Below are 114,520 nucleotides of genomic sequence, written 5' to 3'. Positions count from 1 at the left end.
TGGGGGCGTCGGCCCTCTCCTTCGGCACGGGCGCTCCCCCGGCTGCGGGCACGGCGTCGGCCGGCGCCGACGCGCCCGCGTCGGGCGCCGCGGAGCCCGACGACGCATGCACGCCCTCGCCGGGTGCTGTGTGGCCCGACGGCGCACGCACAGCTTCGCTGTCCGGGTCGGGCGCTGCGGCGACCGCCGACGTACGCACGCCTGTGCCGTCCGGGCCGCGTGCCGCGGAGCCCGACGACGTCCCGCCCGGGACCGTCGTCGTCCACGTCGCCATCGACGGGCGGCGCGTCGGACGCGTCGAGCTCAAGGACACCGTCCGCGACGAGTCGGCAGCCGTCCTCGCGGCGCTGCGCGGCGTCGGGGTCGAGCACGTCGTCATGCTCACGGGCGACCGGGAGGCGACCGCCCTGCACGTCGCGGCCGAGGTCGGCGTCGACGAGGTCCGCGCCGCGCTCCTCCCCCAGGAGAAGGTCGCCGCCGTCGCGGCACTCCCCGACCGGCCCGTGCTCATGGTCGGCGACGGCGTCAACGACGCGCCCGTCCTCGCGGTCGCCGACGTCGGCGTCGCGATGGGCGCGACCGGCGCGACCGCCGCGAGCGAGTCGGCCGACGCCGTCCTGCTCGTCGACAATCTCGGCGCGCTCGTACGCCTCATCGGCATCTCGCGCCGCACGGTGCGGGTCGCCCTCGAGAGCATCTGGGCGGGCATCGGACTGTCCGTCGTCCTCATGCTCGTCGCCGCGTTCGGGCTGCTGCCCGCCCTCGCAGGTGCCGCGATGCAGGAGGTCGTCGACCTCGTCGCGATCCTCGGCGCCCTGCGGGCCCTGACGCCCGGCCGGGGCGAACCGCGGTTCCCGCCCCGCCCGCGGGTGCCGTCCCCGTCGGCCAAGACCCCGGTCCCGGTCTGACCGAGCCGAGCCGCCGCACACGCGTCCGCGTGACCGGCTACCCGCAAGTTTGTGCGCTACCCGCAAGTCTGAACTTGCGGGTAGCGCACAAACTTGCGGGCAGGCCGAGATCAGGCGGCCATCAGCGACGGTTCCGGGGAGCGCCTTGCGGCCTACACGCGGTTATCAGTCGAGCACGCGGGTTTGAACCCGCGTGCTCGACTGAAAACCGCGTGCGGGCGGACCCGGCCGCGACGGACGGGCGGGGCTGACGCCGCGGGCCGGCGGGCCCGGCACCGCGGGGCGAACCTGACCACCGCGGACCGGCGGGACCTGACCGACGTGCGCAAGCGGGCCTGGCGCCGCGAGCCGGCCGGACCTGGCCGCCGCGGGCGGGCCGGGCGGCCCGCGGGAATGCGCCCGGGTGCGCGCGGGGTTGGACGGGCAGGATGGTGCTCACGCGCACCCTGCCCGAGGAGCAGCCATGAACGTCACCGTCATCGACGCCCCTGACGCGTCCCGCTACGAGGTCGTCGTCGGCGGCACGCTCGCGGGCTTCGCGGAGTACCGCCTCGAGGGCGGCATCATCGCCTTCACCCACACCGAGACCCTTCCCGAGTTCGCAGGTCAGGGCCTTGCGCGGACGCTCGTCGACTTCGCGCTCGGCGACGCGCGCGCCCGCGGCCTCGACGTTCTGCCGTTCTGCCCGTACGTCCGCTCCGTCATCGCACGCAACCCGGGCACGTGGCTCGACCTCGTTCCGGCCGACGCACGCGAGCGGCTGGGTCTGGCGGACCAGCGATGACGAATCTCGACGCGCACCCGGCCGAGAGCTCGTGCGAGGCGGGCCCGGCGTGCGCGGGCATCGAGCTCGTCGAGCCGCGTGACGTGCCGCTCGGCGGCCCGCGCGGCATGACGGTCCGGCGGACGCTGCCGTCGAAGGCCCGCTCGATGATCGGCGCGTTCTGTTTCATCGACCACTACGGGCCCGACGACGTCGCGGCGACGGGCGGCATGGACGTCGCGCCGCACCCGCACACGGGACTGCAGACGGTGACGTGGCTGTTCGAAGGGCGTGTCCTGCACCGCGACGCCCTCGGGTCGCTCCAGGAGATCGCGCCCGGACAGCTCAATCTCATGACCGCGGGCGCGGGCATCTGCCACTCCGAGCAGGCCACGCCGGGGCTGTTCCCGGACGACGGGCGGCTCCACGGGGTGCAGCTGTGGACGGCGCTGCCGTCCGGGTCGCGCGACGGCGAGCGGCTGTTCGAGCATGTCGCGGACCTTCCGACATTTACCGTGCTCGACGCGGAGGACGGTGGGCCGGCGGGCGTCGTGCGGGTCGTCATGGGCGCGCTCGGTGGGGTCGCGTCGCCCGCGAGGGCTTTCTCGCCGCTCGTCGCGGTGCAGGTGGACCTCGAGCCGGGGGCCCTCGTGCGGCTCGACGTCGACGAGTCGTTCGAGCATGGCGTGCTCGTCGACTCCGGCGACCTCACGCTCGAGGGCACGCGCGTCGACGTCGCGTGGCTCGGGTACGTCGCGCCAGGTCGGCGGGTGCTCGAGCTGCGGGCGGGTGACGAGCCGGTGCGGGCGGTGCTCGTGGGCGGGGAGCCGTTCGCCGAGCAGATCCTCATGTGGTGGAACTTCGTCGGGCGCTCGCACGACGAAGTCGTCGAGGCGCGCCGGCTGTGGCAGGACGCGGTGGCGGGCGGCGCCGAGGGCGAGGCGCGCTTCGGCAAGGTCGCGGGCTACCCGGGCCCGTCGCTGCCGGCACCTGAGCTCCCGAACGTCCGCCTCCGCCCCCGCGAACGCTGACCCGCGCCCCCAGGCGCCCGCGCGCCGCGAGCTAGGGGTCAGGACGCCAGATAGGGGCCCGCAGGCCCCTATCTGGGCGCTGCACCCCCATCTCGCGTGAGTTGCTACCGCGGGGGCAGGGGGTAGCGTCGGGCAGGTGGGGACGACGGGGTCCCCGGATGGAGGACTCTCATGGCGCTTCGCTTCTACACGACGGTCATCGACTCGCACGACGTCGCCGCCCAGGGTCATTGGTGGGCGGAGACGCTCGACTGGCAGATCATCTACGAGGCCGACGACGAGCTCGTGCTCATCCCCCGGCACTGGCCTGCGGACCTCGACCCCATGTCGCCCGTGCCGCACGAGCGCTGGACCGGGCTGCCGCAGGGCCTCGTCTTCGTCAAGGTGCCCGAGGACAAGCAGGTGAAGAACCGCCTGCACATCGATCTCGCACCGCACGTCGACGACGATCGCGACGCGGAGATCGCCTCGCTCCTCGCGCGGGGCGCGACCCCCGCGGACGTCGGGCAGGGCGACGTTTTTTGGACCGTCCTGCGCGACCCGGAGGGCAACGAGTTCTGCGTGCTCTCCTCCCGCGACCGCTGACCGCCCCGCACTGGGCGGTGGCGGGAACGCGAGATAGGGGCAGCCACGCGAGATAGCGGTCGGTAGGCCGCTATCTCGCATGGAGACCCCTATCTCGCGAGACGTCGGTGCAGGGCTACGTCGTTGCTAGGAGGGCTTGGCCTGCCTGGCGGCGGTGCCACGTCGTGGCACCGACCGCGGCTGCCGCGGAGACGCCTGCCCACACGAGGAGGACGACGAGCGCGCCGCCTGCAGCACCCTCGTGGGAGAGCCCGCCGAGGAAGCGTGAAGCCGCATCCAGCGGTCCCAGCTGCCCGAGGCTGCCGACCCACGCGGGCGCCGACGGCGACGCCGACGCGACGAGGACGGCGACGCCGACGACGAGCGCGAAGGCCCGCCCCACGTTGCCCGCCCACGCGACGACCGCGTGGAGGAACCACAGCAGGACGACGGCGACGAGCGCCGCAGCCGGCACGACGACCCACGGCGCCTCGGTGACGAGCGCGACGACGACGCCCGCGAGCGCACCCTGCACGGCGGCGACTGCCGACGTCACGCCGATCCCCCGGGCAGTGACCTGGAACGACGAACGGGTCGTGCCGAGGGTCGCGGCACCCGAGATCCGCGGCCGCATCGTGAGGACGAGCGTGCCGAGCCACAGGGCGACGGCCATCGTCACGCCCACCGCGCCGATCGGGCCGAGTTCACGTGCCGCGGGCGAGGCGACGGGCTGCACGACGACGTCCGCGAGCGAGGTCGGGTCGGCGACCTTCTGCTTCGCGAGCTCGTCGACGGCCGTGCCGAGGCCGCTTGCCAGGTCGCGCGCGCCGGAGGTGAGCTGCGTGGTGCCGGGCAGGGTCTGTCCGAGCCCGTCGGCGAGCGTCGAGGCGCCGTCGCGCAGCGCGACGGCCCCGTCGGACGCGCCGCGCGCGCCCTCGGAGAGCTGGCCGACGCCGCTGGCAAGGTCCTTCGCCCCGCCCGCGAGGCCGGCGGTCCCGGAGGAGAGCTTTCCGGCGCCGGAGGCGAGCGTGCCCGCGCCCTGCGAGAGGGTCGTCGTCCCTGCGGCGAGCTTGGAGAGTCCGCCGGAAAGGCTCGTCGCACCCGACGAGAGGGACGAGGTGCCGTCCGCGAGCGCGCTCGCCCCGGTGGCGAGATCGTTCGCGCCGGTCGCGAGCGCCGTGGCACCGGAGGAGAGCGCGTCGGCGCCGTCGGCGACACCGCGGGCGCCTGCTGCGAGGCCGTGGAGGCCGGCGGTGGGGTCCGTCGGGTCGGCCTTCGGGTCGCCGACGAGGGCGCCGAGCCCGGCGACGAGGCCGTGGAGGCCTGCGGAGGCGTCCTTCGGGTCGGCCGTCGGGTCACCCTCCAGCGCGGCGAGCCCTCCCTCGAGCCCGTCAAGGAGCTGCCCGTACGCTGCCTCGAGCTCCAGCTCTGCCCCGAGGAGCTCGGGGCAGCCGGGCGCCGAGCGGTCCGCCGCGCACCCCGCCGCACCCATCTGGGCGCGCACCGTGGTGAGCTGCGAGGTCACGTCGTCGAGCTGGTCGAGCGCCGCCCTGAGCGCGGCAACGCTCCCGGGCAGCTTCGCGACCCCCGGCTGCATTGCGCGCACCCCGGCGAGCACGCTCTCGACGCCGTCGGCGACGGCGTCGGCCCCCTCAGCGAGCGGCTTCGCGCCGTCCGCGAGCGCTGTGGCGCCCTCGGCGATCCCGGTCGTGCCGGTCGCGAGAGCCTTGGCCCCGCCGGCGAGGTCCTTCGCGCCCTTCGCGAGGTCCTTGGCGCCGTCGGAGGACTGTGTCGCACCGGTCGCGAGCGGCTTGGTGCCTGCGGCCAGGTCGCGCGCGCCGGAGGCGAGGTCCTTCGCGCCGGTCGCGAGGGTCCCGGCGCCGGTGGCGAGGGTCGTGGCTCCGGTTGCGGCGCTTCCGGCCCCGGTCGCGAGGGTGCCGAGCCCGTCGGCGAGGGTCCCGGTGCCGGACGCGAGGGTGTCGGCGCCGTCGGCGAGCTGCTGCTGCCCGTCCGCGAGCTTGCCCGCACCGTCGGCGAGCTGGTGGGCGCCGTCGGCGGCCTGGCCGAGCTGGTCGCCGGTCGTCGAGAAGCCGACGAGGACCTGCTCGACGAACGACCGGGTGAGCTGGCGGCCCAGGCCGACGGTTGCTGCGTCGGCGAGCGCCGTGGTCACGAGGTCGCGGGTCGCGGTCGAGCCCTGTGCGGACGCGACGTCGATGCGTGCCTGGCGTGCGCCGTCGCCGTCCGCGAACGACGTGGCGTCGGCGGAGAACGTCTCAGGGATGGTGACGACGGCGGCGTAGGTGCCGGCCTCGAGCCCCGTCGAGGCGTCGTCGGCGTCGGTGACGACCCAGGTCCAGCCGCCGCGCGAGCGCGAACCCTTGACGAGCTCGGCCGCGAGCTGGCGGCCGAGCGGCGTGAGCTGACCGTCGATCGTCACGGGCTCGTCGTGGTTGACGACGGCTGCGGTGATGTCGGACGCGCGGGAGGCGGGGTCCCACTGCGAGGCGAGCATCGTCGCGACGAGCGCGACGGGCACGAGGAGCGCGACGAGGGCGAGGAGCCACCTGCGCTGCGTGGACCGGGTCATGACGGGGTCCTTCCTGACGGGGGCGGTCATCGCATCGCTCCGACGGCGACGGGAGCGCCTGCGGGGGCGGACGTGAGGGTGAGGCGGTGCGTCGGGACGATCCCTGGCGGCAGGACGTCGGCGCCGGACGTGCCGAGCACGAGCGTCGTGCCCGCCTCCTGGGCGGCCAGGAGCGCGTCTCCGGTGCGGGTCGAGCCGTGGAGGTGGTGGGCCGCGTCGACGACGAGGACGCGCGGGTCCTCGCGGAGCGCGGCCTCGACGGCGCGCGCGTCGGCGTGGCGCGAGTCGATCCAGCCGACGCGTCGACGGACGGCACCCGCACGGTGCGGAAGGGAGAGCCCGTCGACCTTGAGGTCACCCGCGAGGGGCGGGACGCGCCCAGCGAGGGTGAGCAGCAGGCCGGTGACCTCGCGGGCGGGCCCGTCGACGACGAGCACGCCACCCTCAGGGACCTCGACGTCGACGTCCGCAGCGAGGCCGGCACGCTCGTCGACGCGCAGGCCGCGTGCGGCGATGGCAGTCCCGGTCGCGGGCCAGCCCTCGAGGGCGAGCTCGGCATGGAGCCCCTCGCCCTCGACGTCGAACGACGGCAGCACCCGGTCGAGCCAGCGGGGCATCCACCACGCCTTGTCGCCGAGGAGCTCGAGCACCGCGGGGACGAGGGTCATGCGGACGAGGAACGCGTCGACGAACACACCGACGGCGAGGCCGAGCGCGATGGGCTTGATGTTGACGTCGCCCTCGGGGACGAAGAAGAAGAAGACGGAGAACATGATGACCGCGGCGGCTGTGACGACCTGGGCCGAGCCCCGGAACCCGGAGCGGATCGCTGCGCGGGCGTCGCCACCGTGGACGTACTCCTCGCGGATGCGGGAGACGAGGAAGACCTCGTAGTCCATGGCGAGGCCGAAGAGCACGCCCATGAGGACGATCGGCATGAACGAGATGACGGGCCCGAGCTTCGCGACGTGGAGAAGGTCGGCGGCGACGCCGTTCTCGAAGACGGCGGCGACGACGCCGAAGGCGGCGACGACGGAGAGCAGGTAGCCGAACGTCGCCTTGAGCGGGACGGCGACAGAGCGGAAGACCATCGTGAGGAGGATGAGCGAGAGGCCGACGACGAAGATGCCGAACGGCAGCAGTGCGGATCCGAGCTTTGCGGAGACGTCGATGCCGACGGCGGTGAACCCGGTGACGGCGATGTCGACGTCGTACTCGCGCTCGAGACGTTCGCGCTGGTCACGGATCGTCTGGACGAGCTCGGCCGTGGCCTCGTCGGTCGGGCCGGTCGTGGGGACGACCTGGACGATGAGCGTGTCGGCCGACGCGTTGGGGGTCGAGAGCGGCACGGCGGCGACGCCGGGCAGCGCGCGCATCTCGTCGGCGATCTTCTCGGCGAGGCCGAGCGGGTCGTCGCTCGTGAGGATCGATCCCGTGACGATGAGCGGGCCGTTGGCACCCGGGCCGTAGTGCTCGGTGACGCGGTCGTACGTCTGGCGTGCCTGGCTGGACTCCGGGAGGACGCCCGCGTTGGGGAGGGCGAGGCGGAGGTCGAGCGCGGGCAGCGCGAGGAAGGTCCCGACCCCGAGGACCGCGACGATCGTGAGGATGGGGCGTCGGGTGACAGCGTGGACCCACCCGGCGAAGAACCTGTCGGCGCGGGTGCGGGGCGCCTCGGTGTGCGCGCCCCGGGACGGGGCGTCCTCGGGAGCGGGTCCGGCGGGAGCGGCACCGTCCGGAGCCGTCGACGCGGTGTGGGCCGCGGCGGCGCGCGCCTCCGCGCGCCGTGCCCGACGCGGCGCGCGGGGCCGGACGCGTTCGCCCGCGAACCCGAGCAGCGCAGGCGTGAGCGTCACGGAGACGACGACTGCGACGGCGACCGCGACGGCACCGGCGACACCCATCGTCGTGAGGAACGGGATGCCTGCGACGCCGAGCCCGACGAGCGCGATCATCACGGTGAGTCCCGCGAAGAGGACTGCGGAGCCGGAGGTCGCGGTCGCGCGGGCGATCGACTCCTCGACGTCGAGGCCGTCGCGGAGCTGGTCGCGGTGCCTCGAGACGATGAAGAGCGCGTAGTCGATGCCGACGGCGAGGCCGAGCATGAGCGCGAGCATGGGCGTCGAGGAGTTGACGGGTGTCACGGCGGTCGCGAGCAGGACGAGCGCCATGGCGATGACGACGCCGACGATCGCGTTGAGCAGCGGCAGGCCCGCGGCGACGAGCGAGCCGAGGGTGAGGACGAGGACGACGAGCGCGATACCGACGCCGAGGGCCTCGGTCACGGTGATCGTGGGGAACTCCGAGGAGAAGAGCTCGCCGCCGACCGTCGCGGACCAGCCTTCGGGCAGCTGCGCGTCGAGATCCCCGACGATGTCGACGATCTCGTCCTTGACCTCAGTAGGGATCTCGGTGCCGGCGCCGTCCATCATGACGGTGACGAGCGCGGCGCGGCCGTCGTCGGAGAGCCCTGTCGCGTCCGCGGCGCTCACGGGATCGCCCGTGAGCGTGTCGGTGAAGGGCGACTGGACACCGCGGACATCGCTGCGTGCGGCGAGGGCGTCGGTCGTGGCACGCACCTCGTCCGCGACCTTCTCGTCACGGACTGACGTGCCCGCGGGCGAGACGACGAGGATCTGTGCGCTCGCGCCAGAGACCTCGGGGAACGTCGCGGCCAGGCGGTCGAGCGCGGCCTGCGACTCGGTGCCGGGGATGGAGACGGAGTTGTCCATGCCCTTCTGCAGGAGGCCCGCGGCCGCGCCGAGCGCGACGAGCAGGGCGAGCACGACGGCGACGACGGCACGCCGGTGCCGCACCATGCGCCGACCGAGCCGGTAGAGGAAGGAGGACACGTCTGCTCCTGGGAGGTCGATATGGATACATGGCTGCATCCGATACGCCACTGTATCCGATGCAGATCTGTATCGGATACACTCGTGTATCGACAGGTACCCTTCGGGGATGACGACGGGAGGGCTCGTGGACGAGCAGACAGGCGCACCCAGCCCTGTCGAGGCCGCGCTCACCGAGGCCATCGCGACTTCGCCGCGGCGCGCCCGCACCCGCGAGAAGCTCCTCGACGCCGCGCTCTCGCTCTTCGCGGAGGCCGGTATCGCCACGACGTCGATCGAGGCGATCTGCGAGCGCGCCGGCTTCACGCGCGGCGCCTTCTACTCGAACTTCGCCGACAAGGCCGAGCTGCTCGACACTCTCGCGACGCGCGAGCAGGACGAGGTGATCGCCCAGCTCCGCGCCGCGATCACAGCCGTCGCCGGCCCGTGCACGCGCGACGACGAGAACGACGTCAACGCGATCGGCGAGATCGCGTCGACACTGCTCAACTCCCTGACGTTCGACCGCCGTCGGGCCATCGTCAACAGCGAGATGCGCGTCCTGGCGATCCGCGACCAAGCGCTCGCCGAGTCGTACCGGGCCCGCGAGGAGCTGCTGCTCGGGGCGATCGGCGAGGAGCTCACGCGGCTCATCGAGGCGACGGGCCAAGAGCTCCTCATCCCCGTACGGATGTTCGTGCGGCTCCTGTGGGCGGGCTTCCAGCACGACCTCGAGAGCGTCGAGCGGTCCGGGCCCGACTCCCCGTCGGCGACCGAGCTCGCCTCGGAGTGGATGACGGTCGTGACGTCGCGGCTCACGCAGCCCGCTACGACGCCCCACGACGCCTGAACACCGGTCAGAGGGTCGGGGCGGCCCCGCAGCGTCGCTGCGTGACCGCCCCGACCGCGCCTTCGCTCATCGGATGGTGACAGACCTCAGCGTCGAGGCCCCGCGGACGACGATCCGCACCGGCCCGACCGGCCGCACGGCGTTGCCCGTCCAGCGCGTCCAGCCTCCCTCGCCGGGCGCCGCACCGAGAGGAACTACGTCGCCGTCGACCACGAGCTCAGGCTGTCCGTCGCGCGTCTCGAGAACGAACTCTCGCACTCCGTCCGCGGGCGCTGTGCAGGCGTAGGCGACCCACTCGCCTTCGTCGAGCTCGACGACGAGATCCCGCTCGACCTCGCCCGGCAAGCCGTCGACGAGGTCGAAGTCAGGCTCACCGTCACCGAGGTAGGTCACTCGCACCGGGTCGTCCCCGCGCAGCGGCCCGACAGCAGCGCCCGACGACCCGCCGTAGGAGCGCCCCACGCCCAGGTGCCCGTAGGCGATCGCCGGGAGAGTGAGCGGGGCCAGGCGCAGCAGTCCTGCGACGATCTCCGGCCGCGGGGTACAGGCCTCGACACGCATCGCCTCGACAAGATCCTCAAGGGTCTCCCACGCCGCATCAGAGCCGGGCCTCGCACCGCGGCCCTCACCGTAGGCGACGATCTCGGCCCAGCCTGCCGGCGGCTCGACCGAGAGTGGCGAGGTGAGCGTCCCGAGCTTCTTCCAGGTCCAGAAGTTCCAGCCGATGCCGAGGTCCTCGTACATCCCGAAGGCCGCCGCGAGCCATCGCGGATTGTTCTCCCCTCCCTCACCCATGTAGAGGGGGAGGTCGAGGCGCGACGCTGTCTCGATGAACCGCTCGATCGAGGGGCGATCCGGAGCGGACCAGTACTTGTGGAACTGGAGCACCGACGCCTTGTCCCAGATCTCCGAGAAGATGTCGAAGTTGGTCGACCAGTGCGTGCCCTCGTACATGATGAGGTGCTTCTGATCGACCTCCCGGATCGTGGCGGTCAGCTCCTTGTAGAGATCGACGAGCTTGTCCGCATACCGATGCTGCCACTCGTTCGGGAGGGGCTCGTTGAGCAGGTCGTAGCCGAGGACCGCGTTCTCGTCGGCGTATCGTTCGGCGAGCTGTCGCCACAGGTGCACGGTCTGCCTGCGGTACGTGTCGTCCTCGAAGAGCTCGGGGCGCTCGTTCGGCGAGTCGTCGATGTTCGTGCCGGTCTGGCCGCCATGCGCCCCATGGAGGTCGAGGAGCACCCACAGCCCGTGCGCGCGACACCAGGCGATCGTCCGGTCGATGAGCTCGACGCCGTCGGGCAGGAGCCGTTGTCCGTCGTGCACGAGCCGTGCGTTGATCGGGAGGCGCACGTGGTCGAACCCGGCCGCTGCGATCGCGGCGATGTCACCCTCCGTGACGAACGTGTCGTGGAACGCGCGCCAGAAGGCCGCACCGCGCTCGGGACCGACGAGGTCCGTGACGAGCGCCTCGATCGCACGCGGGGACTGCGGGCCGGTTCCGGTGCGGAACATGTAGCCCTCAGGGAGCATCCACGAGCCGAGGCCGACACCCCGGAGCACGAGGGTCGAGCCGTCGGGCGCGACGAGGCGTCGCCCGTCGACGCGAACGACGTCGTCGTAGGTAGCGGGCCCGCGAACGGTTCCGCGGGAGAGGTGGGTGGTCATGGGAACTCCTGGATCACTTGAGACCGGACATCGTGAAGCCCTGGACGATGTACCGCTGGAAGAAGATGAAGACGACGACGATCGGCACGACCATGACGGCGGCGCCGGCCATCTGGAGGGAGGGGTTCGTCGCGACCTGCTGGTTGAGCAGCGCGAGGCCGACGGAGAGCGTGTACTTGCTCTGCTCCCCCGCGAGGATGAGCGGCCAGAGGAAGCTGTTCCAGCCCGCGATGAACGTGAGCACGGCCTGCACAGCGAGGATCGGACCGGACATCGGCAGCACGATCGACACGAAAGTCCTGCCGTGCCCCGCACCGTCGAGGCGCGCCGCCTCGAGCAGCTCGTCGGGGATCGTCGACATGAACTGACGGAAGAGGAAGATCCCGAACGCCGACACGAGCGTCGGCAGCGCGATGCCCACGAGCGTCCCGGTGAGCCCGACCGCATTGAGGATGAGGTAGGTCGGGATCATGGTCACCTGGACAGGGATCATCATCGTCGCGAGCACGGCGGCGAACATGATCGACTTCCCGCGAAACTCGAACTTCGCGAAGCCGTACCCGGCCATCGCCATGAAGAACAGACCGACGAACCCGATGGCGACGACGATGATCGTGTTGGCGAGGTAGCGCCCGAAGTCGAGGTCGACGAAGAGCGTGCGGACGAACTCCCACGTCGGTTCCTGAGGGAGAAGGTGCGGCGGGACCGCGGTCGCCTCGCTGCGCGGCTTGAGGGCGGCGAAGATCATCCAGAAGAACGGCAGGGAGGTTGCCGCAGCGCCCAGGATGAGCAGGAGGTCGACGAGGTTGCGTCCGGGACCCCGCCGCGCACGACGTGCACGTGTCGCGGGCCGGCCTGGGGCAGCCGTTCGTCGGAGCGTGTCAGTCGACATCGTTGCGCCTCCCTCGGAGCTGGACGAGCGTGACGACCGCGATGATCACCAGGAGGACGAGCGAGCCTGCCGAGGCGAAGCCGAACTGGTTGTAACGGAAGCCCTGCTGGAAGATGTAGAGCGAGATGGACGTCGTCGCCTTGTTCGGGCCGCCCTCCGTGAGCACGTACGGCTCGTCGAAGAACTGCAGCCACGAGATGACCGTCGTCACGGTGACGAAGAAGAGCGCGAACCTCAGCAGAGGCACCTGGATGCGCCACGTGCGCGTCCAGCGGTTCGCGCCGTCGAGCTGCGCTGCTTCGTCGTACTCGTGCGGGATCCCCTGAAGACCGGCGAGAAGGATGATCGTGTTGAGGCCGCTCGCACGCCACACCGCGACGATGCCGACGGACACCTTGGCCCACGTCGGGTCGGAGAGCCACGGGACGGGGTCGAGACCGACGGTGCCCAGGAGGTGGTTGAGCAGGCCGAACTGGGAGTTGAAGAGATACCCCCAGACGAGCGCGACCGCGACGATCGCGGTGATCGCCGGAAGGAAGTAGAACGACCTGAGGATCCGCGCAAGCCGCCCCCCGCTCGTGTGGAGCAGGAGCGCGGTCGTCAGGGAGACGAGGACGACGGTCGGCACGCCGACGACCGCCAGGATCCCGGTGACGCGCAGCGCGTTCCAGAAGTCGCCGTCGGCGACGAGGCGTTCGTAGTTGGCGAGGCCGACGAACTCGACGCTCGACGGGTCGCCGAGGCCACGGATGTTGAGGTCGGTGAGCGAGACGCCTGCGGCGACGAGGATCGGCAGGATCCCGAAGAGCGCAAGGGCGAGGACTGCGGGGCCGACGAGGAGGTAGGGAGCGGCGCCGGCGGAGCGCGACGAGGCGCGCGCCGCCCGACGCGCGGTTGTTGTGGACATGTCAGTCCTTCGTTCCGGGGTGCCCGGCAGGCTGGACCTGCCGGGCACCCGAGGTCGGACGTGGGCGTCAGTAGTTCTTCTCGATCTCCGCGACCTTGTCGCGGAGCTGGGCGAGACGCGCGTCGCGGTCGGCTCCGTTCGTGGCGATGTCGGTCAGCGCGGTCGCCATCTCGTTGGCGGCGAGGTCCCAGCCCGGGACCATGGGGACGGTGCGCGCGTCCTTGAGCTGATCGGCGTAGACCTTGATCTTCGGGTCCGTCGTCGCGATCTTGTCCAGCGCCTCTGCCGTCGTCGGCAGCTCGCTCATCGCCTCGTACCACGCAACCTGGACCTCAGGCTTGGCGAGGTACGCGAGGAGCTTGACCGCGGCGTCCGCGTTCTTCGAGCCCTTCCACACGGCAAGGTTCGAGCCGGCGAAGAGCGACGTCCCCGTGGCCTTGGTGGGGAGTGTCGCGACGTCCCACTTGCCGTCCAGCTCGGGGGCAGCCTCCTGGATCGCTCGTGCGAGGTAGGGGCCGGAGACGACCATGGGTGTCGCGCCCGAGATGAAGCCCTGCGTCTGGTCCCAGTCGGAGGCGGAGGGAGCGGAGCCGTCCGTGAAGAAGCCCGTCCAGTGGTCGACGGCCTCGATGAACTCCGGGGTGGCGAGGTCGATGCTGCCGTCGGCCGCGAGGACCTCGCCGCCGGCCTGCCATGTGTACTGGACCGGGAGCGTGTTGTCCCAGAGCGGGATGTAGTACCCGTACTGGCCGTCGCCGCGCGCCGCGAGCGTCTTCGCGGTGGACCTCATCTCGTCCCAGGTTGCGGGCGGCGCGGCGATGCCCGCCTCGGTGAGGATGTCGGTCCGGTAGAAGAGGACCCGGGTGTCGGAGACCCAGGGAACGGATGTCACGGCGTCGGTGCCGGTGAGCGCCTTCGGCGAGACGGCGTCGGGGAAGTTCGACGGGTCGAGCTCCGGGTAGGCCTTGACCTGGGCGCTGATGTCTTCGAGCACACCTGCGTCGGCGAACGTCGGAAGGAGGGAGAGCCCCACCTGGACGACATCGGGCCCGCTGCCGGACGCGACGGCCGTCGTGAGCCGGTCGTTGACGTTCTCCCACGGGATCCCGTCGATCTTCAGCTTGATGCCGGTCTCGGTGGTGAAGTCCTTGGTGACGTCGCTGAGCGTCTTGCCTGCGTCGCCCATGACCCAGACCCGCAGCTCGGTCGGCGCGCCGCTCCCGTCACCGCCTGCGGCTGGTCCGGCGTCGTTCCCGCTGCACGCGGTGAGCCCCAGCACGAGCCCCGCCATGGTGGCCGTTGCGACCGCTGCGGAATGTAGTCTCTTCATCGAGCTGCTCCTTCGCTTCCTTGTGGAGGTGTTGCGGTTCAAGGCGGCGGAGGCCCTGGCCGGCCACCGTCACCCTCGCCGTTGCGCCGGTTCGTCCGGCGCAACGGCGTCGTGCTTCCTAGTCGTCCCGAGGGCGCAGGATGAGCTGCTGCAGAGGCAGCAGCGCGGCACCCATCGAGACGGAGTCGCCCTCGAACCTGCACAGGCCGAGGTCGAACTGAGAGCCGGGGCGACGGAGCGCCGCCTTCCGGATGTGCTGCTCGAGGCGCTCCGCCTCAGACGCCATGACGAGCAGCCCGACCCACCCGCCGACGAGCACCGTCGCCGGATTGGTGAGGTTGACGAGGTTCGCGAGCGCGACCCCGAGGATCTCGAGCGTCTCGTCCACGGTCTGTCGCGCGGCAGCGTCGCCGTCGCGGGCTGCGTCGAAGAGGGACGAGAGCGCCCGCCACCCCTCGCCCTCGACCACGGCGCCACGGTCACGCCAGCGCTCGAGGATCGCGTGGGCGCCGACGTAGGCCTCGAGACACCCACGTGCGCCGCAGCGACAGGGCGGTCCGTCCATGGCGACTCGCGTGTGGCCCCACTCGCCGGCGCTCGACCGGCTGCCGCGCGCGAGCCTGCCGTCGGAGAGGATCGCGAGTCCGACCCCTCGTCCGAGCAGGGCGACGAGCGCATCGTCGACGCCGCGTAGCGCACCGAACCAGCGCTCGGCGGTCGCGAGCGTCTTGGCGCCGTTGTCGGCACTCACGGGGAGTCCTCGAGCGTCGACAAGGTCGCCCACTCGAACCTTGTCCCACCCGAGCGACTGCGCGTACAGGAGGGCACCAGGTCCGTGCCCGGCGTCCTCGACGATCCCTGGCAGGCCGAGACCGATGCCGATCACACGCTCGGCGGCAGCCGGGTTGCGGTCGAGGATCTTCGTCACGGCGGAGTCGAGCACGCCGCGGATCTGGTCCGGGGTCGCCTCGCGCTCGGGCACCTCGGAGAACTCGCGGTCGAGACGTCGCATGGCGAGGTCGAAGAGCTCGACGGCGACGCCACGCTCGCCGACGTCGACGCCGAGCATCGCCGCGCCGTCGGCCCTGACCGCCAGGACCGTCGAAGGTCGCCCTCCGCGCGACGGCTGCGTCCCGTCCTCTCTGACGAGCCCTTCCTCGAGGAGGCCCGCGACGACGTTGGCGATGGTTGCGGCAGAGAGTCGCGTGACGACCGCGAGCTCGCCGCGGGTCACGGTCCCCCGCAGCACGATCTCACGGAGCACGGTTGCCCGGTTCTGGAGCCTGAGCTCCTTGGTGGTGGTGGCCACGTCGCCTCCTTTCGACACGACTAAGATTAACTCATGTCAAATGAAGGCGCGACAGCCCTGGGTCACGATGCGGTCACGCCTCCGGATGCGCTCCGCTCCAGCCCACCCCTCGGGATGCGGTCTGGGGTACAACTTGTATCCTAGTTCGGTGACCTCCTCCCTCGTGCGCCAGCGGCGCGTCCTCATCGTCGCGACCCTCGCCATCGTCCTCGTGCTGGCTGCCGTCATCGCCTCGATGCTGCGCACCCAGCCCGACGCCCCCGCGGCCACTCCGACTCAGGCCCCGACGGCGACCGCCCCGGCCACCGAGCAGCCGGGCGCGGGCCAGCCGCCCGTCGTCGAGCGCCGCGACCCGAACGACCTCATGGCGATCGGCGCCGTCGACGCGCCCGTCGTCCTCGTCGAGTGGGCGGACATGCGCTGCCCGTACTGCGCGCTCGTCGCGACGCAGACCCTTCCTGACGTCATCGAGAAGTACGTCGACACGGGCAAGGTCCGCATCGAGTTCCGCGACGTGTCGTTCTTCGGCGAGCAGTCGACCGACGCCGCCGTCGCGCTCCGCGCCGCGTCCGAGCAGGGCCGTTTCCGTGAGTTCCTCGAGACGGTCTTCGCGGCTGCCCCCGACAAGGGCCACGCCGACCTCCCGCGCACGCGCCTCGTCGAGCTCGCGGGCACGGCGGGCGTTCCCGATCTCGCGAGGTTCGAGTCCGACCTCGCGCGCGAGGACCTCCATGCCGCTGTCGCGGCCTCCACGACGACGGCCCAGCAGCTCGGGGTGAGCTCGGTCCCGTTCTTCGTCGTCAACGGCACCGCGTTCGCCGGCGCCCAGCCCCTCGAGACGTTCACCCAGGTCCTCGACGAGGCTCTCGCCGCCGCAGGCGCATGACGATCGGCCTCACCGGGGCGCTCGTCGGGGGGCTGCTCACGCTGCTGAGCCCGTGCTCGGTCATGCTCCTGCCGGCGTTCTTCGCGTACGCGTTCACGTCCCCCGGCCGCATGCTCGCCCGCACGGGGGTCTTCTACCTCGGGTTGCTCACGACGCTCGTGCCGCTCGGCGTCCTCGCCGGGAGCCTCGGTGCGGCCGTCGCTCAGCACCGCACGACGCTCGTCACTGTCGCCGCGGGCCTCGTCATCGTCCTCGGCATCGTCCAGGTGCTCGGCATCCCGCTCGGGCTGCCGGGCACGCGCTCACGTACGCAGGTCGGTGTCGGCGCCCCAGCGGTCGGGGCGCAGGCAGCCCGCTCGGACGCATCCGAACGCACGACGTCGCTGTCCGTCTACCTGCTCGGCACGGTCTACGGCCTCGCCGGGGTGTGCGCGGGCCCCGTGCTCGGCTCGGTGCTCGTCCTCGCCGCGACGGGCGGGGACCCCCTGCTCGGCGGCATCACCCTCGCGTTCTTCGCGGCAGGCATGGTCGCGCCGCTGCTCGTGCTCGCGGCACTGTGGTCACGGGCTCCCTGGGTGCGCTCGCTGGTGCGCCCGCGCACGCTGCGCCTCGGCCCCGTGACGACGACGTGGACGCAGCTCGTCGGCGGACTGCTCGGCATCGGTGTCGGCGCCCTGCTCATCGCCACGCAGGGGACGGCCTCGCTCACGGGCATCCTCGGCGCCGCGGACCAGGCAGAGCTCGAGTCGCGCGCTCTGCGCACGGCCGCCTCGGTACCCGACCTCGCACTCGTCGGACTTGCAGTCGTCGCGCTCGTGGCCGCGTGGGTCGTGCACAGCGTCCGCGCGCGACGCACGGCAGCGCCCGCCCCGGACGCCCTCAGGTCCGACGCGTGAGCACCCCTCGACCCGCAGCCGCGCCTGCACCGACGATGGTCGGCGTGACCACCCTCTCCGCCGCCGAGCGTGCCTTCGAGAGCGTCCGCGACGCGATCGTCCGGGGCACGCTCGCACCCGGCACGATGCTCGCGGAGAATGCGCTCGCCGAGGGGCTGGGCGTGAGCCGCACGCCCGTGCGCACAGCGCTCGCGCGGCTGCAGGACGAGGGCTGGATCACCGTCTTCCCCAAGCGGGGCGCGCTCGTGCGCGGTCTCGACGATCGCGACGTCCTCGATCTTGCCGACGCCCGGCACATGCTCGAGTCGTCGATGGTCGCACGCGCGACCCCGGCTGCTCGCGCGGCGCTCGCCGACCGGCTCGGCGCAGAGATCGACCACCAGGAGCAGGTCCTGCGCGCCCAGGACCTCGACGCGTTCATCGACCTGACGGTCACCTTCCACCGGTCGTTCGTCGAGGTCGGCGGCAACGCGCTCGTGCTCGAGCTCGAGTCGCGCCTCGCGGACCGGCACCGGCACGTCCTCCATCTCCACGGTGCGGCGATGCTCGACCGCTGGGAGCAGATCGTCGCGGAGCACCGGGAGCTCGTCGTCCAGCTGCGTGACGACCCGGCCGAGTTCTCGCGAGCGCTGCGGCTGCACCAGGCGGACTCGATCGCGCCGGGGTCCCGCAACCAGTAGGGGCCTCAGGCCCCGAGCGCCGCCTCGACGAAGGCCCGCACGAGCCCGTCGTCCTTGACTCCACGCGTCCGCTCGACGCCCGAGGACACGTCGACGCCCCACGGGCGCACCGCCCGCAGGGCGTCCGTGACGTTGAGCGGGGTGAGGCCGCCCGCGAGCATCCAGCGACCCTCGAGCCGGCGGTCGCCGAGCAGCGCGAGGTCCCACGCCTCACCCGAGCCGGGCACGGGGGCGTCGAGCAGAAGGACGTCCTCGCCGAGCGCGCCGACGACGGGCGCGGGGTCGTCGGCGAGCGACACCGCGCGCCACGGCACGAGGCCCGCGGCGGCGACGGCGGCAAGGTCGACGCGGTCGTAGCGCGGACCGTGAAGCTGGACTGCGTCGACGCCGACGGCGAGCGCCTCGCGCACGGCGTCGGCGGCGGAGAGCTCGGCCGTGACGAGCACCGTGAGCACCTCGGAGCTCGCGGCGCGCGCAGCCTCCACGACCGCGACCGCCTGTGTGCGGTCGACGTGCCGGGGGCTGCGCGGGCTCATGACGACGCCGATCGCGCCAGCTCCCGCCTCGACGGCGACGCGCGCCGTGGTGGCGGTCGACAGACCACAGATCTTCACGAGCATGTGCGCCTCCGAGGACTCGTGCGCAGGACGTCGAACCGGCCGCGCGGATGACGCCCGAGCCTACGCCGCACCCCCCCGGACGCACCCCGCCGTCCCACGCACGCACGCCGACGCACGCGCGCGCCGACGCGCACGTACGCGCAGGCCGGCGGGCACGCGCACGCCCCTCAGGACTCGACGGGCTGCTCCGCCATGAGGTCACGGATGATCGTGCGGTCGGCCTCGGTCCACCGCTCGGGGGCGGTGACGGCGGCGATGCCGTCGACGTACTCGAGGTGATAGGAGTGCCCATAGCCGGGCGGGACGTCGCCGGCCACCATGAGGTCGCCGGTGACCTGCAGAAACGTCACGAACGGGATCCATTCCATCTCGGGCAGGACGGCCGCGCCGCGCTTCTCGCGCAGCCAGTCGGGCTTGCCGAGGACGAGGTCGGGGTTCCACCAGGTGACGCCGTCCGACGGGTGCTGCAGGTAGACGATGCGCGGGTCGGGCCACTCGCCGGGAAGGTCGAAGAGGTTCGACGCGTCGCCGGGGGTCGCGCTCCAGCGGACGGTGTGGCCGCCGTCGAGCACGGGCTGGATCTGCGGGGAGCCGGCGTCGCGGTGCTGGGCGAGGTCGTTCCAGAGGTCGGTGAAGCCCGGCGTGCCGACCCACAGGGCGCCGTCGGTGCGGGCGGCCATGTCCTGGAGGCCGCTGAACGCGCCCTGTCCGCCGTAGCTGCCGAGCGAGAGGCCGTACGCGACGAGCCGTGGCCGCTCACCCTCAGGGCGCGCGGACCAGGCCTCGTAGACGGCCTCGAAGAGGGCGCGGCCCGCGGCGGGCGGCGTCGAGCGGTCACCGACGAACGACACCCAGCTCGGCAGGTAGGAGTACTGCATGGCGGCGATCGCAGTGTCACCCGAGTGCATGAGCTCGAACGCGTCGGAGAACGAGGGGTCGACCCAGCCGGTGCCCGTCGTCGTGACGACGGCGAGCACGCTGCGCGACCACGCGTCGGTGCGGTCGAGCTCGGCGATGACGTTCGCGGCGACGTCGTCGAGGGTCTCGCCCGACGACATGCCCGCGTACGTGCGCACGGGGCTGCGGACGTCGTCGGCGGGGATTCCGCGACGTGCGGCGACGTCAGCGATCGTCGCGTCGTCGAACCCGCCGGCGACGAACGTGCGGCCCTGGATGCCGAGCGTGTCCCAGTCCTGCGTGGAGTCGGGCGAGCCCGATCGCAGCGGGCTCGTCGGGGCGACGACACCCTCGCGGGTGCCGTCGTCGACGTTCGCGTAGATCGAGTTGAGCGCGGAGAGCGCGCCGCGGACGACGGTGCCGTCGACGACGAGCACCGCGAGGACGGCGACGACGACGAACCCGACGAGGCGCGCGGTCGGCGCGGGCACCCATCGACCGACGAGGCGTGCGACGCGGCGCACGCACCAGCGCAGTCCGCGCACGGCCTGGAGCAGGGCGACGGCGAGGAGGACCGCGACAACGGCCTGCGTCGGGGCGTTCCAGGCGGGGCCTGGCTCGGCGCCCATGAGGCCCCGGATGCGGTCCTGCCAGCGGGCGCCGAGGATCATCATCGTCGGGACGGCCACGAGGGCGACGACGCCGAGCGCAAGGAGCCAGCGCCGCTGGGCGGCCGCCGACGGCGGCCGCCGGAAGCCGAGCATCCGGACGAGGCCGAGGCACGCGCGGCCGACGCCGTAGCCGACGGCGAGCGAGAAGCCCGAGACGATCGCCTGGTAGAACCAGACGCGCGGGATGAGCGAGGGCGTGAGCGACGCGCAGAAGAAGAGGAGCGCGACCCACAGCCCCGTGGTCGAGAGGCCGGATGCCCAGCCCCGAACCGCGCGACCACCTGCAACGACCCACCGAGGCGCACTCATGCCCCGACCCTACCGACCGCCACCCTCACCAGACAGTGCCCACTTTCGCGAGATAGGGGTCTGCCGTCGAGGTAGCGGCCTGTAGCCCCCTACCTCGGCGGCAGGCCCCTAGCTCGCGGGGTACGGCGGGCGTTCAGGTCGGCAGGCGCCGACGTCCTCGCCGGACCACCCATCCAGCGATGGCGCCCGACGAGCCGATCGCGAGCCACAGGTCGTCGCCGACCCGGTAGAGAGGGACGTCGTCGACGCGTCCGCCGGCCCAGACGTCGCCTCGGCGCGCGGCCGCCCTGCCCGGCGCATCGGCGGCCACGCTGTCGAAGGTGATGCTCCACGCGGCGTCCGTCAGCCGCGGCAGCCATCGCCGTGCGCGGCGGCGCCACGGGCGCCGTCGGAGCCACGCTCCTCGGACACCCCCTGTCGCCGGGTCGGTCCGCAGGACGAGGCCACCGGGCACGAGGACGTCGCCCGGCTTGGGCTGCCCACCGCCGACGTCGACGGGCCCGCACTCCGGCCTGTCCGTCGGCGCGGCAGAGGCGTACGTGAACCGGTCCGACGGCCGCTCGGGTCCGTACCAGCCGATACGCAGCGGCACGCCCGGCACGACGACGTCGAAGCGTGCGGCGAGCTCGTCGACCCACCGCGACCGCGGGGTGGCACCCACCTCGCGCAGGAGCTCGTCGACGCGGGTGCGCACCTCGTCGTCGGTCCGCGCGACGACGACACGCCGCCCGGTGTGGTCACACGTCCCTGCGGGGTGCGGGCACGTCTCGAGGAACAGCCGACGCTTGAGGAGACGGTAGTTCTCCGGGTCGAAGCCCGGAGCGTCAGGCGGTTCACCTGTGCGCGCCACGATCTCGACGAGGCCGTGCCTCCCACGCGATCCTGCGGGTACGAGCTCGTCGACCTCGAGACGACCCCGGGCCGCGGCCACGGCACGGCGCAGGTCGGCCGCCCTGAGGTGTGGCCGCAGGAGCGTCTCGATGTCATCGGCCTCGACGTACCAGTCGAAGGTCGCCCCGCCGAGCACGTCGACCCACCTGTCCTCCGCGTAGAACGCCCAGTCGAGTCCGACCTGGTCCCACGCGTCGGCGTCGGTGGGCCAGGGTGCCGGGTCGAGCATCTCGACGTGTTCGACGTACATCTCGAGGGTGCTCTCGTCGTCACCGAGGTCGCGGCTCGGGCCCCGAGACCACTGCGCCCACACCTCGGTGACGAGCACCGTCCCGCCCGGGAGCCGGACGACGCCGTAGAGGAACCCGGGCCAGAGGTCGAGGAACGCGGGCAGGACGGGACGCCCCGCGTCCGGCGGTGTACGGACCACGCGCAGCTGCGGCTCGGCCTCGCTCGGCGGGGCGTCGTCGGCAGCGTCATCCGCCCATGCGATCGCCCCGTCACGCGCCGCGGGGCCGTGCTCGGCAAGCCAGTCGGCGAGCTCGTCGTCGCTCGCGTACCCGCCCGACTCGGCGAGCGCGTCCCACTCGTCGTTGAGGCGTCGTGCCGCTTGCGCAGGCGACGCGCCCTGGCGCAGGGCGAGATACGCGACGTCGGGGAGCCGGTCGACGGCGTCGTAGAAGCCGCCCTCGTCGTCGGGAACGCTCGCGAAGCGGAGATGGAACGCGCGACGGAACTCGAGCAGGCCCCGGGTACGCGCTCGGTCGTCAGGGTGCATCGCTGCTCGTGTCCCGTCGCATCTCGTCGCCCCAGCGAGTGTCAGCGGGCGCGGCGGCGTGCCACCGCAGGACCGAGCGAGAGGTTGCCATGGCACATGCTCCCGCACCCCACGGGCCGGCGTCGATCCCCTCTCCCGCCGTCCGCCGGGAGGAAGGCGGGCGCGGACAGGAGAGAGGGCATTGACGGGCGATATGTAAGCGATATATCGTGAAGTATCGCGAGGGAGAGATCCTCCCTCCACAACACCAGGAGGACTTCCATGAGGAACCCCATGAACTCCAGCTTCGAGCGCCGCGGACCGCGACGCGAGCACAACCGCCACGACGGCTTCGGTCGCGACGGCGGCCCGCGCGGCCACCGTGGCGGACGCAGCGGATTCGGACCCGGCGGCCCCGGCTTCGGCCCAGGCGGACCCGGCTTCGGCCCCCGCGGCGGACGCGGGCGCCGCGCCGGACGGGGCGACGTCCGCCTCGCCGTGCTCTCGCTGCTCGCCGACGCCCCGTCGAACGGCTACGGCCTCATCAAGGCCATCGCCGAGAAGACCGGCGACGCCTGGCGCCCGAGCCCCGGCTCCGTCTACCCCACGCTCCAGCAGCTCGTCGACGAGGGCCTCGTCACGACGACCGGCGAGGGCCGCTCCACGGAGCACTCGCTCACGGACGAGGGTCGCACCTACGTCACCGACAACGCCGATGCGATCGCCGCCACCTGGGCGTCGACCCCCGGCCTCTCCGCCGCCGACGCGACCTTCCACGAGTCGGCCATGAAGCTCCGTGGCGCGATCCAGCAGCTCCGCCACAGCGGCACCGACGACCAGAAGACGGCCGCCGCCGAGAAGCTCGACGAGGCGCGTCGCGCCCTCTACCTGCTCCTCGCGGAGTGACACCGGGCCGGGCCTACCGGCCCGACGCCCCACCCGACGCCCGCCCTCGCACCACGCGACGGCGGGCGTCGTCGTCACGGTCGATCATCCAGCCTGCCACGGCGCCCGACATCCCGACGGCGAGGACGAGGTCCTCCCCGATGCGGACGGATCTGCCGTTGTGGGGACGTCCGGCCACCCAGCTGTCGCGCCAGCGAGCGGCAGGCTCGCGCCTCTGGGCGCGACCGGCAGCAGCCTGCCTGACGAACGCCGTCCACCCCTCCGTCTCGAGGCCGCTCAAGGACTCAGCGCGGTACCTGCGCCACGGACGTCGGGGCAACCAGGCACCGCGGACGACGCCCGTCGCGGGGTCCGTCCGGAGGACGAGACCACCCTGGAGCATGACGTCCCCGGGTTCTGCGGTGCCGGCACCCACGGTGACCGGACCGAAGGTCGGCTCGTCGTGCCGCACCGCATCGACGTATACGTGCCGGTCCGACCGGCGCGCCGGTCCGTACCATCCGAGCGTCGACCACCGGTCGTGCGCGACGACGTCGAACCGCGCCCGCAGCTCGTCGTCCCACAGGCGACGAGGCGCGCCGTCCAGCTCATGGAGGAGTGCGGCGACCTTGGTGCGGATCTCGTCCGTGGTCCGCCCGACGATGTGCCGACCGATGTGCTCGTCGGGCGCTCCGCACCCTGGGCAGATCTCGAGGGAGAAGCGTCGTTGGACGAACCTGCCTCGCCCCCCGATGTCGGGGTCGAGCCGTGGGTCGATGTCCCGCAAGGTGATCTCCACGACCTCGTGCACGCCGTCGGAGCCGATGGAAACGATCTCCTCGACGGCGAGCTTCCCGTGCGCCTCGGCCTCGAGCTCCCGAGCGAGGTCGTCATGGTCGCGGTCGCGCAGCAGGGTCACGAAGTCGGCCGGGTCCTCGTGCCAGTCGATGACGGCGCCGTGCAGCTCGTCCGGCGCATACGGCTCGTAGAAGAACCAGTCCCCTGTCGCGGCGGCCCAGGCCTCGCCGGCGTGGCGCCACGGGGTCGGGTCGAGGACGGCGACGATGTCGAGGGCCGCCGTGAGCCGCATATCGGCCCGGGGCCGTCGAGTGTCGCCCCAGACGTCGATCCGTAGCTCGAGGAGGAGGACCGTTCCCTCCGGAAGGGTCGCGGTGCCGACGACGACGCGCTGCCCGAGCCCGACGACGACCGGGAGCGGCAGCTCGTCCGTGACGTCAACGCGCACGGACACCATCCTCGCGTGGCCGGTCGATCTCGTGGGCCCACCTGCTGTCCTCCGGGGCGATCGGGGGCGTAGGCGCGAGGGAGCCGAGCGTCGTCCCGTAGCGGTCGCCGATGACGACCTCGGTGAGGCTGCCCAGCCTCCAGCTGGACTCGGTCGCATGCCACGTGCACTGGGGCGAGAGCTCCCAGAGGTCGAGGTCCCGTCGGCGCAGCGCGTGCGGGAGCCCGTACCAGCGCTGGTCCGGCTCGTCGATGCACTCGATGCCGACGAGCGTGTCGGCGGTGAGCAATGACGCGAGCATCGCGCGGGTGCTGTCGAGGTCGACGTCAGGCGCGGTGGGTGGCCAGTCGACGAGGTGAGCGGACGCGCGCTGGCTGAGAGGCGCCGGGGTGACGTGGTCGACGTCGCGGAGCCTGCGCACCGTGAGCCCGTCCGGGTGCCCGAGATCGGCCAGCTGAGCGAGGATCACCCAGCGACGCCCGAGCGCGAGGACACGACCGTCGCAGCTGTCCCCGTCGACGCGCTCGACCCGCACGACGGTTCCGTCGCGGAGGGCAGCGTCGAGCAGACGCGGGACGGGAGGAAAGATGGCCATGCCGCATGATCCCGTACCGAGCGGTCGCCGTCGACGGCTTTGAGCGGCGGCGAGCTCTAGAGTCGCGCCACCCGTCGCGAGATAGGGGTCGCGCGCCGAGATAGGGGCCTACAGACCCCTATCTCGACGGCACACCCCTATCTCGCGATCAAGGTGGGCGTCAGAGCGTGCGGGTCGCTAGGACGCCGCGGTACCAGTGCGCCGAATCCTTCGGGGTGCGCTCGAGGGTGTCGTAGTCGACGCGGACGATGCCGAAGCGGCGGGCGTAGCCGTAGCGCCACTCGAAGTTGTCGAGGAGCGACCACACGAAGTAGCCGCGCAGGTCGACGCCGTCGGCGCGCGCGTCGAGCGCGGCGGCGAGGTGGCGTCGGACGTAGTCGGTGCGGTCGGCGTCGTGGATCGCGCCGTCGGGCGCGACCTCGTCGTCGAAGGCCGCGCCGTTCTCGGTGATGACGAGCGGCAGCTCCGGGTAGCGGGCTGACAGGCCGCGCAGCAGCCGGCCGAGCGCGTCGGGGTCGATGTTCCAGCCCATCGCCGTGTGCGGGCCGGGCATGGCGAGGAAGTCGACGTCCTCGGCGCCGGGCCAGGCGGACGTCGCGCCGCGCCGGTGGCCGTCGGCGAGCTCGCGCTCGCCGCTCCCGTCCCACATCCGCACGGCGTTCGATGAGTAGTAGTTGACGCCGAGGTTGCTGAGCGGCTGTGCGATCGTCGCGAGGTCGCCGTCGCGGACGAACGACCAGTCGGTGACGTCCTCGGTGACGCGCACGAGCCGCTCGGAGAGCCGCCCCTCGACCATGGGGACGAGGAACGTGTCGTTGGCGAGGGCGTCGACCTTCTCGACGGCGGCGGGGCCGGTGGGGCCGTCGGGCGTGAAGACGTGGAAGTTCAGGGTGACGGAGAACTTGGCGTCCGGCTTCACGACGGGGCGCAGCGCGGCGATCGCGGAGCCGTGCGCGAGGCTCAGGTGGTGGGCTGCGACGAGCGGTTCCTCGCGCCCGGTGAGGCCGGGCGCGTGCCCGCCGGAGCCGTACCCGAGGTAGGCGGAGCACCAGGGCTCGTTGAGCGTCGTCCACGTGTCGACGCGGTCGCCCAGGGCGGTGCCGACGACGTGCGCGTAGTCGGCGAACGCGTGGGCGGTGCTGCGGTCGAGCCAGCCGCCGGTGTCCTGCAGCGCCTGCGGCAGGTCCCAGTGGTAGAGCGTCGCGACGGGCGTGATGCCACGTTCGAGCAGCCCGTCGACGAGCCGGGAGTAGAAGTCGAGCCCGGCACGGTTGACCTGACCGCGGCCCCGGGGGAGGACGCGCGGCCAGGAGATCGAGAAGCGGTAGGCGTCGAGACCGAGGTGCGCCATGAGGTCGAGGTCGGTCTCGACGCGGCGATAGTGGTCGACGGCCGTGTCGCCGGTGTCGTCGCCGAGGATGGTCCCCGGGACGTGGCTGAAGGTGTCCCAGATCGACGGGCCGCGTCCGTCCTCGGCCGCAGCGCCCTCGATCTGGTAGGCGGCTGTGGCCGCTCCGAGGGCGAAGCCGTCGGGCACGCGCATGGGGGCTCCTTCGCCGTCGTGGGAACGCTTCCATATCCTGCCACGGATCCCACGTGCCTGCGAACCCGGCCGCACCCGTCGCTCCGCTGCGCGCCCGCCGGTAGGGTCGGGCCATGAGCGACACGAGCCGCCCCGGCTACGACGGCCCGCACGGGAGCATCGTCGCGCGCTCGGTCGCGCTCGGCCTCGTCGCCGGCACGATCACCGGCCTGCTCATGGGCATCGCCGCCTCGTGGGACGCGCTCGAGTACGGGCCGCTCACTGCGATCTTCGGCACGCTGGCTGGCGTCGCGGCGGGCGCCGCCGTCGGCCTCGTCCTCGCGCCTGTCGTCCGCGGGCTCGCCCGCGCGCGCACGGGCCGCCCCACCCGCGGCGAGATCGCCACCGTCGCGTCGCTCCCGGCCGCGCTCATCCTCGCCCTCGTGATGTTCGTCCGCGGCGGAGAGTGGCCACCGTTCGCTCTCGGGCTGGGCGCGCTGAGCATCGCCGTCGTCCTCGGCGTCGTCGCGCGCCTCCTGCCGTGGGCCTGGGCGCCGCTGCGCGGCGTCGAGCCCGCCACGGGCACGACGGTCGCGTGACGCTGCCCCCGACGGTCGACGCGGAGCTCGGCGACGACGGCATCTGGCGCGTCGACGGCGGCGACCTCGGCTGCGCACGCCTGCTCATCCACCTGCGCCGGCACGTCATGACCCTCGAGGCGGGAACCGTCGTCCACCTCACGTCGACCGACCCCGTCGCACCGATCGACCTGCCCGCGTGGTGCCGCCTCACGGGCCACGTCTACCGGGGCCCCGTCGAGCAGCCCGGACGCCCGACCTACGCGATCGAGGTCGCGTCCGCGCCCGCGCCGACGGCCCCGGACAGGCCCTGGCACAGGGCGTGAGACGACGAGAGCCACCCCGCAGGGTGGCTCTCGTCAGGTGGTGCGCCCGGAGGGATTCGAACCCCCAACCTTCTGATCCGTAGTCAGATGCTCTATCCGTTGAGCTACGGGCGCGTGGTCGACCTCGCGGAGGACCTCGAAGAGCATACCCGCTCCGACGGGCAGCGTGCGACGCCTCTCAGGCCGGCTCGCCGTCGGCGGGCGGGATCGGCACGAGGTTCTCGTCGACGTCCACCCGGCGGTCTCGCCAGTAGAACTCACGGTCGTGCTCGCCGATCTCGCGGATGACGCGGCACGGGCGCGCTGCGTCCGGTCGATCGGGTGTCCGGCGGTCGAGATGGTGACGTTCGGACCGAACATCACGCGGTTGCCGATGCGGATCTCGGTGTAGTCGACGAGCGTGAGGCTGAAGTTGGCGTAGACGTCGCGAGCCCAGCAGGCCGACCATCTGAGGTAGCTCTGATGTCCGGACTCGGTCGCGACGGGCGCCGACACCTTCAGCCGCCCCTGCACCTCTGCCCTGTCCGGCCAGCCCAGCAGGCGCTCTGGCGTTGCCGAGTCCGGACAACAGCGATGCGAACAGCATCTGGGAAACGCCCCCGCCCAGGCTCCCGGGCCCGGAACAGAGATCCCGACGGCCCCAGATGTTGCGTGGCCAGCACACGAAGCGCATGCTCGAGTCAAGTGCCCGACGGAGTTTTCACCCGAGTCACGCTGTGATCTTTGCCACATTGTGCGAGCCTGGTCGAGCCGGACTGGAGACGAGGAGCATCAGATGAGCCACAACAACCTGTCATCCAACGGAGGCACCGAGGCGCCAGGCTCGCAGGAGCAGGACTGGCCTGGAACCACCAGCGACATGACCCCACAGCCCGACCACGGGGAGGCACGGGAGGGAAAGTCGCGGCTCACCGGCCGTCGCGCGCTAGTCACAGGCGGCGACTCGGGAATCGGTCGTGCGATCGTCCTTCGCTTCGCACAGGAAGGGGCCGATGTGGCGTTCACCTACCTCCCGCAGGAGGAGGACGACGCGGTCGAGACCCTCGAGCTAGCCCGGCGCACCGGCACGCGAGTGTTCGCCGTCTCCGCAGACCTCCGCGATCACGACTCAGTGTCCACGGTCGTCTCGGCCGCGGCGACCGAGCTTGGGGGGCTAGATCTCGTCGTCGCCAACGCTGGCTACCAGATGTCCCTCACGTCCGGCCTTCTGGACTTGACCTCAGAGCAGCTCGAGCGGACCTACGCGACAAACGTCTTCGGTGCGATATGGCTGGTCCAGGAATCCTTGAGGTACCTAACCGCGGGCGCGTGCATCTTGCTGACGACATCTATTCAGGCATATCAACCTTCGCCGCATCTTGTTGACTACGCCTCGACCAAAGCCGCGCTCAACAACCTGACAGTGAATCTCGCCGGCGACCTCGGCTCCCAAGGTATTCGTGTCAACGCAGTAGCCCCCGGTCCTATCTGGACTCCGCTCATCCCGGCAACATTCCCCGCAGAACACGTCGCACGGTTCGGCAAGGACACCCCCCTGGGGCGCCCAGGGCAACCTGTCGAGGTCGCGGATGCGTTCGTCTTCCTCGCTTCTGAAGAGGCTTCCTTCATCAGCGGCTCCGTCCTCGGCGTCACTGGTGGCAAGGCGGTCTTCTGATGTCTGAGTACAGCCCGGGCGACGACCACGGCACACACCCGACCACGACCCACGCCGAGCACGGCGCAGGCCACCCGGCGCTCTTTGTCTCGACGGCGGTGGACGACGGGACGGCACCGCGCAAGGTTTCGATCGTGGACGACGAGTTCACGATCGGCTCGGGCTCGGGGGTGGACCTCGAGCTGTCTGGCGCGGAGCCCCTGCACCTCACGATCGTCCACGACGAGCGCGACGAGTACCGCGTCGAGGCGCACGCGCCTGTCGGAGGCGGCTCCGCCTCGGAGCCTGCCGACCGGGCGCTGCGCACGGGCGCACGCCTCGAGGTCGGCGGCTGGGTGCTGACGTTCTGGCGGGAGGAGCGCGCCGACCACGGTCGCCCGTACGGCGGACGCCAGGGCGGGGAGTTCTCCGAGGGCCGCACGCAGCCGCCCCGACCCGCTGACATCGAGGCGGGCCTCGTCCCGAGCGTCCCGCCGGGCACAGAGGTCGTCGACGACGCAGGCGGCGTCAAGGAGGAGTAGCGCGATGACGGCGAGCACGATCGCGGACGTCGAGAGCCAAGGCTCTCGAACGCCCCAGCGTGTGCGCGCCGCAGCAACGGTCGCGCTCTTCGCTGTGCTCGCGGCGGCACTCCTGGGTCTGCTCGGCACGCGCATGGCGGAGCGCAGCGTGACCGAGAGCGTGTGGACGACGCACGTGCGATTCGCGTCCGCCGCACGCGCGGGACTCGACATCCCGCTCACGGTCACGGTCGAACGGGCGGGCGGCTTCGACGGTGACGTCACGGTCGCCATCTCTTCGGACTACCTGCGGCTCCTCGACCAGCAGAGCGTCGACCCCGAGCCGGCGGAACAGACGCGCGACGGCGCCTGGACGTACCTGACGTTCACCGCTCCTGAGGGCGAGGTCCTCAGGTTCGACATCGAGGCTTACGTCCGGGCGTTGCACGACCGCAGCGCCTCGGGCCGCGTCGCCGTCATCGACTCCGACGGGCTCCACGTAGCACCCGTCGACATCCACACCCGCATCGTTCCCTGAGCGAGTGCCCTGACCGAAGGGAGTCCCCGGTGGAGACCGTCATCCGCGCGGCTGTCGTGTTCCTCGCGTTGTGGGCCATCACGCGCGTCGTCGGCAGGTCGACGCTCGGCGAGCTGAGCTCGTTCGAACTCATCGTCTTCGTGACGATGGGCGACCTCGTCCAGCAGGCTGTGACCGGCCAGGACTCCTCCGTCACCGGGGCTGTTCTCGCCGTCGGCACGATGGCGGCGCTCACGATCATCCTCGCGTGGTTCAACGCGCGCTCGAGGAAGCTCCACGCGGTCGTCACGGGCAGGCCAGTCGTCGTCGTCAGCGACGGCGCGGCGGACCATGACACGCTCCGCCGTGAACGTCTCGCCTACGACGACCTGCTCGGCGCCGCCCGCCAGCAGGGCATCGAGGACCTCAGGAGCGTGCGGCTCGCCGTGCTCGAGCCCAACGGCAAGGTCTCGTTCTTCGCCGGCGAGTCCCCCGCCTCGGGCGCACCCGACGGCACCGACGCCGGCTGACCACTCACCCCCCTGGAGATCTCATGACCGCGCATCCTGTGCTCGCTTCCCTCGACCGGCTGGAGACCTCGCGCATGCTCGCGCCGGTCGCGGACGCGCTGCGGCGGGCGAGCGAGGCCGTCACGAGCGACGTCCGGGTGCGCGAGCTGCTCCAGGGCTCGCACCTCGGGCATCCCATGCACGCTGCGCTCGCCATGCTGCCCGTGGGGGCGTGGGCGTCGAGCGTCCTGCTCGCGGGCCCGCGCCACGGTGCGGGCGCCCGGCGGCTCCTGCGTACCGCGGTCCTTGCGACGCCCGTCGTCGCCGTGACGGGTCTTGCCGACGCGCGGCGCCTCGACGCGCGCCGTCGGCGCGTGGCGGTCGTGCACGTCGCGTGCAACCTCGTGGCGTCGACGCTCGGCGCGGCGGCGCTCGCACGCACGTCGCCCGGGCAGCACCCGGGCCGGGTCGCGTCGCTCGGGGGGTTCGCAGTGCTCATGGCCGGCGGGTTCCTCGGCGGTCACCTCTCCGCGCGCATCGGCGCGCCGCCGCCCCCGCGGGGTGCGGGCGCCGCCGAGGAGCGGCCGCTCGGCCGGCTCGTGAGCGCGCAGGACGACGACGATGACTGACCCGCGGCTGTCCGACGCTGTCTACATCCTTCCGCTGCACACGGCGGCGGAGGTCGACCCCGACCTCGAGGCATACCTGCGCGGGCTCACGCGCCACGTCGAGCTGGTCGTCGTCGACGGCTCTCCGGCCCGCGTCTTCCGCGCGCACCGGAACAGGTGGCCGCGCACCGTCCGCATGCTCCACGCGCCCACGCCGCCGCCGGGGGCGAACGGCAAGGTCGTCGCCGTCAACCATGCCGTGGCGCTGACGACCCGCCCCGTCATCGTCGTGGCGGACGCCGACGTCCGCTACGGCATCGAGGAGCTGGCCGCCGCCGTCAGGCTCGTGGGCACCGCAGACGTCGTGCGGCCGCAGAACTACTTCGACCCGCTCCCGTGGCACGCGCTGTGGGACACGGGCCGCACTCTCGTCAACCGCGTGATCGGGTCGGACTACCCGGGGACGCTCGTCGTCCGGCGGGAGGCGTTCCACGGCCACGTTCTCCGTCCTGACGTCCTCTTCGAGAACCTCCAGACGATCAGGATGGTCAAGGCTCTCGGCGGGACGGAGCACCGCGCCGACGACCTCTACGTCGCGCGCCGCCCGTGCAGCGCCCGGCACTTCCTGCGGCAGCGCGTCAGACAGGCCTACGACAGCCAGGCACAGCCATGGCGCCTCGTGGCGGAGCTCAGCCTCGTGCCCCTCGCGCTCACCGTCCTGCGCGACCGCCGTCGGTTCCTCGGCTCGTGGCTCCTCGCCATGACTCTCGCGGAGATCGGACGTCGTCGCGCAGGGGGCGCCGCGGTGCTACCCGCGACGGCGACCGCGCTCGCGCCCCTGTGGCTCGTCGAACGAGCCATGACCTCGTGGCTCGCTCTCGCGCTGCGCGTCACCGGGGGCTGTCCCTACGCCGGCCGCCGCGTTCGGGCGGCGGCCGACAGCACGCGGTCCCTGCGCCGGGCGCTCGCGCCGACCCGCAACCTCACCCCGACGAAACGGAGCGCATGATGCCCCCAATCACGCTGAAGTCCGCCGCGACGAGCATCCGTCTGCCGCTGCCACGCCCGCGGGGGCAGCTGAGCGCGGAGGTGCTCGGCATCCTCACGTCCGGCGTGCCCGGTGCCCGGGCGCTGCCAGCGGCGCATCCGGTGTCCGACGACGACCTCGCCGACGACGACGACCTCCAGCTCACGCTCTTCTGCCTGCAGGAGCTGCACTACCGCGGTATCGAGGGCGTCGACGACGCATGGGAGTGGGACCCGTCCGCGATCGCGCTGCGCCGCAACCTCGAGGATGCGTTCGAGGCGCACCTGCGCGGGCGCGTCACCGTGCCGGACGTCGCGGCGACGACGGCCGACGGCGTCGCGCAGATCCTCTTCGAGATGACGTCGAGCGACGGCGGGCCGAGCGTCTCCCGCTTCGTCGCACGCAAGGCTTCGCTCGCCCAGCTCCGGGAGGTGCTCGTCCACAAGTCGATCTACCAGCTCAAGGAGGCGGACCCTCACACGTGGGCGATCCCGCGACTCACGGGCCGGGCCAAGGCGGCGGCGGTCGAGATCCAGGCGGACGAGTACGGCGGTGGGCACCTCGCATCGATGCACTCCGAGCTCTTCCGCAGGACGCTGCGCGCACTCGACCTCGACGACCACTACGGCGCCCATGTCGTCGCCGTGCCCGCGGTGACGCTCGCGACGTCGACGTTCATGTCGCTCGCGGGTCTCAACCGGCGCCTGCGCGGTGCGATCACGGGGCACCTCGCCGCTTTCGAGATGACGTCGTCGATCCCGAGCCGGCAGTACGCCGACGGCATGCGGCGCCTGGGTCTCGGCGAGGACGCGACCGGATACTTCGACGAGCACGTCGAGGCGGACGCCGTGCACGAGCAGATCGCGGGCCGCGACCTCGCGGGCGGGCTCGTCGAGGCGGAGCCGCACCTCCTGGGTGACGTCCTGTTCGGCGCCGGTGCGTGCCTGCTCCTCGACGACCTTGCCGCCGCTCGCCACCTCGCCGCGTTCGACGCGGGCACGTCCTCGCTGCGGGAGGTGGCTGCGTGAGGGGGCGCGACGTCGTCGAGATGACCTTGTGCCCTGACGGGCCCATCCTCGTGCGCGGCGCTGCGCGCATCGTCACGGGCGACGGCCGGGCCGTCGCCCGCAACCGCCCCACCATCGCTCTGTGCCGCTGCGGTGGCTCGGCGATCAAGCCGTTCTGCGACGGCACCCACAAGGTCAACGGGTTCACGTCCGACGACCCCACGCCCCCGTCCGCCCGGGAGGGCGGGTGCGGAGGGATCTGCGCATCGGAGGAACCATGCGACTCTCTCGACAAATCGCCGGGGCCCTCGCCCTCTGCTCCAGGCTGACGCTGCTCGCCGCCTGCGCCCGTGGCGCGGGCGGCACGACGGACGCCACAACGCCGTTGACACCGGCCGCGACGCTCGCACGACGCTTAGCGTCATGGGTCTCTGCGCGGGCAGCAAGTTCGACTCGCAGGTCGTCATGGCGAACACGGACCTACCCGAGCCGACCGTCTAGCTGCAGGACTCCGCGACGTTCACGGTGCCGCACGGCCTCAAGGCACACATCGATCACTCGGCCCCGGGGGCGAGTCGCGGTGGGAGGCCGTCGTCAGCGCGAACGTCATCACGGCGCTGCCCATGCTCATCGTCTTCGTCGTCGGCCAGCGGCACTTCGTCCGCAGCGCCGCCACCACGGGACGCACGAGCCGGGAACCACCCACCCGCACCTGGAGGTCATCATGCGTGCAGTCACCTGGCAGGGCGCAGGGCACGTCGCGGTAGAGACGGTTCCGGACCCAACGATCGTCGAACCGACCGACGCGGTCGTCCGCATCACGTCGACGGCGATCTGCGGCTCCGACCTGCATCTTCACGGCCCACTCACGCGGTTCTGCATGCGGGGTGACCTGCTGGGTCACGAGGCCATGGGCGTCGTCGAGGAGGCCGGCCGCGATGTCGCGCACGTCGGTCCGGGTGACCGCGTCGTCGTGCCGTCCAAAATCCCTCGTGGCCGTTGCTGGATGTGCCAGCGCGGCCTGCGGTCGCAGTGCGAGACCACGCAGGTGCGTTCGGAGGGGCGGGGTGCCGCACTCCTCTGGTACGCGCTCCTCCACGGCGCGGTGCCTGGCGGACAGGCCGAGCTGCTGCGGGTTCCGCGCGCCGACTACGGGCTCGTCCCGGTACCGGACGGCGGCTCGCCCGACGATCGCTACCTCTCCCTCTCCGGCAACCTGCCGACGGCGTGGCCAGCCGTCCGCCGGTGCGGGGACGTTGGCGGCGCGACGGTCGTCGTCCTCGGGCTGGGGCCCGTTGGCCAGTTTGCGGCACGGGTCGCGCTGCACCTGGGCACGACGCGTGTCGTCGACACCGACCCGGTGCCGGAGCGGCTCGCGGTGTTCCGCGACAAGGACGACGGGTGCATCAAGGTCATCCTCGACCCGGCGGCGGTGGCCGCATGAGGGTCACGGTCGTCGGGGCGAGCGGCAACGCCGGCAGCGCGCTCCTGCGGGCTCTCGTGCAGGAGCCGTGGGTGACGCACGTCCACGGCGTGGCGCGGCGGGTGCCGTCGGAGGAGGTGAGGCGGCTCGCGACGACGTGGCAGACGCTCGACGTCGGCGCACGCGGCACGTGGGTTGGCGACCGGATGGTCCACGCGCAGCTCACGAAGGCACTCACCGGCAGCGACGCCGTCGTGCACCTCGCATGGCAGATCCAGCCGAACCGCGACCGCGATCGGCTCCGTGCGACGAATGTCGAGGGGACACACCGCGTCCTGGCGGCGGCGGCGCGCGCGGGCGTCGGCCAGGTCGTCGTCGCGTCGTCCGTCGGCGCGTACTCGCCGGTCGCCGACGACGTCCTGCACGATGAGTCGCACGCGACGGGCGGCACGCGAACCTCGCACTACGCGGTCGACAAGTCCGCACAGGAGGCACTCCTACGGTCGTTCGTCGCTACCCACCCAGGCATCACCACGTCGTGGCTGCGGCCCGCGCTCATCTTCCAGCGGCCTGCGGGTGCGGAGATCGTCCGGTACTTCCTCGGCCACGACGTGCTTCGGGCGGCACTCGCGCCGCACACTGTCCCGGTGCTTCCGTGGCCACGCGGGTTCCGGCTCCAGGCCGTGCACGCCGACGACGTCGCGCAGGCGTACGTAGCGGCACTGCGCACACGCGCCCACGGTCCGTTCAACGTCGCGGCGCCCGACGTCCTCGACGGGCGGGCGATCGCGGACGTCCTCGGAGCGATCGCGGTGTGTACCGTCCCGCGCGGGCTCGCGCGGCCCGCGGTCGCGCTCGCGTGGCGGGCGCGGCTCGTCGCGACGGACCCGGGCTGGTTCGACATGGGCGCGGGCGTGCCACTCATGTCGACCGAGCGCGCCCGATCCGAGCTCGGCTGGGAGCCGACGTGGAGCGCGCGGGACACGATCGCCGAGGTCGTCGCAGGCATGCGCGCGGGCGAGGGGCTCGGCGACCGGGGCCCCATGCGCACCGCCGAGCACCACCACGACGATGGGGACTGACCCCTGTCCCCGAGTTCCCTCGCAGTTCCCACCGAAAGAGAGCCACGATCATGACCACGACACCCCACGAGAACGGCGCGTACGACCCTGCGACGGACCCGGACTCTGACCCTGAGCAGCTCAGCTCGCACCGCCGGCCCCAGCAGCCCGACCAGGCGGAGGGCGCCGACGACGAGACGGCGACGGACCGCTGATCGCGTGCGGCCTGCGCACCGACGTCAGCCGAGATCGGTGCGCAGACCCCGCCACACCGGGTGGCGCAGGCTGCCCGTGCGGGTGCGCCCAGCATGCTCGACCTCGGCCGAGAACGGATGGCTGACCCACCGCGCGTCGCGGGCGACGTCGGACGGCACGTCGCCGAGCAGCGGCGCGCTCGCCTCGCCGGACCTGAGCGTCGAGGCGAGGCGCGCGAGCGCCGCGTCACGGAAGCCCGTGCCGACGCGACCGACGTACCGCAGACCGTCGCCGTCGCGCTCGGCGCCGTCACGCTCGGCGAGCAGCAGCGAGCCGAGCGTCGAGGCGCGGTCGCCCTCGCCGGGGGACCAGCCGACGACGAGCACGTCGGCGTGCTCGACGAGCTTGACCTTCCGCCAGTCCCGCGAGCGCCGTCCTGCCTGGTAGGTCGAGGTGCGGCGCTTGAGCACGAGCCCCTCGAGGCCGAGCTCGCGCGACGTCGCGAGGGCCTCGTCCCACGGCAGGTCGACGACGTCGGAGATCGCGATCCCACCGGTCGGCGTGAGCACGGTCGCGAGCGCCTCCCGCCGCGCGTCGTACGGGAGGCTCGTGAGGTCGCTGCCCGACGCCTCGAGCACGTCGAAGACGAGGAGCCCGACCGGCACGGAGCCGGGCGGGGGTGCGTCGTCAAGCCCGAGGCGGCTCTGGAGCAGCCCGAAGTCGGGGGCGCCCGTGGGGCCGAGCGCGACGGCCTCGCCGTCGAGGACCGCGGGGACGGGAACGGCCTCGAGGAGCGCGCGCAGCTCGGGCAACGACGCGGTGACGTCCGCGCCGGACCGGGTGCGGACCTCGATCCGGTCCGCGTCCGGATCCGTGGCGCACAGGACGCGCATACCGTCCCACTTCATCTCGACGGCCCACGGGCCGCCGGGCACGACCTCGTGCGCGAGGCGGCGCTGCTCGGCCTGCGTCGTCGGGCTCGCGAGCATGGGGCGCAGGTCGGCGAGCGACGGACCGGGGCCGGCGTGGGCGGGTGCGGCGCTGGCCGCGGCTGCGTTGGCCGCGGTGGCAGGCGCGCTGGCCGTGGCGGCGGGCCGGCGGCGGGCACCGCGACGGCGACGGGCGGGGTCGATGCGGTGAGCGAGCCACGTGTCGCCGTCAGTGCGGATGAGCGCGACGACGGGCGGCTGCGGCCCCCGTCCGTGGCGAGCCCGCCGCCCGACCGGCCCGAGAGCTCGACGATGACCTCGTCGTCGCGCAGCTTCTCGGCGACGTACGTTCCCGCGTCCCAGATGCGCACCTGGCCCGCGCCGTACTCCCCGCGCGGGATCGTGCCCTCGAACGAGCCGTAGTCGAGCGGGTGGTCCTCGGTCCGCACGGCAAGGTGGTTGCGCGCCGGGTCGGCCGGCGTGAGGCGGGGCAGCGCCCAGCTGAGCAGCACGCCGTCGTGCTCGAGGCGGAAGTCGTGGTGGTGGCGGCGCGCCCGATGGTCCTGGATGACGAACGTCGGGCGCGCGTCGGCCGTCGCGGTCGGGTCTGCGGACGCGTCCGGGTAGGGCTCGGGCGTGCGCGCGGGGTCGCGCTTGGCCCGGTACGTCGCGAGGCGGTCCGAAGTCCCCGACGGCGGTTCCACGTCCGCGGGCGAGTCGTCGTCCGCGCCCTCCGCGCGGGACGTCCCGCCCTCGCCCCCGCGCGAGCGGGAAGAGCGCGCCGCGGCACGCGGCGCGAGCGGCGCGAGCAGGTCACCCATCTCCTCGACGCGCCGGAGCACGTCCGCAGGCGTGAGGTGCGCGAGGTCGTCGTCGAGCTCGTCCCACGCGCGCGGCGCCGCGACCGTGGGCCGTGCGCGACCGCGCAACGAGTACGGGGTGACCGTCGTCTTCGCGCCGCTGTTCTGGCTCCAGTCGAGGAGCACCTTGCCCGCGCGCTCCGCCGTGCTCTGCGTGCTCACGACGAGCTTCGGCATCTCCTGCTCGAGCGTGCGCGCGAGCTCGTGCGCGATCTGCGAGACCTGGTCCGACGAGGCGGTGCCGTCGAGCCCCGCATACAGGTGGATACCCTTGGAGCCGCTCGTCACGGGCAGGATCGTCAGCCCCATGCCCTCGACGATCTCCCGGCATGCGCGCGCGACGACGACGCACTCGGGCAGGCCGGCGCCCGGGCCGGGGTCGAGGTCGAGGACGAGCCGGTCGGGGTGGTGGACGACGTCGCGGCCCTCGCCCTCGTCGAGCGCGACGCGCCACTGCGGGACGTGGAGCTCGAGCGCGGCGAGCTGGCCGAACCATGCGAGCATCGCGGGACCGTCCGCGGCGTCGAGGACGGGGTACGTCGTCGTGCGGCTCCGGTGGACGAGGTCGTGCGTGGGCACCCACTCGGGCGTGCCGTCGGGGAAGTTCTTCTGAAAGAACACCTCGCCCGGCTCGTCGGCCGTGCCGACGCCGTGCACCCAGCGCTTGAGCGTCACGGGCCGGTCGACGGCGTGCGGGAGCAGCACGGGGGCGACGGCGACGAGGTAGTCGACGACGTCGCGCTTCGTCGTGCCCATCACGGGGTAGAGGACCTTGTCGAGGTTGGTGAGCCGGAGGGCGGGCCGGCCGACCTTCGTCTGCGTGCCTGCCATCCACCCATGCTGCGCCCTGGTGTGATCTGGCGCACACTGGAGGGATGAGGGCGATCTGGAAGGGCACCATCGCGTTCGGGTTCGTGAGCGTGCCCGTGCGCGTCTTCAGCGCGACCGAGGAGCACAACGTGCCGCTCCACCAGGTGCACGACGCCGACGGCGGCCGCATCCGCTACCAGCGTCGCTGTGAGGTGTGCGGCGAGGTAGTCGACTACGACCACATCGACAAGGACTACGACGACGGCGAGCGCACCGTCGTCCTCACGCGCGACGAGCTCGGTTCATTGCCGTCCGAGCGCAGCCGTGAGATCGATGTGCTGAGCTTCGTGCCCTCGGAGCAGATCGACCCCATCCTCCTCGACCGCACGTACTTCCTCGAGGCGGACCCTGCGTCCCGCAAGCCGTACGCCCTCCTGCTCAAGGCCCTCGAGTCGACGGACCGCACCGCCGTCGCGCGGTTCGCCCTGTGGCAGCGCACGCGCCTGGCAGCGCTGCGGGCCCGCGGTGACATGCTCACGGTCCAGACGCTCCTGTGGCCGGACGAGGTGCGTGACCCGGGCGAGCTCGAGGGCCGCAAGGGCGCGCGCGTCTCGGCGAAGGAGCTCGAGATGGCGAAGTCGCTCGTCGAGTCGTACGCCGAGGACTTCGACCCGGACGCGGTGACCGACGACTACCAGGTCGAGCTACGCAAGCTCGTAGAGGCCAAGCTCTCCAAGGGGGAGACGCTCGACACCGCCGAGACGTTCGGTGAGACCGAGGACGGCGAGTCGGCGGACGTCGTGCCGCTCATGGAGGCGCTGCGGCGCAGCGTCGAGGCGGCCCGTTCGAAGCGCAAGGCCAGCTGAGTCCCGGTCACCCTGGGTCCGCGGCGCCCTGCCGCAGAGACGACGAGAGCCACCCCGCAGGGTGGCTCTCGGTCTGGTGCGCCCGGAGGGATTCGAACCCCCAACCTTCTGATCCGTAGTCAGATGCTCTATCCGTTGAGCTACGGGCGCATGGCTGCTCTCGCAAGCGGCCTCGTCGAGCATAGCCGCTGGGTGGCCGCGACGCGAAATCCTGTGGGCGTGGCACGTGCCACACGGGAACGTCGAAGGACCCCGGTCATCGACCGGGGTCCTTCGGAAGCGGAGACGGAGGGATTTGAACCCTCGAACGAGTTACCCCGTTACCACCTTAGCAGGGTGGCGCACTAGACCTGACTATGCGACGTCTCCAGGCCAGGACACTCTATCGGAGCCCTTCGCACCCTCCAAACCGAAACGGTCCCCCATCACGAACGACCCGTAGCGCTCCTGGAGGGTCAGCGTTCGACGAGCCACGAGCGGTCCGTGAGCATCCTGCCCACCGCGAGCCCGATCGCGAGCGCCACGACGACGAGCCCCGCATCCACCGCGTACGCCATCGCCTGGACCGTCGCCCCGTTGTTGAGGTGGTAGACCGCCCGGTAGGCGGCCGCGCCCGGCACCATGATGACGACGGCCGGCACGTAGACGGTGACACGCGGGACGTCGATCCGCGGAGCGGCCCACGCCGCGACGACACCGACGAGAAGCGCGGCGATCGCGGCACCCGCCTGCGGCGCGAGCCCCTCACCGACGAGCGTGAGGCGCACGACGTTCGCGACCATGCCGACGACGGCCGCCGTGAGCGCCATGCGCCACGGGCTGTTGAACATCAGCGCGAAGCCGAGCACGCCGAGGAAGCTCGCGACGAGCCTCAGGATCGTGAGGAGGACGAACGAGAGCTCCGGTGCGACCGCCGGGTCGGGAGCGACACCGACGAGCGCGGAGATGCCCCAGACCGCGAGGGCCGCGGACATGAGGATCATGAGCGCATAGACGAGGCGCGCGACCCCTGCAGAGAAGTCGAGCCGCGCGAGGTCGAGCGCGCCGGTGACGAGCGGGAAGCCCGGGACGAGGAAGAGCACCGCGGACACGTAGGCCGCCTCGTGGTTGACTGCCGTCGCCCCCGTCGCGAGCAGCACGGTCATGAGGCCGAGGTAGAGGGCGGACGCGAGCGCGGCCGCGACCATCGTCACCGCGAACTGGTTCATGCCCCGGTGCAGCAGCGCTCGTCGCAGCAGCTGGCCGAGCCCTGCTGCGACGAAGACTCCGGCGCACTCGATGGGCCCACCGTTGTTGAGGAACGCGAACGCGGCGCACGCGACGGCCGCGAAGAGGGCGTTGAGCCACGGCCCGTAGAGCGGCGCCTTCGCGCGGATGCGCGCGACGCCCTCCTCGAGCTGCTCGACGCTCGCACCCGCCGGAAGCGCGGAGACGAAGCGTTCGATCTCCATGAGCCGGTCGGCGTTGACGCCGACCTTGCGCATCTCGGTGACCTCGGTCCTGAAGATGGGGCCGCGATGGGACGTCGCGGTGATCTCGGTGAGCGTCACGTGGGCCTCGTGCCGATCCATGCCGAGCGCCTTGGCAGCGCGCGCCATCGTCGCCTTGACCCGGTAGCTCCCGGTCCCTCCCGACAGGCTCAGCCGGCCGAGGGCGAGGATCGCCCCGGACTGCCGGATGAGCCCGACGGGCTCGAGCTCGTTCTCCTGCGTCGTACCGTGCACGACCCCTCCTCCACGTCGACCGGGACCAGGGTGCCGTGCGGGCGGCTCGGCGCGTCAGGGCGTCCGAGCAGCGGCGCCCCGCACGATCGTGCCACGCCAGTTGCCATGTCGCGTGGGACGACGGACCTGCCCGACGACGACGGGGCCGCGCCCGGCTGGGCACGACCCCGTCGATCGGCGGAGGGCGAGGGATTCGAACCCCCGGTCCTTGCGGACAACGGTTTTCAAGACCGTCACATTAGGCCGCTCTGTCAGCCCTCCCGACGCCCCATTCTGGCACGTCCGCGAGGGCGGCACGTCAGGCCCACCAGTGGTCGGGGAGCCCGGGCGCGAGCACGGCGAGGCCGTACATGCGCGCGAGCTGCGCGGTCTGCTTCTCGTACGTGACGATCGTGTCGATCTCGGGGTCTGCGACGGCGACGCCCAGGTGCACGGCGTCGACCGACGGAACGACGCCACCGACCATCGCAGCGACGGGGAAGGCCTGGTCCGGGATGCGCAGGACCGTCAGCCGGTCGCCGAGCAGCCGGACGGAGTCACGAGCCTCCCACCCGAGGGGGATCGCGGCGCTCTTGGCGGCGCTCAGGCCCATCTCCGTGACGGCGACCTCGCCGGCGTGCTCGGAGAGCCACGCCCGCCAGGCCTCGGCGTGCTCGGCGGGACCGGGGTCCTCGCCGGGGAGGAACGGGTAGTCAGAGCCCACGACCGACAGCCGGAGCGCGGACCCGTCCGCGTAGTACACGACCCACACCTCCCCACGAGGCGCGCGACTCCGCGCGACCGAGCACAATCTACCGTCCCGCGCACGGTGCGGCAGCACGTGCGCCGCGGGTGCCGCTCGTGCTGCGCGCGGCCCACGGAGACCTACGACGACGAAGGCCCGCCGACCCCTCGGAGAAGGGTGGGCGGGCCTCCGGACGACGAGCCGCTCAGGCAGCGCGCAGGCGGGCCATCGCAAGCTGCACGAGCGCGATGAGCGTCTGCTTGGTCGCCGCGCGCGAGCGGGCGTCCGTGTAGAGCATCGGCACGTGGGCCGGCACCTGGAGCGCCTCGCGGACGTCCTCGAGGCGGTGCTTGGCGACGCCGTCGAAGCAGTTGACGCCGACGACGAACGGGATGCCCCGCGACTCGAAGTAGTCGACGGCCGGGAAGCACTGCTCGAGACGGTCCGTGTCGACGAGGACGACGGCACCGATCGCGCCGCGAACCAGGTCGTCCCACATGAAGAGGAAGCGGTCCTGACCCGGCGTGCCGAAGAGGTACAGCCACAGCGAGCTCGAGAGCTCGATGCGACCGAAGTCCATGGCGACGGTCGTCGTCGTCTTGCGGTCGGACACGCCACCCGCGTCGTCGACACCCACCGAGTGCTCGGTCATCGCGGCCTCGGTGTTGAGCGGCTCGATGTCGGAGATCGACCCGATGAAGGTCGTCTTGCCGACGGCGAAGCCACCCGCGACGACGATCTTCACAGCCGTAGGAGCCTGGTGCGCCGGTGCGCCGGACTCAGAGGGAGGAAATGCCATTGAGAACACTCTCCAGGACACTCAGGGACAGGGCAGGGTTCTGGTAGCCAGGCTGACCGTGCCCCGTGTGGACGTTGACGGGTGCGGACGTGTGCACGGTGAGAAAACCGTCGTCGGCCAGGTCCGAGATGACGATGCGGACCACGCCGATGGGGAGACGCACGAGGGCGGAGAGCTCAGCGACGGAGACGTAGTTCGTCGCCGCGTGCTTGAGGATCTCGCGCTTCTCGGGGGTGAGCCCGCGACCGTTGACGGACGCAGGCGTCGCCTCGACGAGCGCCTCGAGGGGGAGGTCGGACGTCGCCGACCTCACACGTCCACCGGTCACGGCGTAGGGCCGGACGGTGGAGTGCTCCACCTCGTTGTCGAAACTGCTCATGGCGTCATCACCTCATCAGCTCTGGGGCAGGGTAGCGCCGTTGACGGGCAGGTTACCGCGCATCTCGGAGATGAGCTGCGGGGTGAGCGTCGCCTCGGTCCGCGAGACGAGCAGGGCCATCTCGTAGCCGATGAGGCCGACGTCGCACGTCGCGTCGGCGACGGCTCCGAGGACGGACCCGTTGGAGACGTTCATGAGGAACATGAAGGCGTCATCCATCTCGATGATCGACTGGCGGACGTTACCCGAGTTGAGCTGGCGCGCGGCACCGCGCGTGAGGCTCGACATGCCCGACACGATCGCCGCGAGCTGGTCGCCCGACGTGCGGTCAAGGTCCTCGGACATCGCCATGAGCAGGCCGTCGGCGGAGACGACAAGCGTGTGGCGGACGCCGGCGACGGTCTTGACGAAGTTGTCGAGCAGCCAGCCGAAGTTGGTTGCCTCGGAGCTGATGGTCACGGAATCTCCTTGTGCCGGCGTCAGTACGACTGCGGTGCGTGGTCGGGAACGGTGGTGGTCGGTTCGGGCTCGTCGCCCGCACCGTCCTGGCGACCACGGGTGGTCGCGCTCATGAAGGACGAGAGCCGGGAGCGAAGCTCGACCGCGTCGCGGCTGATCTTCGTCTCTTCGGGCTTGTCCTGCTCGGCATCGGCCGGAGCCTCGGCGCGGACGCGCTTGGTGAGGCTCGGGCCCTTGGCCGAGAGGTCCTGGTTGGGCCGGTAGGACGAGAGCTGGCTGAGCTCGGAGAGCGCCTGCTCCTGGATCCCGGCCTGCAGCGCGAGTCGCGCTGTGAGATCCGCGTCGAACGCGAGCGTCGGTCCGCCCCAGGCCTCCTCCGCCGGTGCGGCGAACTGCTCGGGAGCAGCCTGCGCAGCCGGTGCGTCGGACACGGGGAACGCGTCGCCGGCGGGGAAGCTGTGCTGGATCTGCGGGGCACGGTACGAGAAGCCCGACGACGGGGACTCGGCAGGCTGGCTGGCCGCGGGAGCCTCGGGCGCGCCCCACGCCTCCTGCGCGGGAGCGCCCCAGGCGGGGCTGGCCTCGGGGGCGGCGGGGGCCGCCGACTCCGGGGCGTTCTTCCGCTTGAACAGACGACCGAAGAGACCCTTGCGCTCCTCGACGGCCGGCTGCGAGGCGGCGGCCGGCTGGCCGAGAACGTCGGAGAAGCTCGGGAGCTCGGTGCCACCGGGCGTCACCGCGTAGGGCGCGAACGCACCGGCACCCTGGTCGCTCGTCGCACCCCAGGCAGGCGTCGCGGGCTCGTCAGCGGGAGCGGGGGCGTAGCCGTCGGGTGCGTAGCCGTCGGGAGCGGGGGCGTAGCCGTCGGGAGCAGCCTCATACTGCTCCGGCTCGGCCTCGACCGACACGTAGGCATCGGTCCCGGCGGTGAGCTCCGGAGCCGCGAGCTCGGGCACGTAGCCGTCGTGGACCGCGGGAACCTCGTCGATGAGGCCCGGGATCTCGGGCTCGACGTAGACCTCGGGCTCGACGTACGCGACAGGCTCCTCGTAGGCGACAGGCTCGACAACCTCGTGCGGGGTGGCAACACCCCAGGCCGGGGCGACAGGAGCCTCGTCGACGTAGCGCGCATAGCGCCCACGGCGGACGGGGGCGTCGTCCTCGGGGAGCTCGGCAGCCGAGGCGATCGAGCCGACGTGCGCACCGAGCGAACGCAGACGCTGGAGCAGCTCGTCGTCGTGCCCGACGGGAGCCGCGGGCTCGGGAGCGGCCCACTGCTCGGCGACGGGCGCGTCCCACTGCTCGGCAGAAGGCGCGGCCCACTGCTCAGCGACGGGAGCGGCCCACTGCTCAGCGACAGGTGCCACCCACTGCTCGGCGGGAGCGGCCTGCTGCTCGACAGCGTGCGCAGACGGCGCGGACGGGGCCCAGGGCTCTGCCGTCCCGAGGTCGAGCGCACCTGCGGGCATCGTCGGCGTCCAGGCCTCGTGGCCAGCGGGCGAGCCGCCGTCGAACCCGGGGATCTCGTCGTCGAGGACGAGCTCGGGGACGACGAGCTCGGGCTCCTGCGCGGCCACGGCCTCGGCCGCGACGTCGCCCACGGGTGCGGCGCCGCCCGCGGCGTGCGCCTGCTCCATGAACTCGATCGAACGACGTGTACGGAAGCTCGAGAAGACTGCGGCACGCGCGGGCACGGCATCGCTGACCGGGTCGGTAGCCGGCAGCGGGGCCGGCGACTCGAGCGCAGCCGGGCTCTCGCTGCGCGAGCGAGTGGGCAGGCCTGCGCCGCCGCGCGACGGCAGCACGCCGGGCGTGATGTCCGCCTGCGGCGGCATCCAGCTCTCCGCGGACGCCGCGAACTCGGCGGGCAGCGCAGGTGCGACGGTCTCCGGGAGGACGATCGCGGACTCGTCGAGACCACCCGAGAGGGTGACGCTCGGCGCCGCGGAGTCGGCGTCGACGCGTGTGCGTCGACGCGGCATGCCCATCGAGGTGGCACCGTCGGTGAGGGCGTCGAGGTCGACGGGCACGGCGACGGGAGCCTCAGGCTCGGGCAGCGTGCCGCGCCGCGGGGCCAGCGGGGTGCTGCCCGCCGCGACCTCGGGTCCGACCCACGCCTCCGTGGCCTCCTGCGTCGACTTGCTCAGCGGGTCGACGGGGGCGTCGAGCGGGACCTCGGACTCGGCGAGGAAGAGCGCACGCGCGAACGCGACACGCACGACCGTGCCGGTGCCGTCGCTGGCCGCCACGAAGCGGACCGTCGCGCCGAGCTTGTACGCCAGACGGCCGACGACGTAGAGGCCGAGGCGCTGCGCACCGACGATCTCGCTCGCGGCATAGGTCGCGGCCTTCTCGTTGGCCTCGTCGATCTCCTCGGCGGACATGCCGAGGCCCTGGTCCTCGATGACGACGTTCACCCAGCGGGTGTCTTCGTTCACGGAGACGACGATGGGGGTTCCGGGCTCGGAGAAGACGGTCGCGTTCTCGAGGAGCTCGGCGAGCAGGTGCGCCGCGGGGAGCGCGTTGTGACCGAGCATGAGCGGGTCGGTGCCGAGGTCGAGCTGGACGCGGTCGTACTGCTCGATCTCCGAGGATGCGGTACGGACGACGTCCGAGAGGGGCATCGGCTGGCGCACACGACGGCCGGAGTCGATGCCGGCGAGGACGAGGAGGGACTCCGCGTTACGACGCATTCGCGTGGCGAGGTGGTCGAGCCGGAAGAGGTTGGAGAGAGTGTTCGGGTCTTCCTCGGACCGCTCGAGCTCATCGAGGAAGACGAGCTGGCGGTTGAGGAGCACCTGGTCGCGACGGGCGACGTTGATGAACATCTCCGCGATGGAGCCACGGAGGAGCGCCTGCTCTCGTGCGACGCGGAGCGTCACCTCATTGACCTCGTTGAACGCGGTCGCGAGCTGTCCGATCTCGTCGCGCGAGGTGACCTTGATGGGGTCGACGACGACGTCGGGGCCCTTACCGGGCTCGGCGACCTGGTCGACGATGCGCGGCAGCTCGTCACGGATCTTGCCGGCGGCGTCACGGAGCGCACGGAGCGGGTCGGCGATCGTCCGGGCGACGAGGAAGGCGATGACGAGGGTGACGGCAAGTGCAACGAGGATCGCGACGAGCGTGATGACGAGCTCGCGGAGCGCTGCGTTCTCGGCATCGGCCGCCACGCCGGACATGGCAGTGGAGACCGTCTGCCGGACCTCGTCGATCGCCTTGATCTGCTCGGCGGAGGACTCGGCCCAGACAGCGATGGCCGACTGGCCGGCGGACGCGATGTTTCCGTCACGGAGCGCGTTGTGGACCTGCGTGTAGTAGAACGCCTCGGTCGGAACCTTGAGGCCCGACGCCTCTCCGGTGATCTGCGCGAGCAGCGCGTCGGCCTGGTTCTGGATGGCGCCGACGTTGCTCGCGAAGAGCGCGACGCTGCGCTTCTGTCCCTCAGTGAGCTCGTCGACCGCGTCGAGCGCGATCTGGTTGCTGCCGAGGACCGACTCGAGCTGCACGGCGTCGTGGAGTCGGTTGAGCGCGCCGTACGCGGCGACGTAGGACGCGAGCTTGCGGTCGTCGAGCACGTTCGCGAGAACGTCGACGAGGTCGAGCTGCGGCTCGATCATCAGGGTGTACCGCGCCTGGATCGTCGGCGCGTGGAGCGGGGTCGCGGCGAGGGCCGCGCGGGCGTTGCCCATCTTCGAGTCGCTCCGGGCGTCGATCGACGCCGCGAGGGCTGCGCGAGTGTCCTCGCTGTCAGTGTCGAGCTCGGCACCCTGCATGGCGCTGTTGAAGGCGGCGCGGGCGGTGTCGGTGAGCACCTTCGCCTCCTCCAGAGAGGCCTTGAGCTCCGTGGACGACGCGGAGCCCGCGTAGGCGAGGCGCATCGCGGTGTCGCGCTCGTTCTGCACTGCGGCGATGAAGCGTTCCTGGCCCGCGACGAGCGAGGTGAAGCGGCTCTGGAGGTCTGCCTGGTTGTAGGTGTTGATCGCACGCAGCGACAGGAGGCCGAACGCGACGATGAGCACGAGGACCGGCACGCCGAGCGTTGCCAGGATCTTCCCGCGCACCCCAAGTCTGCGGAGCATCGGTGCCTCTCTCGTTCGTCCAAGTCCGAGTGCCGTCGGTGTATCGGCCTTCGGGAGCTGCGTGTGTCGGCATGACCACCACAGGTCTTCGTGCTAGATGGCATCGGCATCCAGCCCGCCTACCTTAACGGAGAAGAGCAAGACCGTTCTGCGACGGCTGTGACGACAGTAGAGTCGACGCCGTGCGCATTATCGCCATCGATCCCGGCGACGGGACAGCCCCTGCCCGACTGGCGGACGCCACGGCGCCCGTGCCCGACGTCCGTGCAGGTGACGTGCGTGTGCGCGTCGGAGCGGCCGGGGTGAACCCGGCGGACGCGCTCCAGGTGCGCGGTCTGTACCCACGCCCGCCGGGCGCGCCTGAGTGGCCCGGCCTTGAGGTCGCGGGCACGGTGGTCGAGGTCGGCGGCGGGGTGGTGGGCCTCCGGACGGGTGACCGCGTGGCTGCGCTCCTGCCCGGCGGCGGGTACGCCGAGGAGGTCGTCGTTCCTGCAGGTCATGCGTTGATCGTCCCGGCGGGTCTCGATGACGCGCACGCCGCGGCGCTGCCCGAAGGCCTCTGCACGGCATGGTCGTCGCTGGTCGATGTCGGTCGCCTCACACCGGGGTCGACCGTGCTCGTGCACGGGGGCGCAGGCGGCGTCGGGTCGCTCGCAGCCCAGCTCGCGCTCGTGCTCGGGTGCCGCGTCGTCACGACGGCCCGCGGAACCGCGCGGGTCGCGGCGGTTCGCGAGCTGCTCTCCCCCGCGCTCGCGCACGCTCGCGCGCACGGGGCCGGGGACGACGCGCTCACCGTCCTCGACCGCGAGACCGACGACTTCGTCGAGGCCGCGACGGCGCTCGGCGGCGCGGACGTCACTCTCGACGTCGTCGGCGCCGCGAACCTCGGGCGCAACGTGGGCGCGCTCGCGCGCGACGGCCGGCTCGTCGTCATCGGGCTGCTCAAGGGCCGTCGGGGCGAGCTCGACCTCGGCGAGCTGCTCGCCCGCCGCGGCACGGTCGTCGGGACGACGCTGCGCTCGCGCACCGACGACGAGAAGACGGCGATCGTCGACGACGTCCGCGAGCACGTGTGGCCGCTCGTGGCCACCGGTGCCGTCCGGTCGCGCGTGCACGCCCGGGTGCCGTTCGAGCGCGCCGCCGAGGCGCTCGAGATGCTCGCGTCGGGCGAGGTCGTCGGCAAGGTCGTCCTCGTTCCCTGACGGGTCCGGGCCGGCCGGCGGCGCCCCTCGAGGGGCGGCGCGTCTCACCCGCGCACCCCCGGAACCGTCCCAGTCACTGGGATTCTGCCTGCGCACCCACGCTCCGCCACCCGAGCCGGCGCGGCACCGCGCACGTCCGTGGCCGTGGTGCGTGCGCACCACGGCCACGGACGGCGACGCCTCACCCCTTGACGGAGCCCGCGAGCAGGCCGCGGACGAAGTACCGCTGGAGCGACAGGAAGACGATGACCGGGACGATCATCGCGATGAACGCTCCCGCCGAGAGCAGGAACCAGTCGGAGCCCCGGGTGCCGACCATCTCCGCGAGGCGCACCGTGAGCGGCGCGACCGCGGCGCGTCCGCCCGAGAAGGTGAGCGACACGAGCAGGTCGTTCCACACCCAGAGGAACTGGAAGATGCCGAACGACGCGATCGCCGGCACGAGCAGCGGGAGCAGCACACGGAAGAAGATCTTCACGTGCCCCGCGCCGTCGACCCGGGCGGCCTCGACGAGAGAGGCGGGGATCTCCTTCATGAAGTTGTGCAGGAGGAAGATCGCGAGCGGCAGCGCGAACATCGTGTGCGAGAGCCACACCGGCCAGAACGACCGTCCGATGCCCCAGCTCACGTACTGGGTGAGCAGCGGGATGAGCGTCACCTGGATCGGCACGATCTGCAGCGCGAAGATCGCGACGAAGAGCACGTCGCGGCCACGGAAGGGGATCCAGGCGAAGGCGTACGCGGCGAGCAGCGCGATCGAGATCGGGATGATGACCGACGGGAGCGAGATGACGACGGAGTTGACGAGGTAGGTCGCCATGTCGTTCCCGCCGCCGAAGAGCGCCTGGTCGTAGTTGTCGAGCGTGAAGTTCGGGCTCGTGAAGACGTTCCACCAGCCGTCGCGCTTGATGTCCTTCTCGGGCCTGAACGACGTGACGAGGAGCCCGACCGTCGGGATCGTCCAGAGGAAGGCGATGAGGATCGCCGCAAGGGACGCCCACGGGCTCTGGAAGCCCTTGCGCAGACGGCGCGCACGCCGGGTCACGGTCGAGTCGGTCGCGGCGGTCAGCGTCGTCGGGGCTGTGGCACCGTCCGCCTCGGGAACGGCACTCTGGGTGACCTCGTCACCGGTCGTCGGGAAGCTGTCGGCGGTCATCGGATCTCCTCCACCTTCCGCATCTGGCGGACGTTGTACACGATGAGCGGGATGACGAAGATGAAGAGGAGCACCGCGAGCGCGGCCCCCATCCCCTTGTCGTTGAACTTGAAGCTCTGCATGTAGAACTCGTTCGCGACGACGGAGGTACCGAAGTTCCCGGCGGTCATCGTGCGCACGATGTCGAACACCTTGAGCGTGGCCATGGCGATCGTCGTGAGGACGACGACGAGCGCAGGCCGGATGCTCGGCACGGTGATGTAGCGGAACATCCCGAAGCCGTACAGCCCGTCGAGGCGGGCCGCCTCGACGATGTCGTCGGGGATCGCCTTGATCGACGCCGAGAGGATGGTCATCGCGAACCCGGCCTGGATCCACACCATGACGATGATGAGGAAGAGCGTGTTGAGCGGTTGGTTGAGCAAGAACTGCTGCGGCTCGAGCCCTACCCAGACGAGCACCTGGTTGAGCAGTCCGATCTGGTTGGCGCTCGCCTCGCGGTACTCGTAGACAAACTTCCAGATGACCGAGGCCCCGACCATGGAGATCGCCATCGGCAGGAAGACGAGGGACTTGGCGGCCTTCTCGAACCGGGTGCGGTCGACGAGCACGGCGTAGACCAGACCGATGAGGGTCGAGAGCAGGGGAACGAGCACGACCCAGATGATCGTGTTGCGGAGCACGACCTGGAAGTCAGGGTCGGTGAAAGCACGCACGTAGTTGTCGAGGCCGATGAAGTTCTGGCCCCGCTTGTCGTAGAACGAGCCCTTGGTCGTCGAGAGCGCCGGGTAGACGAGGCCGAAGCCCACGAGCAGGAGCGCCGGTCCCGCGAACGCGCCGGCGACGAGCCAGTTGCGCGTCCTCCTGGGGCGGTCGACGAGCCACAGAAGGAGCGCCATGACGCCGACGAAGAGCAGCACGGCGACGATCATGACGGTGAACTTCTGCATCGGGCTCTCGGCCACGAGGAGGAAGTTGCGCACCTCTCCCCACAGCCAGGAGAAGTAGTACTGCACATATTCGATGGTGCTCAACTGGTGCCTCCAGCTCGGGCTTCATTGACCGATACGGCAGGACGGCCCGCACCGCGTGCGGTGCGGGCTCGCCCCCGGATGGCTGACGGTCCGGGGCCGACCGCGTGCGGCGCGGCCCCGGACCTACATCATCCCTGCGTCACGGCCAGGTCTTCTCGATCGCGTCCGCGACCGCCTGCGACGACTTGTCCTCGGAGAAGAACTTCACCATCTCCTTCCAGAAGGAGCCGGCGCCGACCTCGGCCGGCATGAGGTCGGAGGCGTCGAACCGGATGACCGAGTTCTTGTCACCGAGCACGCTCGCGGCGAGCTTGTCGAAGTCGGTCGCGAGGTTGTTGACGTCGAGGCCGGAGTTGGCCGAGACCCAGCCGCCGCCCTCGGTGGCCTTGGCCTTCGCGTTGGCCCAGGTGTCCGAGGCGAGGAATGCCTGGAAGGCCGCGACCTCAGGAGCGTCACGGAAGGCCGCGACGAACTCGCCACCGCCGAGGACCGGCTTGTCGTCAGCGGTCTTGCCCGGGAGGTAGAACGCGAAGACGTCGCCGTCCTCCGCGACCGTCGTGCCCTTCGGCCAGTTGTTCTGGTAGAAGTTGGCGGCGCGGTGGAGGAAGCACTTCGGCGCAGCGCCTTCCTCGGGGATGATCGGGAGGCCACCGTCGGTCCACGGCGTCGTCGCGATGCTCTTGACGTCACCGAAGCCGCCGTTGACGCGGGCCGGGTCCTTGAGGATGGCACCGACGGCGTCGAGGGCCGCGACCACCTGCGGGTCGTTGAACGGGATCTCGTGGGAGACCCACTTGTCGTAGACGTCGGGGCCCGCGGTGCGGAGCATGACGTCCTCGACCCAGTCGGTCGCCGGCCAACCGGTCGCGCCACCCGACTCGATGCCCGCGCACCACGGCTTGGAGTCGGGGTAGTCGGCGGCGATCTTGTCGGTGAGGGCAAGCATCTCGTCCCACGTCGTGGGGATCGCGTAGCCCTTCTCCGTGAAGATGCCCGGGTTGTACCAGACGAAGGACTTCATGTTGGCGCCGAGCGGCGCGGCGTAGAAGGTGCCGTCAACCGTGCCGTAGTCCTTCCACGACGGGGAGAAGAACTTGTCGACGTTCGCGGCGGTGCCCTCGGACGCGGCGATGACCTTGCCCGGGTAGTTCGCCACGAGGGTCTTGAGGAGGCCCGGCTGCGGCAGGTACGCGATGTCGGGGGCGTTGCCCGCCTCGATGCGGATCGGGAGCTGGTCCTCGAACTCGCGCGAACCCTCGTAGTCGATCGTCGCGCCGGTGCACTCCTCGAACTGCTTGTAGGACTCCTTCTGGTCCTCGCCCTCGAGCTCGACGATCGACGTGTAGATCGAGACCGTCTTGCCGGACAGGTCGCCGTAGACGGCGTAGTCCTCACAGCCGGGCTTGACGTCGGCGGTCGGGGCGGCGCTGCCGGTGCCGGTCCCCGTGCCCGTCGTCTTGCCCGGGTCGGCCGGGTCGGGTGCGCAGGCGCTAAGCGCCAGCAGCAGGCTTGCGGCGATCGCCGAGACGGCGATCGTGGACTTCCTCGTGCTCATCGTTGAGTCTCCTCCATGGAAGGGGTGTGCCAGCTCCAGCAGCGCCACCATCGTGGGAGCGCTACCCTCCCCCATGCAAGCGCTTACATGTGACTCACGCAACTAGACGGCCGCCAGAATCCCGTAACGATTGCGCAACAAGCGCAAGCAACCGCACACGTCGGACGACCCGGTCAGACGGGAGGGGCCGCTGTCGTCGTCCGCACCACGAGCGTCGTCGGGAACATCACCGCACCGGCGTCCGGCGCCGGACCGGCCGGTTCCGCGCCGATGAGCCCGAGCATGATCCCCGCGGCGGCCGACCCCTGCTGCACGACCGGCTGCGCCATCGTCGTGAGCCCTACGAGCTCCGCGATGTCGTGACCGTCGACCCCGACGATCGAGAGGTCCTCCGGGACCCGCAGGCCCCGCTCACGCGCCGCGAGCATCGCCCCCATCGCCATCTCGTCCGACGCGACGAACAGCGCGGTGAGCTCCGGGTGCCGGTCCAGCAGCCGGTGGGTCGACACCGTCCCACCCTCGATGTCGAAGAAGCCGAACTCGGCCCACGAGTCCTCGGCGTCGATCCCACCGTCGCGCAGCACGCGCGCCCACCCCTGCCGCCGGTCCTCGGGCGGCGTCCAGCTCCGCAGGTCGTCGGGCGTCCCCGTGATGTGCCCGATCCGCCGGTGCCCGAGCCCCATCAGGTACTCCGTCGCCGCCCGCGCGAGCCCGACGTCGTCGATCCCCACGACCGGGTGGTCACCGCGCCCCGTGCCGACGAAGACGATCGGCACCTCGAGCGCCTCGAGCGCCTGCACCTCCGCAGGGTCGAGCGGGAGCCCGACCACGAGGATCCCGTCGACCCGACGCCGCAGCACCTCGGGGTCGACCTGCGACGTCCGCCCGTGCGCCGACACCGCGAACGAGTACAGCAGCGCGTCATACCCCGCCGCCCGCAACCGGCGCTCAGCACCCTCGATGACGTTCGAGAAGTACCAGCGGTTGATCCACGGCGTGAGCAGGCCGATCGTGCGCGTCCGCCCCGTCGCGAGCGCCGCAGCCGAGGGCGACGGCCGGTAGCCGAGGCGCCGCGCGGCCTCCTCGACGCGCACGCGCGTCGCCTCCGTGACGTTCGGCATCCCGCGCAGCGCGCGCGACACCGTCGCGGTCGACACGCCAGCCTCCCGCGCCACGTCCTCGATGCCGCGCGCCATTCGTGCAGTGTGCACTCCCGCGCCCGGGTCGCGCGACCCGGCCACCGGATCAGCCCCGGCCGGCGACGAGGACGTCGTGGAGAACCGGCACCGCACCGTCGTCCGTGATCGGTCCCGTCACGCGGTCCGCGGCCGCGACGACGTCAGCCGTGGCATGCCCCATCGCGACGCCCTGAGCCGCCCAGCCGAGCATCTCGACATCGTTGCCGCCGTCGCCCACCGCGACCGTCGCGTCCGCGCGCACCCCGAGCCGCACCCGCAGGTCCTCGAGCGCCGACGCCTTCGTCACGCCGTGCGGCGCGACGTCGAGCCAGCGCGTCCCCGCGATCGTGAAGTGGACGATGTCGAGCCCCAGGAGCGCCAGCTCCGCGTCGAGGCGCGGGTCGTGCTCGCCCGCGTCGACCGCGCAGATCCGCGTCGTCTCGACGCCCTCGAGCAGCGCGAGGTCGACGACCTTCTGCCGACCCATGATCGTGCCCTCGGGGAAGTCCGCGCCGACCCAGTAGCCGACACCCACCTCCTCGACCGCGAAGAACGTCGCCGGCATCCGAGCGAGCAGCACGTCGAGCGCTCGCTCCGGCCGGAACGTCACAGCATCGGTGAGCCGGAACGAGCCGTCTTCGCGCAGCACCGCCGTCGCCGAGCCGTTCGCCGCGACGAGCGGCGTCCCGACGAGCCCGAGCTCCGCAGCGACCGGCAGCAGAGCGACGAGCGGACGGCCCGTCGCGAGCACGACGTGGTGCCCCTCCGCACGCAGCAGCGCGACCGCACGCCTGAGCTCCGCCGAGACGAAGCCGTCCTCGGACATGATCGTGCCGTCGACGTCGAGCGCGACGAGGAACCGCTCGCCCGCGCCGAGCCGCGGCAGGTCGAGCGGGTCGCCGAAGCGCTCATAGTCGGACGCCGAGCGCAGCCGCGGCGCAGGGCCCTGAGACGTCACGCGCCCGCCGGGGTGAGCACCTCGAGGCCCCCGAGGAACGGCCGGAGCCCCTCGGGCACACGCACCGAGCCGTCGGGCAGCTGGTGGTTCTCGAGGATCGCCACGATCCAGCGCGTCGTCGCGAGCGTGCCGTTGAGCGTCGCGACCGCCCGCATCTCGCTGCGGCCGTCGCGCTCGACGCGCTCGCGCACGCCGAGACGGCGCGCCTGGAACGTCGTGCAGTTCGACGTCGACGTGAGCTCGAGGAAGCGCTGCTGCGTCGGCAGCCACGCCTCGCAGTCGAACTTGCGCGCGGCCGACGAGCCGAGGTCGCCCGCCGCCGTGTCGATGACGCGGTACGGGAGGTCGACGAGCGCGAGCATCTCCTCCTCGAGCGCGAGCAGACGCGCGTGCTCGGCCTCGGCGTCCTCGATGCGCGCGTACGAGAACATCTCCACCTTGTGGAACTGGTGCACGCGGATGATGCCACGCGTGTCCTTGCCGTACGAGCCGGCCTCACGGCGGTAGCAGGCGCTCCAGCCCGCGTAGCGCAGCGGCCCCTCGGAGAGGTCGACGACCTCGTTCGAGTGGTAGCCCGCGAGCGCGACCTCGGACGTGCCGACGAGGTACTGGTCGTCCGCACCGAGGTAGTAGATCTCGTCCGCGTGCGCACCGAGGAAGCCCGTGCCGCGCATGATCTCCGGGTTGACGATCGTCGGCGTGATCATCGGCGTGAAGCCGTGCTCGAGCGCCTTGGCGACCGCCGCGTTGAGCAGCGCGAGCTCCAGGCGCGCGCCGATGCCCGTGAGGTAGTAGAAGCGCGAGCCCGAGACCTTCGCGCCGCGCTCGGTGTCGATCGCGCGGAGCATCTCGCCGAGGGCGAGGTGGTCGCGGGGCTCGAAGCCCTCCGCGGCGAAGTCGCGCGGCGTGCCGACCTCCTTGACGACGACGAAGTCGTCCTCGCCGCCGGCGGGGACGCCGTCGAGGACGACGTTGGAGATCCGCATGAGCAGCTCGTCGAGGCGCGCGCCTGCGGCGTTCGCCTCGGCCTCGCGGGCCTTGACGTTCTCCGCGAGCTCCTTGGTGTGGCGCAGCAGCTCCGCGCGCTCCTCGGGCGACGCCGCCTGCGCGACCTTCTTGCCGTGCGCCTTCTGCTCGGCGCGCAGCTCCTCGAACTCCGCGAGCGACGATCGGCGCAGCGCGTCGGCGTCGAGCACCGCGTCGACGAGGGCGGGGTCGTCGCCGCGCGCGACCTGGGAGGCGCGCACGACGTCGGGCTGGTCACGCAGGAGCTTGAGATCGATCACCCCACGAGGATATCGGTCCGCCGCCCCCGGCCTACCCCTCCGGCGCCAGGAACATGTGCGGGGACGAGACGGGGGGTGAGGACGGGAGGTGCCCGACGGGCTGCGGCGATATGGTCGCCCCATGGGCGGGATGTCGGGATGGGAGATCTTCTGGATCGTGCTCGCCGTCGGGCTGGCGGCGGGCGCGTTCGCGCTGTCGTTGCTCACGTGGCGCTCGCGCCACCTCGCGCACCGGCCGCACCTGGCGGTCACGTCCCCACCCGTCCCCGACGCGCCGCGTCGGCTCGTGGCGTTCGTCGCCAACCCGTCCAAGCCCGACGTCGCCCAGCTCCGCGCACCCGTCGAGAAGGCGTGCCGCAGCCTCGGCCTCGAGCCGCTGTGGCTCGAGACGACGGTCGAGGACCCGGGCTCGGGCCAGGCCCGCGCCGCGCTCGAGGCCGGTGCCGAGGTCGTCGTCGCTGCCGGCGGCGACGGGACCGTCCGCGCCGTCGCCACCACGCTCCAGGGCACCGGCGTGCCCATGGGGCTGCTGCCCGTCGGCACCGGCAACCTCCTCGCGCGCAACCTCGACATCCCCGTGACGGACCTCGCCCGCTCCCTCGAGATCGCCCTCGAGGGACGCGATCGCGCGATCGACGTCGCCTGGCTCCGCGTCACCGACGCTCCCGCGGGCGACGACGCGGCCGAGGTCGGCTCCGAGCACATCTTTCTCGTCATCGCCGGCATCGGCTTCGACGCCGCGATGATCGCCGACACCGACACGACCCTCAAGGCGAAGGTCGGATGGATCGCCTACTTCCTCGGCGGGATCCGCCACCTCCACGGCCGACGCCTCGAGGCACGCGTCCTCCTCGACGACACGCGTCGCTCGTCCATGAAGCTCCGCACGCTGCTCGTCGGCAACTGCGGCAGGCTGCCGGGCGGCATCACGCTCCTGCCCGACGCGCTCCTCGACGACGGCATCCTCGACGTCGCCGCGATCGACACGCGCGCCGGGGTCGCGGGCTGGGCCCAGCTCTTCGGCGAGGTCGTCATGCAGGGCCTCGGGGTGCAGCCCCTCGCGACCAACCGGATCGGCCGCATCGACCACACGCAGTGCCGCAGCATCGCGGTCCGCGTGCCCGACGGCGCGCAGGCGCAGGTCGACGGCGATCCGGTCGGCCGTGCCACCGCGATCGAGTGCCGGGTCGACCACGCCGATCTCCTCGTCCGGGTACCACGCGCGCTCACCCTCTGACGCACGTCCACCCAGGACGCGGACCGGGCCGGGAGGATCACGGCCCGTAGGCTGGGGGCCGTGCGCGCACTCCTCCTCAGCGTCCTTGCCGCGGGCCTCGTCGCCCTGCCCGCCACCGCCGCGCAGGCGGCGCCCGCGAGCGCGGCGCCCGGCCCGGACGTCGTCCTCGTCGGCACGACGGGGCTGCAGTGGGAGGACGTCGACCCGCGTACGACGCCCGCGCTCCACGACCTCGCGACCCGAGGTGCGCTCGGCTCGACGGTCGTCCGTTCGCTGCGGTCCTTCACGTGCCCCGCCGACGGCTGGCTCTCCGTCTCCTCCGCGACACGCGCCGTCGATGCCGACCTCGCCGCCGACCCGGCGGACGCGGAGCTCCTGCCGTTCGGCAGCTGCCGTGCGCTCACCGGCCCCGGCGCAGACAGGCGCATCCCCGCGTGGGACGTCTACACGTCGGTCGACGCCCGCGGCTCGTACGGCGCCGTTCCCGGGACCGTCGGCGACGCCCTCGCCGCCGCCGGCCGCACGACCGCCGCGCTCGGACCCGGCGCCGCGATCGCGCTCGCCGGGACGGACGGGCTCCTCGACGGCAGCTACGCACCCGTCGACCCGGCGGACCCGGCAGCGCTCACCGCCGCGACGGCTGACGCCCTCACGCACGCGGATGTCGTCGTCGTCGACCTCGGCGACGTGCGCGGCACGACGCCCGCCGAACGGACGACGTCCCTCGCCCGCGTCGAGCAGGCCGCCACCGCTGTGCGCGACGCCCTCGACAGCACCTCCCGCGAGGCGGGCACCTCCACCACCCTGCTCGTCGCGTCCGTCGCCGACGGCTTCACGGCGCCACGCCTCCAGATCGGTGCCGCGTCAGGCCCCGGCGTCGGATCGCCCGCCGCAGGCTCGACCCTCACGAGCCCCTCGACCCGGCAGCCCGGCTACGTCATCACCGCCGACTGGGCGCGCACGCTCCTCGCCGTCGCGGGCGCCGACGCGGGCGTCCGCACGACCGGGGCCGTCGTCGCCGCGACCGGCCCCGGCCGCCCCGCCGCCCAGGCGATCGCGGCGCTGCGCGACGAGTCCCTGCGCACCGTCGAGGTCCGCAGCCTCACGAGCCCGCACTACGTCGGCTACGCCCTCCTCGTCATCGCACCCATTGTCCTCGCGGGGATCCTCGTGCGGCGGCGCCCCCTCGCCGGATCGTCGCCCCGGACGGCGCGCCTCCTGCACACCGCTGCGCTCGTCGGCGCCTCGGTGCCGCTCGCCGCGACGCTCGCACCGCTCGTCCCGTGGTGGCGCACGCAGATCCCGTGGCTCACGCTCGTGGGGGTCGTCGTCGTGCTTGCGAGCGCCACCGCGGCGCTCGCAAGCACGAGGCCGATCGCCCGCGCCCCGCTCGGCGGGGCCGGGCTCGTCGCGGGCCTCACGACGCTCGTGCTCCTCGCCGACGTCGTCACAGGCTCTCGCCTGCAGCTCAACGGCGTCATCGGCACGCAGGCGCTCGTCGCCGGCCGCTTCTACGGCGTCAACAACACGACGTTCGCGCTGCTCGCGGCGACGACGCCCGTGGTCGGGGTCGCCCTCGCCGCGCCTTTCGTCGCCCGCGGGCGTCGGCGGCTCGGGGCCCTCGTCGTCGGGCTCGTCGGGCTCGTCGTCCTGGTTGTCGACGGCCTGCCGTCGCTCGGCGCCGACTTCGGCGGGCCGCCCGCGCTCGTCCCTGGCATCGCCGTGACGATGCTGATCGTCGCCGGCGTGCGGCTCACGTGGCGGCGCATCGTCGCCGTCCTCGGTTCCGGCGCGCTCGTCGTGTCCCTCTTCGCCCTGGCCGACTGGTTGCGCCCCGCGGCCGCGCGCACGCACCTCGGCGCGTTCGTGCAGCAGGTGCTCGACGGCGAAGGTCTCGACGTCGTGGCGCGCAAGCTCTCGCAGAACGTCGGCGGGCTCTTCACGTCGCCGCTCGCGCTCGTCGGCGTCCTCGTCGGCGTCGCCCTGCTCTGGGCGGGCTTCCGGTGGCACGTCTTCCCGACCGAGCCGGTGCGCGAGGCCGTCGCGGTGCAGCCGCTGCTCGGCGCCGCGCTCGCCGGGGCGAGCACGTCGCTCGTTCTCGGCTTCGCGGTCAACGACTCGGGGATCCTCGTGCCGCTCGTGGGGCTCGCGCTCCTCGTCCCGCTCGTGCTCGTCACGTGGACGCGGCATCTCGACGAGGTCGCTCTGGCGGGCGCGGCGGCCGACGACGCGGCAACGCCCGAGGCGTAGCCGACGCGCCGACGGCCCCTCACCCGGGAGCGCGCAGGAGCACTACGGGTCGGGTGCGGGCGTCAGGCGTGGGGGGCGCGGCGGAAGACCGACTTCACCTTGCGCGCGTTGACCGCGAGAAGCACGTCTCGGTACTGCGCCGCGCGGTGGATGTTGCCCTTGAGGTCCTTCGCGGACGCGCGGTGCCGCAGCTCGCACGGGACCTCGACGGCGACGTAGCCCTGCCGCACGAGGTCGATCGTCATGCCGGTCTCGACGCCCCAGCCGCGAGCGAGCGGCGTCGCGGCCTCGAAGGCCTCTCGCGTGAGGCAGCGCTGGCCCGAGAGCGGCTGCGTGGGCGTCCAGCCGGTGAGGCTCGCGATCGCACGACGTGCGGCGCCGACGACGATGCCACGGCCGCCCGCGCCGGGCTGCGGCGGCAGGAGCGCGATCGACATGTCCGCGGCCCCCTTGAGGACCGGGGTGATGAGCGGAGCCGTGTTGACGGCGGTCTCGCCGAGGTCGGCGTCGAGGAAGAGCAGGAGGCGCGGGGGACGGTCGGCAGCGTCGCGCATCGCGACGACGCTCGCTCCCGTCTCCATGGCCGCGGCCTTGCCACGGTTGTGCGGGTGCCGGACGACGACGGCCCCGGCCTCGCGCGCGACGTGCTGGGTGTCGTCGACCGAGCCGTCGTCGACGACGAGGACCATGTCGACGTACGGGATCGCACGGGCAGCGCGGACGGTGGCCGCGATGCGGCGGGCCTCGTCCTTCGCAGGGATGACCACGGCGACCCGCTGGCGGCCGCGCGCGGCTTCGGTCGAGGGACGCGGAGTGCGGGCCACGGGGAGCTCGCTGAGATCGCGCGCGGGAGGGCGTCCGCTCGGCTCGCTGACGTCGTCGTCAGCCGGGCCGCGGTCGTCGTCGGCACTCTCGGGGCCACGCGCGCTTTCCACAGCCACAGCCTAGTGGAGACCACGAACCGATGCAGAATCGGGCCCAAGCGTCAAGACAACGCAAAATCCCTCGCTGGGCTGCCCCCGGAGCCGCTTGACCGTGGGACTCATAGGTTCGGAGCACCATCGAACGGTGCTCGCACCCTACGAGTCGCACACCCGGAACGACTCGGAGGTCCGGAGCACCATCGAACGGTGCTCCGGACCTCCGGGTCGGAACCGCGCGTCAGCGCGGAGCGTGCAAGCGGTTCAGCGCAGCGAGACCTGGCGCGCCACGATGCCCGCGCGCGCACGACGTTCGTCCGACGTGAGCGGCTCCGAGCTCGCGATCGCGGCCTCGAGACGCGGGCGCATCTCCTCGGCGAGCGTCTCGATCTCCTCGAGGGTCGCGCCGTCCGCGACGTCCCATACGGGCACGACGATGCCGCACGCGCGGAAGATGCCGAGGAAGCGGGACTTTCCGAGCGCCGACTCACGCTTGGCGTGGAGGCGCGCGACGCCGTCGACGAGACGGTCCTCGTCGACCGCCATCGACCAGCGCAGGTAGCGACGCTTGCCGAACGTCGCGAGGTACGCCGAGTCGACGCCGGCGAGCGGCTCCGTCGGGATGATCGTCTCGGCGGCGTCGTCGAGCGCCTTGCGCAGGTCGCCGTCGATCGTCTGGTCGGCGCCGAACCAGTAGTCGAAGCCGTCGTGCAGCGTCACCGTGAACGGCACCGACGGGTCGAGCACGTCCTGGAGGCGCGGCGCGTCGTCGGCCGGCGACTCGACGTGCGTGAGCGACGTGCCGGGCTCCGAGTCGAGGATCGCGAGGAGGTTCGCCGCGAGCGTGCGGGACAGGTCGCCGCCGCCGAGGACGTTCTGCAGCGCGAGCAGCACGGTGCCGTCGGTGCGGTGCAACGCGGGCCAGCCGTCGGGCAGCGACGTCGTCACGACGACGTCGCGCGCACCGTGCTCGGCGGTCGTGCGGACTGTCGCGGTCGCGGCCGGGACGATCTCGCGGAGGGCGACCCAGTCGGCCTCGCCGGGGAGGTTCTCGAACGGGCGCAGCACGAGCGCGGGGGAGGAGTTCTTCGCCATGCGCACCAGCGTACCGACGCCGCGGCCCTGCAACGGTTGCCTTCTGTTGCGCAAGGGTCGGACGGGGCACGACGTGGGTGGCGTCACAGTGGCAGGATCGGAGCATGCATCCACGTGCCGGAACCGTCGCCCTGCCCGACGACCTCATCGATGTCGACGCCCTCCTCGCCGCGTACTACGACCGCGCGCCCGATCTCGACGACCCTGCGCAGCGCGTCGTCTTCGGGACGTCGGGCCACCGTGGCTCGAGCCTCGACGGCGCCTTCAACGAGGCACACATCGTCGCGACCACGCAGGCGATCGTCGAGTACCGCCGCAGCCAGGGCACCGACGGCCCCCTCTTCATCGGCCGTGACACGCACGCGCTGTCCGAGCCTGCGTTCCGTTCGGCGCTCGAGGTCCTCGCCGCGAACGACGTCGAGGTGCGCGTCGACGCCCGCGACTCGTGGACGCCGACCCCGGCCGTCTCGCACGCGATCCTCCTCCACAACGGCGCGACGACCGCCGCGGGCGTCGTCACGCACGGCCCCGGCCTCGCCGACGGCATCGTCGTCACCCCGTCGCACAACCCGCCGCGCGACGGCGGCTTCAAGTACAACCCGCCGCACGGCGGCCCCGCCGACTCCGACGCGACGAAGATCATCGCGGCCCGCGCCAACGAGATCCTCGCCCAGGGCGTCGGACAGGTCCGTCGCGTGTCCTACGAGGCTGCGCTCGCTGCCCCGACGACGCGCAAGCACGACTACCTCTCGGCGTACGTCGACGACCTCGGCTCCGTCCTCGACCTCGACGCGGTCCGCTCCGCGGGCGTGCGCATCGGCGCCGACCCGCTCGGCGGCGCGGCCGTCGAGTACTGGGGCGCGATCGGCGAGCGGTACGGGCTCGACCTCTCCGTCGTCAACCCGCACGTCGACCCGCGCTGGGCGTTCATGACGCTCGACTGGGACGGCAAGATCCGCATGGACTGCTCCTCCCCCAACGCCATGGCGTCCCTCGTCCACACGATGCGCCCCGCCGCGGGCGGCGCCGCGCCGTACGACATCGCGACCGGCAACGACGCGGACTCCGACCGCCACGGCATCGTCACGCCCGACGCGGGTCTCATGAACCCCAACCACTTCCTCGCCGTCGCGATCGACCACCTCTACGGCGGCGCGCGCCCGGGATGGCGTCCCGACGCCGCGATCGGCAAGACGCTCGTGAGCTCGGCGCTCGTCGACCGGGTCGCGGGCGGCCTCGGCCGACGCCTCCTCGAGGTCCCCGTCGGCTTCAAGTGGTTCGTTCCCGGACTGCTCTCCGGCGAGGTCGGCTTCGGCGGCGAGGAGTCCGCCGGCGCATCGTTCCTCCGCAAGGACGGCACCGTGTGGTCGACCGACAAGGACGGCATCCTCCTCGCGCTGCTCGCCTCGGAGATCCAGGCGACCACGGGCAAGAGCCCCTCGCAGCGTCACGCCGAGCTCGTCGCAACCTACGGCGAGAGCTGGTACGCGCGCGTCGACGCCGCAGCGACCCTCGAGGAGAAGGCGACGCTCGGCGCGCTCGACCCCGCGCAGGTCCGCTCGACGCACCTCGCGGGCGAGGAGATCACCGCGAAGCTCACCGCCGCGCCCGGCAACGGCGCGGCCATCGGCGGCCTCAAGGTGACGACCGAGAACGCGTGGTTCGCCGCGCGGCCGTCCGGCACGGAGAACGTCTACAAGATCTACGCCGAGTCCTTCGTCTCCGCCGAGCACCTCACGCAGGTGCAGGAGGAGGCCAAGCAGGTCGTCGCGGACGCGCTCGGCTGAGCCTGGCCGTCCCGGTACGTCTGTGGGGGCTGGTGCACACGGATCGTGTGCGCCAGCCCCCACAGACGTCTCGGGGTTCCGGCCGCGCGCTAGACGCGCGTCGCCTCGTCCGGGTGTCGATCGAGGTACGCGACGACGAAGGGGCACGTCGGGCGGACCTTCCCGTCGACCGCGCGGATCTGCGCGAGGACGTCGCGCAGCATCGCCGAGGCGATGCCGCGGCCGCCGAGCTCGGGCGGGACGTGCGTGCCGACGAGGTCCCACACGTCGCCGTCGCGACGGTAGGTGACGTCGCCGACGCGGTCGCCGGCGGATGAGCGCGCCTCGAAGAGCTCGAGGTCGGGGTCGTGGACGACGGTGATCTCCATCCCCCCATCCAACCGCACGCCGCCCTCCCCGACTCGTAGCGCTGTTGCACACCGGGGCAGCGTGCAGATGCGCTACACGTCGGAGGAGCGGGTCAGCCCAGGGGCGTGATCGTGATGTCCGTGCCGAGGTCGTAGAAGTGCTGCGTCACCGTCGACGACTGCCCGAGCACCGACATCGTCGCCGCAGCGCTCACCGGAACCCAGTCCGCGCCGAACTCGAGGACGTACTCGTCGACGGGCGCGTCGTGCCACGTGAACGGCTTGTCGCTGACGATCCGGAACGAGTCGACGGACGAGCCGTCGGGCAGCTCGACGGCCTTCGTCCCGGCGTCCGCCGTCCAGCCCTTCGACGACCGGACGAGGTCCGCGTACATCGCCGGGTCCGAGTAGGACCGGTACATCTCGGCGACGAACCCCGCGAGCATCTCCTCCTGCTTCTCGGACTTCACGTCGCCGCGGACGGGTCCGTCGCCCTGGTCGACCCAGACCTCGCCGTCGTTGTACGTCATGCGGATGGTGTCGCCGGCGTTCTTGCCCTCGACCGAGAACGAGTACGCCGGGGTGTACGTGAACGCGACGGTGCCGTCGAGATCGTCGCCGAACATGCGCATGCGGCCCGAGCCGTAGCTCGGCAGCGCCTCCGCGACGCACGCGCCGAGCGCCTCGCCCGAGTACGTCGCGCCGCCGGCGAGCGCGAGCGAGGCGCACTCGGCAGGGACCTCACGGGAGGCTGCCGGCACCTCGGTCGCGGCATCGGACGGGGTCGCGCTCGGCGCGGTGCCGCCCGGGGTTGCGCTCGGGGTTCCGGCCGCGCCCGCCTGGGGCGCGCTCCCGGTCGACGACGGGTCGCCCGACGCCGTCGGGCCGGGACCGTCGCTGCAGCCTGCGAGCATGGCAGCCGCAGCTACCGCCGTCACCAGGATCGTCCTCGTCCTCATCCGTGTCCTCCATGTCACGTCGGGCACGTCGCCGGGCGGCGACCGGGCCGACGCTAACAGCGCTGACCTGCGACGACACCTCGAGAACGGGCATCTGACGCAACCCCGCCCAGGGCTGCGCTCAGCCGGGGAACGCCTCGCGGACCGCATCCGTCAGGCGGTCGAGGCGGTGGGAGCCGATCGTCCAGCGCTGCCAGAACAGCTCCCGCTCGACCGGCGCGAGGCCCGGGACGGGCACGAGCTCGGGGGCGTCCGCGACCTGCGGGTCGAGCAGCATGCCCCAGCCGAGGCCCGCGCGGACAGCCGCCGCGAAGCCGTCGGGGCTGGGGACCGCCGGCCCTCGGCCTGCGCGCGGCTGGCCCGCGGCCTCGAGCGCGAGGTCCTGCAGGCCGTCCTTCGTGTCGAAGCGCACTGCCGGCAGGCGCGGCACGTCGGCCGGGCCACGCACGTCGTGCCGCGCGAGAAGGTCCGGGTGGACGCGCGGGCTGTAGCGGACGACGCCGAGGCGCTCGGCACGGCAGCCGGGGGCGGGCGTCGGGTCCGTCGCCACTGCGGCCATGACGGCGCCGCTGCGCAGCCGCTCGACCGCGTGCCCCTCGTCGTCCGCGACGACCTGGAGGAACGTGTCCGTCCACGCGCCCGCGGCGACGAGCACGCCGCGGAACCACGTCGCGAGCGAGTCCGCGTTGACCGCGACCGCGAGCGGGACGGGACCGGTTCCCGCGGGGACGCCGCCCAGCTCGTCCGCGAGCTCCGCGGCGAGGAGCGCCTGCTGGCGCGCATGCCGGAGGACGGGTGCGCCGTCGGGCGTGACGGTCGAGGGCGTGCCGCGGCGCACGAGGATGCGGCCGAGCGACGCCTCGAGGGTACGGATGCGCTGGCTCACGGCCGACGTGCTCACGCCGAGCTCGTAGGCGGCGCCCTCGAAGGAGCCCTCGTCGTCGATCGCCGCGAGCGCGGCGAGCTGCTCAGGGCTGATGAAGAACTGCTTCACGGCATACAGATTATCGCGTTCGCCTTCACACCCGTCCGGCGCCTACCGTCGGCCCGTGACCACGACCCTCACCGCCCTCACGACCGGCTTCCTCGCGAGCCTCGGCCTCATCGTCGCGATCGGCGCCCAGAACGCATGGGTGCTGCGGCAGGGGCTGCGGCGCGAGCACGTCGGGCTCGTCGTCGCGATCTGCGTCGGCGCGGACGTCGTCCTCATGGCCGCCGGAACCGCCGGCCTCGGCGTCCTGCGTGACGCTGCGCCGTGGGCGCTCGAGGTGCTGCGCTGGGGAGGCGTCGCCTACCTGCTCTTCTTCGCAGCGATGTCGCTGCGCTCCGCGCTCACGTCGCGCGAGCACCTCGAGGCGAGCGCGGCCCGGCCCGCGCGCTCGGTCGCGCTCACGACGCTCGCCGTCACCCTGCTCAACCCGCACGTGTACCTCGACACGCTCGTCATGCTCGGCACCGTGACGAACAGCTTCGGCGATCTGCGCTGGGTCGCCGCGGGCGGTGCGATGGTGGCGAGCCTCGTGTGGTTCACGCTCGTCGGGCTCGGCGCGCGCGCACTCTCCGGGGTGCTCGACCGGCCGGCGACGTGGCGGGTCATCGACGGCGTCGTCGCTGTCGTCATGGTCGTGGTCGCGGCGATGCTCGCGTTCGGCTGACGCGCCGCGTTGTGGCTCGTTGGTCCCCAGCACCGTCGAACGGCGCTGGGGACCTACGAGTCGGGGAGCCGAGGGTGTCGAATCTCACCGCATGAGACCAGTTGACGGGTGAGAGAATCAGCCAATGGCAATCGGCGGGCCCTACCGGGCGATCCTTGCGCGCCCGGGCGCAGCACAGTTCTCGATCTCAGGCGTCATCTCGCGCTTCCCCATGGCGATGGTCGGCATCGGCATCGTCCTCATGATCGAGGGGCTCCACGGCTCGTACGCCCTCGCCGGACGCGTCTCCGCCGTCTACGTCCTCGCTCAGGCCGTCTGCGGGCCGCAGATCGCGCGCCTCATCGACCGCTACGGGCAGGCCCGCGTCATGCGGCCGCTCCTCGCGATCTCCGCGAGCGGCATCTCCGGCCTCGTCGTCGCGTCCGTGCTCGACGCCCCCGCCTGGGCGCTCTACGTCATCGCCGCCCTCGGCGGCTCGACGATCGGCTCGATGGGCACGCTCGTGCGCGCCCGCTGGTCCAAGCTCGTCGGCGGCAACCCCCACGAGCTCCACACCGCCTACTCGCTCGAGGCGTCGCTCGACGAGGTCGTCTTCGTCATCGGCCCCGTCCTCGCGACCTGGCTCGCGACCTCCGTCACGCCGTGGGCGGGCATCGTCTTCCCCGTCGTCGCGATGCTCGTCGGCGGCTACTGGTTCCTCTCCCTCAAGGACTCCGAGCCCGTCCCCACGCCGCAGACGCGCGAGGAGCGGCAGCCGACCGTCCTGCGCTTCGGCGCGATGGTCTCGCTCGTCCTCGTGTTCGTCGCGCTCGGCGGCGTCTTCGGCGCGACCGACGTCGCGACGATCGCGTTCGCCGAGGAGCACGGCAACAAGGGCGCGGCCGGCGTCATCCTCGCGGTGTTCGCGTGCGGGTCGCTCGTCGCGGGCCTCTGGTACGGCGTCCGTCGCTGGGTGACGCCCCTGTGGGTGCGGTTCGTCGTGACGATGCTCGGCCTCGCCGGCGGCGTCGCGTTCTTCCCGCTCGTCGACTCGCTGTGGGCGCTCGCCGGGCTCATGTTCTTCACCGGCCTCATGATCGCGCCGTCGCTCATCGGCGGGAACGGGCTCGTGCAGCTCGTCGTGCCGCAGACCCAGCTCACCGAGGGCCTCACGTACGTGGGCACGGCGCTCGGCGTGGGCGTCTCGCTCGGCTCGTCGATCGCGGGCTCGCGCATCGACGCCGCGGGCGCGCACGCAGGCTTCATCGTCGCGATCATCGCGGCAGGCCTCGGCGCGCTGCTCGTCGTCGCGTCCGCGCCCGTGCTGCGGCGTTCGAGCACGCGTCGGTCCGGGGACGTCGAGGTCGCCGCGCACTGACCTCGGGTCCTCCCCCGGGAGGACCCGCGCCGTCCCACCACGGACGGAGTCGGCCCCCGACGTCGCGACCGCAGCCCGACGCGCCGCGCACCCCGCCGGACGCACGATCGGGGCATGAACGCACGCAGCTCCGACCGCCTCGTCGCCCGCGGACTCACCCAGGTGTACGGCGACGGCCCCTTCGCCACGCACGCCCTCGACGGTGTCGACCTCACGGTCGAGCCCGGTGAGTCGCTCGCGATCATGGGCCCGTCCGGCTCGGGCAAGACGACCCTCCTCCACGTCCTCGCGGGCATCCTCGCGCCGACGTCGGGCTCCGTCGCGTGGCGCGGCGAGGACCTCGCCGCCCTGCCCGACCGTCGCCGCACCCAGCTGCGTCGCACCGACTTCGGCTTCGTCTTCCAGTCCGGGCGCCTCCTGCCCGAGCTGCCCGCCGTCGAGAACGCCGCGCTGCCGCTCCTGCTCGCCGGCATGCCACGCGCACAGGCCGTCGCCACGGCCGCGGCCGAGCTCGGTCGCCTCGGCCTCCGCGGCCTCGAGGGGCGCCGCCCCGGCGAGCTCTCGGGCGGCCAGGCGCAGCGCGTCGCGATCGCCCGCGCTCTCGTCGGACGCCCCGGCATCGTCTTCGCCGACGAGCCGACCGGCGCCCTCGACCAGGCGACCGGCCAGGAGGTCCTCACCGTCCTCACCGCGGCCGCCGCCGCGAACGGGGCCGCGCTCGTCGTCGTCACGCACGACGCGGGCGTCGCCCAGCACTGTGAGCGCACCGTGACGATGCGCGACGGACGCATCGACGGAGAGTTCTTCGCGGCCGCCCGGTCCGCAGCCGCGCCCGTCGCTGCCGCACCTGTCGCACCCGTGCCGCTGCCGCCCGGCGCGCTGCCCGCCACCCCCGCCGGAGGTGCCCGGTGAGGGCCCTCGGCCTCTGGTGGTTCCTGCGCCGCCGCACGACGGACGCGCGCGACCCGCAGCGCCTGTCGACCGTGCTCGCGGTCGTGGCGTTCGCGTTCTCGACCGCCGCGCTCCTCGTCGTCGCGGGCGGCTACGGTGCGTTCGTCGATCGCGCCGCCGCCCCCGGCGGCTCACCCGACGCGGACCAGTACCCGCTGCTCGCAGGCGTCGCCTCCCTCCTCCTTCTCGTGCCGCTCACGACGCTCGGCGGCGCCGCAGCGCGCCTCGCCGTCGCGCGACGCGACGAGCGGCTCGCCACCCTGCGGCTCGCCGGGGCGACGACCGGCCAGGTCACGACGTTCACGACGCTCGACGCCGCCGCGCAGGCCCTCGTCGGCGCGGTCGCAGGCGTCGCCCTCTACTGCGCGCTGCTGCCGGCCGTCGCCCTCCTCAACTTCCAGGACCGCCGCTTCGAGATCGCCGAGCTGTGGGTCGGAGTGCCGCTCGTGCTTGCCGCCGTCGGGCTCGTCGTCGTCATCGCTCTCGTCTCCGCGCTCGCGAGCCTGCGCCGCGTCGCCGTCACGCCGCTCGGCGTCGCAGCCCGCACGACGCCGCCCGGGCTGCGCGCGGTCCGCGCGCTCGTCCTCGTCGCCGCGGTCGTCGCGATGCCCGTCGTCGTCAACGTGCCCTTCGGAGGTGACGGCGTCGCGATCGCCATGATCGTCGGCGTGCTCGTCCTCGGCTTCGCCGCGCTCGGCGCCATCGGCCCGTTCGTGCTCCAGCTCGTCGGGCGCGTCACCGTGCGCCGCGCCCGCAGCGTCGAGACGCTTCTCGCGGGCCGCAGGATCGTCGACGACCCGCGCACCGCGTGGCGGTCCGTCGGCGGCGTCGCCCTCGCGACGTTCATCGCGGGCCTCGCGAGCATCACCGCGCTGTTCACACCGCCCGCCGACGCAGACCCCTGGGAGATCGTCTTCACGGCCGACCTGCGTACCGGCGCGCTGCTCACGCTCGCGATCGCGGGCATCCTCGCCGCCGTCTCGACGGGCGTCATGCAGGCCGGGCGCGCGATCGACCAGCGGGAGCAGTCCGGGGCGCTCATCCTCGCGGGCAGCGAGCCGCGCACCCTCGACCGTGCGCGCATGCGCGAGACGACGATCCCCCTCGCGGCGTCCGTCGGCCTCGCGACCGCGACGATGCTCATGCTCATCGCACCCGTCCTCGGGCTCGGCGCGTTCCAGCAGGTGTCCGTCGTCGTCGAGCTGCTCGCGGCGATCGCGGCGGCGTCGGCGCTCGTCGGCGCGGGGGCGTGGGCGGCTGGCCTCGTCGCGCGCAGGACGCTCCCGACGCCCTGACCCGGGCCTCCCCCGTCCGACTCGTAGCACTACTGCACGCTCACGGCGTGTGCGAGAGCGCTACGAGTCGGACCCCTTCGGCGACTCGAAGCGGATCTGCACGCCGTTCTGGCGACTCGTAGCGTCTTTGCGCGCGCACGGAGTGTGCAGGGGCGCTACGAGTCGGTGGGGCGCTAGCCCGTCAGCCGTGCCAGCGGGTCGTCACCGCGTCCGCGAGCGCCCGCACGAGCGTCGGCACCGTGACGACCTGCCACACCGCACCATGCACGACGACGTCGTCGAACCGCCGCGCCTCCGGGCGCGCCATCGCGTGCCGCACGACCTCGACGACGGGCATCGCCTGCGGCACCGCGAGCGGACCCCAGTCGACGACCTCCCCCACCTGCCGGCGGGCCAGGAGCGCGCGCCCGTACCCGAGCGTGCCCGCGCTCACCGCCGTGTGGCGGTCGCGGGAGATGAGGCCGATGCGTCGCGGGTCGGTGCTGTCGCACACGGCGACCGACGAGACGTTCTCCGACCTGAAGAGCGCCGCGACGCCCGGGTAGAGAGTCGTCGAGTCGACGACCTCGATGGGGATGGCGAGGCGCCCGACGGGCACGAAGGGGTCGTCGAGGCGGTCGATCGCGGTCTCGCGCCGGCGGCCGTCGACGTGCGGGGCGATGGTTCGGGTGATCACGCGCCGAGGATGCCGCGTGCGACTGCACGCAACGTGTCGAACCCGGGGCCTCGCGGTGAACGATCGTCGACCCGGTCCGTCAGTCGGCCGGGTCCATCGGTCACCCCGACCACAGACCGCCCGTCCGGCGATCTCCTCCACGGACGTGTGGATGCCCGCGCACAGCGCTCCCACCTCCGATATCGTTCGGGCCAGGGGAACACACAGCCAGGGGAAGAGGAACACATGACGGTCTTCGTCATCATCGGCGTCGTCGGGCTGCTGCTCGTCATCGGCTCGATGCTGCTCGGCGAGTTCATCGAGCTCGGCGACGGCGCGCTGTCGAGCACCGGCCTCGGCGTCGGCGCGATCGTCTTCGGCGCGATCGGCATCATGACGACCGCGAACGACCTGCCCACGGGACTCGTCTACGGCGGTTCCGCCGTCGCCGGCATCGCCGCCGTATGGCTCTCGCAGCTCGCGATCAAGCGCCTCCAGGCGACCGAGGACGGCCAGCCGCTCAAGCTCGTCGGCATGACGGGCGTCGCGAAGTCGGACATCACCACGCAGCGCGGGGAGGTCTTCCTCGACACCCCGCAGGAGATCGAACGCCGCATGGCCTGGTCGGACGCCCCGATCGCCGAGGGCTCGCGCATCGTCGTCGTCGCCCAGGAGGGCTCCCGCGTCAAGGTCGCCCCGGGCGACGGCGCACCCACCGCCTGACCCCCGCGACGGCGCCGCCGTCGCACCGTCGGGCCCGCCCGACACGCTCTGCCCGCGCGCTCCCCGCGCGCACGAGCTCCGCCCCGGACGACGACCGCCGCCCGGACCGCACCGCCACGGAAGGACCGCCGCATGCCCCCCAGCAGCACCGACCCGAACTTCTGGACAGTCGTCGGGGTCGCGCTCCTCGCGATCGCGTTCCTCGCGATCGTCACGTTCATCGCCAAGCGCATCCGGCGTGTCCCGCCGAACGAGGCTCTCGTCATCGTCGGCCGCGGCGCGGGCAAGAACCAGCCGGACATGATCGGGGGCCAGCGCGTCGTCGTCGGTGGCCGCGTCTTCGTGTGGCCGATCCTCCAGCAGGGCTTCCCGATCTCGCTCGAGCAGCGCCAGATCGGCATCACCGTCGAGGGCGTCGACAAGAACCGCGTGAAGATCGCCATCAAGGCGTCCATCAACTTCAAGGTCCGCGGCGACGACGACGGCGTGCGCCGGGCCGCCCAGCGCTTCCTCTCCCAGCAGGACGCGCTCACCGAGATCATCAAGGAGTCCCTCGAGGGCTCGCTCCGGTCGATCGTCGGAGACATGACGATCGAGCAGATCATCTCGGACCGCAAGGGCCTCTCCGACCGGGTCGTCGACTCGACGAAGACGGACCTCGCCGAGCAGGGCCTCCAGGTCGACCTCCTCAACATCTCCGACATCTCGACGCCGGGCTCCGACTACCTCGCGAACCTCGGTCGTGCCGAGAACGCGCGCGCCCGCCAGGTCGCCGAGGTCTCGGAGGCCGAGGCCCGCCGGATCGCCGAGTTCGCCGTCATCGACGCAGCCGAGCAGATCGCCGAGCGCCAGAAGGCGCTCGACCTCAAGAAGGCGACGATCAAGGCGGAGACCGACCGCGCCAACGCCGAGGCCGACGCAGCGGGCCAGCTCGCGCGCGTCGAGCAGGAGCGCCTCGTCGCCCTCGAGCAGCGCGAGGCCCTCACCGAGCAGGCCAAGGTGACGGAGGAGGAGCTCGACATCTCCGTCCGCAAGCCCGCCGAGGCCGACGCGTACGCCGCCGTCCAGAAGGCCAACGCCGAGCGTGACGCCGCGAACGCCGCGACCGAGGCCGACGCCTTCAAGCGCACGACGATCGCCCAGGCCAACAAGACCGCCGCGATCCAGGACGCTGAGGCAGCTGCCGAGGCCGTCCGCCGCGCCGGTGAGGGTGAGCGTGACCGGCAGGTCGCGCTCGCCGCCGGTATCCGCGCCGAGGGTGAGGCCCGCGCGGCCGCGACCGAGGCCGAGGGTCGCGCCGAGGCCGCCGCCACGGACGCCAAGGCCGAGGCGCTCAAGAAGTACGGCGAGGCGGCACTCGCCCAGGAGCTCATCACGCGTCTGCCCGAGATCATCCGCGCCGCGGCCGAGCCCATGGGCGCGGTCGACAGGATGACGGTCATCTCGACGGACGGCGCGTCCGCGCTCACCAAGAACATCACGGGCGTCCTCAGCGAGGGCCAGCAGATCGTCAAGGACCTGCTCGGCATCGACCTCTCGTCGCTCATCGGTGGCGTCGCAGGCGGTGCGCTGCTCCCGAAGAAGGACGACGCGAAGGACGCTGCCCCCAGCGCCTGACGGTCCGCCGACGGCGCCCGCCCCTTCTCCGGGGGTCGGGCGCCGTCGTCGTTCCCGATGTCCGGGGCGGGCGCTACGCTCGCCCCACCTGGACCGACGACGACACCGAGGAGCGATCCGTGCTGACGAGCAAGGACGTGGAGAGCAAGAGGTTCACCGCGACGAAGATCCGGGAGGGCTACGACCCCGTCGAGGTCGACGGCTTCCTCGACGAGGTGACGGCCGCGCTCACGCGGCATGCACGCGGCGAACCGCTGGGGCTGAGCGTCGAGGCGGTCGAGCAGAAGAGGTTCACCGCGACGAAGTTCCGCGAGGGCTACGACATCGTCGAGGTCGACGACTTCCTCGACGAGATCACGGCGACGCTCATGCTCCTCGGTGCACGCACGCACGAGGCCTCGCGCCTCGTCGCCGTCGCAGGCGAGGGTGGCCCGTTCGCGCGGCTCGCCGAGCGCGCCGTGCGGGTCAGGTTCAGCAGGTCGGGCTGGGGAGGCGGGTACGAGATCGAGGCGGTCGACACCCTCGTCACACACATCGTCACGACCGCCGTCGCCCGGGACCAGCGCCGCAGCACGACGCCCGACGGGACCCCTCTTCTCACCGGCGTGGGCGTCCGGACGACGGTTCTGCCCCGCGTGCGGTTCCGACCCGGATACTCGACGACCGAGGTCGACGCGTTCCTCCAGGAGGTCGCGGGCGTTCTCGGCTGATTCCACCCGCACCCGACTCTGGCTCGTCCTACGCGGGACGGCCTCCCGTCGGTACTATCGCTTGACCACACGGTCCACGACGTCAGGGGACACCGCATGCTTTCCGCCGCAGATGTGCGCTCTGCGCGCTTCACCGCGACCAAGTTCCGGTCCGGGTACGAGATCACCGAGGTCGACGAGCTCCTCGCCCGCTCGGTCCGTACCCTCGAGCACCTCGAGCAGGGGCTCACCGTGGAGAGCGACGGCACGCCGCTGCTGACCCCGAACGATCTGCTCACCGCGCGGTTCAGCCCGACGGAGCTCACGGAGGGCTACTTCGTCGACGAGGTCGACGACCTGCTCGACGGGATCATCGACACCCTCAACACGTACATCGGCCGTGCCGAGCGGGGCGAGCCGCTCGTCCAGCCCGACGACGCCGCCGGTGACGATTCCGGAGACGCTGCCGCGCAGGCTCCGGGCGAGCCCGCCGACGAGGCCTACGTCGCGGACGCTCCGCTCGACGAGGCCCCGCTCGACGCGGTCCCTGCCGACGTAGCCCCGCTCGACGAGTCCTCCATCCCCGAGGAGCCTGTGTCCGACGAGCCCGTGGCCGACGTGTTCGAGGCCGCGGATCTCACCGCGTCGGAGCCGCAGGACGCTCCCGACGCCGACACCGGGTCGCTCGACGCCTGGGCCGCGGCGCTGCAGGAGCACGCCCCCGCGGAGGAGCCGCTCGTGACGTCGGAGGCCACGCCCGCCGACTCCTTCGAGGCACCGAGCGAGCCGCTCGCGCCGGCCGACGCCGACCCGTTCGCGGTCGCCGACGCCTTCCCGGCTGCTCCCGTGTGGAGCCCGCCGGCGAGCACCGACGTCACTCCGTCCGCGTGGGGCGCCCCTGTCGAGGACGCCCTGGACGACGCGGCACCCGTCGAGGAAGCGGCCGACGAGGATGCACCCGTCGAGGACGCGGTCACTGAGGACAGCCCGCTCGACGCCGCCACCGAGGTCCCGGCCGACACGATCTGGGGTGCGCCCACCGACGCCGCGGTCACTGAGGACACCCCGCTCGAGGCCCCCACCGAGGCCCCGGCCCACGAGGATGCTCCGACGCCGCTCGACGAGCCGCTCGGCGTCCCGGTCGAGGAGGTCGACTTCGCCTCCGTCGCGAGCATCGAGGCCGACACGGCCGACGGCTCCGACGAGCTTCCCGTGGTCGACGACGTCGTCGGTGAGGCCGCGGAGAGCGTCGGCGACGACTGGTCCCAGCCTGCCGACCACACCTCGCCGTGGTCTCCGCCGGAGCCCGTCCGTTGGGCCGCTCCCGCGGCGGATGACGTCGCCGAGGTCGCGGCCGAGGGTGACGCCGAGGTCGCGGCCGAGGATGAGGCCCTCGCCGCCGAGGACGGCAGCGCAGCCGAGCCCGTCGCCGAGGACGCCGTCGCCGCCGAGGCCGTCGCCGAGGAGGCCGCCTCCGAGGGCCTCGCTCCGTGGGAGCCCGGCTTCGTGCCGCCTGCGAACCCGATCACGACTCCGGACTGGGGCTTCAGCGCACCCGCAGCCGCCGAGACCGACGAGTGGTCCGACGCCGCGGCGGAGCCCGCCGACGCCGACGCGACCGCGCCGCTGCTCGCGACGCCGGTCGAGCCCGTCGAGGACGCCACGGACAACGGCTCGCTGCTCGCCTCGACCGACGAGTCGCCGTGGGCGAGCCTCGACGGCGACGAGCCGGTCGCGCTCGACCTCGACGCCGAGGTCCGTGACGCCGAGAGCACCGACGCCGAGCTTCCCGCCTGGCTCACGGACGCCCAGCCCGAGATGGCTGCGCCGCTCGAGCCTGCCGTCGACGAGCCCGTGCTCGCCGAGCCGGTCGCCGCCGAGCCCGACGCCGAGCCCGCGGCCGAGGCGCCGACGCGCGTATCGGCGTTCGCGTTCGCGGCCCAGCCGACGGACGACCCGGACCTCGACGCGCCGACGATCCTCATGGAGGCCGTCCAGGAGCCCGCTCCCGTCGAGGCTGACGCTGCGGCCGTCGACGCGCCCGCGATCATCACGTCGGCCCCCGTCGCGGCGCCCACGTTCGACGCACCCGAGGCGTCGTTCGAGCCCGTCGACGCCCCCGCCGACGCACCCGCCGTCGCCGAGCCGGAGCCGTACGTCGCGCCGGCAGAGGCCCTCGACTCGCAGGGCTTCCTGCGACAGCTGACGTTCGCCCGTGCGACGTCGACGGGCGCGGCGAAGGACGCGATCACGCTCGTCGGTCCTGACGGCAAGGTGTTCTCGGCGGTCAATGTCCGCAAGACGCCAGACGGCCTCGTCGTCGACCTGGGCTGAGCCCGCCGGACGTTCCTCATTCTCCACGGATTGACGCTGGCCCCCATCGGATGGGGGGTCAGCGTCGATCCGTCGGGAGAGGGCTACGCGTCGTCGGACGTACGCACCGCATGCAGCAGGGCGGGCAGGGGATCTCCCCGGCCCGCCCTGCTGCATGCTGCGGGTCGCGACCCGTGCGGGTCTAGACCGCCGGGGCCGTCGCGGCCTCCTCGGCGTCCGCCGTGTCGGGAGCGGGACGCTCCGCGGCGATCGCCTGGTACGCGGCGAGGTGCGTGTAGAGCTCGTCGCGCAGCGGGTTGCGGCGCTTCACGATGATCGTGCGGACCTGGTAGACGACGACCGCGATGTTGGCGAGCAGCGACAGCAGGCTCACGACGAACAGCGCCGTCGGGTCGTGCGAGGCGTCGACCGCGAACTTCGAGTCCGAGACGAACGACGGCACGGCCATCGTGAACATCATCCAGAACGCGAGCGTGTGCGCGCGGTGCTGCAGCCAGCCGCCCTTGCGCAGGAAGAACGCCGGGATCGTGCACGAGATGAGCAGCGCGGCGCCCGCGTAGAACGCGTGGTCGCCCACGCAGTTGTAGACGTACGCGAAGTTCCACAGGTCGTACGCGATGATCCAGAACCACAGCATGTCGGGCCACACCATGTCCTGGAAGCGGTCCTTGGTGACGAAGATGCCGACCCAGCCGCAGATCGTCACGAGGTTGAGGATGCCGGCGATGCCGTTCATGTAGTTCCACGCGCCGCCGACCATGAAGACGCCGTCGTGCATGCCCTGCAGGCCCGCGACCTGGAAGTCGCGGATCACGGCCTCGGCGATGTTGAGCGCGAGGATCGCGGGCGGGAACCACAGCGCGTACTTGTTGGCGGCGATCCGCTTGTTGTAGCGGATGAGCATGAAGCCGATGCAGCCGGCGAGGGCCGAGTACACCTTGACCCAGTGGAACCACGTGCCGGTCGAGGAGCCGGCGGCTGCCGTCGTGGGCCACACGAAGATCGTCAGGACGATCGGCAGGACGATGAAGACCGCGTATGCCGCGACCTTCGACCAGCGGACGAGCTCGTTGAGCCCGATGAGGACGCCGAGCACCAGGAGCCACATGAGCGCCGAGTACCACGGGATCGAGTCGAACAGGAACACCTGACACCACTCCCTGGGTGCGAGGCGGCGCGGGCGCCGCCGTGGGGTGGTGCGCCTCCCCTCGCGCTGGCTGGCCCCGGCGCACCTGGAGGGACCTCGCGCACGTCGGCGCCGACGGTGGCGGCGCGCTGCGGGTCAGTGCTCGGTGGCGACCTCCGGGGAGGCGGGGGCGTCCTGCCCGAGGGGTGCGGGGGCGCCGGCCGGGCGCTCGCCGCTCGCGCAGGCGACGGTCTCGGGCACGACGGTCGTGTCGGGCTCGAGCCGCAGCGCCTGGCGGACGAGCGCGACGAGCAGCGCGTCGTCGATCCCGGGCGTGTTGCGGGCGAGGCCGACGAGCCCGTAGACGAGGACGTAGAACGTCTCACGGACGTGGTCGATGCGGATCTGGTGGCGGGCCGCGTACGCCTGGACCGTCGTCTCCTCGAGGCAGTCGACGATCGCGCGGACGGCACGGTCGAGGAACGCGTTGTACATGCCCGTGGCCTCGACGCGCTCGAGGTCGGGGCGGATGGGGTCCATGGCGCGCAGGTGCGTGCGGAAGAGGGCGATCGCGGTGACGAGCGAGCCCTCGATGTCGCCTGTCGTGCGGGCGGCGTCCCAGGCGCGGACGGAGCCGACGAAGTGCTCGACGTAGCCGTCGAGAACCGCCTCGACGAGCGCGTCCTTGCTGGGGAAGTAGTGGTAGACGAGCGTGCGGGCGACGCCGACGCGGCGGGCGACGTCGGAGAGCGTCGTGCGGCTGAGGCCCTGCTCGGCGAAGAGCTCGCGAGCCGCGGCGACGAGCTCGTCGGAGCGGACGTCGGGCGCGGTGCGGGGGCTGCGCGGGGCCTTGTCGGTGCTCATGCGGCAGACGCTAGCGACGCTATTGACACATCGTCAATAGCGTCGTCGCAGGTGAGGACGTTGGTCCCGTCCGGTCCGCCCCTCCTGCCCGTCACGCGCGTTCTCGCCCCCGTCGAACCGTGCAGAGCGGGGACCTCCGGGCCTGGTGGGAGGTCGAACCACGTGATGGGCTGGAGGCATGGCACGCCTCCCCTCGCTCCGAGCCCTCCTCACGACGGGCGCCGTCCTCACCGCGCTCGCGACACTTCCGGTCCTGCGGACCTGGGCGATGCAGTGGGGCTCGACCGAGGCCGAGCTCGACGCGACGCTCCCGGGCGACGAGCTCACCCCCGCGGCCGACCACGTCGTCACGCGCGCCGTGTCGATCGACGCCCCGCCGAGCGACGTCTGGCCGTGGCTCGTGCAGCTCGGCACGGGACGCGGCGGCTTCTACTCCTACGACGCCCTCGAGAACCTCGCCGGCCTCGGAATCCGCTCGGCCGACCGCATCGAGCCTCACCTCCAGGACCTCGCGCCCGGCGACCCGGTCGCGCTCGCCGAGGGCCTCGAGCTGCGTGTCGCGACGCTCGAGATCGACCGCGCGCTCGTCCTCGCGGGGATCCCCGAACCGGGCGACACCCCGGAGATGCCGTTCCGCTTCTCGTGGGCGTTCGTCCTCGAGGAGACGGGCGGCGGGACGTCGCGCCTCGTCGTCCGCGAGCGTTACGAGTACCTGCGCCGCAGCGCGGCGCTCGTCGTCGAGCCGACGACGTTCGTCAGCTGGCTCATGACGCAGCAGATGCTCCGCGGCATCCGCACCCGCGCCGAACGCCCGCTCCCCGTCCCCCTCCCCTGACCGCGAGATAGGGGCGGGGCGCCGAGATAGCGGTCGACAGACCACTATCTCGGCTGCAGACCCCTATCTCGCGGCTACGGGGTGGGGTGGTGGGCGTCGTACTTATAGAAAGCTGGCCAGCGGCGGGTGAGGAGCCAGAGGACCGTCACGCACGTGAGGCCGCCGACGACCGCCGCCATGCCCTCGCCCCACCATGACGCCTGCGCGCCGAGCCACAGGTCGCCCGCCCGCGGCCCTCCCGCCACGACGACGATGAAGATGCCCTGCAGGCGCCCGCGCATCTCGTCGGGCACCGCGGTCTGGAGGATCGACGTGCGGAAGATCGCCGAGACGTTGTCCGCCGCCCCGCAGAACGCCAGCAGCACGAGCGCTGCCGCGAGCGCGGGCCACAACACGTGGTCGGGCGTCGTCCGCCCCGCTCCGAGCAGCACCGCACCGAAGCCGGCGACGCCCAGGCCCCACGCCGTGATCGCCCACACGATGATCGCGCCCTGCCGCCACATCCGGACGAGCCCGCCCGAGAGCAGACCCGCGGCGATCCCGCCGACCCCGATCGCCGCCGTGAGGTAGCCCGTCGTCGTCTCCCCGCCGCCCAGGACGACGACGCCGAGCGCCGGGAACAGCACGCGAGGCATCGCGAGCACCATCGCCGCGAGGTCGACGAGGAACGTCATGCGGACGTTCGGCTGCGTCGCGAGATAACGGAGACCCTCGACGACGGAGGACAGCCCGACGCGGCGCCGGGCGGGGGCAACGTCGGGATCCGGCACGTCGACCGACGTCGAGTCGGGCACGGACGCGACGGGCACGACGACGTCGCGAGCGGGACCACCACCGGGCTCGGTCGCGTACGCGATCGTGCCCGGACGCAGCGACGGCAGCCGCACCAGCGCCCACAGCGCCGCGAGGAAGAGGACCGCGTCGATCGTGTACGCGACCTCGTACCCCCATCTCGCGACGAGCACGGCGCCCGCGACCGGGCCGAGCATGAGCGACGTGTTGAACAGGAGAGTCTGCAGAGCGTTCGCGGCCGGCAGACGCGAGGGCGGCACGAGCATGGGGATGATCGCCGAGCGCGCCGGGTTGTTGATGCCGAAGCCCGCCGACTGCAGCGCGACGAGCGCGTACAGCACCCAGACCTCGTCGACCTGCAACCAGGCCTGCAGCGCGAGCAGCGCCGTGACGATCCACAGCCCGGCCGACGTCGTGAGCGCAACCTTCCGACGGTCGTGGACGTCGACGAGCGCGCCGCCGTAGAGGCCCGTGACGATGAGCGGCACGAGCGCGGCGATGCCGAGCCCACCCACCGCGAGGGTCGAGCCCGTGATGTCGTAGACCTCGAGCCCGACCGCGACGACGGTCAGCTGCGTCCCGAGGCTCGACAGGCCCAGCCCCCACCACATCCGGGCAAAGGCGGGCGACTCGCGCAGCGGCGACGTGTCGATGAGGAGGCGGGGCACGCAGGTGAGCCTACTGGCGCTGCACGAACGCCTACGATGACGGCGACGGAAGGACGACGATGACCTCACTCACCCGCGCCCGGCTCGCCGACGACCTGCGCACGCTCGGGCTGCGCCCGGGCGACGACGTGCTCGTGCACTCCTCGCTACGCGGCCTCGGGCACGTCGAGGGCGGTGCAAGCTCGGTCGTCGACGCGCTGCTCGACGCCGTCGGGCCAGGCGGCACCGTCCTCTTCCCGACGATCACGGCGACCGCCGAGCACGGCCCCGCGCACCCGCCGCGAGTCGTGCTCGCGGCGACGCCCGGCTGGACGGGCGCGATCCCCGAGGCGGCGCGCGTGAGGCCAGACTCGGTGCGGTCGGTGCACCCGACACACTCGGTGGTCGCGCTCGGTGCGCGGGCGCGCGAGCTCACAGACGGGCACGCGTCGTCGGCGACGCCGTGCGACGCGTCGAGCCCGTACGGGCGGCTCGCCGACCGCGGTGGGCGGGTGCTGCTGCTCGGCGGGGTCACGCACTCGTCGTCGACGTCGCTCCACGGCGTCGAGGAGCGCGCCGCCGTGCCGCACCACCTCCAGGACGAGCCGACCGACGGCGTCGTCGTGCTGCCGGACGGCACCGAGGTCGTCGTCCGCGGGCGCCTCCACCAGTGGGGCTGGGACCGCGACTTCGAGCGCGTCGCGGACCCGCTGCGGGCTGCGGGCGTGCAGCTCGACGGGCGGGTCGGCGCGGGCGCCGCGATCCTCGTCGAGGCGCGCGGGTACGTCGACGTGCTCGTGCCGCTGCTGCTCACCGACCCGACGTACCTGCTCGCGGAGCACGAGCGGACGCGCGCCTGACGTGCGACGCCCCGCCGGCGGGCTGCCGGCAGGGCGTCGTCCGTGCGCAGCGGGTGCGTCAGTGCGCCCCGCCCGTCCCTGCGTAGAGACGGTGGTACGCGCCGATCTCGAGCGCGAACACGCCGTTCGTGCCGAGCTGCACGTCACGCCACCAGTCGACGTCGCGCGCCCGGTACGTGCCCGACGTGGTCGACGTGCCCGTGCCCGGGGTCGACCCCCACGGGTTACGCAGCACGACGTACGTGACGCGCCGGTAGCGCGGCAGGTCGAGCTTCGGCGGCCACGGGAGCGGCAGCGGCAGCGGCCTGGGGAGCGGCAGCGGGTACGGCAGGTCGAGGTCCGGGCCGACGGGCCGCAGCCCGATGCCGATCGCCTCGTCCCCCGCGCCGACGTCGATGCCGTCGAGCACGTCGGTCCTCACGACGTCCCCGAACGGGAGCCGCCTGATCGGCACGAGCCGCTCCATCCACCCGAGGATCGAGTACGCGTGGTTCGCGACGATCGACGACGACGAGTAGGCGCCGTCGAAGGGCTCCGTCCCGTGCGTCCACGCGACCATGGGCGTCGTCGTGCGGCCGTCGACGCTGTGGCCCTTGATCGTCGCGAGGACCTGCGCGGACGTGAAGCTCGAGTGCCACTGCCGGTAGTCGCCGAGGCCCGTGAGGGCGCGGCACGCGATCGACGGGTCGCCGCCCGCGATCGACGGGATCTGCGGGAAGTCGGTCGGCTCCGACAGGCGCCACTTCGCGTAGGCCTTCTCGTAGACGGCCGGCCAGATCTCGCCCGGCTCGACGGATCTCGCGTAGAGCGGCGACGGCGAACCGCTCGGGGTGAGGATCGAGTCGGTCACCTCGACCTCCTCGAGGCCGTTGCCGCCCGTGAACCCGATCCGGTGCACGAACAGCTGGTTGTTCGGCGACGTCGCACGCGAGCGGTCGACGATCGTCCACGGCATCGCCCACGCGACCGACGACATCGCCGCGATGACGTAGCAGTCACCGACGCCGCCCTGGACCGGGTCGAAGAACTCGGCGGCCTCGTCGTAGAAGCGGCCGACGTCCGTCCACGAGCAGTTCGCCGGGTGGTAGCCGAGCTTGAACAGCGGGAAGAACACCTCGCGCAGGTCCGGCCGGAATATCTCGGACATGCGGCGCTGGTGGACGCTCGGTCCCTCGCCGAGATCCACGAGAGCGCCGCCGTCGCGCTGGACGACGGACCGGACGGGGATCTTCGCGGCCTCGTCGGGGGTGAGCATCTTCACGAGCTCGGCGAGCGTGCGCGCACCCGTGAGGTTCGCGAGGTCGGGACGCTCGGCGTCGTTGCCGCCCGGCACGTCCGTGAAGGTCGGGGCCGAGCGGACGACGTTCCCCTTCTCGTCGACGTGCTGGTCGACGTAGAGGGGCGAGCCGTGCTTGGGGTCGAAGAGCTGCTCGTACGGCGTGCGCAGCACGTCCTCGAGCATGCGCTCGGGCGACGCGACGGCCGCCCAGTCGATCGCGTGGCCGACGATGGCCTCCGCGAGCGCGTACGGGTTGGCGACACCTGTCGCTGCGAGCGGGGCGTCGTCGACGCCCTGCGCGGTGGTGTCGTCACGGGGCTTGCGGGTTCCGGGCATGGTGATCCTCCTGGTGCTCTGTCCGGTGGCGTCGGCGCGGGCCGGATGCCTGGCCTGACACACCTGAGGAGCGGAGGAGAATCGGGGTGATACGGACTCGACGCGGCGTCGCCCGGGCGGGTCCAGGGGTCGCCCGGAGTGCTAGGTCGAAGCGCCCGGAGGTGAAAGTGTGCGCGCAGCGGTCAGCTCACCCGGGGCGTCACTCCCAGCCGCCGTCGTCGGAGCCGAGACGGAGCCACAGGCCCGAGACAGCGGACCGGCCCTTCTCGAGGACTGTCGCGCCGACGACAGCGACGGCACCGACGCCTGCGACGAGGAGCCATGCGCCTGCGTCGCCCCAGGCGGGGACGAGAGCGACGAGCGGCACGCCGACGAGCAGCACGACCGCGCCGAGCGCGATCGCGGCACCCGAGACGAGACGACGCCGCACCTTCGTGAGGACGCCCCACGCCACGGTGAGCGCCCCGACGAGCAGGACGACCGCAGCCCAGGCGACCGACTGCTCGACGGTCCGCACGACGAAGGGGCCGATGACGAACGCGAGCCCGAGCAGCTCGAGCGCGAGCTCGGGGGCGGCCGACCGACCGACGGCTGACGGACGCATGCCGGCTGCCGGCCGCGGGACGCCTGCCGCGCCGGTCGGCGCCACCGCCCGAGCCTCCACCCGCGGGACCGACCTGCGGCGACGGTCCTCGCGCAGCAGGCTCGCATCGACGAGCAGTGCGAGCCCGAGCGGGACTGCCGACCACGCGACGTCGGCGGACAGCCCCGGCGCGAGCACGAGCCACGCGAGCGCGGCGGCGAGCGGGCTGAGCACCTGCGCGGCGAGCGAACGGCGCGCGACGCCCCACGCGCCGAGCTGGACCGCGAGCGCGACGAGCACGACCGCGAGGCGACCAGCCAGGCCTCCGTCGCCCTCAGCCTGCCCGGGCACGAGCGGCACGACGACGGCCAGCGCGAGCAGGATCGTCGCGAGCGATCCGACCGCGAGGGCCCGCGGCCCGTGCGCGGCGAGAACCCGCGGCAGCCGGGGTCGTCGGCTCCCGCGCGCAAGCACGGCGACACCGGCGGCCACGACAGCTGCCGCGGCAGCGAGACCGGACAGCACGATGATCCGCACGGAGGCCCCGGCGCCGCTTGCAGCGCAGGCAGCGAGCACCGTGAGGGCGAGTGCGACAGCGGCGGCGTCGAGCAGGATGCGCTCGCGCCACACGAGCACCCCCACACCAAGCGCGACGACGACGAGCGCGCCTCCGCCGACGATCGGCCAGCCGACGGTCACCGCTCCGGTGAGCGCTGTCACGGCCCCGACGCCCGCGACGAGGATCGCGGCGGCCCACCAGGCGCGCACGACGGGGCGGAGCGCTGCCCGGGCGCCCGCGCTCGGGCTGAGGAGGGGTTGCGTCGGGCCGAGGGCCCGCGCCTCGTCGGAGTCTGCCGTCGGCTCGGCAGGCTGCCGCGAGGCGGCGCCGCGGCGCCGCTCCACGACGGACCATGCGGCGCCGACGGCGGTCGCGACCGCGGCGCCGACGACGAGCGAGAGCTCGGCCACGGCCTGCGCCGTGAGGCCGGCCGCGAGGACGGCAAGGGCCCACGCGACGAGGCCCGCGGCAGCGCCGACGACGCCACGTACCGCATTCCGTGTGACGAGCGCGAGCCCGGTCGCGGCGAGCGCGAGCAGACCGGCGGCCACGGCGGGGCCCCACAGACCTGAGTCGAGCGCGAGCGCTGCGACGATCACGCCGCCGAGCGCGACGGCGTCGGCCGCTGCGCGGCCGCCACGCAGCGCGAGCACGAGCGCGACGAGGACGGCGAGCCCGCCGAGGGCGAGGTGCTCGGGAGCTCGCCACGTGAGCGCGGTGAGCGCGATCGGAGGGGCAGCGACAAGGAGCGCCAGGTGCCGTCGTCGCGCGAGCGGAGTGCGGCGGTAGGTCACCTCGGCGGCGAGCACGACGAGGAGTCCGGCGAGGATCGCCACCCACGGGTGCCCTGCCACGAGGTCCGGCAGTGCGAGCAGCCCGGCGCACCACGCGATGACGGTCCCTGCCGTCACGTGCCAGGGTGACCGGCAGCGCCACGCCACGACGAGGAGGACGGCCGCGACGGCCGCGAGGACGCTCGTCCCGAGCACCTGCCCGAGCCCTGCGGGAAGCACGAGGCCCGACGGCAGCGTCACCGAGCCGGCGTTCGACGGGCCTGCGGGCGTGGCGACCGCGAGGAGCGCCGCGACACCGAGCAGCGTCGTGCCGACGACGAACGGCGGGCGGGCTGCGGGACGCGTCGGCCACGCCCGTCGCGGGGATGCGACGGCGACAGCGAGGACGTAGCTCGCGCCGATCGCGGTCGCGACGACGGCCGTGGCCTCGGCCGGGTGCTCGCGCACCCAGCCCGACGCGGCACCGCTCGCACGCAGCACGAGCACGGGCAGGGCGGCCCAGGCGAGCACGACGAGCGCGCGAGGCCGGAGCCTCGCCGGCAGGACGACGGGCACGAGGGCGACGACCGCGAGCATCGCGACCTCGACCCACCGGTCGGCCGGGGCCGCCGGCCACCAGTCCTGTGTGCCGGACTCACCGTACGAGGTGCCTGTGGACAGCCCGACGGCAAGGACACCGAGCAGCCCCGCGCTCCACGGCGCGAGGTCCGCCGCTCCTCGGAGCGCGATCCGTCCCGTCGGTTCGGGACGCAGGAGGTTCGCGAGGGCGGCGAGGCAGAGCGCCCACGCCCCGACGACGACGGCAGCGGTCCAGCCGGGCACCTCGACGCCTGCGCTGCCGATCACGGCGTGGAGCGTGACGAGAAGCGTCGCGGGCACACCGAGGACCACGCACAGCCAGGGCGCTCGCGGGTCGAGGAGTGTGGGCGGGGTGGTCGCACGCATGGGACCGGTCGCGGCGAGCCCGACACCGTGGGGTGGCGTTGCGTCGGACACGGGTGCGGAGGGCGCGGCGCCGTCGAGCGCGGCCCTCCTGGACACGGTGCCGTCGAGCACGGCGCCGTCGGACAGGACCACGTCCGACAGACCCGTGCGCGGGGCGCGCCGCTCGGCCCGGACCGCCGCGACCACGCTGGTCGCGGTCGCGGCCGCGAGGACTGCGGCGAGCGCCCACGTGAGCGTCCCGTCGGGGTCGGCGCCGCCGACCTCGCTCGCGAGACGCACGACTGCGATCGGGACGAACGCGACGCACACGAGCGCCTGTCCGACCATCGCGACCGGGCGCGGCCGCGCCACGACGACGAGCACGAGTGCGGCGAGGGCGATGACACCCGCGCCGACGACCACGGGCGCGCCCGTGAGCCCCACGACGCCGAACCACGCCCACGTACCGAACACGGCCGCGAGCCACACCCGCAGTGCGGGAGCCAGCGGGCCGAGGCCGACGAGGACGGCGAGCGCGACGAGGACGGCGACGCGGACCCACCGGTCGGCCGGGGTCGCGGTCTCCGCGACGCTCGCCCACAGCTGCACGCCCGGGACCGCTGCGGCGACGAGCGCGAGCCCGCTGCGCCACCATGCCCGCCAATACCCGTCGACGCCCGTGGTGCCGCGTGCCGCCTCGCTCCGGCGTGCCGGGACGAGCCCGGCCCCGAGCACCACGACGGCGACGCCGAGGGCGAGCGTCGGACGCGTCGCGACGCCCAGCATGACGAGGCCGAACGCGGGCGCGAGGCCCGCGACGACACCGATCAGGTGCCGCACCCCCTGTGGCGACGCCGGGAACGGCCAAGCCCGGCGGGCGAGCGCCCACGCAGTGACGATGGCGCACAGCCCGGTCGCGGCCGACGGCTCGGGCACCGCGGCGAGCATCGCGGCACCGAGCCCGACGACAGGCAGGCCGAGCACCACCGTCGGACGACCTCGGCGCCCCGCGTCCTCGACGAGGGCGAGGAAACCGGCGGCGACGACCACGACGAGCAGGGCGGGCACCGCAAGCCGTGCCTCGACGTTCCCCGCGACGAGCGCCGTGACGCCCCAGGCGAGCGGCGCGGCGACGTCGGTCAGCGACGCCGGGAGCGTCGTCCGCACCGCGAGGAGCGCGACGACGAGACCTGCTCCGGTCGCGAGCACGAGCCAGGCCGCGGGCGCCCCGGCCGCCCACGTGAGCATCGCGAGGACGGTGACGACGACGAGCGTCGCCGGACCCGACGGGCCCACCCTGACGCTGCGCACGCGCGCGACGACGAGCACGACCGCGAGCGCGAGGGCCATCGCACCCGCCTGCCACGCGCTCGGCTCGGCCACGTCCTGCCCGACGGGCATCGGGCGACCGACACCCGTCGTCGCCATCGCCGCTGCGAGGACGAGCGACGGCACGACGACGTGCCGCAGCGCCGAGCCCGGCACGCGGCGTGCGCGGACGACATAGGCGATCGCGCACGCGAGCGGCACGAGCGTGAGTGCGACGACGAGCGGCGCGCCACGGGGATCGGGCGGCACCCGGAAGCCGTCGACGAGCGACGTGACGAGCAGCAACGGCACGAGCAGTCCGCCGAGCACGACGAGCGCCTGCGCGACATCTGCCGCCCCCGCGCGCCGCAGGCGCCATGCAGCGACGAAGGGAACAGCGGCCGCGGTGAGCTCTGCGACCGGACGCAGCGCCGGGCTCACATCACCGAACGCGAACGCGACGAGCCCGAAGACGCCGACGAAGAGCAGCAGGACACCGAGGTATGCGAGACCGTGCGCGGCGAGGGACGCAGCGAGCGCGCGACGCCACGCCGGTGCGGGACGCGGGGTGCGCGGAACGGCGGGGTCCCGGCGAGGTCCGTAGGCCGCCGACGGGTGCTCGACGGGGCGCATCCGTATCGTCCCCGGAACGTAGCCCGAGGCAGCGGCGCCGGGCGGGAAGGCGGGCTGCGTGACGGGCTGCACAGCTGGCTGCATCGTGGGCTGCATCGTGGGCGACGCGGTCGGCGGCGCGAAGGGCGCGGTCGGCATCTGGAGCGTGGACTGCATGCCGGGCTGCGCGGTGGGGGCTGCCGACATTGCGGGCGACGCAGCGGGCGCGGGCACGACCCCCACGGCCGGTGCGGTCGTCTCGGCACGGAGCATCCCGACGACGGTCTCGAGCGCCCGCGCACGAGCAGGGTCGAGCGCGCCGGCCGCCCACGCCTCGGGCAGGAAGACATCAGTGACGAACGCGAGAGCTGCCGCGTCACCCTGCCCGAGAATGCGTCGGACGGGTCGAGGGTCCTGCCAGCTCTGCCGACCATCGGACACCCATGACGTCCATGCACCGTTCTCCTCGAGGCGCAGCGCTGTGCGCCCGGTCGGGTCCGGCAACCAGGCCATGGGGCCTCCTCTCGCGCGATCAACCGACAACGTAGCGGTTCGCGCGGTTCCGCGTGCGTTGTCCACAAGCGCGGCACTCATCGAGTTCCCTGCGAGGCCCTTTCGTCGCGCGGCTGAACCCGAACTGCGTGGTGACTCCCGGCTCGACCTCGCGCCCCGACGCCGACGCCACCACGCGGTTCTCAGGCACACACGCGGGTTTGAACCCGCGCGCAGGACTGAAAACCGCGCGTAGGCGGCGGCCTTGCAGCCGGACTCCGGAAATCGGGCTCCGGCAGGCGGTTGGCCCGCGGTCGGCCCGCGGTCGGCCCGCGGTCGGGCTCCGGTTCGACGCAGACCCTGCTGCCGGCTCGCGTCAGCCGAGCGTCGTCCCGAACGCAAGCCCCAGCACGTAGGTCACGGCCGCCGCGCCGTAGCCGATGGCGATCTGGCGCAGCGCCCGGGTCCAGGGCGAGGCGCCGGAGAGCACCCCGACGATCGCGCCGGTGCCGAGCAGCACCGCGCCCACGAGCACAGCCGCGAGGATCATCGCGGCTCCGCCCGACATCCCCAGGAGGTAGGGCAGCAGCGGCACGAGCGCACCGCTCGCGAAGAGGAAGAAGCTTGAGATGGCGGCGCCCCATGCGCTGCCGAGGAGCTCGGCGTCAGGGCCGGTCGCGTCGACGGCGTCGGCGGCGGCGGGCACGTCGAGCGCCTCCCCGACGGCGTCGTCGACCGCCGCAGCATCGGCACCGGAACCAGCACCAGCACCAGCACCAGCACCAGCACCAGCGATAGCGGGAACGCCGCCCAGCGCGGCACCGTCGTCCTGAACCGCCGCGGCCTCGGCCGCATCCGCGCGCGCGACGAGCTCGAGCGTGCGCCGCGCCCTCGCGTCTGCGGCCGCAGCGTCGAGGCCGCGCGCCCGGTAGACGAGCGCGAGCTCGTTCGCGTCGACGTCGAGGTGGACGAGCGCCTCACGGGCGCGCGGCGACGGCTGGGAGGCGTTGGCGAGCTCGACCTGCGAGCGCACGGAGACGAACTCGCCGGCACCCATCGACATGGCGCCCGCGAGCAGGCCGGCGACGCCGGTCGCGAGGACGGTCCCGGTGCCGACGCCGGTCGCGCCGATGCCGAGGATGAGCGCGAGGTTGGAGACGAGGCCGTCGTTGAGCCCGAAGACGGCGGCGCGGAAGTTGCCGGACATCTCGATGCGGCCGCGGGTCGCGAGCGAGCGGACGACCTCCTCGTGGATGCGCTCGTCGGCTGCCATCTGCGGCGTCGCGTCGCGGTCGAGCTCGTACGCCGAGCGTGACTCGGCGTGCTGCGCGAGCGCGAGCGTGAAGACGGAACCGAAGCGGCGCGCACCGATCCCCAGCAGCCGCGAGTAGGGGGAGCGGCGCACCGATGCGGCGCGCTCGGGGCCGAGGAGCTCGCGCCAGTGCTCGGCGTGACGCCCCTCCGCGTCGGCGAGCTCGAGAAGGATGTCGCGCTCGGCGCCGGTGCGTGCGGCGGCGAGGTCGCGGTAGATCGCCGCCTCGGCGAGCTCGTCGGCGAGGTGATGGCGCCAGCGGCGCACGTCGCGGGCCGAGGGGTCGGTGGCGGGAAGCACGGCATCGGGGAGAGCGTCGGGCATACCTCCATGGTCGCAAGCGCGCCGCGCCTCGTGTCCGCACGCGGAGATGTGGGCGCCCGCACTCCGGGACGCGGCTCGGTGGAGACCCGTCGTGCCCCGGAGGTGCGAGGATGCTCGCAGCCGGGTCGAAGGCGCCCCGTCAGGAAGGAAGAACACGTGCCCCAGGTCGAGCGCGAGATCACGACCCCCGTCCGCCTCGTCGGACCCCGCGGGCGGCTCGATCCAGCGGCGCACGGTTGGAGCCGCACGCCGCTGCACGACACGACGCTGCCCGTCGGCCCGCGGTTCTGGGGTCGCAACAAGCGTTGGGAGTACTGGGGTCTCGTGACGCCGACGCACATCATCGGTCTGACGATCTCCAACCTCGACTACGCGGCCGTCCACCAGCTCTACGTGCTCGACCGGCGCAGCGGCGACACCGTCGACGCGGCGGTGACGAACCCCCTGGGGCGCGGGACGGTGCTGCCGGAGCTGCTCGCGCAGGGGCCCTCGCGGGCGTCCGGGCGGCGCTTCGACCTCGCGATCGACGACGTGGCACCCGCGGTCGACGACGACGTCACCGTGTCCGGCCTCGCCGTCCCGCCGGACGCTCCCCGGCCGGGCCGCGCGACGCGCCTGCGCGCGCGGACGCCTCGCGTCGAGCTCGACCTTGTCGCGGAGCGCCGGCCCGGCTGGGAGGCGATGTGCGTCGTCGTGCCGTTCGGGCCCGGCCGCTACCAGTACACGGTCAAGGATGTCGCGATCCCGCTGCGCGGCACGCTCGTGATTGACGGCGAGCACCTCGAGGTCGGCGACGACGCGTGGGCGGTGCTCGACCACGGTCGCGGGCGCTGGCCGTACTCGCGGACATGGAACTGGGCCGCGGGCTCGGGGATGGTCGACGGTGTGCGGACGGGCCTGCAGCTCGGCGGACGGTGGACGGTCGGCACGGGGTCGACGGAGAACGCGCTCGTGCTCGACGGTGTCGTCCACAAGATCTCCGAGGAGGTCGCGTGGGAGTACGACCGGGACGACTGGATGCGGCCGTGGCGCGTCCACGGCGAGCAGGTCGACGTGACGTTCACGCCGTTCCACGAGCGCCGCGCGGTGACGAATCTCGTGGTGCTCGCGGGCGACACGACGCAGTGCTTCGGAACGTGGGAGGGGTGGATGTCGACGACGGACGGGGAACGCGTGCGGGTCGACGGTCTCGTCGGATGGGCGGAGGAGGCGAAGAACCGCTGGTGAGCGGCTTGGGGTGAGCGCTCACGTGTGCACCTTGAGGGCGGTTCGTCCCAACATGTGAGCGAGGACGTTTGTCCCCGTGACGTTTCTGTCCGGAAGCGGGAGGATCGCTACGTGCGCGTCCTGCGCACGCTGCCGCGCCCGGACCGCGCGGCACCGCTGTATCGACGGCAGGGGGCCGCGCGTGAGCGAAGTACTCGTCCGAGAGAACTCCGGGGCGCACATGATGCGCCCCGTGATGTGGGCCGCCGTCTCCGTCCTCGGCCTTGAGGCCGTCACCGGGCTCGTCGGCGTCTCCGTGCTCTCCTACCGCGCCGTCACCACCGCCGGGTTCGCCGGCCACACCGGCGGCGACGTGCTGAGCCGCACGTTCGTCATCGTCCTGCTGCTCGCGCTCGTCGGCGCCGCGATCGCGATGGGGGTCGCCATGGTGCGCCACCGACGGCGCGGCGGAGCACCGTCACGCCCGCTCGTCTTGGCGGCGATCACGGTGCTCATCACGCACGCGCTCATCATCGTCGGCTGCCTCGTGCGCGCGGAGTGGGCGACGGCGACCGCGATCGCGGTCGGGGCCGTCGTCCTGGGGAGCGCCTGGGCTCACTGCCTGCGCCGCCACCGCTGACGGCCGCACAGAGGCCGGCGTCCAAGTCGTGCGTCACCGCGGCTGACGGCCGCGGCTCGTCCGCCGAGCTGACCACATACCTCCCTCCCGGACGCCTCGTCCACGGATGCGTCGGGGACGCTCGCGCGGGGTCCGACGGTGCGCTTGGCTCGCGTCGTGCCCCAGCATCGAAGCCCCGCAGCCCGACGTCCGCGCACCAGAGGCCCCGCCCTCGTCGCGCTCGCGAGCGTCGTGCTGCTCGCGCTCGCCTGGTGGGCGTCAGAGCCGTGGCGGGCCCCGGCCCGCACCTACCCCGTGACGACGGCGGACCTCGTGTCCGCCCGGGCGGCGCTCGCCACGCTGCCAGAGCTCGCGGAGGAACCACCGACGCAGTACTCCCGCGAGCGCTTCGGGACGCCGTGGGCGGACGTCGACGGCAACGGCTGCAGCACGCGCGAAGACGTGCTTGCGCGCGACCTCGCCGAGGCGCGGACGGACGACGACGGCTGCACGGTGCTCGCCGGCACGCTCGACGACCGCTACACCGGCCGCGTCCTGCCGTTCCGGCGAGGTCCGACGACGAGCGCACGCGTGCAGATCGACCACGTCGTCGCGCTCGCTGACGCGTGGCGGACGGGCGCGTGGGACTGGGACGACGCTCGTCGTGAGCAGCTGGCGAACGATCCGGCGAACCTCCTGGCCGTCGACGGGCCGACGAACGAGGACAAGGGTGCCCAGGACGCCAGCACCTGGCTGCCCCCGTACGCGCCGTTCGGCTGCCAGTACGCGGTGCTGCGGTTGCAGGTCCGGGCCGCGTACGGTCTCGCGCTCGTACCCGGGGAGCGCGGGGCGCTCGAGCGCGCGCTCGGGAGGTGCGAGGTCGCCGAGATCACGGTGACGGGGGAGGCTCTGCGGCACTAGAGTTCACGTCCGTCACGCCCTGCGTGACGGACGCCACCGTCCGCCTTCTGGACTTGTTCAGTCAAGATTGGGTCGGACCCCCGGACAGCGCTAGGTTCATCGCCGACGCGCGCCACGGAACGCCGCGGACACAGGCCCGCCGGGACCCCCGGAACCTCGCGCTCGACACCACCACCCGGAGCAGGGACACCCTGACCGTCACGAAAGGACTCGGTACCTCGATGTCCATCACCCGACGCCGCACGCGCGGCGCCCTCGCGACGACGCTCGCGCTCGGCCTCACCCTGGCCCTCGCGGCGTGCGCACCCTCGACCCCTGCCCCTGGCGCCTCGAGCACCCCCGGCCCCGCGACGACCGACGCGACCAAGGAGCTCGACCAGCTCACCGTCGGCCTCGCCGCGAGCGCCGAGACCCTCGACGTCGCGAACTCCGGCCTCATGGTCGCGTACACGATCGCCGCGGTCGCCCAGGAGGGCCTCGTCGCGATCGACGACTCCGGCGCGATCGTCCCCGCGCTCGCCGAGTCGTGGGAGGCGAAGGACAACACGTCGTTCGTCTACACGCTGCGCGAGGCCACGTTCTCGGACGGCACGCCCGTCACCACGGACGACGTCGTCGCGTCGATCGACCACTACCGCGACGCCGAGAAGGCTCCGTCGACCGCCTACTACTGGCCGGCCGTCAAGAGCGTCGAGGCCACGGGCGAGCGCGAGGTGACGATCACCCTCGAGGCCCCGTCCGCGACCTTCGCCTGGACGCCGTCCGCCGCCGCGGGTCTCTTCATCGCGCCGAAGAAGTGGCTCGAGAGCGCCGGCACGATCGGCTCGCCCGCCGACCTCCTCGTCGGCACCGGCCCGTACACGATCACCGAGTTCGTCCCGGGCTCGCACGTCACCGCGAAGCGCAACGACGCCTACTGGGGCGCCAAGGGCCGCGCCAAGACGCTGCGCCTCGACTTCATCACCGACGACAACACGCGCCTCCTCGCCTTCCAGGACGGCTCGCTCGACCTCGCGTTCAACGTCCCCGTCGACCAGGCCGACCAGTGGTCGAAGGTCGCCGGCGCACGCCTCGAGACCGTCGACGACAGCTCGTGGCAGGGGCTCATGTTCAACCCGGCCACCAAGCCGTTCGACGAGCTCGAGGTCCGCCAGGCCGTCGCCCACGCGATCGACCGCGACGCCATCGCGACCGGCCTCCTCAAGGGCAAGGCGACCGCCGCGACCGGCATCACCGCGCCCAGCCAGCTCGCGATCGGCACGAGCACCGCAGACGCCGAGGCCTCGATCGGCCAGCTGCCGAAGGTCGGGTTCGACCTCGACGCCGCGCGCGCCGTCCTCGCGAAGTCGTCGGTGCCCTCAGGCTTCTCGACGACGCTCGCGTACCCCGACTCGATGCCGGCCCTCGGCCGTGCCTCGCTCGCGATCGCCGAGCAGCTCAAGCAGATCGGCATCACGCTCGAGGTCAAGCAGATCCCCGTGAGCGAGTGGTCGAACTCCTTCGGCAACGGCGAGGGCATCCAGTGGATGAGCTACACCCCGCCCGTCCCGACCGACTGGCCCACCGACTGGCTGCTCGGCGCGTACAACCCCGAGGGCTTCACGGACGCGAAGATCATCAACCTGCAGGCAGCGGCCGCCGCCGCGACCACGCCCGCCGAGCGACTCGCCAAGGTCACCGAGGCGACGCGTCTCGCGCTCGAGCAGCAGCTCTTCGCGCCCGTCTACTGGGGCACGTCGACCACCGCGGTCGGCTCGCGCATCACGACCGAGGGCTTCTCGCAGTACTTCTTCCAGACGCCCTGGCCGACGCGGATCGTCCCGACCGCCTGAGGATCCCGCTCGGCCCAGCACGTCCAGCACAATGGGGGTGGCCCACCACCGGGCCACCCTCGTCCTGCACCCGCGACGCCAGGCGTGCAGAGCGCGTAGCGCACCGCCGCACCAGCCAGTCCGTCCCACCACCCACCGGAGCCGAGAACCGCCATCGTGCCCGTCGCCCGCTTCCTGCTGCGCCGCCTCGCAGCGCTGACCGCCCTCCTGGTCGCGCTGACCTTCATCGTGTTCTCGCTCCTGCACGTCGCACCGGGTGACCTCGTGAAGAACCTCCTCGGTCCGCGGCCCGCGACCCCGGAGGCAGTCGCAGCGATCCGCGCGCGGTACCTGCTCGACGAGGCCTTCGGCGTCCAGTACCTCCACTGGCTCGGCGGCGTCCTGCGCGGCGACCTCGGCGTCTCGGCGCGCTCCGGCACGGACATCACGACGGTCCTCGGTGACCGCGTCGGCCTCACGCTGCTGCTCGCAGGGCTCGCAGCGCTCCTCGCGATCGGCATCGGGGTGCCGCTCGGCGTCAGGGCCGCGCAGCGCACGGGCTCGCTCACCGACCGCCTCATCACGGGCTCCGCGGTCGTCGGCGTCTCCGCTCCGGGCTTCGCGGTCGGCCTCCTGCTCCTCTATGTCTTTGCCGTCATGCTCGGCTGGTTCCCCCTCTACGGCACGGGCGAGCCCGGCCTCGACCGGCTGCGGCACCTCGCGCTGCCCGCCGTCGCGCTCGCGCTCGGCACGGGCGCGATGGTCGTCAAGGTGACGCGCACGGCCGTCGCGCGCGAGCTCCAGCAGGACTACGTGACGTTCGCGCGCTCGCGCGGCGTGCCCGAGCGCGTCGTGCGCCGTACGTACCTGCGCAATGCATCCGTGCCCGTCGTCACGAGCGCGGGCCTCGTCGTCGCGGGGCTCGTCGGCGGGTCCGTGCTCGTCGAGAACGTCTTCGCGATCCCCGGGCTCGGCGTGCTGCTCGCGGACTCCATCACGTACAAGGACGTGCCGGTCGTCCAGGCCGTCACGCTGCTCGTCGCGGCGACGATCGGCGTGACGACGGCCCTCGTCGACCTCTACACGGCCTTCGCGGACCCGCGCGTGCGCCGCGCGACCGTCAGCCGCGGCCGTGGTCGCGGCGCCGCGGGCGCCGCCCCCGACCCGACGCTGCCCGACGACGCCCTGCCGACCGACGCCCTGCCCGGTGGCGCGCTGCCCGGTGGCGCGCTGCCCGGCACCGCGGGAGGTGCCGCATGACGACGACCGTCCCCACCGAGACCGGCCTGCGCGCGCGCCTCGCCCGCGCGAGCCGCCGCATGCGACGCGTCCCCGGCACCGTGACCGTCTCCGCGCTGCTGCTCCTCGCCGTCGCCGTCCTCGTCGTCGTGCCCGTCGCCCCGCACGCCCTCGACCAGGACATCCTCCTCGGCACGACGCCCGCCGGGACGCCCGGGCACCCCCTCGGCACCGACAGCCTCGGCCGCGACGTCCTCGCGCTCACGCTCGCCGGCGCCCGCTCCGCGATCGTCGGACCCCTGGTCGTCGCGCTCGGCTCGATGGTCCTCGGCATCGTCCTCGGCACGCTCGCCGGCTACCGCGGCGGCTGGGTCGACGCGGTGATCTCCCGCTACGTCGACCTCACGCTCGCGATGCCCGCGCTGCTCCTCGCGATCGTCGTCGCGGGCGTCGTCGGCGGCGGCTACTGGATCACGGTGCTCGTGCTCGTCGTGCTCTTCTCGCCCAGCGACATCCGCATCGTGCGCGGCGCGGTCCTCCAGCATGCGCACCGCCCGTACATCGAGTCGACGCGCGTCCTCGGGCTGCCCGCGTGGCGCGTCATGATGCGCCACATCCTGCCGAACGTGCGCCCGCTCGTCCTCACGACGATGTTCCTCAACATCGCGTACGCGCTCGTGTCGATGTCCGGCCTCACCTACCTCGGGCTCGGCGTAAGCCCCGGCGCGGCCGACTGGGGCCTGCAGCTGTCCGACGGCCGCGACCTGCTGTGGACCAACCCCGCCGCGTCCGTCGTGCCCGGCCTCGCGATCATCCTCGTGGCGACGGCCGTCAACCTCGTCGGGGACCACCTCTCCGAGCGCCTCGACCGGGGGGAGGACGCATGACCGACGTGGCACTCACCCTCACCGGCCTGCACGTCACCGCGGGCACGCGCACGCTCGTCGAGAACCTCGACCTCGAGGTGCCGCGCGGTCGCACGCTCGGCGTCGTCGGCGAGTCCGGCTCCGGCAAGACCATGCTCGTGCGCTCGCTCACGGGGCTGCTGCCCGGGGGTGTCGCAGCGACCGGCACGTACGAGCTCGACGGCACGCGCGTCGACCTCGGCGGCAGCCAGCGCGCGTGGGCACGCGTCCGCGGCGCGCGCGTCGTCCTCGTGCTGCAGGACCCGTTCACGTCGCTCGACCCCATGCAGCGCTGCGGCACGCAGATCCTCGCCGGGCGCCGCGCGCCCGCTCCTGCGGTGGGGCGCGGCCTGCGGGCGGCGCGCGCCGCCCGCGACACCGAGGTCGCCCGACGCCTCGCGGAGGTCGGCCTGCCCGCGCACGTCGGCCGCCAGTACCCGCACGAGCTCTCGGGCGGCATGCGTCAGCGCGTCGCGCTCGCCGCCGCGCTCGCCGCCGATCCCGACGTCCTGCTCGCCGACGAGCCGACGACGGCGCTCGACGTCACGACGCAGCGCGAGATCCTCGACCTGCTGGCCTGCATCCAGGCCGCCCGTGGCATGACGGTCGTCCTCATCACGCACGATCTCGCGCTCGCCCGCGAGCGCTGCGACGACCTCGTCGTCGTCCGTGCGGGCGAGATCGTCGAGCGCGGCACCGCCCGCGAGGTCTTCGACAACCCCCAGCACCCGTACACGCGCCAGCTCCACGAGGCCGCAGCGGGGCGCGTGCGACCCGGCGCAACCGTCGGTGACGGCGCGTTGCTGCAGGTCGACGGGCTGCGCAAGACGTTCCAGGGTGCGGCCGCGCCCGCGGTCGACGACGTGTCGCTCAGCGTCGCGCTCGGCGAGTGCGTCGGCGTCGTCGGCGAGTCCGGCTCCGGCAAGACGACCGTCGCGCGCATCGTCGTCGGGCTCGAGCATGCGGACGCGGGGGCGGTGCGGTTCGGGGCGCGGTCGCACGACGAGCGCCGCCGCACCCGGCGCGACCCGCGCGACGTCCAGATCGTCTTCCAGGACCCGTACTCCGCGCTCAACCCCGCGCTGACGATCGGCGCGATGCTCGACGAGGCCCTCGCGGTCGGGCCGCGCACACGCACGGTCGACGAGCTGCTGACGATGGTCGGTCTGCCGACGTCGTACGTGCGGCGCCTGCCGGCGCGACTCTCGGGCGGCGAGCGGCAGCGCGTCGCGATCGCGCGTGCACTCGCCCCGGAGCCGCGGATGCTCGTGTGCGACGAGTCGGTGTCCGCGCTCGACGTCTCCGTGCAGGAGCAGATCCTCGACCTTCTCGCCGAGCTGCGGCGTGACCTCGGGCTGACGATCCTCTTCATCTCGCACGACCTCTCGGTCATGCAGCAGGTGACCGACCGCGTGTACGTCATGCGGTCGGGGCGTGTCGTCGAGTCCGGGCCGACGACGCGGGTCTTCGCCGAGCCCGAGCACCCGTACACGCGATCGCTGCTCGCGGCCGTGCCGGGCGCGCCACACATCGAGGACGCGGAGGTCGTCGACCTCCCGTCCCCCGACGCCTCCTCTCCGCCGGGCTCCCCCGCCTGACCCGCTCCACCGTCCGCCCCTTCACCTCCCACCCCAGTGGTCCGATAGCCGATCCGCATACCTCAGCCGCACCGATCGCCTATCGAGCCACATCCCCGTCCCACCCCTTCCCTCCGGGCCGACTCTCTCCCCCATCGCATGGGAACGCGTCGATCCAGCGGGAACCGTCAGTCCTGGAGAGCGCCTTGACCAGCCAGAACGCGCCCGACGTCCTCCTCGTCGGCGGCCACGTCTTCACCGCCGCGCCCCACCTCTCGACCGGCACCGGCACGTCCGGCACCAGCGTGCCCAGCGGCGACATGCCCGTCGCCGCCGCCGTCGCGATCACCGGCGAGCGCATCACGGCCGTCGGCCCCGACGACGAGCTCCGCGCCCTCGCCGGCCCGGCCACGCGCATCGTCGACATCACCGGCCGCCTCGTGCTGCCCGGCTTCCAGGACACTCACGTCCATCCGATCCTCGCGGCCGGCATGGACGCACGCCTCAACGTCCTCGGCGAGTCCGACCTCGCAGGCACGCTCGGAGCGATCAGCGCGTGGGCCGCCGCGCACCCCGAGCTCGAGTGGGTGACCGGCTGGGGCTGGCAGGCCGACCACTTCGAGGGCGGCTTCCCGACGCGGCAGCAGCTCGACGCGCTCGTCCCCGACCGTCCCGCCTTCCTCCACCGCTCCGACGGCCACGCGTCGTGGGTCAACACGCGCGCGATCGAGCTCGCGGGCCTCGACGACGACGGCTCCGGCCAGCCGCCCGCCGACCCGGCCGGTGGGTACGTGCAGCGCGACGCCGACGGCCGCGCGACCGGCGTGCTCATCGAGTGGGCGACCGGCCTCGTCGAGAAGCACGTGCCCGACGCCCCGCTCGCAGACCGCCTCGCGCACCTGCTCGCGGGCCAGCGCGCACTGCTCGCACAGGGCATCACCGCTTGGCAGGACGCGTCGGTGCGTCCCGCCGAGCAGGAGGTCTACGAGCTGGCGGACGCGCGCGGCGAGCTCGTCGCGACCGTCGTCGGCGCGCTGCGCTGGGAGCACGAGCGCGGGTTCGAGCAGGTTGCGAAGCTCGTCGAGCGCCGGGCCGAGATCGAGGCGCGCTCGGCGGCGCGCCCGTCCCGCTTCCGTCCGACGAGCGTGAAGATCATGCACGACGGCGTCGTCGACGGCTCCCTCACCGCCGCCATGATCGACCCCTACCTCGACGCCGACGGCACCGTCTCCGACAACCGTGGCGACTCCTACCACTCGGTCGACGACCTCGACCGGCTCGTCGCCGCACTCATGGCGGAGGGCTTCCAGCCGCACTTCCACGCGATCGGCGACCGTGGCGTGCGCGAGTGCCTCGACGCGGTCGAGCGGGCGCGCGCGGTGCTGGCATCGGTCGGGGTTGCGCCGGGCGGGGTTACGGCCGACGCCCACCCGGGCGTCGACGTCGGCCACGCACCCCACCACGACGGGACCGGGCGCGACGTGCGGCCGATCGTCTCCCACGTCCAGGTCGTCCACCCCGACGACCGCGCGCGCCTCGCGGGCCTGGGGACGATCGTCTCCGCGCAGCCCCTGTGGGCGAACTGCGAGGACGTGCAGACCGAGCTGACCATGCCGTTCCTCGGCGAGGAGCGGTCTGCGTGGCAGTACCCGTTCGCGTCGCTCGCGGCGGCTGGCGCGCTGCTCGCGGGCGGTTCCGACTGGCCCGTGTCGACGGCGGACCCGCTGCAGGGCATCCACACGGCCGTGACGCGGCGGCTCTTCGGCGAGGATCGGCCGGCCCTCTACCCGTCGGAGGCGCTCACGCTGGCCGAGGCCGTGCGCATGTACACGTACGGTTCGGCCGTCGCGAACCACCGGGAGGACGAGTCGGGCGTCGTCGCGCCGGGGCTGCTCGCTGACCTCGCGATCATCGACCGCGACATCTTCGCGGCGCCGGTCGACGAGATCGGTGAGGCCCGCGTCGTCGCGACGTGGGTCCGCGGCGTCGAGGTCCACACGGCCCCCTGACGCCTGCGGGTCAGGTCAGCGTTCGCTGGCGTCCGTGAGCGGTTGCGCGCACCACGGCAGCCAGACGACGGCAGCCACGACCCCTGAGACACCCCACCCGGCGACGGATTGACGCTGGGCCCCCGTTCGATGGGCGGAACGCGTCAATCCGCCGGAAGGGTGGAGACCTCGGTCGCGACGGGCGGCGCGAACGGGCGCGCGCACCACGGCAGGGCGACGATGACCGCGACGGCAGCGATCGCAGCGGAGAGAACCACGCCCAGCACGACCTCGCCGGGGATGGCGTCGCGCGCGACGAACCACCACACGAGGACGCAGCCGATCGCCGACACCCCTGCGAGCAGAAGCCTGAGCGCAAGCGGCACCCTGCCTGCGTGCCGACGGGCCGCACGCTGGACCGTCGGGGTCGCGACCGCGGCGACGACGAGCCCCCCCACGACGCCGATCATCGAGCCGATGATCAGCCCGGCGCCCGAGTAGCCCGAGCCGACAGTGACCGCCTCGGCGCCGATCGCTCCCGCGGCCGCGCCGCCGACGGATCCCAGCGTGAACGTCCGGGCCGCGACGGAGACCTGCCGGTCCCGCACCGGGTCGACGTGCGGTCCGCCGGAGATGACGGGCTCGGTGAGCACACCGCGCGCGGCCTCGCGGCGCTCGCGCGCCGTCGGGCGGGGCGCAGGCTGGTTCGCGTCGTCCGTCATGTCCTGATCCAAGCAGCGCCCGACGACGACGTCCACCTACCCGGCCTCGTGGCAGGATCGGGGCGTGCCCTACGCAGTCATCGACACCGAGACCACCGGATTCTCGCCCGCCAAGGGCGACCGCATGCTCGAGATCGCCGTCGTCCGGCTTGACGACGCCGGCGACGTCCTCGACACGTGGGAGACGCTGCTCGACCCGGGCCGTGGCGTCGGCGCGACGCACGTCCACGGGATCACGGCGGCCGACGTCGTCGGCGCGCCCGACTTCGGCGAGGTCGCGGCACACGTCACGGGGCTGCTCGCGGGGCACGTCGTCGTCGGGCACAACATCGACTTCGACCTGAGATTCCTCACCGCGGAGCTCGCGGCGGTGAACGAGCCGTTCACGCTCGGCGGCAAGCTGTGCACACAGCGTCTCGCGCCCGACTACCTGCCCGGGCCCAAGCGGACGCTCGCCGTGTGCTGCGAGCAGGCGGGGATCGTCAACGACCACGCGCACTCTGCGCTCGGGGACACGCTCGCGACGGCGGAGCTCTTCGCGTTCTACCTGCGTCACCACCGTGGGACGCCGCCGTGGGCGAGCGTCGTCGCCCAGGCGTCGCGCGCCCTGCCGGCAGACGATCTCTTCGCCGCCCTCACCACCCCGCCCGCGCCCCGCACGCACACCCGTACCCTCACGCGCTGATCCCTCCTCACGCGTGACAGCGCTCGGCCGACGAGTCGGCGCGAGGCCCGCGCTGACTCGTCCGCCGGTCGCTGTCCCGCGAGCAGGGCTGGCAGGTCAGGGCTGGTAGGTCCAGTGCCAGGGCTCCTCGGGGATCGTCTCGGCGAACCCGTAGGCGCCCGCGTGCTCGCGCATCCACTCGACCTCTTCCCACTCGAGCGTGAGGTCGACGCTCAGGCCCAGGCCGTGCTCGGACGTCCCGGGTGCGGCGGCCCGGCCCCCGTTCTCGAGCAGCCCGAACTTCTCGACCATCGCGACCTGCTCGTCGTGGTCGCGGTAGGCGGAGTTCACCGACCAGGTGACGTCGGCCTTGCGCGCCGCCTTGCGGAGCTTGGCGTATGCCTTCGCGGCGTCGGTGCGCAGCGTGTAGCCGTCGCCGATGTCTGTGAGCCGGTCCTGCGACAGCCGACCGTTGTCTGCGTCGACCGCCGGCGGGCTGTCGGCATCGGCGGTCAGGGACTTCACGAGCTGGGTCCCGCCGACGGCGACGGCGACGAGGATGAAGACCGCGAGCACGCGGCGGACAAAACGCATGTCTGCACCGTAGCGGTATCGACCGCCCGGGTGGATCCACCCGGAGGCCGACCTCGCGGGAGAACGCTAGTTCCAAGGGTGGAGCCGGTCAGCGGCCCGACGACACCCTGCCCGGCGAGCCGGCGACGACCGCGGTTCTCACGCGCCCGGCCCGGGCCACCCGGTGACCTCGAGGACTCGGGCTGCGACACCGGGCCGGTCGAGACCGGTGACGTCGATGCGGTGGGCGTAGAAGCTCGCGGCGTCGAGCGCCTCGTCGTCGCGCAACGAGCTCGCGACCATGCGTTCGATCCAGGCGTCGTCACGCTGCCGAGCCCCCTCGCGCTCGGCGAGCCGCGCGCGACGCACGGCGGGTTCGACGTGGAGGCGGACGATCGTCCAGCTGGCGTCGGGCACGAGGTCGGTGTGGAGCGCGGCCTCGGCAGCGGTGTTGACGCACCCGGAGGCGACGACGGCCTGAGCGCCGTGGGCGCTGTAGACGTCGATCATCGCGGCGAGGCCTGCGGCCTTGACGCGGAAGTTCGGCTCGTCGTCGGCGGGCGCCGGCCGGCACATGCCGAAGTCGTCGGTGTCGACGCGGGCGACGTGCAGGCTGCGCTCGAGCAGGCTCGCGTACGTCCAGTAGGACGCGTCGGACTTGCCCGAGCCGCTCGACCCGACGAACCACAGGACGGGAAAGCCGCCCGGGCGCGCGCACGTTCCGGAGAGAGTCATCTCAACCACCTGCCACCACGTCGAGGGTCGAGGATCCATCAGGGCGGCGGCGCACGGAGATGCGGTCGGCGATCGCCTGCTTCATCGCGTCGACGTGCGAGACCACGCCGACGACGCGCCCGCCGGCCTGGAGGTGGCTGAGCTCGGTCATGACGAGCTCGAGCGTCTCGGGGTCGAGCGAGCCGAAGCCCTCGTCGACGAAGAGCGTGCCGAGGTCGATGCCACCGTTCTCGGCGGTGACGACGTCGGCGAGGCCGAGCGCAAGGCACAGCGACACGTAGAACGTCTCGCCGCCCGAGAGCGTCGTGGGCTCGCGGTCGTCCTCGGTCGAGTGGTCGCGCACGCGCAGGGCGAGGCCGAGACGCTGCCCGCCGCCCTTCTCCTTGGCGTCGGAGCGGCGCAGCTCGTAGCGGCCCGACGACATCTGGCGCAGCCGGTCGTTGGCGGCTGCGAGCACCTCGTCGAAGCGACGCGCGAGGACGTAGGTCGTGAGCGTGAGCCGTGAGGCGTTGTCGGCCGTCGAGGCGTCGGCGAGGTTCGCGATGCGGATGACGGGCGCGGTGGACTCGAGGACGTCCGCGGCGCCCTCGACGGCCGTGACGACCTCGGCGGCTCCCGTGCGGGCACGGGCGAGCGCTCCGTCGCTCGTCGCAGCCGTGGCGACCGCGAGGTCGCGGAGCTCGCGGGTCTCGACGAGCGCTGCTTCCGCGGCCTCGAGGGCGGCCGTCGCGGAGGTGACATCGACGTCCGCCGGCAGCACGGCGATCTCGGGCGTGGCGAGCGTCGCGCGCTCGGCGGCGACCTGCTGCTCGTAGAGCCTGGTCGAGGACTCGAGCGCCTGGATCGACGTCCGGTCGAGGGTTGCGGCGCGCGCCTCGGTGGCGTCGGCGAGCTCGGCGGCCGCGAGGGCTGTCGCCAGCGCGGAACGCGTGGCCTCGAGGTGCTCGGTCGCGCCGACGTCCGCGGCGCGCGCGACCGCGACGGCGGCGAGGAGCTCCTCCTGCTCGACGAGGTCGTCGTGGACGTCCGCGAGGGACGACGGCCCGGCACCACCGTCCAGGTGCGCGTTGAGGGCCGCCACCACCTTCTCGGAGTCGGTCGCCAGGGCGGCGCGGTCGGCCTCGATCGCGGCCTCGGCGACGGTCGCTGCGTCGCGCGCGGCCTCGACGCGGGCGCGGAGCGCCTCGGCCGCGGCATCGTGGGCAGCGATCTCGGTGACGAGCGTCGACGCCTCGCGACCGGCAGCCGTCACGAGAGCGAGGGCCTCGGCTGCAGCCACGACCGCAGCCGCTGCTGCGGAGGAGTCGAGCCCGCCGGTCCGCTCGACGAGCGTCGCGCGCTCGGCATCGAGGGCCGCACGGGCATCGCGTGCCTTCTGGGCCTCGGCCTCGGCGGCGGCGCGCGCCTCGGCGGCGGCGTCGACCTGCTCGGGCGAGACGTGGTCGTCGCCGAGCGGCGCGGGCGCCGGGTGCGTGGTCGAGCCGCACACGACGCACGGCTCGCCGGGCACGAGATCGCGCGCGAGCTCGCCTGCGATGCCGTCGATGCGGGCGAGGCGCAGGCGCGACTCGTCCTCGACGGCGGTCCGCGCGGCGGCGACGCGGTTCGCGAGGATGGTGTCGGCCTCCGTGGCACGCAGGTCGTGGCGGGCGAGCGCCGCGACAGCTGTCTGCGCGGCGGCAGCCGCCGCGTGCTCGGTCTCCCGCTGCGGGACGAGCGCAGCGCCCTGCTGCGCGGTCGCGAGGCGCGCTGCCAGGGCGCCACGGGCCTCGGGCCTCCCGCCGAGCTCGACGACGTCGGCCTCGTCGGCGGTGCGCTGGGAGACGAGGGCAGCAGTCCGCTGGTCGAGCGTCTCCGCCCGCGCAGCCAGACCGGTCTCGAGCTCGACGAGGTGCTCAAGCTTGGTCGCGGACGTCCCGCGCGCGGCGGCGAGCACGGCGGCATCGGCGTCGGGCGCGGCCAGGAGCGTGGCGACGACGGGGTGCTCAGCGGCAGCCGCGCGGACGTCGACGAGCGCCGCAGCGGTCGCGGTGCGGCGGGTGTCAGCGGCCTCGACGTCGTCGAGCCGTGCCACGACCGTGGCGGCGCGCCGGGCGGCGCCGAGCCGCGCGGTGTCGTGCGCATGCTCCTCGGCCCTGGCGTCGAGCTCGGCGAGCCGGCCGACGGCGGAGTCGCGTCGGGTGACGAGCGAGAGGGAGGAGCGGGCGGCGCGTGCGACGCCCTCGCGGGTCGCGTGCTCGGCGGACGCCGCGTCCCGTGCGGCGACGGCCGCGACGTTCTCGGCCTCGATCCGCACGAGGTGCTCGTCGACCCGCGTGAGCAGAGGTCCGCTGCCGTCCGTCGCCGCGGCGAGCGCGCGCAGCTCGGCCGCGTCGTCGTCATCGAGGCCGCTCGCGAGCCCGGCGGCGGCGAGCGCGATGTGTGCGTCGGCCTCCTTGCGTGCGGCGAGCGCGGCCTTGCGTGCCTCGACGAGCCGGTTCTGGACACGCTGGTAGATCTCTGTGCCGAAGACGCGCTGGAGCAGCGCCGAGCGGTCCTCCGGCTTGGCCCGTAGGAAGCTCGCGAACTCGCCCTGCGGCAGGACGATCGTCTGGACGAGCTGCTCGCGCGAGAGCCCGACGATTCGCGTGACCTCCGTGCCGACCTCGTCGGCGCGCCCGGATATGAACGTGCCGGGCGTCTGGTCGCCGAGGTCGCGGCCGGGGTCGATCGCGTCGAGGTCCGCCGTCGACAGCCGCCAGAGCTTCGCGGTCGCCTGCTGCTTGGTGGTGCCGGTGCCGCGTTGCTTGGGGCGGTCGTAGGCGGGGCTGCGCCGCACGCGGTAGATGCCCTGGCCGGTCTCGAGGACGAGGTCGACGTACGACTCGGTCCCGGGACCGACGCGCGTCGAGCGCAGCCGGTCCTCGCTCGCGGCGTCGGCGGCGACCTTGCCGTAGAGGGCGTAGACGATCGCGTCGATGATCGTCGACTTGCCGGCGCCCGTCGGGCCCTCGAGCAAGTAGAGGCCGCTCGCACCGAGGCGCGCGAAGTCGATCGTGTGGCGGTCGGGGTACGGGCCGACGGCCTGGAACGTCAGGGTGTGCAGTCGCATCAGGCACTCACCTCCGTGCGCTGCGCGGCCTCGAGCGCGTCGCGGAGGACGGCCTGCTCGGTGTCGTCGGGAGCACCGCCGCGGACGTGCTCGACGAATCCGCAGCACACGTCGAAGGGGTCGGACACGGAGGTGACAGCGCGCGGTCCGGTGCTCCCGCCGCGGTCCGGCGGCTCGTGGAGGACGACGAGGGCGTGCGGCATGACGTCCTTGATGCGCAGCACGAGGTGCTCGGGTCGCTGCGCGTCGGTGACGGTGACGCGCACCCAGTCCTCGGCGTGCGCCGCGCCGAGCGCGCCCGTGACCTCCTCGAACGTGCCCCGCACATCTGCGAGCCGGCGCGGCACGGGGGCGGGAAGGAGCTCGGGCTCGTCGACGACGCCGTCAGGGCCGAGCTCGACGAGGACCGTCGACTTGTGGTGGTCCTTCTCGGAGAAGGAGTAGGCGAGCGGCGACCCGGAGTAGCGGGCGACGGTGCGCGCGCCGTCGGGACCGTCGGCCACGGGTACGCGCTGGGGCCCGTGGAGGTGGCCGAGCGCGACGTAGTCGACGCCGCGGAGCACGCCCGACGGCACGTTGTCGACGCCACCGACGCGGATGTCACGCTCCGACTCGCTCGCCTCCCCGCCGACGACGAAAGTGTGGGCGACGAGCACCGACGGCACCCGCACAGCATCTGAGGCACGCCGCTCCGCGAGGTCGGCGAGCACCCGCTCCGTCGCGGCGGCAGTCACGGCCTCGTGCGACCGCGCGAGCGGCTCCTCTCCCGGGTCGACGAGCCGGTGACGCGCGTCGTCCGGGTCGAGGTACGGCAGCGCGTAGACGTACGCGCCCACGCCGCCGTCACGGTTCCGCAGGACGACGGGTGTGGCGACGTCGGCGACCGACGCACGCACGTGGAGACCGTCGCGCATGAGCTCGGCGCCGAAGCCGAGGCGCGTCGCGGAGTCGTGGTTGCCGGGCGTGAGCACTACCTGCGTCACCTCGGAGAGGCGTCGCAGCACGTCGGAGAGCATGCGGACGGCCTCGACCGGAGGGATCGCACGGTCGTAGACGTCCCCCGCGACGATGACCGCGTCGACCTCACGCTCACGCACGACCGCGACGAGATGGTCGAGGAAGTCGGCCTGGTGCCCGAGCAGGTCGACGCCGTGCAGCGTGCGCCCGAGGTGCCAGTCGGAGGTGTGGAGGATCCGCATGCGCCGCACGCTACCCCGCCCCACCGACAATCCCCGAGGCTCCGGTCCGCGCCCCCCATGTTCCGAGCAGGTGGCTCCCGGCAACGACCATCCGCGCGAGCTCTCGGGCGGGGCACGAGCACCACCAGCGCACGATAGCCTGCACCCAATCGAGCAAGGGAGCAGCGGATGGCAGCACCAAACGGCTCGCAGAGGCGACTCGCAGTTCTCGTCGACGCGGACAACGCATCGGCCGCGATCATCGAGGGCCTCCTCGAGGAGGTCGCGCGCTACGGCGTCGCGACGGTCAAGCGCATCTATGGCGACTGGACATCCCAGCAGATGAACTCCTGGAAGCGGGTCCTGCTCGCCCAGTCGCTCCAGCCCGTCCAACAGTTCGCGTATACGGCCGGCAAGAACGCGACGGACTCAGCACTCATCATCGACGCGATGGACTTGCTCCACACCGGTGATCTCGACGGGTTCTGCATCGTGTCATCGGACAGCGACTTCACGCGACTCGCGTCTCGGCTGCGCGAGAGCGGCAAGAAGGTCTATGGCTTCGGCGAGGAGAAGACGCCGGAAGCGTTCGTCGCCGCGTGCGACCAGTTCATCTATACGGACGTGCTTCGCCGCCCTGCGGCTGATCCCGCCCCAGTGCCCACGGGACCTTCCAAGGGAGCGAGCCCGGTAACCACCCCGAAGAAGCCCCAGCCGGTGCCGTTCAGGTTCATCTGCCAGGCGATCGACGACATCTCCGGGGACGACGACTGGGCACTGCTCAGCCAGTTGGGATCGCACCTCACTAAGCTCCGGCCCGGCTTTGATCCCCGCCTCTACGGCTTCACCAAGCTCAGCACGCTGCTCGCGGCACAGCCCGATCTCGAGGTCACGCAGGCAGTCGTTGGCAACGGCGCGACCGCCGTGGTGCGCATCCGCCCCTCTGCCTCTCCGGCTCTGTCGGCCGCGGCGAAGTCCACGGCCCCCACCAGGGCGACGGCGACCCCCTAGATCCCCAGCACCTCGCCCGTCCAGCCCGCGCGCCACCAGCGGTCGTGCGTGGCGACGACGACGGTGCCCGGCCACCCCTCGAGGGCGTCCCGCAGCTCGCCGGCGAGCCGCAGCGAGAGGTGGTTCGTCGGCTCGTCGAGAAGCAGCAGCCCCGCGCTCTGACGGACGACCATCGCGAGCACCGCGCGCCGCCTCTGCCCGACGGACAGCTCGGCGAGCGGTCGGTCGAGGTCGCGCGCCGCGAGCAGCCCGTGCGGGTCGACGTCGTCGGGGTCGTCGCCACGCACACGCGCGAGCGCGGCGAGCACCTCGCGCGGCGTGCGCGCGTCGGCCGCGAGCCCCACCTCCTGCTCGAGCAGCGCGACCCCGCCCGCGCCGACCTCGACGGTCCCGGTCGTCGGCGCGAGGTCGCCCGCGAGCAGGTGGAGCAGCGTCGACTTGCCCGACGCGTTCCCGCCGGTGACGAGCAGCCGACCACCAGGCGGGAGGTCGATCGAGAGCGGCGCGAGCCGCCCGTCGACGCCCGCACCCACGAGCCGCACTCCACCACCTGGAACAGCACCGCCACCGGACACCGCGCCGGCACCTGACGGCGCCCGGAACCGCAGCGGCTCGGGCGGCCGCGGGGTCCCCGCGACGACGAGCTCGTCGAGCCGCCGCCGCGCGTCCTTGACCCGCCGCGCGACCTGCTGCTCGACGCGGTCGCCCCACCGCCCGTACGCCATCTTGTTGGCATCCTTCATCGCGCGGCCGGGCGCGACCCGTCGGGCAACCCCATCGCCCTCGTCGAGCGCGTCGTGCAGCCGTGCGATCTCGTCCTGCTCGGCCGCGTACCGCGCGGCCCAGGCGGCGAGCGCGGCGCGCCTGCGCGCGAGATGGTCGCTGAAGGTGCCACCGACCGGCGGCCCGTCGTCGTCGAGGTCGAGCACGGCGGTCGAGACGGCGTCGAGCAGGGTCCTGTCGTGGCTCGCGACGACGACGGCACCCGGGTAGGCGAGCAGCTCGGACGTGAGGTGGTCGGCGGCCGCGTCGTCGAGGTGGTTCGTCGGCTCGTCGAGGAGCAGCAGCGCCGGCCGGCACACGAGCAGCGCGGCGAGGTCGAGGCGGCGCCGCTGCCCGCCGGAGAGCGCGCGCAGCGGCCGCGCGCGGTCGAGGTCGGCGATCCCGAGGCCTGCGAGCGTCCGGCCGAGGCGCGCGTCGACGTCCCAGACACCCGCTGCCTCGGCGGCCGCGAGCGCCGCGTCGTACCGGGCGCCGGGGTCGACGACGTCGGCCGGGCGGTCGTCGTGCTCGGACGTCCCGCCGAGCCCCGCCGCCGCGTCCTCGAGCTCCCGCTCGACGGCACGGACGTGCGAGACGGCGTCGTCGAGAAGCTGCCCGACGGTGCGCGCGTCGACGGGGTCGGCGTCCTGCGCGAGGAGCGCGCGATCGTCGGGAGCCTCGAGCGTCCCGGCGTCGGGCGCCTCGAGCCCGGCGAGCAGACGCAGCAGCGTCGACTTGCCGGAGCCGTTCTCGCCGACCAGCGCGAGCCGTTGACCAGCGACGACATCGAGAGAGACGTCGTGGACGACGTGCCTGTCGCCGTAGGTGCGCGTGAGGTCGCGCGCGCGCAGCGCAACGTGGGAGGGGTGGGTCATGGGGTCACCTGCCGGGTGTCGTGGAGGCGCGCCGAGGCGCGCGCGGGCCGGAGCAGGCAGGACTCACATGCCCCCGAGACTAGGCAACAGGCCCACCCGGGGCCACCCATTTTCACGGCGACCGGTCGCCCGCTGCCCTCGGTAGGTTGCGTCCACGCACCCCCGGACGATCCCTCGACGCAAGGAGCTCGTGGGCGCTGACGACGAGACTGCGTCCACGCACCCCCAGGCGGTACCTGGACGCAAGCAGCCCGGCTCGGCGTACCGCGGCCCGGCTCAGGCCGGGTCGGTGACGTCCGCGACCGTCGCGTCGAGCACGCGCACGAGGTCCGCACCGTCGACGGTCGCCGCCGTGCCGTGCGCACCGCCGCCGATCGACACCTGCCCGACGACACGCTCGTCGGCGACGACAGGCCACGCCGTCGTCGAGCCGAACGGCGTGATCGTGCCGCGCTCATAGCCCGTGACCTCGAGCGCCACGGCGGCGTCGGGCATCGACATGCGCGCGACGCCGAGCAGCTCGCGCAGCTTGGGCCACGAGATCTGTCGGTCGCCCGGCACGAGCACGAAGAGGAAGTCGCCCTCACCCCTGCGCACGACGAGCGTCTTGATGATGCCCGACGGCTCCACGCCACGCACCGCAGCTGCCTCGGCGAGCGACGACACGCGGCCGTGCGTCGTCACGGTGAACGGGATCCCGGAGGCCTCGAGGGCCGCACGGGCGCGAGCGGCGCCGTCGGCCGGAACAGTCGTCATGCGTCCGAGCCTACGACCGGCTCCGGACATGGATCGACCCCGGAGCGTGGGGGGACACTCCGGGGTCGATCCGAGAACCCGGCCCGAGAGCCGGGTAGCTGTCAGGCGTTCTGGCGGCGACGCACGGCGAGCAGCCCGAGGCCACCACCGGCGAGCATGAGCGCCAGCACGGCGGCGCCGACGGCTTCTGCACCCGTGGTCGGCAGCTCGTCGTCCACGTCGCTCACGCCACCGTCGGACGGGTCGGTCGTCGAGCCGTCGCCGTCACCTTCCTGGTCACCGACGCCACCGTCACCGGTGGACGTCGACGAGTCGTCGCCGTCGCCCTCCTCGTCACCGACGCCACCGTCATCGGTGGACGTCGCGGGCGCGGTCGTCGCCGGCTCAGTCGTCGCCGGAGCCGTGGTGGCAGGAGTCGTCGTGGCAGGCGCGGTCGTCGCAGGCGCCGTGGTGGCAGGAGCCGTCGTGGCAGGCGCGGTCGTCGCCGGAGCCGTGGTGGCAGGAGCCGTCGTCGCAGGAGCCGTCGTCGCAGGCGCGGTCGTCGCCGGCTCAGTCGTCGCCGGCGTGGTCGTCGTCGGAGCTGCGGCGCACGGAAGCGCCGAGGCGAAGAGGTAGGTGTGGATCTCGTTGCCGGCCGAGTTGTCGAGGCTCCGAGCGATGACCTGGCCCTCGATCTCCTTGTCCGTGATGGCGAGGTCGACGTCGGGCGCATAGACGGCGCCACGGATGGGCTCCTGCGCGGTGAGGCGCACGGCACCGCTCACGTCGGAGAGGTCCCACAGGACGCGGCGCGCGTCGGGCTTGTTGACGAGCGACGGTACCTTGAGGATGCCGCCGACGACGTCGGTCGCGGCGACCTTGACGTAGAGGACCCCGGTGGCCTCGCCCTCGAGGCGCATCTTGTCGATGCCGGAGATCGCGGAGAAGGCGATCTGGTTGTCTCCGGCGACGAGCCGGACACCGGCCTCGCCGCTCGTTCCGAGGACGTCCGGCGTTCCGTAGGCGGCGTCGTCGAGGGTGGCGGTGGCGTCGGTCGTCGACGTCGTGAAGTAGCTGCTCCAGCTGGAGTCGCTCACGAGGGCGGCCGTGGCGGTCGCCACGTCGGTGAAGGGCGTCCCGAGGTCGACGATGCCCTGGTTGTTGTTGTTCCCGAGGTAGTACGCGGTGCCGTTGTTCTCACCCGAGCCGATGGTGTAGGCGGGGTTGGGCGAGGCGATCTTCAGGCCGCCGAACTGCTCGGGCAGCGTCGCGCCCTCGCGCTTGAGCTGGATCTTCGTGTCGTTCGGGAGGTGGGCGTACCTGTTGAGGAAGACGCGGGTGCGGGCACCGTCGATGACGGGCACGGAGTAGTTGCCGTCGCCGGCGATCTTGTGGACGACGGGGTACTGCCCGGAGCCGGAGACGCGCAGCGTGCCGCCGACGGCGATGGAGCCCTCGGTCTCCTGGTTGCGCAGGTGCAGGTCGCCCGACGTCCAGACGGTGAAGCCTGCGTCCGACCCGGCGGGCGTCGCGGGGCCCATCGGGTTGAGGGTGCAGGCGCCGGCGGTCGTGGCCGCGAAGGCGTCGGAGACCTCGTTGCCGAGGGCGATGCCGCCTCCGACGAGGAGGATGGCGCCGAGTCCGGCGGCGACGGTGCGGGAGGCGCGAACGCGCGCGGGCACTCCGTGCATGAGGTGGGACATGAGGTGTTGACCAGCTTTCCGCGCAGCGTGCGCACATCGGTCCGCGGTCTCCCCCGAGACCACGGGTGGTGCGTCCTGCCGGAGAGCACCCGAACACCAGTATGGCAAAAGTGGCAGCGCTCCCACAGTCTTGAACAGGGTGAAGAGACGTGGGGTCGCTCACCCCCCACGGGCCAACCCTCGCGGGTTGGCTACTGAAGCACTTCAGTTCGAGCGGGTGAAACCTCGCCCCGGCCCTCCACGCCGCGCCTCAGCGCTCGACGACGTCGAACTGCCCGGGCGTCGGGAAACGCTCGAGCTGCGCACGACGCGCGCGCACGTAGAGCACGACGAGCACGGCGAAACATGCGACAGACGCCAGGACGACGAGCTGCCCGTACATGACGGTCCCGCCCGACGCGACCCACAGGTCGAGGTCCGACGGCGGCTCGACGGGCAGCAGCGACCCGTCGGAAGCTGTCGCGGTGGGCGTCGGCGTCCCGAGGATCTCGCCACGGGTCGCGGCCTCCTGCGCCGCGGCTGTCCCGGGCGCGAGCAGCATCGCGACGCCCCAGGGCAGCCCGACGGCCCACACGACGGCCAGCACGAGGTAGCGCATCGGCACGAAGCGTCGCTCCATGCGCAGCGGGGATGCGTCCGACGTGAACCCGCGCAGCGCGACGACGGCGCCCAGGGCGTAGACGATGACGAAGGCGAGCAGCCAGCCGCGCGTGAGCTCGGACTCCTCATCCTTCACCCACACGACGAGCGCGAGCAGCGGCAGCACGAGCAGCAGCAGGCCGACCGTCGCGTCACCGGGGGCGGGCGGCGTGCAGCGCTGACCCGTGCGGGCGTACGTGGCGGGGCGGTCGACGCTCATGCGCCGAGACTACCGACCGGCGAGGACGTCGGCGACGCCCGGCTCGTCGGACCACGGGCGCGCGGGCTTGCGCCCGACGAGGGCGTCGACCGCGGCCTTCCACGACGCGAGCAGGTCGCGTGCCTTCCACGTCGCGAGCTGCTCAGGGGTCACGGACTCCGAGGACACGGCGACGCCGACGGCGTCGATCCCCGCGGCACGCGCGGAGAACACGGCGCGCGGCAGGTGGTAGTCCTGCGTGACGACGATCGCGTCCCGGACGCCGAAGACGGCGCGCGCACGCACGGCGGAGTCGTGCGTGTCGAGCCCGGCGAAGTCCTGCCGGACGACGTCCGCGGGCACGCCCTGGCGCACGAGGTAGTCCTTCATGGCGGTCGGCTCGTCGTAGCCGACGGTCGAGGAGTCCCCCGAGACGAGCACGCCGCGCACGACCCTGCGTTCGTAGAGGTTGACGGCCGCGTCGAGCCGTCGCGCGAGGTACGTCGACGGGGAGCCGTCGGGCCGCAGCCCGGCCCCGAGCACGAGCGCAACGGTGCGCGGAGGCGCGTCGGCGAGATCGACGACGTGCTGCCGTCCGCTCACCTGGACGACGACGACGGGCAGGGCGACCGCGACGACCCAAGCGCACACGGCGACGACGAGCGTGCGGGGCACACGGCGACGCGGACGTACCGCGACGGGCGCGAGGTCGACGGGCGTGGTCATGGGCCCATCCTGCCTGGTCGCACGCCCGGAACGGACGCACTTGCCCGCACCTGCGCAGGATCTCCGCAGTCGCCCCGCGCCGGTGTCGGTGGCCCCGGCTAGGCTCGGGCACGACCTAGCCGTCCACCCTTCCTGGAGGACCCGTGTCCGCTCGTCGCCTCACCGCCCTGGCCGTCGCTGCGCTGCTCGGCGCGTCCGCGCTCGCCGGCTGCTCGGAGGACGGGTCGTTCACGCTGCCGTCGGGCGACCAGCTCAAGCAGATGGTCGACGACGGCTCGAAGCAGGCCAACGAGCTCAAGGCGAAGGCTGCCGAGGCGCGTGCGAGCCTCGAAGGTCTCACGGGCGACCTGCGCGGCACGGCGGAGAAGGCCGTGGGTCAGGCGCAGGGCGCGGCGGACCAGGCGAAGGCGGCGCTCGATGCCGCGAGGGACGCCAAGGGAGACGCGGAGGCCCAGGTCGACGCGGCCCGCACGGCGCTCGACAAGGCGCGTGCCGACGTCGAGGCAGCCCGCGACCGCCTCGCGAAGGACGACTCCGCGGCGGGCAAGGCCGCGAACGACGCCCTCACGAAGGTCGAGGCCGACCTCGACAAGCTCCTCGGCGAGCTGAAGAACTGACCCAGGAGCGCGCGACGGAATCGAGGTTGCGCGCCCCTGGGAGAATGGTTGCCCGTGAGCACACCGTCCGGAAGCACCGCGCCCGAGGGCCGTCCCCGTCGGGGTCGCGGCGGACGTGGCCGGGGCCCCGCTCAGGGCGCCCCGCAGGGCTCGACCCAGGGCTCGCCGCAGCGCGGGGGCAGGAACGGCGGCCGAGGCGGTCGTGACACGTTCGACCGGGCGACGCTCGACGCCCGCGCGCTCGCGCGTGCCGCCCGCTCGGCGGAGATCCGTGGTCGCGTCGACGTCCCGGCGATCACCTACCCGGAAAACCTGCCGGTCTCTGGCCAGCGCGGCGAGATCGCGGACGCGATCCGCGACCACCAGGTCGTCATCGTCGCGGGAGCGACAGGCTCGGGCAAGACGACGCAGCTGCCGAAGATCCTCCTCGACCTCGGCCGCGGACGGGCTGGCCAGATCGGCCACACGCAGCCGCGCCGCCTCGCGGCGCGCACCGTCTCCGAGCGCATCGCGGAGGAGATCGGCGACGAGCACACGGGCCCCGACGGGCAGGTGAGGCGGGGTCGCACGGGCGGCGTCGTCGGCTACCAGGTGCGGTTCAC

Annotated in this window: 99 protein-coding genes, 4 tRNA genes and 2 pseudogenes (2 of these 105 only partly in view); 52 read left to right on the top strand and 53 right to left on the bottom strand. The window is 72.8% G+C overall.

The annotated features are described in order from the left end of the window. The 4 genes from G7063_RS00790 to G7063_RS00775 all read left to right on the top strand — a co-directional run. On the top strand, positions 1-908 hold the end of the coding sequence (locus tag G7063_RS00790; RefSeq protein ID WP_166412640.1) for an HAD-IC family P-type ATPase. The gene continues 1,183 nt to the left of window position 1, outside the view; the window shows 908 of its 2,091 coding nt (coding positions 1,184-2,091); the start codon falls outside the window, past its left edge; it ends in the stop codon at positions 906-908. A gap of 463 nt (positions 909-1,371) precedes the next feature. After that, a complete protein-coding gene (locus tag G7063_RS00785; RefSeq protein WP_166412639.1) occupies positions 1,372-1,692 on the top strand; it encodes a GNAT family N-acetyltransferase in 321 nt (106 codons plus the stop codon). After that, positions 1,689-2,702: a pirin family protein gene (locus G7063_RS00780; protein ID WP_166412638.1), complete on the top strand. Its 1,014-nt coding sequence runs from the start codon at positions 1,689-1,691 to the stop codon at positions 2,700-2,702. The genes G7063_RS00785 and G7063_RS00780 overlap by 4 nt, the downstream gene beginning before the upstream one ends. A 171-nt stretch (positions 2,703-2,873) precedes the next feature. Beyond that, positions 2,874-3,287, top strand: a complete 414-nt coding sequence (locus tag G7063_RS00775; RefSeq protein WP_166412637.1) for a VOC family protein — start codon at positions 2,874-2,876, stop codon at positions 3,285-3,287. Positions 3,288-3,402: 115 nt separating this feature from the next. Here the strand turns inward: G7063_RS00775 and G7063_RS00770 are convergent, their stop codons facing one another. Both G7063_RS00770 and G7063_RS00765 read right to left on the bottom strand, forming a co-directional pair. After that, a complete protein-coding gene (locus G7063_RS00770) occupies positions 3,403-5,856 on the bottom strand; it encodes a YhgE/Pip family protein (protein WP_166412636.1) in 2,454 nt (817 codons plus the stop codon). 26 nt (positions 5,857-5,882) lie between these two features. Continuing rightward, positions 5,883-8,708, bottom strand: a complete 2,826-nt coding sequence (locus G7063_RS00765) for an MMPL family transporter (RefSeq protein WP_166412635.1) — start codon at positions 8,706-8,708, stop codon at positions 5,883-5,885. A gap of 109 nt (positions 8,709-8,817) precedes the next feature. On the opposite strand from G7063_RS00765, the gene G7063_RS00760 reads away from it, so the two are divergent. Continuing rightward, on the top strand, positions 8,818-9,537 hold the full coding sequence (locus tag G7063_RS00760; protein ID WP_166412634.1) for a TetR/AcrR family transcriptional regulator: 720 nt from the start codon (positions 8,818-8,820) through the stop codon (positions 9,535-9,537). Positions 9,538-9,603: 66 nt separating this feature from the next. On the opposite strand, the gene G7063_RS15090 is transcribed toward G7063_RS00760, so the two are convergent. The 5 genes from G7063_RS15090 to G7063_RS00735 form a co-directional block, all read right to left on the bottom strand. After that, positions 9,604-11,205 (bottom strand): glycoside hydrolase family 5 protein, encoded by a 1,602-nt coding sequence (locus G7063_RS15090; protein WP_206188184.1) that lies wholly within the window; start codon positions 11,203-11,205, stop codon positions 9,604-9,606. 13 nt (positions 11,206-11,218) lie between these two features. Further along, a complete protein-coding gene (locus tag G7063_RS00750) occupies positions 11,219-12,097 on the bottom strand; it encodes a carbohydrate ABC transporter permease (protein WP_166412633.1) in 879 nt (292 codons plus the stop codon). Beyond that, positions 12,087-13,004, bottom strand: coding sequence for a carbohydrate ABC transporter permease (locus tag G7063_RS00745; protein WP_166412632.1), 918 nt, complete (start codon positions 13,002-13,004; stop codon positions 12,087-12,089). The genes G7063_RS00750 and G7063_RS00745 overlap by 11 nt, the downstream gene beginning before the upstream one ends. Before the next feature lie 67 nt (positions 13,005-13,071). Further along, a complete protein-coding gene (locus tag G7063_RS00740) occupies positions 13,072-14,334 on the bottom strand; it encodes an extracellular solute-binding protein (protein ID WP_166412631.1) in 1,263 nt (420 codons plus the stop codon). A 118-nt stretch (positions 14,335-14,452) separates the two neighbouring features. Next, entirely contained in the window at positions 14,453-15,643 is a 1,191-nt protein-coding gene (locus G7063_RS00735) for an ROK family protein (RefSeq protein WP_240916144.1), read from the bottom strand. A gap of 148 nt (positions 15,644-15,791) precedes the next feature. Here G7063_RS00735 and G7063_RS00730 point away from each other — a divergent pair, with 148 nt between their 5' ends. From G7063_RS00730 to G7063_RS00720, 3 genes are read left to right on the top strand one after another with little or no spacing between them, the layout of a single operon-like run. Beyond that, positions 15,792-16,529 (top strand): thioredoxin domain-containing protein, encoded by a 738-nt coding sequence (locus G7063_RS00730; protein WP_240916143.1) that lies wholly within the window; start codon positions 15,792-15,794, stop codon positions 16,527-16,529. Then, on the top strand, positions 16,526-17,425 hold the full coding sequence (locus G7063_RS00725) for a cytochrome c biogenesis CcdA family protein (protein ID WP_166412629.1): 900 nt from the start codon (positions 16,526-16,528) through the stop codon (positions 17,423-17,425). Before G7063_RS00730 ends, G7063_RS00725 begins: the two co-directional genes overlap by 4 nt. Positions 17,426-17,469: 44 nt before the next feature. Next, positions 17,470-18,105: a GntR family transcriptional regulator gene (locus G7063_RS00720; protein ID WP_206188183.1), complete on the top strand. Its 636-nt coding sequence runs from the start codon at positions 17,470-17,472 to the stop codon at positions 18,103-18,105. Between the two features lie 5 nt (positions 18,106-18,110). On the opposite strand, the gene G7063_RS00715 is transcribed toward G7063_RS00720, so the two are convergent. The 3 genes from G7063_RS00715 to G7063_RS00705 form a co-directional block, all read right to left on the bottom strand. Next, complete coding sequence (locus G7063_RS00715) at positions 18,111-18,725, bottom strand: phosphoribosylanthranilate isomerase (protein WP_166412628.1); 615 nt, start codon at positions 18,723-18,725, stop codon at positions 18,111-18,113. A gap of 167 nt (positions 18,726-18,892) precedes the next feature. Continuing rightward, entirely contained in the window at positions 18,893-20,602 is a 1,710-nt protein-coding gene (locus tag G7063_RS00710) for an alpha/beta-hydrolase family protein (protein ID WP_166412627.1), read from the bottom strand. 133 nt (positions 20,603-20,735) lie between these two features. Beyond that, positions 20,736-22,271: a hypothetical protein gene (locus G7063_RS00705; RefSeq protein WP_166412626.1), complete on the bottom strand. Its 1,536-nt coding sequence runs from the start codon at positions 22,269-22,271 to the stop codon at positions 20,736-20,738. Between the two features lie 273 nt (positions 22,272-22,544). Here G7063_RS00705 and G7063_RS00700 point away from each other — a divergent pair, with 273 nt between their 5' ends. Continuing rightward, positions 22,545-23,156: a PadR family transcriptional regulator gene (locus tag G7063_RS00700; RefSeq protein WP_166412625.1), complete on the top strand. Its 612-nt coding sequence runs from the start codon at positions 22,545-22,547 to the stop codon at positions 23,154-23,156. A gap of 13 nt (positions 23,157-23,169) precedes the next feature. On the opposite strand, the gene G7063_RS00695 is transcribed toward G7063_RS00700, so the two are convergent. The 3 genes from G7063_RS00695 to G7063_RS00685 all read right to left on the bottom strand — a co-directional run bounded on the left by G7063_RS00695 (position 23,170) and on the right by G7063_RS00685 (position 26,519). Then, positions 23,170-24,381 (bottom strand): hypothetical protein, encoded by a 1,212-nt coding sequence (locus tag G7063_RS00695; protein WP_166412624.1) that lies wholly within the window; start codon positions 24,379-24,381, stop codon positions 23,170-23,172. Continuing rightward, entirely contained in the window at positions 24,371-24,976 is a 606-nt protein-coding gene (locus tag G7063_RS00690; protein ID WP_166412623.1) for a hypothetical protein, read from the bottom strand. The genes G7063_RS00695 and G7063_RS00690 overlap by 11 nt, the downstream gene beginning before the upstream one ends. A gap of 160 nt (positions 24,977-25,136) precedes the next feature. Continuing rightward, positions 25,137-26,519, bottom strand: coding sequence for a GH1 family beta-glucosidase (locus G7063_RS00685; RefSeq protein ID WP_166412622.1), 1,383 nt, complete (start codon positions 26,517-26,519; stop codon positions 25,137-25,139). A gap of 113 nt (positions 26,520-26,632) precedes the next feature. Here G7063_RS00685 and G7063_RS00680 point away from each other — a divergent pair, with 113 nt between their 5' ends. Continuing rightward, positions 26,633-27,097: a hypothetical protein gene (locus G7063_RS00680; protein ID WP_166412621.1), complete on the top strand. Its 465-nt coding sequence runs from the start codon at positions 26,633-26,635 to the stop codon at positions 27,095-27,097. Further along, positions 27,094-27,402, top strand: coding sequence for a sulfurtransferase TusA family protein (locus G7063_RS00675; protein WP_240916142.1), 309 nt, complete (start codon positions 27,094-27,096; stop codon positions 27,400-27,402). Before G7063_RS00680 ends, G7063_RS00675 begins: the two co-directional genes overlap by 4 nt. Positions 27,403-27,440: 38 nt before the next feature. Here the strand turns inward: G7063_RS00675 and G7063_RS00670 are convergent. Continuing rightward, positions 27,441-27,516 (bottom strand) — tRNA-Arg (locus G7063_RS00670). Positions 27,517-27,568: 52 nt separating this feature from the next. On the opposite strand from G7063_RS00670, the gene G7063_RS00665 reads away from it, so the two are divergent. From G7063_RS00665 to G7063_RS00610, 12 genes are all read left to right on the top strand, one after another. After that, on the top strand, positions 27,569-27,793 hold the full coding sequence (locus G7063_RS00665) for a hypothetical protein (RefSeq protein WP_166412620.1): 225 nt from the start codon (positions 27,569-27,571) through the stop codon (positions 27,791-27,793). A gap of 384 nt (positions 27,794-28,177) precedes the next feature. Next, a complete protein-coding gene (locus G7063_RS00660; RefSeq protein WP_166412619.1) occupies positions 28,178-29,056 on the top strand; it encodes an SDR family oxidoreductase in 879 nt (292 codons plus the stop codon). Next, entirely contained in the window at positions 29,056-29,577 is a 522-nt protein-coding gene (locus G7063_RS00655) for a hypothetical protein (RefSeq protein ID WP_166412618.1), read from the top strand. Before G7063_RS00660 ends, G7063_RS00655 begins: the two co-directional genes overlap by 1 nt. A 4-nt stretch (positions 29,578-29,581) precedes the next feature. Beyond that, entirely contained in the window at positions 29,582-30,094 is a 513-nt protein-coding gene (locus tag G7063_RS00650; protein ID WP_166412617.1) for a hypothetical protein, read from the top strand. A 29-nt stretch (positions 30,095-30,123) separates the two neighbouring features. Then, on the top strand, positions 30,124-30,603 hold the full coding sequence (locus G7063_RS00645) for a DUF421 domain-containing protein (RefSeq protein WP_166412616.1): 480 nt from the start codon (positions 30,124-30,126) through the stop codon (positions 30,601-30,603). A gap of 23 nt (positions 30,604-30,626) precedes the next feature. Next, the gene (locus tag G7063_RS00640; protein WP_166412615.1) at positions 30,627-31,211 is read left to right on the top strand and encodes a DUF2231 domain-containing protein; all 585 of its coding nucleotides are present in this window, start codon (positions 30,627-30,629) and stop codon (positions 31,209-31,211) included. Then, positions 31,204-32,199, top strand: coding sequence for a glycosyltransferase family 2 protein (locus tag G7063_RS00635; protein WP_166412614.1), 996 nt, complete (start codon positions 31,204-31,206; stop codon positions 32,197-32,199). The genes G7063_RS00640 and G7063_RS00635 overlap by 8 nt, the downstream gene beginning before the upstream one ends. After that, on the top strand, positions 32,199-33,245 hold the full coding sequence (locus G7063_RS00630; RefSeq protein ID WP_166412613.1) for an iron-containing redox enzyme family protein: 1,047 nt from the start codon (positions 32,199-32,201) through the stop codon (positions 33,243-33,245). The genes G7063_RS00635 and G7063_RS00630 overlap by 1 nt, the downstream gene beginning before the upstream one ends. 20 nt (positions 33,246-33,265) lie before the next feature. Further along, complete coding sequence (locus G7063_RS15490; protein ID WP_166415128.1) at positions 33,266-33,553, top strand: CDGSH iron-sulfur domain-containing protein; 288 nt, start codon at positions 33,266-33,268, stop codon at positions 33,551-33,553. Between the two features lie 395 nt (positions 33,554-33,948). Further along, positions 33,949-34,668: an alcohol dehydrogenase catalytic domain-containing protein gene (locus tag G7063_RS00620; RefSeq protein ID WP_166412612.1), complete on the top strand. Its 720-nt coding sequence runs from the start codon at positions 33,949-33,951 to the stop codon at positions 34,666-34,668. Further along, the gene (locus tag G7063_RS00615) at positions 34,665-35,729 is read left to right on the top strand and encodes an NAD-dependent epimerase/dehydratase family protein (protein ID WP_166412611.1); all 1,065 of its coding nucleotides are present in this window, start codon (positions 34,665-34,667) and stop codon (positions 35,727-35,729) included. Before G7063_RS00620 ends, G7063_RS00615 begins: the two co-directional genes overlap by 4 nt. Positions 35,730-35,779: 50 nt before the next feature. After that, on the top strand, positions 35,780-35,923 hold the full coding sequence (locus tag G7063_RS00610) for a hypothetical protein (RefSeq protein WP_166412610.1): 144 nt from the start codon (positions 35,780-35,782) through the stop codon (positions 35,921-35,923). A 24-nt stretch (positions 35,924-35,947) separates the two neighbouring features. On the opposite strand, the gene G7063_RS15485 is transcribed toward G7063_RS00610, so the two are convergent. Both G7063_RS15485 and ligD read right to left on the bottom strand, forming a co-directional pair. Continuing rightward, the gene (locus G7063_RS15485) at positions 35,948-36,892 is read right to left on the bottom strand and encodes a hypothetical protein (RefSeq protein ID WP_370520727.1); all 945 of its coding nucleotides are present in this window, start codon (positions 36,890-36,892) and stop codon (positions 35,948-35,950) included. Then, entirely contained in the window at positions 36,808-38,523 is a 1,716-nt protein-coding gene (gene ligD / locus G7063_RS00605; protein WP_370520726.1) for a non-homologous end-joining DNA ligase, read from the bottom strand. The genes G7063_RS15485 and ligD overlap by 85 nt, the downstream gene beginning before the upstream one ends. Before the next feature lie 44 nt (positions 38,524-38,567). Here ligD and G7063_RS00600 point away from each other — a divergent pair, with 44 nt between their 5' ends. Next, a complete protein-coding gene (locus tag G7063_RS00600; RefSeq protein ID WP_166412609.1) occupies positions 38,568-39,368 on the top strand; it encodes a Ku protein in 801 nt (266 codons plus the stop codon). A 74-nt stretch (positions 39,369-39,442) separates the two neighbouring features. Here the strand turns inward: G7063_RS00600 and G7063_RS00595 are convergent. From G7063_RS00595 to G7063_RS00555, 9 genes are all read right to left on the bottom strand, one after another. Further along, a tRNA-Arg gene (locus tag G7063_RS00595) sits at positions 39,443-39,518 on the bottom strand. Positions 39,519-39,648: 130 nt separating this feature from the next. Continuing rightward, positions 39,649-39,737, bottom strand: a tRNA-Ser gene (locus G7063_RS00590). A gap of 86 nt (positions 39,738-39,823) precedes the next feature. Continuing rightward, positions 39,824-41,092, bottom strand: coding sequence for a threonine/serine exporter ThrE family protein (locus G7063_RS00585; protein ID WP_166412608.1), 1,269 nt, complete (start codon positions 41,090-41,092; stop codon positions 39,824-39,826). Positions 41,093-41,270: 178 nt separating this feature from the next. Beyond that, positions 41,271-41,353 (bottom strand) — tRNA-Ser (locus tag G7063_RS00580). Between the two features lie 37 nt (positions 41,354-41,390). Further along, on the bottom strand, positions 41,391-41,834 hold the full coding sequence (locus tag G7063_RS00575; protein WP_166412607.1) for a hypothetical protein: 444 nt from the start codon (positions 41,832-41,834) through the stop codon (positions 41,391-41,393). A 187-nt stretch (positions 41,835-42,021) separates the two neighbouring features. Then, the gene (locus G7063_RS00570; protein WP_166412606.1) at positions 42,022-42,615 is read right to left on the bottom strand and encodes an ATP/GTP-binding protein; all 594 of its coding nucleotides are present in this window, start codon (positions 42,613-42,615) and stop codon (positions 42,022-42,024) included. After that, complete coding sequence (locus G7063_RS00565; protein ID WP_166412605.1) at positions 42,596-42,994, bottom strand: DUF742 domain-containing protein; 399 nt, start codon at positions 42,992-42,994, stop codon at positions 42,596-42,598. Before G7063_RS00565 ends, G7063_RS00570 begins: the two co-directional genes overlap by 20 nt. A gap of 15 nt (positions 42,995-43,009) precedes the next feature. Continuing rightward, a complete protein-coding gene (locus tag G7063_RS00560; protein WP_370520748.1) occupies positions 43,010-43,447 on the bottom strand; it encodes a roadblock/LC7 domain-containing protein in 438 nt (145 codons plus the stop codon). A gap of 26 nt (positions 43,448-43,473) precedes the next feature. After that, on the bottom strand, positions 43,474-47,535 hold the full coding sequence (locus G7063_RS00555; protein WP_166412603.1) for an ATP-binding protein: 4,062 nt from the start codon (positions 47,533-47,535) through the stop codon (positions 43,474-43,476). 182 nt (positions 47,536-47,717) lie between these two features. Here G7063_RS00555 and G7063_RS00550 point away from each other — a divergent pair, with 182 nt between their 5' ends. Continuing rightward, positions 47,718-48,737: an NAD(P)H-quinone oxidoreductase gene (locus G7063_RS00550; RefSeq protein WP_240916141.1), complete on the top strand. Its 1,020-nt coding sequence runs from the start codon at positions 47,718-47,720 to the stop codon at positions 48,735-48,737. A gap of 181 nt (positions 48,738-48,918) precedes the next feature. Here G7063_RS00550 and G7063_RS00545 read toward each other — a convergent pair whose 3' ends face one another. The 6 genes from G7063_RS00545 to serS form a co-directional block, all read right to left on the bottom strand. Continuing rightward, a complete protein-coding gene (locus tag G7063_RS00545; protein WP_166412602.1) occupies positions 48,919-49,893 on the bottom strand; it encodes a carbohydrate ABC transporter permease in 975 nt (324 codons plus the stop codon). Next, positions 49,890-50,825 (bottom strand): carbohydrate ABC transporter permease, encoded by a 936-nt coding sequence (locus G7063_RS00540; RefSeq protein ID WP_166415126.1) that lies wholly within the window; start codon positions 50,823-50,825, stop codon positions 49,890-49,892. Before G7063_RS00540 ends, G7063_RS00545 begins: the two co-directional genes overlap by 4 nt. A 241-nt stretch (positions 50,826-51,066) precedes the next feature. After that, positions 51,067-52,482 (bottom strand): ABC transporter substrate-binding protein, encoded by a 1,416-nt coding sequence (locus G7063_RS00535; protein ID WP_166412601.1) that lies wholly within the window; start codon positions 52,480-52,482, stop codon positions 51,067-51,069. A gap of 173 nt (positions 52,483-52,655) precedes the next feature. Beyond that, on the bottom strand, positions 52,656-53,678 hold the full coding sequence (locus tag G7063_RS00530; RefSeq protein ID WP_166412600.1) for a LacI family DNA-binding transcriptional regulator: 1,023 nt from the start codon (positions 53,676-53,678) through the stop codon (positions 52,656-52,658). Between the two features lie 49 nt (positions 53,679-53,727). After that, complete coding sequence (locus G7063_RS00525; RefSeq protein WP_240916140.1) at positions 53,728-54,618, bottom strand: HAD family hydrolase; 891 nt, start codon at positions 54,616-54,618, stop codon at positions 53,728-53,730. Further along, the gene (gene serS, locus G7063_RS00520; RefSeq protein WP_166412599.1) at positions 54,615-55,904 is read right to left on the bottom strand and encodes a serine--tRNA ligase; all 1,290 of its coding nucleotides are present in this window, start codon (positions 55,902-55,904) and stop codon (positions 54,615-54,617) included. The genes G7063_RS00525 and serS overlap by 4 nt, the downstream gene beginning before the upstream one ends. Before the next feature lie 121 nt (positions 55,905-56,025). Here serS and G7063_RS00515 point away from each other — a divergent pair, with 121 nt between their 5' ends. Both G7063_RS00515 and G7063_RS00510 read left to right on the top strand, forming a co-directional pair. Then, positions 56,026-57,141 (top strand): diacylglycerol kinase family protein, encoded by a 1,116-nt coding sequence (locus G7063_RS00515; RefSeq protein WP_240916139.1) that lies wholly within the window; start codon positions 56,026-56,028, stop codon positions 57,139-57,141. Between the two features lie 60 nt (positions 57,142-57,201). Next, complete coding sequence (locus G7063_RS00510; protein ID WP_166412598.1) at positions 57,202-59,391, top strand: hypothetical protein; 2,190 nt, start codon at positions 57,202-57,204, stop codon at positions 59,389-59,391. Between the two features lie 62 nt (positions 59,392-59,453). Here the strand turns inward: G7063_RS00510 and G7063_RS00505 are convergent, their stop codons facing one another. Both G7063_RS00505 and G7063_RS00500 read right to left on the bottom strand, forming a co-directional pair. Continuing rightward, complete coding sequence (locus G7063_RS00505) at positions 59,454-60,215, bottom strand: glycosyltransferase (RefSeq protein ID WP_166415123.1); 762 nt, start codon at positions 60,213-60,215, stop codon at positions 59,454-59,456. Positions 60,216-60,575: 360 nt separating this feature from the next. Further along, positions 60,576-61,406 carry a DUF5926 family protein gene (locus G7063_RS00500; protein ID WP_166412597.1) on the bottom strand — a complete coding sequence of 277 codons (831 nt, stop codon included), beginning with the start codon at positions 61,404-61,406 and terminating at the stop codon, positions 60,576-60,578. Between the two features lie 104 nt (positions 61,407-61,510). Here G7063_RS00500 and pgm point away from each other — a divergent pair, with 104 nt between their 5' ends. Beyond that, the gene (pgm, locus tag G7063_RS00495; protein ID WP_166412596.1) at positions 61,511-63,193 is read left to right on the top strand and encodes a phosphoglucomutase (alpha-D-glucose-1,6-bisphosphate-dependent); all 1,683 of its coding nucleotides are present in this window, start codon (positions 61,511-61,513) and stop codon (positions 63,191-63,193) included. An 89-nt stretch (positions 63,194-63,282) separates the two neighbouring features. On the opposite strand, the gene G7063_RS00490 is transcribed toward pgm, so the two are convergent. From G7063_RS00490 to G7063_RS00480, 3 genes are all read right to left on the bottom strand, one after another. Then, positions 63,283-63,561 (bottom strand): GNAT family N-acetyltransferase, encoded by a 279-nt coding sequence (locus G7063_RS00490; protein ID WP_166412595.1) that lies wholly within the window; start codon positions 63,559-63,561, stop codon positions 63,283-63,285. Positions 63,562-63,653: 92 nt separating this feature from the next. Next, positions 63,654-64,499, bottom strand: coding sequence for a hypothetical protein (locus G7063_RS00485; RefSeq protein WP_166412594.1), 846 nt, complete (start codon positions 64,497-64,499; stop codon positions 63,654-63,656). Between the two features lie 121 nt (positions 64,500-64,620). Next, the gene (locus G7063_RS00480) at positions 64,621-65,493 is read right to left on the bottom strand and encodes an ArgP/LysG family DNA-binding transcriptional regulator (RefSeq protein ID WP_240916138.1); all 873 of its coding nucleotides are present in this window, start codon (positions 65,491-65,493) and stop codon (positions 64,621-64,623) included. Positions 65,494-65,548: 55 nt separating this feature from the next. Here G7063_RS00480 and G7063_RS00475 point away from each other — a divergent pair, with 55 nt between their 5' ends. The 4 genes from G7063_RS00475 (at position 65,549) to G7063_RS00460 (ending at position 69,757) form a co-directional block, all read left to right on the top strand. Continuing rightward, positions 65,549-66,154, top strand: coding sequence for a LysE/ArgO family amino acid transporter (locus tag G7063_RS00475; RefSeq protein WP_240916137.1), 606 nt, complete (start codon positions 65,549-65,551; stop codon positions 66,152-66,154). 124 nt (positions 66,155-66,278) lie between these two features. Next, positions 66,279-67,511 (top strand): MFS transporter, encoded by a 1,233-nt coding sequence (locus G7063_RS00470; RefSeq protein WP_166412592.1) that lies wholly within the window; start codon positions 66,279-66,281, stop codon positions 67,509-67,511. A gap of 114 nt (positions 67,512-67,625) precedes the next feature. Continuing rightward, positions 67,626-68,423, top strand: coding sequence for an ABC transporter ATP-binding protein (locus G7063_RS00465; RefSeq protein WP_166412591.1), 798 nt, complete (start codon positions 67,626-67,628; stop codon positions 68,421-68,423). Continuing rightward, positions 68,420-69,757 carry an FtsX-like permease family protein gene (locus G7063_RS00460; RefSeq protein ID WP_166412590.1) on the top strand — a complete coding sequence of 446 codons (1,338 nt, stop codon included), beginning with the start codon at positions 68,420-68,422 and terminating at the stop codon, positions 69,755-69,757. Before G7063_RS00465 ends, G7063_RS00460 begins: the two co-directional genes overlap by 4 nt. Before the next feature lie 181 nt (positions 69,758-69,938). On the opposite strand, the gene G7063_RS00455 is transcribed toward G7063_RS00460, so the two are convergent. Then, the gene (locus tag G7063_RS00455) at positions 69,939-70,433 is read right to left on the bottom strand and encodes a hypothetical protein (protein WP_166412589.1); all 495 of its coding nucleotides are present in this window, start codon (positions 70,431-70,433) and stop codon (positions 69,939-69,941) included. A 225-nt stretch (positions 70,434-70,658) separates the two neighbouring features. On the opposite strand from G7063_RS00455, the gene G7063_RS00450 reads away from it, so the two are divergent. The 6 genes and pseudogenes from G7063_RS00450 to G7063_RS00430 all read left to right on the top strand — a co-directional run bounded on the left by G7063_RS00450 (position 70,659) and on the right by G7063_RS00430 (position 75,775). Continuing rightward, a complete protein-coding gene (locus tag G7063_RS00450) occupies positions 70,659-71,135 on the top strand; it encodes an NfeD family protein (protein ID WP_166412588.1) in 477 nt (158 codons plus the stop codon). A gap of 132 nt (positions 71,136-71,267) precedes the next feature. Continuing rightward, positions 71,268-72,752, top strand: a complete 1,485-nt coding sequence (locus G7063_RS00445) for a flotillin family protein (protein ID WP_166412587.1) — start codon at positions 71,268-71,270, stop codon at positions 72,750-72,752. Positions 72,753-72,871: 119 nt separating this feature from the next. Next, positions 72,872-72,970 (top strand): annotated as a pseudogene (locus tag G7063_RS15480) (DivIVA domain-containing protein); the annotation flags it as partial. Positions 72,971-73,006: 36 nt separating this feature from the next. After that, a pseudogene (locus G7063_RS15475) lies at positions 73,007-73,115 on the top strand (DivIVA domain-containing protein); the annotation flags it as partial. Positions 73,116-73,120: 5 nt separating this feature from the next. Then, entirely contained in the window at positions 73,121-73,462 is a 342-nt protein-coding gene (locus G7063_RS15470) for a DivIVA domain-containing protein (protein ID WP_166415121.1), read from the top strand. Positions 73,463-73,558: 96 nt separating this feature from the next. Further along, the gene (locus G7063_RS00430) at positions 73,559-75,775 is read left to right on the top strand and encodes a DivIVA domain-containing protein (RefSeq protein ID WP_166412586.1); all 2,217 of its coding nucleotides are present in this window, start codon (positions 73,559-73,561) and stop codon (positions 75,773-75,775) included. Positions 75,776-75,956: 181 nt separating this feature from the next. Here the strand turns inward: G7063_RS00430 and G7063_RS00425 are convergent, their stop codons facing one another. Next, entirely contained in the window at positions 75,957-76,922 is a 966-nt protein-coding gene (locus G7063_RS00425; RefSeq protein ID WP_166412585.1) for a DUF5692 family protein, read from the bottom strand. A 135-nt stretch (positions 76,923-77,057) separates the two neighbouring features. After that, positions 77,058-77,765 (bottom strand): TetR/AcrR family transcriptional regulator, encoded by a 708-nt coding sequence (locus tag G7063_RS00420; RefSeq protein ID WP_166412584.1) that lies wholly within the window; start codon positions 77,763-77,765, stop codon positions 77,058-77,060. Between the two features lie 178 nt (positions 77,766-77,943). Between G7063_RS00420 and G7063_RS00415 the strand changes: the two genes are divergently transcribed. After that, positions 77,944-78,600 (top strand): SRPBCC family protein, encoded by a 657-nt coding sequence (locus tag G7063_RS00415; protein ID WP_166412583.1) that lies wholly within the window; start codon positions 77,944-77,946, stop codon positions 78,598-78,600. A 74-nt stretch (positions 78,601-78,674) separates the two neighbouring features. Here G7063_RS00415 and G7063_RS00410 read toward each other — a convergent pair whose 3' ends face one another. Beyond that, a complete protein-coding gene (locus tag G7063_RS00410; RefSeq protein WP_166412582.1) occupies positions 78,675-80,060 on the bottom strand; it encodes an MFS transporter in 1,386 nt (461 codons plus the stop codon). A 59-nt stretch (positions 80,061-80,119) separates the two neighbouring features. On the opposite strand from G7063_RS00410, the gene G7063_RS00405 reads away from it, so the two are divergent. Next, positions 80,120-80,899: an aminoglycoside N(3)-acetyltransferase gene (locus tag G7063_RS00405; protein ID WP_166415120.1), complete on the top strand. Its 780-nt coding sequence runs from the start codon at positions 80,120-80,122 to the stop codon at positions 80,897-80,899. A gap of 58 nt (positions 80,900-80,957) precedes the next feature. Here the strand turns inward: G7063_RS00405 and G7063_RS00395 are convergent, their stop codons facing one another. From G7063_RS00395 to G7063_RS00385, 3 genes are all read right to left on the bottom strand, one after another. Next, positions 80,958-82,514, bottom strand: coding sequence for a C2 family cysteine protease (locus tag G7063_RS00395; protein ID WP_206188182.1), 1,557 nt, complete (start codon positions 82,512-82,514; stop codon positions 80,958-80,960). Positions 82,515-82,713: 199 nt separating this feature from the next. Further along, the gene (locus G7063_RS00390; RefSeq protein WP_166412581.1) at positions 82,714-87,807 is read right to left on the bottom strand and encodes a PT domain-containing protein; all 5,094 of its coding nucleotides are present in this window, start codon (positions 87,805-87,807) and stop codon (positions 82,714-82,716) included. Positions 87,808-88,162: 355 nt separating this feature from the next. Continuing rightward, positions 88,163-89,422 (bottom strand): VIT1/CCC1 family protein, encoded by a 1,260-nt coding sequence (locus G7063_RS00385; RefSeq protein WP_166412580.1) that lies wholly within the window; start codon positions 89,420-89,422, stop codon positions 88,163-88,165. 156 nt (positions 89,423-89,578) lie between these two features. Between G7063_RS00385 and G7063_RS00380 the strand changes: the two genes are divergently transcribed. The 8 genes from G7063_RS00380 (at position 89,579) to G7063_RS00345 (ending at position 99,709) form a co-directional block, all read left to right on the top strand. Continuing rightward, on the top strand, positions 89,579-90,649 hold the full coding sequence (locus G7063_RS00380; RefSeq protein ID WP_240916135.1) for a DUF2804 domain-containing protein: 1,071 nt from the start codon (positions 89,579-89,581) through the stop codon (positions 90,647-90,649). Between the two features lie 181 nt (positions 90,650-90,830). After that, positions 90,831-91,268 (top strand): hypothetical protein, encoded by a 438-nt coding sequence (locus G7063_RS00375; protein ID WP_166412578.1) that lies wholly within the window; start codon positions 90,831-90,833, stop codon positions 91,266-91,268. A 156-nt stretch (positions 91,269-91,424) separates the two neighbouring features. Next, positions 91,425-92,168, top strand: coding sequence for an HNH endonuclease family protein (locus G7063_RS00370; RefSeq protein WP_166412577.1), 744 nt, complete (start codon positions 91,425-91,427; stop codon positions 92,166-92,168). A 221-nt stretch (positions 92,169-92,389) separates the two neighbouring features. Further along, on the top strand, positions 92,390-94,000 hold the full coding sequence (locus G7063_RS00365) for an ABC transporter substrate-binding protein (RefSeq protein WP_166412576.1): 1,611 nt from the start codon (positions 92,390-92,392) through the stop codon (positions 93,998-94,000). Positions 94,001-94,156: 156 nt separating this feature from the next. Continuing rightward, on the top strand, positions 94,157-95,239 hold the full coding sequence (locus G7063_RS00360; RefSeq protein WP_166412575.1) for an ABC transporter permease: 1,083 nt from the start codon (positions 94,157-94,159) through the stop codon (positions 95,237-95,239). Next, positions 95,236-96,105: an ABC transporter permease gene (locus G7063_RS00355; RefSeq protein WP_166412574.1), complete on the top strand. Its 870-nt coding sequence runs from the start codon at positions 95,236-95,238 to the stop codon at positions 96,103-96,105. Before G7063_RS00360 ends, G7063_RS00355 begins: the two co-directional genes overlap by 4 nt. Beyond that, a complete protein-coding gene (locus G7063_RS00350; protein ID WP_166412573.1) occupies positions 96,102-97,721 on the top strand; it encodes an ABC transporter ATP-binding protein in 1,620 nt (539 codons plus the stop codon). Before G7063_RS00355 ends, G7063_RS00350 begins: the two co-directional genes overlap by 4 nt. Before the next feature lie 185 nt (positions 97,722-97,906). Beyond that, positions 97,907-99,709, top strand: coding sequence for an amidohydrolase (locus tag G7063_RS00345; protein ID WP_206188181.1), 1,803 nt, complete (start codon positions 97,907-97,909; stop codon positions 99,707-99,709). Positions 99,710-99,852: 143 nt separating this feature from the next. Here G7063_RS00345 and G7063_RS00340 read toward each other — a convergent pair whose 3' ends face one another. Further along, complete coding sequence (locus G7063_RS00340; RefSeq protein ID WP_166412572.1) at positions 99,853-100,410, bottom strand: hypothetical protein; 558 nt, start codon at positions 100,408-100,410, stop codon at positions 99,853-99,855. A 64-nt stretch (positions 100,411-100,474) separates the two neighbouring features. On the opposite strand from G7063_RS00340, the gene G7063_RS00335 reads away from it, so the two are divergent. Next, positions 100,475-101,095, top strand: coding sequence for a 3'-5' exonuclease (locus tag G7063_RS00335; protein ID WP_166412571.1), 621 nt, complete (start codon positions 100,475-100,477; stop codon positions 101,093-101,095). 96 nt (positions 101,096-101,191) lie between these two features. Here the strand turns inward: G7063_RS00335 and G7063_RS00330 are convergent, their stop codons facing one another. The 4 genes from G7063_RS00330 to G7063_RS00315 all read right to left on the bottom strand — a co-directional run bounded on the left by G7063_RS00330 (position 101,192) and on the right by G7063_RS00315 (position 106,672). Next, positions 101,192-101,668, bottom strand: a complete 477-nt coding sequence (locus G7063_RS00330; RefSeq protein ID WP_166412570.1) for a D-alanyl-D-alanine carboxypeptidase family protein — start codon at positions 101,666-101,668, stop codon at positions 101,192-101,194. Positions 101,669-101,806: 138 nt separating this feature from the next. Beyond that, a complete protein-coding gene (locus G7063_RS00325; RefSeq protein WP_166412569.1) occupies positions 101,807-102,382 on the bottom strand; it encodes an AAA family ATPase in 576 nt (191 codons plus the stop codon). Between the two features lies 1 nt (position 102,383). Further along, entirely contained in the window at positions 102,384-105,473 is a 3,090-nt protein-coding gene (locus G7063_RS00320) for an AAA family ATPase (protein WP_166412568.1), read from the bottom strand. Next, positions 105,473-106,672, bottom strand: a complete 1,200-nt coding sequence (locus G7063_RS00315; protein ID WP_166412567.1) for an exonuclease SbcCD subunit D C-terminal domain-containing protein — start codon at positions 106,670-106,672, stop codon at positions 105,473-105,475. Before G7063_RS00315 ends, G7063_RS00320 begins: the two co-directional genes overlap by 1 nt. Before the next feature lie 168 nt (positions 106,673-106,840). Here G7063_RS00315 and G7063_RS00310 point away from each other — a divergent pair, with 168 nt between their 5' ends. Then, on the top strand, positions 106,841-107,662 hold the full coding sequence (locus G7063_RS00310; RefSeq protein WP_166412566.1) for an NYN domain-containing protein: 822 nt from the start codon (positions 106,841-106,843) through the stop codon (positions 107,660-107,662). Here G7063_RS00310 and G7063_RS00305 read toward each other — a convergent pair. The 5 genes from G7063_RS00305 to G7063_RS00285 form a co-directional block, all read right to left on the bottom strand. Then, positions 107,659-109,299: an ABC-F family ATP-binding cassette domain-containing protein gene (locus G7063_RS00305; RefSeq protein ID WP_166412565.1), complete on the bottom strand. Its 1,641-nt coding sequence runs from the start codon at positions 109,297-109,299 to the stop codon at positions 107,659-107,661. The two genes, G7063_RS00310 and G7063_RS00305, sit on opposite strands and share 4 nt — an antisense overlap. Before the next feature lie 276 nt (positions 109,300-109,575). Further along, positions 109,576-110,055 (bottom strand): aminoacyl-tRNA deacylase, encoded by a 480-nt coding sequence (locus G7063_RS00300; RefSeq protein ID WP_166412564.1) that lies wholly within the window; start codon positions 110,053-110,055, stop codon positions 109,576-109,578. 101 nt (positions 110,056-110,156) lie between these two features. Then, positions 110,157-111,725, bottom strand: a complete 1,569-nt coding sequence (locus tag G7063_RS00295; RefSeq protein ID WP_166412563.1) for a collagen-binding domain-containing protein — start codon at positions 111,723-111,725, stop codon at positions 110,157-110,159. Between the two features lie 262 nt (positions 111,726-111,987). Continuing rightward, the gene (locus tag G7063_RS00290) at positions 111,988-112,596 is read right to left on the bottom strand and encodes a hypothetical protein (protein WP_166412562.1); all 609 of its coding nucleotides are present in this window, start codon (positions 112,594-112,596) and stop codon (positions 111,988-111,990) included. Positions 112,597-112,605: 9 nt separating this feature from the next. Further along, positions 112,606-113,301, bottom strand: a complete 696-nt coding sequence (locus tag G7063_RS00285; RefSeq protein ID WP_166412561.1) for a vancomycin high temperature exclusion protein — start codon at positions 113,299-113,301, stop codon at positions 112,606-112,608. 143 nt (positions 113,302-113,444) lie between these two features. Between G7063_RS00285 and G7063_RS00280 the strand changes: the two genes are divergently transcribed. Then, the gene (locus G7063_RS00280; RefSeq protein ID WP_166412560.1) at positions 113,445-113,918 is read left to right on the top strand and encodes a hypothetical protein; all 474 of its coding nucleotides are present in this window, start codon (positions 113,445-113,447) and stop codon (positions 113,916-113,918) included. 54 nt (positions 113,919-113,972) lie between these two features. After that, a protein-coding gene (hrpA, locus tag G7063_RS00275) for an ATP-dependent RNA helicase HrpA (RefSeq protein WP_240916134.1) crosses the window boundary here: on the top strand, positions 113,973-114,520 show its beginning. Its footprint extends 4,105 nt past the window's final position; only the first 548 of its 4,653 coding nucleotides appear in the window; it begins with the start codon at positions 113,973-113,975; its stop codon lies off the right edge, out of view.

It is taken from the genome of Sanguibacter sp. HDW7, from assembly GCF_011300875.1.
In the GTDB taxonomy this organism is placed as follows: Bacteria; Actinomycetota; Actinomycetes; order Actinomycetales; family Cellulomonadaceae; genus Flavimobilis.
The sequence above is the reverse complement of the archived record's forward strand: the minus strand, read 5'-3'. Positions and strand labels throughout refer to the sequence as shown.

What these genes read in the sequence shown, in the direction of transcription:
- G7063_RS00515 (WP_240916139.1), top strand. Translation starts at nt 56,026, where the DNA reads ATGGGCGGGATGTCGGGATGGGAGATCTTCTGGATCGTGCTCGCCGTC.
- G7063_RS00640 (WP_166412615.1), top strand. Translation starts at nt 30,627, where the DNA reads ATGACCGCGCATCCTGTGCTCGCTTCCCTCGACCGGCTGGAGACCTCG.
- G7063_RS00295 (WP_166412563.1), bottom strand. Translation starts at nt 111,725, where the DNA reads ATGCACGGAGTGCCCGCGCGCGTTCGCGCCTCCCGCACCGTCGCCGCC.
- G7063_RS00740 (WP_166412631.1), bottom strand. Translation starts at nt 14,334, where the DNA reads ATGAAGAGACTACATTCCGCAGCGGTCGCAACGGCCACCATGGCGGGG.
- G7063_RS00680 (WP_166412621.1), top strand. Translation starts at nt 26,633, where the DNA reads ATGAGCGACACGAGCCGCCCCGGCTACGACGGCCCGCACGGGAGCATC.
- G7063_RS00430 (WP_166412586.1), top strand. Translation starts at nt 73,559, where the DNA reads ATGCTTTCCGCCGCAGATGTGCGCTCTGCGCGCTTCACCGCGACCAAG.
- G7063_RS00700 (WP_166412625.1), top strand. Translation starts at nt 22,545, where the DNA reads ATGAACTCCAGCTTCGAGCGCCGCGGACCGCGACGCGAGCACAACCGC.
- G7063_RS00655 (WP_166412618.1), top strand. Translation starts at nt 29,056, where the DNA reads ATGTCTGAGTACAGCCCGGGCGACGACCACGGCACACACCCGACCACG.
- ligD (WP_370520726.1), bottom strand. Translation starts at nt 38,523, where the DNA reads ATGGCAGGCACGCAGACGAAGGTCGGCCGGCCCGCCCTCCGGCTCACC.
- G7063_RS00570 (WP_166412606.1), bottom strand. Translation starts at nt 42,615, where the DNA reads ATGGCATTTCCTCCCTCTGAGTCCGGCGCACCGGCGCACCAGGCTCCT.
- G7063_RS00365 (WP_166412576.1), top strand. Translation starts at nt 92,390, where the DNA reads ATGTCCATCACCCGACGCCGCACGCGCGGCGCCCTCGCGACGACGCTC.
- G7063_RS00385 (WP_166412580.1), bottom strand. Translation starts at nt 89,422, where the DNA reads ATGCCCGACGCTCTCCCCGATGCCGTGCTTCCCGCCACCGACCCCTCG.
- G7063_RS00470 (WP_166412592.1), top strand. Translation starts at nt 66,279, where the DNA reads ATGGCAATCGGCGGGCCCTACCGGGCGATCCTTGCGCGCCCGGGCGCA.
- G7063_RS00705 (WP_166412626.1), bottom strand. Translation starts at nt 22,271, where the DNA reads ATGCACCCTGACGACCGAGCGCGTACCCGGGGCCTGCTCGAGTTCCGT.
- G7063_RS00310 (WP_166412566.1), top strand. Translation starts at nt 106,841, where the DNA reads ATGGCAGCACCAAACGGCTCGCAGAGGCGACTCGCAGTTCTCGTCGAC.
- G7063_RS00485 (WP_166412594.1), bottom strand. Translation starts at nt 64,499, where the DNA reads ATGAGGACGAGGACGATCCTGGTGACGGCGGTAGCTGCGGCTGCCATG.
- G7063_RS00290 (WP_166412562.1), bottom strand. Translation starts at nt 112,596, where the DNA reads ATGAGCGTCGACCGCCCCGCCACGTACGCCCGCACGGGTCAGCGCTGC.
- G7063_RS00340 (WP_166412572.1), bottom strand. Translation starts at nt 100,410, where the DNA reads ATGACGGACGACGCGAACCAGCCTGCGCCCCGCCCGACGGCGCGCGAG.
- G7063_RS00770 (WP_166412636.1), bottom strand. Translation starts at nt 5,856, where the DNA reads ATGACCCGGTCCACGCAGCGCAGGTGGCTCCTCGCCCTCGTCGCGCTC.
- G7063_RS00420 (WP_166412584.1), bottom strand. Translation starts at nt 77,765, where the DNA reads ATGAGCACCGACAAGGCCCCGCGCAGCCCCCGCACCGCGCCCGACGTC.
- G7063_RS00355 (WP_166412574.1), top strand. Translation starts at nt 95,236, where the DNA reads ATGACGACGACCGTCCCCACCGAGACCGGCCTGCGCGCGCGCCTCGCC.
- G7063_RS00405 (WP_166415120.1), top strand. Translation starts at nt 80,120, where the DNA reads ATGACCTCACTCACCCGCGCCCGGCTCGCCGACGACCTGCGCACGCTC.
- G7063_RS00715 (WP_166412628.1), bottom strand. Translation starts at nt 18,725, where the DNA reads ATGCTCGTGAAGATCTGTGGTCTGTCGACCGCCACCACGGCGCGCGTC.
- G7063_RS00565 (WP_166412605.1), bottom strand. Translation starts at nt 42,994, where the DNA reads ATGAGCAGTTTCGACAACGAGGTGGAGCACTCCACCGTCCGGCCCTAC.
- G7063_RS00490 (WP_166412595.1), bottom strand. Translation starts at nt 63,561, where the DNA reads ATGGAGATCACCGTCGTCCACGACCCCGACCTCGAGCTCTTCGAGGCG.
- G7063_RS15090 (WP_206188184.1), bottom strand. Translation starts at nt 11,205, where the DNA reads ATGACCACCCACCTCTCCCGCGGAACCGTTCGCGGGCCCGCTACCTAC.
- pgm (WP_166412596.1), top strand. Translation starts at nt 61,511, where the DNA reads ATGCATCCACGTGCCGGAACCGTCGCCCTGCCCGACGACCTCATCGAT.
- G7063_RS00745 (WP_166412632.1), bottom strand. Translation starts at nt 13,004, where the DNA reads ATGTCCACAACAACCGCGCGTCGGGCGGCGCGCGCCTCGTCGCGCTCC.
- G7063_RS00635 (WP_166412614.1), top strand. Translation starts at nt 31,204, where the DNA reads ATGACTGACCCGCGGCTGTCCGACGCTGTCTACATCCTTCCGCTGCAC.
- G7063_RS00710 (WP_166412627.1), bottom strand. Translation starts at nt 20,602, where the DNA reads ATGAGTGCGCCTCGGTGGGTCGTTGCAGGTGGTCGCGCGGTTCGGGGC.
- G7063_RS00530 (WP_166412600.1), bottom strand. Translation starts at nt 53,678, where the DNA reads ATGGCGCGCGGCATCGAGGACGTGGCGCGGGAGGCTGGCGTGTCGACC.
- G7063_RS00350 (WP_166412573.1), top strand. Translation starts at nt 96,102, where the DNA reads ATGACCGACGTGGCACTCACCCTCACCGGCCTGCACGTCACCGCGGGC.
- G7063_RS15485 (WP_370520727.1), bottom strand. Translation starts at nt 36,892, where the DNA reads ATGCTCGCGAGCCCGACGACGCAGGCCGAGCAGCGCCGCCTCGCGCAC.
- G7063_RS00690 (WP_166412623.1), bottom strand. Translation starts at nt 24,976, where the DNA reads ATGGCCATCTTTCCTCCCGTCCCGCGTCTGCTCGACGCTGCCCTCCGC.
- G7063_RS00685 (WP_166412622.1), bottom strand. Translation starts at nt 26,519, where the DNA reads ATGCGCGTGCCCGACGGCTTCGCCCTCGGAGCGGCCACAGCCGCCTAC.
- G7063_RS00500 (WP_166412597.1), bottom strand. Translation starts at nt 61,406, where the DNA reads ATGGCGAAGAACTCCTCCCCCGCGCTCGTGCTGCGCCCGTTCGAGAAC.
- G7063_RS00300 (WP_166412564.1), bottom strand. Translation starts at nt 110,055, where the DNA reads ATGACGACTGTTCCGGCCGACGGCGCCGCTCGCGCCCGTGCGGCCCTC.
- G7063_RS00555 (WP_166412603.1), bottom strand. Translation starts at nt 47,535, where the DNA reads ATGCTCCGCAGACTTGGGGTGCGCGGGAAGATCCTGGCAACGCTCGGC.
- G7063_RS00780 (WP_166412638.1), top strand. Translation starts at nt 1,689, where the DNA reads ATGACGAATCTCGACGCGCACCCGGCCGAGAGCTCGTGCGAGGCGGGC.
- G7063_RS00650 (WP_166412617.1), top strand. Translation starts at nt 29,582, where the DNA reads ATGACGGCGAGCACGATCGCGGACGTCGAGAGCCAAGGCTCTCGAACG.
- G7063_RS00630 (WP_166412613.1), top strand. Translation starts at nt 32,199, where the DNA reads ATGCCCCCAATCACGCTGAAGTCCGCCGCGACGAGCATCCGTCTGCCG.
- G7063_RS00775 (WP_166412637.1), top strand. Translation starts at nt 2,874, where the DNA reads ATGGCGCTTCGCTTCTACACGACGGTCATCGACTCGCACGACGTCGCC.
- G7063_RS00325 (WP_166412569.1), bottom strand. Translation starts at nt 102,382, where the DNA reads ATGACTCTCTCCGGAACGTGCGCGCGCCCGGGCGGCTTTCCCGTCCTG.
- G7063_RS00760 (WP_166412634.1), top strand. Translation starts at nt 8,818, where the DNA reads ATGACGACGGGAGGGCTCGTGGACGAGCAGACAGGCGCACCCAGCCCT.
- G7063_RS00600 (WP_166412609.1), top strand. Translation starts at nt 38,568, where the DNA reads ATGAGGGCGATCTGGAAGGGCACCATCGCGTTCGGGTTCGTGAGCGTG.
- G7063_RS00395 (WP_206188182.1), bottom strand. Translation starts at nt 82,514, where the DNA reads ATGCCCGGAACCCGCAAGCCCCGTGACGACACCACCGCGCAGGGCGTC.
- G7063_RS00390 (WP_166412581.1), bottom strand. Translation starts at nt 87,807, where the DNA reads ATGGCCTGGTTGCCGGACCCGACCGGGCGCACAGCGCTGCGCCTCGAG.
- G7063_RS00610 (WP_166412610.1), top strand. Translation starts at nt 35,780, where the DNA reads ATGACCACGACACCCCACGAGAACGGCGCGTACGACCCTGCGACGGAC.
- G7063_RS00285 (WP_166412561.1), bottom strand. Translation starts at nt 113,301, where the DNA reads ATGACCACGCCCGTCGACCTCGCGCCCGTCGCGGTACGTCCGCGTCGC.
- G7063_RS00660 (WP_166412619.1), top strand. Translation starts at nt 28,178, where the DNA reads ATGAGCCACAACAACCTGTCATCCAACGGAGGCACCGAGGCGCCAGGC.
- G7063_RS00620 (WP_166412612.1), top strand. Translation starts at nt 33,949, where the DNA reads ATGCGTGCAGTCACCTGGCAGGGCGCAGGGCACGTCGCGGTAGAGACG.
- G7063_RS00305 (WP_166412565.1), bottom strand. Translation starts at nt 109,299, where the DNA reads ATGACCCACCCCTCCCACGTTGCGCTGCGCGCGCGCGACCTCACGCGC.
- G7063_RS00445 (WP_166412587.1), top strand. Translation starts at nt 71,268, where the DNA reads ATGCCCCCCAGCAGCACCGACCCGAACTTCTGGACAGTCGTCGGGGTC.
- G7063_RS00450 (WP_166412588.1), top strand. Translation starts at nt 70,659, where the DNA reads ATGACGGTCTTCGTCATCATCGGCGTCGTCGGGCTGCTGCTCGTCATC.
- G7063_RS00465 (WP_166412591.1), top strand. Translation starts at nt 67,626, where the DNA reads ATGAACGCACGCAGCTCCGACCGCCTCGTCGCCCGCGGACTCACCCAG.
- G7063_RS00540 (WP_166415126.1), bottom strand. Translation starts at nt 50,825, where the DNA reads ATGATCGTCGCCGTGCTGCTCTTCGTCGGCGTCATGGCGCTCCTTCTG.
- G7063_RS00785 (WP_166412639.1), top strand. Translation starts at nt 1,372, where the DNA reads ATGAACGTCACCGTCATCGACGCCCCTGACGCGTCCCGCTACGAGGTC.
- G7063_RS15470 (WP_166415121.1), top strand. Translation starts at nt 73,121, where the DNA reads ATGCTCCTCGGTGCACGCACGCACGAGGCCTCGCGCCTCGTCGCCGTC.
- G7063_RS00615 (WP_166412611.1), top strand. Translation starts at nt 34,665, where the DNA reads ATGAGGGTCACGGTCGTCGGGGCGAGCGGCAACGCCGGCAGCGCGCTC.
- G7063_RS00415 (WP_166412583.1), top strand. Translation starts at nt 77,944, where the DNA reads ATGGCACGCCTCCCCTCGCTCCGAGCCCTCCTCACGACGGGCGCCGTC.
- G7063_RS00725 (WP_166412629.1), top strand. Translation starts at nt 16,526, where the DNA reads ATGACGATCGGCCTCACCGGGGCGCTCGTCGGGGGGCTGCTCACGCTG.
- G7063_RS00545 (WP_166412602.1), bottom strand. Translation starts at nt 49,893, where the DNA reads ATGACCGCCGACAGCTTCCCGACGACCGGTGACGAGGTCACCCAGAGT.
- G7063_RS00320 (WP_166412568.1), bottom strand. Translation starts at nt 105,473, where the DNA reads ATGCGACTGCACACCCTGACGTTCCAGGCCGTCGGCCCGTACCCCGAC.
- G7063_RS00315 (WP_166412567.1), bottom strand. Translation starts at nt 106,672, where the DNA reads ATGCGGATCCTCCACACCTCCGACTGGCACCTCGGGCGCACGCTGCAC.
- G7063_RS00330 (WP_166412570.1), bottom strand. Translation starts at nt 101,668, where the DNA reads ATGCGTTTTGTCCGCCGCGTGCTCGCGGTCTTCATCCTCGTCGCCGTC.
- G7063_RS00535 (WP_166412601.1), bottom strand. Translation starts at nt 52,482, where the DNA reads ATGAGCACGAGGAAGTCCACGATCGCCGTCTCGGCGATCGCCGCAAGC.
- G7063_RS15490 (WP_166415128.1), top strand. Translation starts at nt 33,266, where the DNA reads ATGACCTTGTGCCCTGACGGGCCCATCCTCGTGCGCGGCGCTGCGCGC.
- G7063_RS00750 (WP_166412633.1), bottom strand. Translation starts at nt 12,097, where the DNA reads ATGTCGACTGACACGCTCCGACGAACGGCTGCCCCAGGCCGGCCCGCG.